The organism is Halorussus salinus (assembly GCF_004765815.2).
Taxonomy (GTDB): domain Archaea; phylum Halobacteriota; class Halobacteria; order Halobacteriales; family Haladaptataceae; genus Halorussus; species Halorussus salinus.
Window position 1 is genome coordinate 163,902 of sequence record NZ_SBIS02000007.1, and the last position, 110,031, is coordinate 273,932.

A 110,031-nucleotide genomic window follows, 5' to 3' on the forward strand; every position below is an offset into this window, starting at 1 on the left:
TCGGCCTCACTCGTTGGAATTCCGTGGTATCCTGCCTTGTGAGTCAATACCTCCCGAATAGGAAAGAACCGGTCCACGTTGAACTCCTGTGGCGCGAGGCCGATGGCGTCGCGGGCCTCCCGGTAGTCGCTCTCCACGTCGTGGCCGAACACCTCTGCGCGGCCGCCCGACCGCCGGACGAGTCCCACCAAGATGTTGATGAACGTGGTCTTGCCCGCGCCGTTCGGCCCGAGGAGACCGAAGAAACTCCCCTCGGGCACCGACAGCGAGACGCCGTCGAGCGCCTGCACCCCGTCGTACTGCTTGCGAAGCTCCTCGACTTCGATGGCGGCAGTCATCGACGAGTCGTAGGAAGGTCGGCGCGAAAAGGGCGTTGGTGCGATTCCGACGGAGCGCGGTCGTCGTCTCTACTTCAAAATCAGAATAATCTTAAACCTAGTGTGGGAAAATAGTCTCATGAACGAACGGAGTGTGGGTCGTCTCCTCGCCGTTACGTTCGTCGTCAGCGCAGTTCTCCGGCTCACCGGTTTTATCGGACTTTTTTGGGAAGCGGTTACGTCGATTCGGGAAACTATCGACGGTGTCGCAACGTTTTGGCGACCGTTGGTACTCACGTGGGTAATCCTGTCGTGCGTCGTGCTGGTCTCGACTTACGCTCGTCGACAGTGCCCCGACTCCGGAGATTCTAACCCTGAGACCAGCACGAAATCGGACGAAGAAGTCCGATTCGACCGGTTGGATATCGCCGAACATCCGAAGACGAAGGCCGAAGCTCTCGAACGGAGTTTAGACAGGGCGGAGTCAGTTCTAATGGAACAGTTGCGCATACTCGCGGATACTAACGACAAAGCCATCCGAACAGTACGCGTGGAAGTAATCTTGCTTGGGGCAGTAGCGTCCGCGACTCAGATCACGCAACAGACGCTTTCGGTCAATATCTGGATGAAGACGAGTGGTGTACTCATCGTCGGCTCTATCGTTGCCGGAATTTTCACGTACAGAACTGCTATATGATGGCTCACCGAACTGTACGGCAGAACACCGATGCCCGAAACTGAGCGCGTCCACAAAGGTCCGAAATGGCTCAGGCGCTACTTCACCCGACGAGGGCGAGAAGAGGCCCGTGAGTCCGACGAGGAGAACTAATCGGACGAAGAACTAACTTGGTCGGTCTATCCGTTCGTTCGAGTACTTTTTTCGAGGTCGGGTCGAGAATCCAGCACTCTACTCTCACGCGAACTGCCGCTCGAACTCCCGAATCGTCGCGTCGGTCCCGGCCACCACGAGGAGGTCGCCCGCTTCGATGGTCGTCTCCTCGTCGGTGACGAGCGCGCCGTCGCGCTCCACGCCGACGAAGACGCACTCCGCCCGCGTCTCGGCGCTGGCCTCCGCGAGCGTGCGCCCGACGAAGGCTCCGGCCTCGGTGCGGACGATACGCAACTGTTCGAGCGGAGTGAGAACGTCCTCGCCCCGGAGTTCCCGCGCGAGGAGGCGGGCGCTCACGCGCTGGGTCGAGAGGACGTAGTCCGCCCCGGCGTCGAACGCGGTCGGGGACTTCGCGGTGCCGTCCACCCGGACCAGAATCTCGATGTCGTCGGTGAGCGTGCGGGCGATGGCGACCGTGAGCATCGCCGTCGAGTCGTCTTCGACCGTCACGACGAGCGCGCTGGCCTCGTCGATGCCCGCGAGTTCCAGCGTCTCGGGATCGCGCACGTCGCCGACCACGTCCACGTGGCGGCCCTCCTGCTGGTCGATGGTCGTGGCGGTGACCTCCTCGGGGAGCGCGTCGTAGGCCGCCCGGCCGCCGACGCCCATCCCGGCGACGACGACGTTGGCGTGGCGGCGTGGCGGTCGGAGTCCGGCCGCGAACTCCTGCACGTCGTCGATGGCCGACTCGGTGCCCGCGACGATGAGGACCGAGTTGGGCGTGACGACCTCGCCGGGGTCTACCGGAAGTCGGAGGTCGCCGTCTATCCACGCGCCGACGAGCGAGAGTCCGGTCCGGCCCGCGAGCGCGGTGTCCTCGATGCGAACGCCGCACAGCGGACTGTTGCGCCGGACCAGTACCTCCCGGATGCGAACGTCGCCGACGGTGGCGTCGCCCATCGACTCGGGCGTGTCGGCCCACGCCGCGGTCTTCTGGCCGAGTCGCCGCCCGATGAGCGCGTCGGGCGACAGCACGGCGTCCGCGCCGACCTCCCGGAGCGCGGCGTCGTGGTCCGGCGTGTCGGTGAACGAAATCACGCGGAGGTCCGGGTTGTGTCGCAGGGCGGTCAGGACGACGCTCGCGTTGCGGTCGCCCGCGTCGGCGACGAGCGCGCTGGCGTCGCGTATCAGCGCGCGTTCGAGTTGCGCGCCGTCCTCGGGGTCACCGTGAATCGCCTGATACCCCTCGTCCGAGAGTCGCTTGGCTTCCTCCTCGTCGGATTCGAGCAGGACGTACTCGACGTTCAACCGCTCCAGTTCGTCCAGCAGGACGGCGGTGTCCCGGCGGTACTCGCAGACGACGACGTGGTCGTCCTTCGCGGTCAGGCGGTCGCTGAGGTCCAGCGGCGTGCGCTCGAACAGCGGGATGATGAGGACCCGGAGCGTGGCGAACCCGATGACGATGCCGGTCAACTGCATGAAGACGACGAAGAGGTTCATCAGCGGGGACGACCACGGAGCGTCCGCGCCGTACCCAGTCGTCGTCATCGTCTCGGTGACGGTCGTGAACGACCGGAACAGCGAGTGGTCCCGTCCCTCCAGTGTCCGCATCCCGTAGTTGTATAGAAGTGTGTACAGCAGGACGACCGCGACGACGACCGCGGCGTAGGCGACCACGAGGCGCTGGCGGCGGGTCAGCCACGGGAGCGGTGCATCCTTGTCCGCGAAGATATCTGTCCAGTCGCCGCTCATGGCCAATTCGCGGGGAGACGAGGAGACGAGTCGGTCGAGCGCGTGTCCATCACGTCACGATTCGCGTTCGAGCGCCAAGAGTGTACGCCCGTGAGACGAGGGTTCTCGGACCTCACCGTCGCTTGCGGTAGTCCGGCGTCCGGAGTTCGTCGCGGGCGTGCCACGTCCGCGGGCGGAGCGCGACTCCGACCGCGGCAGTGTACGCGACGAACACGACCGCGGTCACGACGAGTCCAGATAGCTGGCCGACGGCGGCGCTCGCGGGCCACGGTCGGGGGTCGAACGGGCCGACCCGGATGGTCCACGCCCCGAGGAGAACCGTGAACAGCGGCAGATACACGCGCCGGAGTCGGTGGGCCAGCGCCTCCTCGGTGGTAATCTTGACCGTCGGCGTCCGGTAGTCGTCGGCGAGGTGAGCGCGCCAGTTCTCGTCCGCGAGTCCCTTCGAGGAGTCCAGTCCGTACGCCCAGACGTTCTCCTGTAGGCACCGGACGCGCGAGCGCCACACGTCGTAGGCCCGGTAGCGCCGGGCTTCGACCACCAGAAAGAGGCCGGTCGCGGCCGCCCCGACCAGTAGGACGTAGTGGGGGTTGCCCGCGCTGGAGAACGCCCACGTCAGGACGCCAGCCATGACGAGGACGGCCCAGTTGGTGGTCTTGTCGAGGCGCTCGCGCCAGAGCTTCATCCGGTGTATCTCGCCGCGGTAGAGGTGGGCCATCGCGGAACTCGGCCCCATCTCGGCGTCCAGTAGCCCCCGACCCACGTCGGCCTCCTCGGGGGACGGGCGGTCGTCTCCGGACGCGGCGTCGTCACGCGGCGAATCCGCGCCGGAGTCGGGCCGGTCGGTGTCGGGGGAGTGGGCGTCGGGCCGGTCGGCGTCGGACGATTCGGTGCCGCCGTCCAGCGAGGAGTCGGGTGAGTCCTCGTTCATCGTCTCGGACCTCCTCGGAGCATTTGATATTGTACGATAATCGCTTTACTATACAAAACAGTTCCGACGGCTGGGCGGTCGGTGACGCCCTCGATTTTGTCCGTTCCAGTGGAGGGGAATTATAGGAAATCGTGAAAATACTACGACCAGTATGAGAGCGGAAACGCTCGGAGAGTGGGTAGACACCTCCCGTTCCGGACTGGAATCACTGCTACGGCACCGACTTCTCGAACCACCCTACGGCTACCTAATCGGTGTCGTTCTCTGGCCGAGTTATATATCGCTTCTCTCCGTGTGGGCCCTGTTGCTGTCTGGTCTCCCCTCGACCGTCGGCACTCTCGGTGGCCTCATCCTCGGTATCGGCGGCTTCGTGGTGGCGAGTCTGGGTTCAGCACTCGTGATGGGTATCACCGCTTGGAACACTCCGGACGAGCGTGTCCGGCGGCAGTTCGCGCTCCTCGTTCCGTGGCTTCTCATCACGGTACCGCTGTTTGGTCTGTATTTCCGTCGGCCGATGATTCCCTACGGCGACGAACTGGGGTTGAGCGTCTTCGTCGCACACGAACTATTGAAAATCGTCTTTCTGGGTCCGGCGATTGGATTCGCGTTCGTGGCCTCCCCGCTGGTGGTACTGGGGTACAGGTCTCGTCTCGAATGACCGTGTGACTTCCTCGTCTGTCAGTGCCGACTCACTGCTCTCGTCGGGCGCTCGATTCAGAAATCGGTCAGTTTCGCCTCGGTCGCGCCCCTCGCGTCGGTGTCGAACTCCGCGAGTTCCGCGAACTCCAGTCCCTCGTCGCGGAGCGCGCGCCGGACGCGCTCGGAGGCGTCGGGCGCGACCAGCATCCCCCGTACCTCCTCGTTCTCTCCGGCGGTTACGCCGCCTCCGTGAGGAGACGCCTCTCCCTCGTCGTAGAGCGAGACGTACCGCTGTAACTGGTCGAAGTGGTTCAGCGTGGCCTGAATCCGCTTGACCTCTACGACGACCGGGGTGCCCGACTCGTCGCGTGCGAAGAAGTCGATGAAGCCGTACTTGCTCTCGCGCTCGTGTTCCACGATGCGGAGGCCGTCCTCCAGCACTTCGGGATTCTGCTCGATGTACTCGTGCATCTCGGCCTCGGTGCCGGACTCCTCGTAGGTCGCGCCGTCGGTCGCGTCGAAGCGCGTCAGTCCGTGGGCGTCGAGAATCCGGACCTCGACGCGCTCGGTCGGGTTGGTCCGGCGCGCCAGCAGGACCGCCTCGCCGTCGCTCTCGCGCGCGGAGACGGTCCCTCCTCCGGGCATCCAGTTGACCGGTTTGTGGCCGGTCGGTTGGTGGACCAGAAAGGTTCCGTCGGGCTTGGCGACGAGGAGGCGGTCCCCCGGTCCCAAGTACCCCGCAGTCCGGCCGTCGTACTCGACTTCACAGCGGGCCTGCACGGACAGGACGGCACCGTCCCGAAACGCGGCCTTCGCCTCGCTGACGAGGGTTTCGGGGTCGGGCGCGTCGATTTGCTCGGCGACCATTCTCTTTTCCCGGTGGTCAGCGCCGGACGAAAAATGTGGGGGATTCGCGGTAGGTGATGTCGAGAGGGAACTCGCTACTTCTGTCCGCTCCCGGACTACGACCACGAACCGCACTATTGCCGACGCCAAGGAGTGACCGCACCGCCCCGCAACGGCAGGCCACACCCTCCCCAACCGACTGCGTTGCTCCCTGCGGTGCGCTACTCGTCCCTCGCGCGACGATGGCGCGAGATGGACTCGCGCCAGCACGCGCCGAGGAGTCGGTGGTAGATGGCGCGCGCTACTCGAAGGTCCGAGGTCACTGCTATCGAAGAATCGGCGATTCAGAACTGCTCGGCGACCTGTCGGCGCGTCTCGGCCGCGCTCTCGGAGTTGTCCACGGTCACGTGGTCGGTCGAGACGGCGTCGAACTGCTCGCGGTACATCGCGTGAATCTCGAAGTCGGCGTCGCTGGCGTCGTCCTCGCGGGCGGCGATGCGGTCGCGCACGACCGACTCGTCGCACTCGACTTTGACCAGTCGGAACGGCGCGTCTAGCGACTCGGCGAGTTCGACCGCGCGCTCGCGGTCGGCGGCGTCCTTGAACGTCCCGTCGAGGACGACGCTCCGACCGCCCTCGACGGTGGCGCTCGCGCGCTCGAACAGTTCCCGGTAGACCATCCGGGCCTCCTCGTCGGTGTACTCGGGGTCGTCGAGGATGTCCTTGCGAACCACGTCGGTCCGGAGGAGTCGCCCGTCGAGTCGGTCGGCGACCTCCTCGGCGACGGTGGTCTTGCCGACGCCCGGCAGGCCACAGACCACGACGAACTGAGGCGTCTCCTGTCTCGCGTCGAGCGATTCCGTCTCAGCCATCGTCGCCGCCCCCCGGTCGGTGCGTTTCCGCGCAGGTCGCGCTCATCTTCGGTATCGTATCAACGACACCAATCCCTTATCAAAATATGGAAACGCGCCAGCGACGAGCGAGTCGGACGGCCGCCACCGCGACTTTCCGACTCGTCGTCGTACCAGCGTGACCCACATGCCACACGATTCCGACGCGGACGGCCTCGTCTCGGTCGTCGTGCCGACACACTACCGCAACGACCGCCTGCGCGGCGCGCTCGAAAGCGTCGCCTCGCAGGCCTACGACCCGATAGAGACCGTCGTCGTGGACGGGAGCGACGACGAACACGCCCGGCCGGTCGCCGACGAGTTCGGCGCGACTTACCTCGCCCAAGAGCGCGACGAAGGGCCGCAGGCCGCCAGAAGCGAGGGCGCGGAGCGCGCGGACGGCGAGTACGTCCAGTTGCTGGACGACGACGACCGACTCCACCCCGCGAAGATTCGCGAGCAGGTGGACCTCCTCGACTCGAAGGCGGGGGTCGGCGTCGCGTACTGCGGGATGGACGACGAGGAGCGCGGCGAAATCCTGCCGAACCCGGTCGTCCGCGGCGACGTACTCGGCCGCGCGCTCGAAATGCGGACGTTCCCCTGCATCAACTCCACGATGCTGATCGACCGCGAGGTGTTGGAGCGAGTCCTGCCGCTTCGCCACCGCCACGGGGCCGACGACACGGGGCTGAAGATCGACCTCGCGCTCCAGACGCAGTTCGACTTCGTGGCCGACCCGCTCGTCGTCCGCGGGCGGACCGGCGACTCGCTGTCGGAATCGTGGCGCTACCTCGACGGCCGGATGGAAGTCATCGCGACCTACGACCGACTCTACCGGCGGTTCCCCGACCGCATCCGCCAGCGTGCGCTCCGGGAGACCTACTATCAGGTCGGTCGGAAGATACTGGCCGACGACGGCTGGTCGCCCCGCGCGACGGCGGCGTTCGCACGTGCGGCGTGGGAGACGCCCGGCGACTACGCCTACCACGCCGGGGCGACGCTCGGGTCGCTCGCCGGGCGACCGGGACTGGCGGCCGTGGACCGTCTGTTCGACCGCACCGGTCACTGACCGGTCGAGCGCGCGGGCTATTGACGAACCCTCCGCGACCCGAGAGATTAACGCGTTGGCGTCCGAAAGGCGTCACGACGATGTCCCCACACGACGAACTCGCCGACCTCGCGGCCGACCTCGTGGCGATTCCGACCGAGAACCCGCCGGGCGACGAGCGGCCCTGCGCCGAGTTCGTCGTGGACTGGTTCGAGGAGCGCGACATCGAGGCGCGACTCGTGGAGAAACCGAGCGCCGAGCGCGCCCAAGCGGTCGCGTGGGTCGGCGACGACCCGCGAGCGGAGTCGAGGAGCGAAGACTCGACCGAAACTGACGGCGCGCCCACGCTCGTCCTGAACGGCCACCTCGACGTGGTGCCCGCGGGCGACCCCGACGAGTGGACTCACGACCCCTTCGCCGGAGTCGTCGAGGAGGGCCGCCTCTACGGCCGGGGGAGCGCCGACACGAAGACCAACGTCGCGGCCGCGATGCTCGCGCTCCGGGACCTCCAACAGGAAATCGAGACCGGGAACCTCGACGGGACGCTCCTGTTCCACGGCGCGATGGGCGAGGAGACCGGCCACCCCGGCACCCGGACGCTCATCGAGGAGGGCTACGGCGGCGATTTGGCGGTCGCGCTGGAACCGACCGACTTCCGGGTCGGCACGAGCGCGAAGGGGGTCGCGACCTACCGCGTCGGGGTCTCGGGGTCGGCGTCCCACGCGAGTCGCCCCGACCAAGGCACCAACGCCGTGGACGCCGCGCGGCCCCTCCTCAACGCGATAGATGACTACGACCGTCGCGTGCGCGAGCGCACGGACCCACTGGTCGGCCGGGCGTACGCGACCGTCACCGAGTTCGTCGCGGGAACCGACTCGAACATGGCGGTCCTGCCCGGTCGCGCGGAGTTGCTGTTAGACCGGCGTATCCTGCCCGACGAGAGCTACGACGAGGTAGTGAGCGAAATCGAGGAGTTGCTCGCGGAGGTCGAACGCGAGGAGAACGTCGAGACCGACCTGTCGCTAGTCAAGCACTACGCGTCCGCGGGGATTCCGACCGACCACCTCCTCGCCGAGCGATTTCGCGACCGCTCGGCGGAACTGGCCGACGCGCCCCGAGAGCCGTGGGGACTGGAGGCCGCGACCGACGCCCGCGAGTTCGTGGCCGCCGGGATTCCGGCCATCATCTGGGGCGCGGGCGACCTCGGGCAGGCCCACACCGTGGACGAGTCGGTAGACCTCGCGGACGCCGCGACCGGACTGGAGATTCTGAAGGAAAGCGTGCGTCTGACCCTGCGCGATTCTTAGAGCGCCACGCCGTCGAGGCTCGCGTCGAGGTCTTCGACGTACTCGTTGAACGCTTCGACGAACGCGGGCACGTCCTCGGCGAGTCGGCGCACGTCGTGGGCCGAGGGCGGTTGGTACTGCGAGAGGAGATAGATGCCGCCCTCGCCGCCGACCCGGAGGTACGACGCGCCGCCTTCGTCCCACTTGAGTTCCCAGCGGTTGCCCGCGACGCGGGTCCCCCACGTGCCGTACTCGCCGCCCTCGTACCGGGCGAGTTGGTGGGCCATCCGGTCTGCGACCTCGCGGACGCGCCCGAGGACGCGCTCGCGCTCGGCGACGACCGACTCGGTGGAGGCCACCTCGGGGAACTCGGCGGGCACCTCGTCTAACACGCCGTCGAGCGACCGGACGTACTCGTTGAACGACGCCACGAAGTTCCCGTAGTCGGTCATCGCGTCGGCGAGGGCTTCGGGGTCGGGCGGTTGGTGGGTCGAGACGACGTAGGTCTCGGCTCTGCGGCCCTCGAACAGGAGGAACTGCAACTCGCCCGCCTCGTACTTCACGGTCCACTCGCCGCGGTCGGTCTCGAAGGTGCGCTTGCCGTAGTCGCCGCCCTGAAGCAGGGCGAGTTCGCGGGCGATGGTTCCGGCGTGGTCCCGGACCCGCGCGACCACCTCGTCGCGGCGCTCGGCGGCCTCGTCGGTCGATTCGGCGGGCACGTTGAACTCCTCTGTCATCGGTCGAACTCGGGGCGGCACGGATAAAAGGGTCGTGTCCGACGAGCGAAGCGGACGCGGGAGGTCGGATTTTCGGGTCCGAGACGTTCGTCTTTTCACCCCGGCGCGTGGGGGCGCGGCGCTCGTGGGCCGCGCCCATTCCGCGCGAGGGACGAGCAACGCAGGCCGCAGGCCGAGTAGCACAGGCGGTTGGGGAGGTGTGAGGCCCTCGCGATGCGGAGCGGTGCCGTGCGGTATGATAGGCTCAAGCCTGAAGCCAGCTCTGTCGAGTCGGTTCCACTTTCGTCTCCCTACTCCATCCACCGTCCGGAGTCACGGAAGAACCGACAAAACGCGCTACTCCCGAAACTCGCGGTGAAGCGCCATCCCCTCGTCGGCCAGCACGTCGCCGACGACCGGAATCTCCCGGCCGCGGCGCTCGAATATCTCCCCGCAGGGGACGCTCTCGGGACCGCCGAACTCCTCGGCCAGTCGCGCCGCCGAGACGCTGTAGACGACCCCGCCCAGTCCCGCGATGGCGATGCCGCCCGCGCACATTGGGCACGGTTCGGTGCTGGTGTACATCACCGTCTCGGCGCGCTCCTCGGAAGAGAACTCGCGGGCCGCGCGGCGCGCGAGCGTGAGTTCCGGGTGGAGCGCGATATCGTCGTCGGTGTTCTCGCGGTTGGTCTCGTCCATCACGACCTCGCCGTCGCGGACCAGCACCGAGCCGTACGGCCCGTCGCCGCGCTCGCCCGCCTCGCGGGCGAGGTCGATTGCGCGTCGGACGTGGGTCGGGTGGTCGAGCGCGTCGAGTTCGGCCATAGGTGTAAGCGTCTCGCGCCGCGGACAGAAGAGTTGCGGTCCGGGAACTGAGGTCCAGAGTAGGTCGCTCGGAACTCTCAGCGGCCGACCGAATTTGGGTGCGAGACGAGTGTCGCCGCTAACGAATAACAGGTTGCGGGAAAAGTGGGCCGGCGCGAATTCGAATCGCGGTTACGGCCACCCGAAGGCCGAAGGATACCAAGCTACCCCACCGGCCCGCAGATGGACAAAAGTGGGTCGGAAGTTTAATCCTTCCGGATTCCGCCGACCGCCCGAGGAGAATCGCATTCCCGGACGCCGAGAGTCGCCCGACGGGACCCCCTACGTCGCGCGGTAGAACTCGACGCGCTCGCCGTCGTCCATCGCGGTGCGCTTCTCCAGTTCGCCAGCGTGAACCAGATACTCGAACGCCCACCGGTACCGGTCTTCGGCCGACTGCTCGCCGAGGAGCGCCCCCACGTCCTCCCACGTCGAGTTCGAGTCCTGCTGAACGTTCGCCTCCGCCTGCCGGAATATCTCCTCGATGGAGTAGGCGGTCGGCTTCTCGGCGTCGAGGAAGCCGTAGACGAGTTCGACGACGCTCCGGTCCGGTTCGGCCTGCGCCCACTGCTCGTCGGAGAGTGGCATTGGCTCCCGTAGCGGACGCGCGGCCTTCAGCGTTGTTGCAGGTTCGGGCGGTCGCCCCGGTTGCCGTGACGGTCGCCGGAGTCGTCGGCCGTGCTGTCGGTGCTGTCGTCGTCGGAGTCGGACTCACCCCGCGGTCGGTCGAGACCGCGCAAAAATCCAGATGTTTATAAAAGCAATACGAAGATACGGATTCCGATTTTTTATACGTCCGTTTCCCCGCGCGATTCGACGGTCTCCTCGACGTACGTCACCGCCTCAGCGGCCGAGCCGACGGGTTCGACCCCCGGCGCGTCGTGGGTGCCGATGCCCGCTATCGGGCGGTCGAACACGCCAGCGTAGCCCACCTCCGAGAGCGTGCCGACGCCGCCGTCCACCGCGATAACGGCGTCGCCGTTCATCACGACCAGCGCGTTCCGGGCGTGGCCGAGTCCGGTAGCGATGGGCACGTCCACGTGGGGGTTCGCCGCGGCGCGCTCCTCGCCGGGCAAGATGCCGATGGTCCGCCCGTCGGTCTCGCTCGCGCCGCGACAGGCCGCCTCCATGACTCCGCCCAACCCGCCACAGACGACGGTGTGGCCCCGCTGGGCGAGGCGGCGGCCGACGCGTTCGGCGGACTTGGCTTGCGATTCGGTAACAGTGCTACCGCCGATGACGCTGACTCGCATAGGCGGAGATGGCGTGTGTGGAACCGTAGTGGTATCGCTCGACGGACGGGAAACGACCCGGCGCGCGCCGGGTGACCGGTATCGGTTCGCGCCCATCGCAGTCACCGCGCCGCGACGAAACGCTCGGAGTCGGCGTCAGTACTGCTCGAATCCCTCGGTGTCGAGGTAGTTGTGCGCGACCGTGATGGCGTGGTCGGCGTGGAGGAGTTCCGGTCCGAGGCGCACCCGGCGGTCGGCCGTGTCCCCGAGGAGTCCCGCTTCCTCCTCGCCGAAGTCGTGGTGGTCCGAGAGGACGAAGACCGGGTTCTCGGGGGGTTCCACGTACACGACAGGGTCGCCCTCCTCGTGGAGTTGGACGACGGTGCCCTTGCGGGCGGCCTCCTCCAGTACCGGTTCGAAACCGCGCGTCGAGACGTAGACGCCGGGCGAACTCTCCGCTTCCATGTGGCCGATGGCCTCGCTCTTTTCTTCGAGGGCACCGCGAATCAGGGCCGCCGTGCTTCGCTCGTCGGGGTTGAGCCGACGCAACTCCGACCCCTCGAACCGAACCGTCACCTCGTCCTGCAGGACGAGGAGGACCCGGACCTCCTCGCGAATCGCGTGCGAGAGGAAGAACGCGGAGTTGACGCACCGACACAGCACGTCGAGGCGGCCCGCGCCGCCCGCGAGGTCGTCTAACGAAAAGTCGGGGGTCGTCGGGGCGTCGTGACCGAGAACGATGAACTGGCGCATGGGAGTTGGTTTTCCGGCGGGCGTAATACGCGCGTCGGAAGCAAATTACTCGTCGTCGGCCGCGACGCGACCGTCGGCGGTCGTCGTTTCGGGTTCGAGTTGCACGCGGTCGATGGCAACACCGTCGAATGCCTTGTCGCTAGAGAGGATTTCTTCCCCCGCCAGCGCCGCGTGGAAGGCGTCGAAGACGTTCAGCCCCTCGTCGATGTACTCCGACGCTTGAAACACGGCCTCCTCGTCGATGTCGGCGTCGGTCATCTCTAAGATACTGATTGCGGCCCGTTCTCGGTCGAACGGGAACTGTTCCTCTATGAGAAACAGTTCCACGAAGGTCGTCATAGACACTTCGAGGTCGTCTCCGTACTCGTCGTACAGCTTTTCGGCTCTCTCGGTCAACCAGTCGTCGTCTTTCAGGAGTGCGACCCAGAAATCCGTGTCAGCGTACATGTTCCTCCGCCTCCTCGCGACCGCGTTCGAGACCCGCTTCGCGTAGTTCTTCGGTAGAAGCCGACTTGAACTCGTCACTGGCGGCCGAGCGAAGGGCTTCGAGTGGGTCTTCCGGAATCGGAATTAGTTTGATTCCACTTCGAAGTTCGACGAGTCGATACTCGTCACCGTATCTATCGCGCGTCTCTCGCGGAATCGTGATACGTCCGCGCTCGTCTGTCGATACCTTAGACATACTTACCGAATCTTCGTCGTGGGTTTACTTATTAGTATCCCCACGCTACAACTATGAAATGGGATTTTGGAATCCGTAGTCCCATTCTGGCACATCCACTCGATAGCCAGCGAAAGAAGAAACCCAGCAGTTCCGAGAATCGACCGTTCAGGCGGCGCTTACAACCCTCCCGAACGGGAAAATCGCCGGACTCCGCCGACCCCCGACCGACCCGACCAAACCTCGTAATCATCGGTTAGCAGAGCCACGCCCGGAGAATCCGCCACGGCGAACCCGACCGTCCGCCGACCGCGAACTTCGTGTGGCACCGCCTGAAACCTCGTATGTCGCTGTATAACTATGGGTAAGACGCCCGACCTGTCGAAGTACAGCCGATAAGCCCGCCGCGACTCGCGGTCAGTGGCGGAGTAACGGACGGCTATCGGCGTTAGGGACACCAAACTATGAAGCTCGCAATGATAGGCTTCGGGCAGGCCGGAGGGAAGATAGTGGACAAGTTCGTCGAGTACGACCGGGGGACGGGCGCTAACGTCGTCCGGTCGGCTATCGCGGTCAACACCGCGAAAGCGGACCTCGCGGGACTCGAACACGTCCCCGAGCGAAACCGCGTCCTCATCGGACAGGCCCGCGTGAAGGGCCACGGCGTCGGCGCGGACAACGAACTGGGCGCGGAGATAGCCGAGGAGGACATCGACGAGATTCAGGGCGCGCTGGACGACGTGGCGGTCCACGAGATAGACGCGTTCCTCGTGGTCGCTGGCATGGGCGGGGGCACCGGGTCGGGCGGCGCGCCCGTCCTCGCCAGTCACCTCAAGCGCATCTACACCGAACCCGTCTACGGACTGGGCGTCCTGCCCGCCGAGGACGAGGGCGGCATCTACACGCTGAACGCCGCGCGGTCGTTCAAGACCTTCGTGGACGAGGTGGACAACCTGTTGGTCTTCGACAACGACGCGTGGCGAGAGACCGGCGAGTCGGTTCGGGGCGGCTACGACCGCATCAACGACGAGATAGTCCGACGCTTCGGCATCCTCTTCTCGGCGGGCGAGGTCCGGGAAGGCGAGGCCGTCGGCGAGAGCGTCGTGGACTCCAGCGAGATAATCAACACCCTGTCGTGCGGCGGTATCTCGACGGTCGGCTACGCCACCGAGGAGGTCGAGACGGCGGGCGGCGGCGGACTCCTCGGCCGGTTCTCGGAGGACGACCTCGACGCGACGGAGACGACCAACCGCATCACGAGTCTCGTCCGGAAGGCCGCGCTCGGGCGGCTCACGCTCCCCTGCGAGGTCCGAAGCACCGACCGCTCGCTCGTGGTCGTCAGCGGTCCGCAGGACCACCTCAACCGGAAGGGCATCGAGCGCGGCCGCCAGTGGCTCGAAAACGAGACCGCCAGCATGGAGGTCCGTGGCGGCGACTACCCGCTGGACGACACCGACCACGTCGCGGCGGTGACGCTCCTCTCGGGCGTCACGGACGTGCCGCGCGTCGAGGAGCTACAGGATGTCGCCGTCGAGGCCCAAGACAACATCGCGGACATCGAGGACGAGAGCGACGAGAATCTGGAGAGCCTGATTCGAGACGACGGCGACGAACTGGAAGCGCTGTTCTGAGGCTTCGGCGACGACCGGAGTAGTCGATTGGTTTGGGTTGGAGTGCGATACCGTTCTCGCGGCCGTCTTTCGTCGGGACTCGTCCGAACAGTCCCGTGACCGGTCCGCTCGCGCGTGCAGTCACACGGCCGCGACCTGCTACTGTGGGACCGAAAACTCCCGTGGAAAACGAGCGGCGGTCGAGCGACTCGCGTTCGGAGAGTCGTCGTGGAGGGCGAAACTCGGCCTACCAGACGCGGGCTGCGGGCGTACCGCACTCCTCGCAGACGACCGCGGCGTCGCCCTTGAACTCCTCGCGGGCCAGCGCGCCCGTCGCACACCAACTACAGTCGTCGCCGACGAGCGCGGCGAGGACCGCGTCCGACGTGTCTTGCGAAGTTACCTGTTGCATCGTTCGGAACAGAACGGCACCGATATTTGAAACTACCGGAACTATCACGATGACTGACACGGTTCTAACGCGACCGAACCACAATTTTCAGCAATCCCAATGTAGTTCTCAGTCGCGCTCGCCGAGGAGTGCCGCCGCGGCGTCGCGGTCGGCGGGCGTGTTGACGTTCACGCGCTCGGCGTCCAGCGCCATTGCTTCGACGTGCGCCCCCGCTCGAAGCAGGACGCCGAGCGCGTCGGCGAGTTCGTACTCGCCGCGGTCGGACGGCCGGACGAGCGAGAGGGCGTCGAAAATCTCGGCGGGCAGGACGTACGCGCCGGTCGTCGCCAGCGTCGAGGACGGGTCGGCCGGTTTCTCCTCGATTTCGGTGACGCGGTGGCGCTCGCCGGGGTCGTCGGAACCCGAATCGACGCGGACCACGCCGGTCTCGCGCGCCGCGGCGAGGTCCACTTCTTCGACGGCGAGTACCGCATCTACGTCGTCGGCCCGCTGGCGGGCGATATGCGGGCGCAAGTCGCCCGCGACCACGTTGTCACCGTTCAGGACGACGACGGGACCATCGACGTACGACTCGGCCTGTAAGACGGCGTGGCCGAGACCCAACCGCTCGTCCTGTTCGACGTACGAGAGCGCGACTCCGGCGGCGCTGTCGCCGAAGCGGTCCCGAATCGCGTCGCCCTCGTAGCCCACTACGACGACGATTTCGTCCACGCCGCTGTCCGCCAGCGTCTCGAACACGTGCCCGAGGAGCGGCCGTCCGGCGACCTCGACCAGTCCCTTCGGCTTCTCGTCGGTCAGCGGCCGGAGGCGGGTCCCCTCACCCGCGGCCGGAACGACTCCGAGCATGCCTCCGGGTTGGACGCCGAGCGACCTGTACCTGCCGACCGTCCGGGACCGCCGACCCCAAACCGCTGACCCGAAACCGCCGACCGAGTATTCTTGACGGTGGCACGCCACGCTTCCGCATGGACCTCACGCTCGACCACGTTCCGTTCGCGTACCACGACTTGGACGAGATTACCGCGGAGTTCGACCGCCTCGGCCTGTCGCCCGACTACGGCGGCGTCCACGACAACGGCGTCACCCACATGGCCGTGCTGGGGTTCGACGACCGGTCGTACGTCGAACTCATCGCCGAGCGAGGAGACGGCGACCACGACTTCTGGCCCGAGTACATCCGCGCCGACGCCGGGCCCGCCGACTGGTGCGTCCGGGTCCCCGACATCGTCGCGGAGTGCAAACGCTATCTGGACGCGGGCTACGCCGTCCGGGGACCGCTGTACGGTTCCCGCGAGCGCGACGACGGGCGGCTCGTGGAGTGGGACCGCGCCGAGTTCGGGGGCGACGACGGCCTCCTCCCGTTCGCCATCGAGGACCGGACGCCGCTCTCGGCTCGCGTCGCGCCGAGCGAGAGCGTCGCGGGCGGACCGCTGACTGGGTTGGGGCAAGTGGTGCTGGGCGTCGCGGACCTCGACGCCGCCGTCCGGCGATTCCGCGAGCATCACCGGTTTCCCGAACCGGTCGAGGAGACCGTTCCCCGGTTCGGCACGGTGGCGTCGTTCCCCGGTCGGCCGGTGGCGCTCGCCGCGCCCGAGGGCGAGGGGTGGCTCGCCGACAGAATCGCCGCGTTCGGCGACGGTCCCTGCGCGTGCCTGCTGGCGACCGACGATTTGGACGCGGCGCGCGACGCCTACCCCCTGCGAGAACCCGAATCGTGGCCCGACGGAGAAGTAGCCACCTTCGACAGCGACCTGTTGGGTTCCCGACTCGGCGTGGTCGAGCGAGAGGAAACGTAGCTCGTCGGGAGCCGCGGCGGACTACGCTTCCAGAATCTCCACGAGGTTGCCCTCCGGGTCGCGGACGAACAGGATTTTCGTCCCGCTGGCGGTCGTCCGCGGTTCGCTCAGCGTCTCGACCTCGGGCGGGAGTTCTGCGTAGAAGCTATCGAGGTCCTCGACCGCGAGTCCGAGGTGCTTCGCTCCGGGCTGGTTGACTGTCTCTGCGTGGGACTCCTCGCCCTCGGGGTCGTAGGCCACGAGTTCGACGCGGGCCGACCCCGCGTCGAGGTGTGCGAACTCGCCGGTCGCACCCGGTACGCCGACGCCCTCGGCGAACTCCTCGCCCGACACGGAGAACCTGTCCAGCACGTCGAGACCCAGCACGTCGCGGTAGAACGCGACCGCGCGGTCGAGGTCCGTCACCGTCACGCCAGTGTGGTGTGCAGTTAGCTCTGTCGTCGTCACACCGAGGAGGTGGGCCAGACGGGCAAAGTCCTGTCCGTTCGGTTTGCCGAGCGAACCTGTTTCCTCGTCGGACCTTCGTAGCGTTTATACCCTACTCACGACATTCGCCCACCATGAGTACTGTACGCGAGGCGACCGACGCCCTCCTCGAGGAGAAACCCGGCCTCGAATCGGACCTCCGCGAGGTCCTCGCGGTGGACGAGCGCGCCGACGGCTGGACCTTCGACGACGTGCCCGTGGACTCGGGCACCTTCGGCGAACTCGTCTCCCGCGACATCGTCGCCGAGAACGGCGACGGGTACGAAGTCGCCGACCCCGACGCCGTCCGCGCGGGTCTCGATGGAGATTCGGAAACCGCGGACGACGCGGGCAAGAGCGGTGGCCCGTCGCTCTCGTCGCTCTCGCTCGGATCGCTCCCCTCGCTTTCGCGGCTCGAAGCGGGCGCGCTCACTGGCGCGCTGGCGTTCCTTGTCCTGATGAGAACCTACATCTTCCCGAGCGTCTTCCGGGGCGAGTACGTCGTCCTGCCCTCGAACGACCCCTACTACTACCGCTACTGGGTCGAACAGCTCTCCGCGGAGGCGACCGGCGTCTTCGACTTCAGCGTCCTCTCGGGACTCCCCGATGCCGTGGCGAAGGGCGAACCGCTGATGGTCGGGACGCTCTGGTGGTTCACGAACCTCCTCGGCGGAGCCGACGCCGCTGGGTGGGTACTGGCGTGGTACCCCGTGGTCTCTGCGCTCGTCGTCGGACTCCTCGTCTACGCGCTGGCGGTCCGGGTCACCGACGACCGCCGGGTCGCGCTCGCCTCCGTCGTATTCCTCGCGGTAATTCCCGCGTTCGCCTACCGGACCGGCCTCGGGTTCGCCGACCACCACGCCTTCGACTACCCGTGGCTCGCGCTGACCGCGCTCGCGCTGGTCTGGCTCTCGGGCGTCGAGCGCGAGGAGCTTTCGTCTCCGAAGCCGTGGCTCGCCGCCGCCGCCCTCGGCGTCGCAGTCGCCGGGCAGGTGATGGCGTGGGAGGCCGGATCGCTCCTCGTCGGCGCTATCGGCGTCTTCGCCGCGGTCCGAGCGGCCGCCGACGTTCGCGCCGACCGGTCGCCGCTCGTCGCGAGCGCGCCGCTCCTCGGCGGACTGGCGGTTGCCGCCTTGCTTTCGCATTTCGCACACACCGGGTTCGGGTGGCACACCGACGTAGTGGCCTACTCTCCGGCGCTGTTGCTCGTCGGCGTGCTGGGCGTCTCGCTTGCGGGCGAGGCAGTGCGTCGGGCCGGGATGCCCGCGTTCGTCCTCGGAGGTGCCGAAGTCGCAGGTGGGTTGAGTGCGCTGGCCCTCCTCCAGTTCGTCCTGCCGACGTACGCGAGCCGCCTGTACAGTCAACTTGACGTTCTCCTTTTCAACTCCGGTCCCGCCGAGACGCAATCTCTCTTCTCGGGCGGCCCCCAAGGGTTCCTCCTCGGTCCGATTCTGGAACTCGGCTTCGCGTGGCTGCTCGCCGTCCCGATGCTGGCGCTAGTCGGGTGGCGGGCCTACCGGCGCGAGAACGTCCTGTGGCTAGTCGTCTGCACTTACGCCGGGTACTTCCTCGTGCTAGCGACGTTTCAGCGCCGGTTCGTCGGCGAGTTCGCCCCCTTCGCGGCCGTACTGGCGGGCTACGGCTTCGTCGCGTTCGCGGCGAAACTTGACGTAATCTCGGCGCTCGATTTCGGCGACGACGACCCGCGAGGAGAGGAGGACTCCCAGCCCTCGCTCGCCCTGCCTGACAGGGGGACCGCCGCGACCCTCGCGGTACTCCTCGTGTTCGTCGTTAGCGCGGGCGGGGTCCAAACCGCGGTCCGCCACCAACAGGTGAAAATCGTAGACAATAAGTTTGAGGCGGCGACTTGGATGGACGGCTACGCGACGGAGCAGGACTGGGAGTACCCCGAGAACTATGTCCTGAGCAAGTGGGGCCGCAACCGGATGTACAACTACTTCGTGAACGGTCATTCCAGTGCGTACGGCTTCGCCAGAGACCACTACGAGGCTTTTCTCTCGTCGTCGGATCCCGAAGCACAATATCTACAATTACGTGAGAGAGTCGGCTTCGTCGTGACGAAGAACGTTGATTTGAACGGGCAAGTTGCACCGAGGACCAACTACGCACGACTCCACAAGCGGTTCGGGAGTGCCGGACCGAACGGTGCGAGCGGCGCGGGTCACTACCGGGCGCTCTACGCGAGCGACGACGGATCGGTGAAGGTGTTCTCGCTAGTTCCGGGTGCGAATCTTACGGGAACCGTCAAGAGCAACGAGACCGTGACCGTCTCGAAGCAAATCCAAGTCGAGGGCGCGTCGTTCACGTACCGGCGGAACGTTCGAGCCGGTCCCGATGGAAAGCTCGCTGTAACGGTTCCCTACGCGGGGTCATACTCAGTCGGGAACTCGACAGTCGAGGTGCCCGAGAGCGCCGTCGAGAACGGCGGTAACATCACGGTCGGCGCGTAAGAGTCAGCACGGACTGTCAACGCTGCCACAACGAGGACTCGGACGAGGCCGAACCCGAATCTGCCCCAGTGGCTTTTTCTTAATCGACGTTGCCATCCGTCGTAATGCGAATACTCGTTACCGGAGGAGCGGGCTTCATCGGCGGCCACCTCGCCGAGGAGTTCGCCCGCGACGGCCACGACGTGGTCGCGCTCGACAACTTCGAACCGTTCTACGACACGGGAATCAAGGAACACAACGTCGAGGCCGCGCGCGAGGCGGCCGCGGAGAGCGATGGCTCCTACGAACTGGTCGAGGGCGACGTGCGCGACGAGGAGGCCGTCTCCAAACAGGTCGCCGACGCGGACTACGTCTTCCATCAGGCCGCCCAAGCCGGAGTCCGAACGAGCGTCGAGGAGCCCCAGAAGGTCAACGACATCAACGTCTCGGGGACGCTCAACGTCCTCGAAGCGGCGCGGGACTCCGACACCGAGCGCGTCGTCGTCGCCTCCTCGTCGTCGGTGTACGGCAAGCCCGAGTACCTCCCCTACGACGAGGAGCATCCGAACACGCCCGTCAGCCCCTACGGTGCCTCCAAAGTCGCCCAAGAGCAGTACGCCAGAGTCTACAACGAAGTGTACGGCCTGCCGACGGTCTCCCTGCGGTACTTCACGGTGTACGGCCCGCGGATGCGGCCGAACATGGCCATCAGCAACTTCGTCTCGCGCTGTATGAACGGCGAGCCGCCAGTCATCTACGGCGACGGCACCCAGACGCGGGACTTCACCTTCGTCGGCGACGTGGTCGAGGCGAATCGCACCCTGCTGGAGACCGACGCCGCGGACGGCGAGGCGATGAACATCGGGAGTACCGACAACATCGAGATTCGGGTGTTGGCCGAGGAGATACGCGACCAACTCGCGCCCGACCTCGAACTGGAGTTCGGCGAGCGCAACGACGCCGACGCCGAACACACTCACGCCGACATCTCGAAGGCGAGCGACCTCCTCGGCTACGAGCCGACTACGACCATCCGGGAGGGCGTCGAGGAGTTCACCGAGTGGTACCGGGCGAATCGGGAGTGGTACGAACCGCTCGTTCGGAACTCCTGAAGTGTCAGCCCGTCACACAGATAGGGGACTCCATAGCTTTTAAGCTAACTGACTGTGCGAGATAGCGTGATGGTGTCGGGACATCAGTATCGAGTCGTGAGCGTCGTCGGGACCCTGCTGGGGACAGTGGCGGCCGTGGTCGTCACCAACCACCCCGCGGCGCAGTGGCTGACGACGGTCGTTCCGGTGTTCCGGCGACTCCCGGCGAACGTATTGACGGGCGACAAGTTGACGCTCGCGGCGGTGACGAGCGCGCTCATCGTCCTCGGGTGTCTCCTCCCGCTGTTCAAACCTCGTCCTCGGCGCATCCTCGACACGATTCTGCTGACCCAGAAGCGCGTGGTCGTCGCCGGGTTCGCCATGGCGACGGTCGGCTACTTCGACTGGAGCTATCCGCTTCCGCGCTCGACGCTCGCGCTGACGGTCGTCGTCATGCTGGTCGCGTTCCCGGTGTGGTTCGTCGCCATCGGTTACCGGCCCGGCCGCGAGGAGCGAGCGGTCGTCGTCGGCGACGACCCCGAGGAGATTCGGGACGTTCTCGACGCGACCGACGTACCGGTGGTCGGCTACGTCTCGCCGCCGAGCCCCTACTACGAAGGCGAGCGCGGCGTCGCCACCCCGGCCGTCGCCGACGGGAGCGGCGAGGGGGCACTCGACGACCTCGACTGTCTGGGCGGTCTCTCGCGGCTGGACGAGGTGCTGGTCGAGTACGACGTGGACACCGCAGTACTGGCGTTCGCCCATCCCGACCGCGCGGAGTTCTTCGGTGCGCTCGACGCCTGCTACGAACGCGGCGTGGACGCGAAGGTCCACCGCGACCATGCCGACGACGTGCTGACCGCCACGACGGCGACGGGCAACGAGACGATAGTGGACATCGAACTCGAACCGTGGGACTGGCAGGACTACGTGTTCAAGCGGGTCTTCGACGTGGCGTTCGCGGCGGTAGGCTTGCTGGCGTTCGCTCCTCTTATCGCGGTCATCGCTGTGGCTATCAAGCTCGACAGCCCCGGCCCGGTGTTCTACAGTCAAGAGCGCACCGCGGAACTAGGCGAGACCTTCGAGGTGTACAAGTTTCGGAGCATGGTGACCGACGCCGAGGCCGAGACCGGCGCGACCATCAGCGACGAGGACGCTGGCGGCGTGGACCCGCGAGTCACGCGCGTCGGGCGATTCCTCCGCCAGACGCATCTGGACGAAGTTCCGCAACTCTGGTCGATTCTGGTCGGCGACATGAGCGTCGTGGGACCGCGACCCGAACGCCCCGAGTTGGACGCCGACATCCGGTCGGGCGTCGTCGAGTGGCGCAAGCGATGGTTCATCAAGCCAGGGCTGACTGGGTTGGCGCAGATTAACGGCGCGACGGGCCACAAACCCGAGAAGAAGTTGCGCTACGACGTAGAGTACGTCCGCAAGCAGTCGTTCTGGTTCGACCTGAAGATTGTTATTCGGCAGGTGTGGGGCGTGCTGGAAGACGTGAAACGGTCACTGCGCAAGCGGGAATAGACTCCGGCACCTCTCCGAAACGGTTGGTCGTCGCTGAAGAACAGAAGTTAGCCAGTTGGAGGATAGAGATCACTTGGGGCGACAAAACCACGGATAACCGCGCTCAGTCACTTCGTAGTCGAGTTGCTCGAAGAACGAACGAAGTTTTCCGTCACGTGTCTCGCCGTCGGAGATTTCGTGACGTTCGAAGTAGATATTCGGTTCGTAGTTCTGAATGACCTGTTCGGCACCTCGTAGGACTTCGAGACCTAGACCTTCTACGTCGATTTTCAGATAGTCCGGTGGTTCGATTTCACCGTCGGCAACGAGACCGTCGAGCGTCTCGACCGAGACGGTAGTGGTCCCGATTATCTCCTCGTCGCCGTACTTGGCGTTATACCTATTGAACGAGCTTCGTCCCGACTGAGACGACATGTAGAAAGTCGACTCGTCGGAGGCGCTGGACAGGCCGAGATTCATCGGTTCGATTCGGTCTGGGCTTGCAGAGGCCGCGACGTTTTTCCGGAATTTCTCGAACGTCTGGGGATTCGGTTCGAACGCGTAAACGCGACACCCCTTTTCGGCTAGCGGTAGAGAGTAATCGCCTACGTTTGCACCGATGTCAAGGACTACGTCGCCCGCAGAAGCCTCCGCGAGTATCGTTTCGAGCATCGGTTCGGACCCCGGCGGTTCGAGATTGTAACTCTTGTATCGGACCCCGTCGATTTCCTTTCCGAGTGGCCAAATCTCATACTCGTAGTTTGCCTCTTCGATTTTCCTCCCTATCGTTATCAGACTGTCTGGGAGATTGGACAATAGCTGTCTACTGGTCATTCGGTGTGAACCTCGTAGCGTGTAGTATAAAAATAGGGGTTAAGTCGATTGCGGTATCCCTACCCGTGAAATCACACCGACGCGACGAGCAACGCCGATACACGAAACTGTCGTCGTTCCGTATCGCTACTTTGTCAGTAATTCCTTATAGAGGGCTTCCGTGTCGTCGAGAAACCGTTCCTCGCTGAACCGAGTTTCCGCCCGTAGTCGGGCGTTTCGGCCGTATTGACGTCGGCGATCTGTCTCCGAAAGGAGTTCGTTGATAGCGTTCGCTAGTGCGGTCGAGTCCCGAGGAGGGACCGTCAGTCCGGTCTCACCGTCCTGACTCACCCACGGTACGCCGGACGGCAGGTCGGTGTTGACCACCGGCGTGCCATGAGCCATCGCCTCCAACTGGACGATGCCGAACGCTTCGCTCGGGACCGACGACGGGAGGACGAACACGTCGGCCCTGTTGTACAGGCGGTGGAGCTGTTCGTCGGTTACGTAGCCAAGGAACCGAACTCGCTCCTCAATACCAAGCGATCCGACATGGGCTTCGAGGGCCTCCCGCCGATCACCGTCGCCCGCTATCAGAAGCGTAGCATCGACATCAACCATCGCCTCGACGAGATACTCTAATCCCTTGTAGTAGATGAGTCGCCCAGCGAACAGCAGGACCGGTTGCGAGTCATCCACCTCGGAGACAGCGGTCGAGTCGTCTTCGAAGCGATTTGCGTTGGAGCTGTCACTATCGAGGTCGGAAACGGGATACTCGTCGAGGTCCACGGCGAGGGGAATCACCTCGCACTTGTCCTCGTACTGTGGGAGAACCTGTGAGTGTTCAACCAGCGCGGGCGAGGTGGCGAGGATGCGGTCGGCGCGATCAAGGAAGCGTTCGAGAAACGGACGGTAAGCGCGGGCGATAGCCGCTTGTCGCACGATGTCGCTATGATAGGTCACGACGACAGTGACATCTGTCGGGGCAGTAGCGAGATGCGAAATCGCGGCGAGTGGGTGTGGAAGATGATAGTGAACCACATCGTGCGTACGAACGAGTCGTCGGATGTGGAGCGGGAGCGTCGGTGCGAGCGGTACCGAGAGAAGTTTACCGATACTGCCCACCCTATGAACCTGAACACTATTGACGCGGTCGCGTCTGCCGGTCCCCTGCGGGACGGCCGAGAGGACCGACACGTCGTGACCGCGATTAGCCAGTCCCTCCGAAAGCTGTTGGACCACCTGTTCTATTCCGCCGGTATGAGGAGGATAGAACTGACTCACTTGAAGTACGTCCATGTATTGGAGAACTGATAGCCACTGTTCGCCATTATATCTACCTTTTCCAATCTCAGAGCCGCTTCGGAGGCATCGTTTGTTGTGTTACCTTCTTGCGAGGTCATGAAGGTGGGCCTCCAAGTCATCGACGACCGAAGACCATGCGTACATCTCGACCATCTGAGCTCGGCCGCTGATAGCGAGTTCGCGCGAGTCCTCGGACCCAGAGAGCGCGTCAGTAACGTATTTAGCGAACATATCGGCGTCCTCTGCTACCCAGAGGTGCTTACCATGTTTGACGTTCACTCCTTCCGCACCGGTCGGCGTTGAGACGACGACCGACTCGCTAGCAAGTGCTTCGACGAGTTTGATCTTGACGCCGCCCCCTTCTCGAAGCGGCACCACTATAGTGTCGGCAGCATCGATGAACGGTTCGATCGCCGGGACGCGACCCGTCACGACGACGCCGGGTTGCTTGCCGAGACGACGGACAGTCTCGTTCGGTTCCTTGCCGACGATGAGGAAGCGCACGTCCGGAACTACCGACCGGACCTTTGGAAATACCTCCTTAACGAACCACTCGACTGCATCCACGTTCGGTTCGTAGCGCATCGTTCCTGTAAAGACGACAGTTGGCACGTCGCTAGCGTACTTTTCCGGGAGGGACTCGGTCAAGTCGAACCGGTCTGCGGTCACACCTATGGGAGATACTGACGTCCGGTCGGCAATCGTCGGGAATCGGTCGGCCATCTGGGCGCGTTCGTCGGTCGAAAGGAAAAGGTACGAGTCGAACAGACCGTCACCGAAAACAGTTCGTTCGTACTGTAACATTCGTGCCGACTCAACCGCGTAGGGGATGGCCCTCGGCGACGGGAACTTCGATCGTGCCATTCCGAGCAGGACCTTTGTCTCTATATTATGAACAGAAAAGCACGTGGGTACGTCCAATTCTGTTAGGTATTTCGTCATGTTGGTGTGTTCGGCAACGACCACGTCCGCAGTATCTGTGAGTTCGTCGAGTTTCTCCTGGAGTTTCGGTGCGTATCGACTCGCCACAGGATATGGAAGCCGCGGGTTCCGGGCGTATAGTTTCATACCCCGTGGACGTGTCGCATACGTGACCGACGAACAGAAATCTGTCATCTCGTCTGCTCGGTCGAGTTCCGACTCGTCGTCCACGACTGAGAGGACGTGAACGTCGTGTCCACGGTCAGCCAGTCGCTTAATGCGGTTGAACGTTACGACCCGTTCGCCCTGGTTTGGCGGGTACGGTGTACCCGGCGTAATCCACACTAGCTCCATGGTTTGGTGATTACCCAGTTCGGAAGGTACTGTTTCGGAATAGGAACCGATCGAACCGAGTTAGGTGCGGCTACCGAAACTGCTGAGAAGCCTATGCCAACGTAGAACCAAATGCGAAGGACGTAAAACTGGTCCACGAACATCGCGCTAATGGCGGCGAACACGACGATACTGAAGAACGTCTGTGTGATAGCGGCCATCGGCCCGTCACCGTTTTTGAGGAGGGTGTTGGCCGTATGGTTGAACTGTCGGAGGACGAATCCGAGCAACAGTACGAGGAGCAAAAGACCAACGAGACCTAGTTCTGCTAGCGTCCGAGAGTAATTGAACGTCCAACCATATGTGTGGCCTACGAAATCCACACCGCGCTCAGAATGGAACTGGTAGTTGTTCAATCCCACCCCTGTGAGGGGACGTTGAGACCAAACGTTGATTCCGGACAGGATGCGATCTGCCCGAACGTCGAGGCTAGAGTGTGTTACTGTCTCAACACCCTGTGACCCCGACGACCCCGACGACTCCGACGACCCCGACGATAGGGACGCGACGAAACCCATCAATGATGGAATCGTAATGTCCGGAAGTTCCGGGAGACTCACGGCAGGAAACGGTATCCATGCAAGGTACGGCCCAAACAGCTTCGAGCCGAGTCCGATGATGCGTTTCAGAATGACGACAGTAATACGGCCGCCCGTAATGGCGAAATCGAACGCGAAAAAGGCCGCACTCGGAACCGCGAGCGTCGAACCGAGTCGAGCGTAGATGTCCGACCAGTTTACTGCCACTACTATAGTCGCCGCGACGAACAGCGAGACGTAGGCACCTAGCGAGTAGGCAATCACGAACGCAACTGTGACGACCGACAGAATAGCCAGATTCGTCCGGCGAGAGTCAAACAGCACGTCCTCAGAGACGCCGTAGAGGAGTGGAACCGCGACTACGAAGAGTACGTCTGCAAGATACATCCCGAGCCACGATGGCTCCGGGAATAATGACGTGACGCGGTAGAACACGCCACCAGTATAGTACGTTCCGCCGACCTGCTGGTCAGTCAACAGCATGGGGTTCGTCAATTGGAGGAAGGCGAACGGCAGTTGATACTCGCGAGCAAAGAACTGATAAATTGCGAACAGGGAAACGAACACCGCAACGACTGCCGTCGCCCGGAAGAAGACTTTCAGTTCTGCCCGGCCGAGGTTGAGATTATAAATTCCGAGGACGACCCCGAAGAACGCTCCGAGTCGAAGGACGCCGAATACGAACTCTCGTATTCGAGCGGCGTCGCCGGAGAGGAGCGGCCAGACCCCCGTCGCTGTCGCCCAACCGAGCCAGAGCGCGAGCAGGAGGATACTCGAAGACCAACGGAGAGTTCCGCGTTGGACGACGCTAACGCCGCCAGCGACGACGATAGCGAGTCCGACTAACCAACTGAATTTGATTCCGATACTTCCGACTCTCAACGGAACGAACCCCACGAGTGGGAAGCTTGCAACCATAGCGACTGTGAGGAGGGCAGGAAGATTACGGACTCTCCGGAACCGCCCGAAGAAGTCGTTGTCGTTGTTGGACATCGAAGATAGTTATCGAGTTAGGTATTGGGACCTACTTAACATTTTTCGTACGACTGTATAACCATTTCAGCGGCTCTCTCGTACGTTTGTCGGTTCGCATACGCTCTCATCGACTCCACGTCTGCCTGCGTGTCACCGCGTGCCACCTCGGCGAGTGACTCGGCTAGTGCAGTCGGCGACCCGGCCTCGAAAATTGTTCCGAAGCCACGCTCCGTGACTCTTCGACCGAGCGTCCCGAAGTTCGGAGCGACCAAGGGACGGAGCGCACCGCAGGCCTTCTGGAAGACACCGCTCGTCCGCTGAGCACCGAACTGCCTGCGGTAAGGCACGACGACTGCGTCGGCCGCCAGAAAGTAGTACGGAACGTCTTCCTGCGGGACGAACTCGATATCCGTCCAGAGACTAACCTGTGGAGGCAGTTCGACCGCGGTCAAGTCGGATTTATCCATGTCGTCCGGAGGCCCGGCGATGACCATCTGGAAGGCCGGACCGTCGTATCGACGAAGTGCTTCGAGTAGCAATTCGATTCCCTTGTCGTCTCGAAGTTGACCGAAGTAGAGCGCAATCGGTTCGTCGTCCGGCAGGCCGAGCCGTGATCGGGCGTCCAGTCGAGACGAATCCCACTCGAACCACGGCTCGAGTGGGTCGGGTATCTCCGAGATCGGCACGTCGAACCCGAATGTCTCCACGAACCGCTTCGCCTCTGGGGAGTGAACGAGAACGCTGTCCAACCGACCAGTTCGCAGACAACCGTACAGTCCGACGGTCCGGGCCACCAGCGAGGGAACGCGCTCGATGGCCCACGACGGAAGGCGTCGGAAGGCTTCGGCGTGACAATCACCGAGAATCGGTACGCCAAGAAGCGACCGAAACGGGGCTGTGAGGTGAGCATTCCGGAAGAATGCGCCGTTAATCTCGCCAACGACGTCGATTCCCTCGTGTCGCTCGCTCCGATAGATGGCGTCTGTCACGTCGTCAATTTGGAGAAAATAAAGTACGTCAGCACCGCTTCGCGTGGCGAACTCGGCGGCCTCTTCGACTATCTCGACCGAGTCGGCGTGTTCGGTGACGGCGGTCTCCTCGGCGAGAAACGACGTCTCAACGTCCTCGAAGAACTCACGGTGACGTTCCGTCCGCTTGACACCGAGAAATGAGACCGAGATGCCGAGTTCGTTTAGTTCGGCCGCCATCCGACTCGCGTATTCGAGATGGTGGCCCGATGCATATTGGTCGAACAGGACAACTTCCATTGGTTGCTACCAGCCCCGCAGCCGATGTTGATTCTTTCGATAGTCGAACAGCAGCGGTAGGTCTCTACGACCGCGATACGAGCATCATCCGGTTTGTCGGGGGGACCGACCTGTAGTTACTAATGCGAAAACTCTAAACCCATGACTTCAAGTGAGTATCGTATGGATATCGCAATCATCGGTGGGGCGGGCCACGTCGGACTCCCCATGAGTCTCGTTCTGGGAGACGCTGGACACGACGTGACACTCGTGGACACCGACGAGGAGAAACTTGAAGCGATTTTAGACGCCGAGATGCCGTTCTCCGAACCCGGTGCGAAGGAACTCCTCGCCGAGCAATTGGCTACTGACGGGTTCGACGCGACCACCGATATCGACGGTCTGGATTGCGACGCCTACGTCGTCGTCGTCGGGACGCCCATCGATGAACACAATAATCCGCAAATGGACAATCTACTGGACATCATCCGGAAGCTACGATCTCAGATCGGAGACGGGGAACTCGTCGTCCTCCGCTCGACCGTCTACCCCGGAACGACCGACATCGTTCGGAGTGAACTGGAGAAGGCCGGACACGAAGTCGGTGAAGACGTGTACTTGTCGTTCGCCCCCGAGCGCATCGCCCAGCATAATGCGCTCGAAGAAATTATCGGACTTCCGCAACTCATCGGTGTCTTCGAAGACGAGAGTTACGTCCGGACGCGCGCACTATTCGAGAGTTTCCTCGAAGCAGAATGTCCACGACTCACGCCCACCGAGGCCGAGCTAGGAAAACTCTTTACGAATATGTGGCGGTACCTAACCTTCGCGGCCGCGAACGAGTTCTACCTCATCACCGAGTCGTTTGCGACGAACCACGACGTGAACGTCCATCGAATCCTTGACAAGACCGCTCGTAACTATCCCCGATTCGATGTGCCCTCGCCCGGTGCGAACGTCGGTGGCCCCTGCCTGACGAAAGACGGCTGGTTCCTCGTCGACAACATCCCGTACAACGAACTGGTGACTGCGGCGTTCCAGATCAACGAGGGCATGCCAGCGCAGATAGTGAACAGCATGCTGGAAAAGCACGCAGAACCCGACAAGGTGACGATTCTCGGGATGACATTCAAGCCGAACTCGGACGACACTCGGAACTCGGTCGCGTTCAAACTCGAAAAGCAGTTACAGTACAAGGGTATCAACGACATTGTGAGAATCGAACCGAACAAGGAAGGCTTCGACGACTGGGACGAGGTCAAAGGGAGCGATTGGGTCATCCTGATGACGCCTCACGACGAGTTCGCCGACCTTCAGGAGGTGCATCGACAGGTGGATAACGACGAGTGTACGTACTGCGATATCTGGGGATTCTGGGAGAAGATGCGATACGACTCCGAGAACGGCTTTATGAACGCATTAGAGTTCGATTTCGACGAAGCACAAACGAAGGTGCTATGATGAAAATCACAGTTACCGGAAGTGAAGGATCGCTGATGCAATGGACTATCAAGCATCTCATCGAGGACGGACACGAAGTCCTCGGCGTAGACAACTACAACCGATACGATGATTACGACCACACCCGCGTTGTCGACCAAGACGAATATGAGTTCCACAAAGCCGATCTGACCGACCCGGAGGCGGCACACGAAGTCGTCGAGGACGCCGACTACGTCATCAACGCCGCGGCACTCATCTACGGCGTAAAGGGGTTCCACGAGTACCCAGCCGACATCCTCTCGAATGACGTGACCATCCATCGGAACATTCTAGAAGCGGCCGTGGAGGCCGACGTCGAGCGCGTAGTGTACATCTCGTCCTCGATGGTCTACGAACAGGACGACCCACCCCACCACGAAGACGACGTATGGCAGAACAGAATCCCATCGACCGACTACGGTCTCTCGAAAGTCGTCGGGGAACGATACAGTCGTGCGTTCGAGAAGCAGTACGATTTGGACTACACCATCTGGCGGCCATTCAACATCATCACGCCGTACGAGCGTGCCGAGGACGAACCGGGCATGAGTCACGTGTTCGCCGACTTCATCCAGAAGATACTGATAGACGAGCAGAACCCGATGGAAATCTTCGGTGATGGCGAGCAGGTGCGGTGTTTCACGTGGATAGACGAAGTTGCCGAAGCCATCGCGACGCAATCGTTCGTAGACGTGACGCAAAACGAGGTGTACAACCTTGCCAACCCCGAACAGATTACGATGAAGGAACTCGCCCGCCTCATTTTCGAGAAGGGAAGAGAGCGAGGCATCGTGGATAATGGCCATCTTGAGTTCGACCACGTGCCGATCTACGACGACGACGTGAAGAAGCGAGTGCCGTCGGTCGAGAAGGCCGAGGATCACTTCGGCTGGGCACCCAAAACGAAAGTCGAGGACTCCCTCGAACGCTGTATCGACAACACCATCGGTGAGTAACGACAGCACAGAGGGTCGCCTCAAGGGAAAGGTCACCGCTGTCTAAACGAAGCGTGATTAGATACTCGTAGACAAACAGTTCTTCGTCGTATGGAGCGACTGAAGACTTATCACACTGAGAGCGGGTCACCATTTTGTACCCAAGGAGCGTAAAATTTTTGCCCTACTCCACAAGCGTTTCCCACAATGGCACGGACAGCATTCCACCACGCTTACTACGTCTACAAGCGGACGGGAATAAGAGAGTTATTTCGCCAAGCCCTGATCGAAGCAGAAAACTTCTTCGGGAGACACCTATCTCTGTCGCATCAGAAACTCTACCAGCGGTCAGTGAACGAACTACACCGCCGAATGGAGAGCGAAGACGACATCAAAGACGCAATCGAGACGGCGTTTAGCTACAGAGGATACGGAGTATTTCGCTCTATCGAACCGTTTCAACAGTCCGGTGAACTCCGGGAACTGCTTGATAGCTTACAGCGAGAGGACATCGACTCGGTCCTCGAAATCGGCACCGCCCGTGGTGGCTCGTTATATCTCTGGTGTCGGACCCTAGAACAGTCCAATACGTTCCTTAGTGTCGATTTGCCCGGTGGTGAGTTCGGCGGAGGATACTCGGAGCACCGTATCGACCTTTTTCGTGAATTTGTGGACGACGCGAACATGCAGTTCATCCGACGGAACTCTCACGACCCGGAAACAGTACGAATGGTCGAAGATGCGACCCCCGAAAACGGTATCGACCTCTTGTTTATCGACGGTGACCACACGTACGAAGGAGTGAAAAAAGACTTCTATAGCTATTCGGCGCTTCTTGACGACAATGGTATCGTCGTCTTACACGATATTTTGGGGAATCCACACGACCCGGACGTAGAGGTAGACCAGTTCTGGCAGGAATTAAGGCAAGAATACAAAACCGAAGAAATCGTCGAATCTCCCGAACAGGACTGGGGCGGACTTGGAGTGGTCTATGTTTGAAGATTCAGTCGATTCCAATAAGCGGCGAGTAATCGACACGGTATCGGGACTGATCCGTTCGATGCGTCCGCCCCAGTGGTACAAACAGGGAGTGATGTTGATTGGTATCGTCTTTGCAAAACAACTCTCGGACCCCGTTGCTTGGAGGGGCCTCGTCCTAGGCATCATCTCGATGACAATTTTGGCGAGTGCGACGTACATTTTCAACGATATCTTTGACCGAAAAGGAGACCGCGCTCATCCCCAGAAGTGCCATCGTCCGATAGCGAGCGGCCAAGTCAGTATCGCGCTTGCCGCCAGCTTCGCTCTCGTTTTAGTATCGATATCGCTACTAATCGCGTCGCTGTTAGATACAGTGTTTCTAGCAATAATAATTGTCTATCTCGTCCAAAATTGGCTCTACTCGTTTGCTCTGAAGGAGATAGCTTTCGTTGATGTTCTCGTAGTCGCCTTCGGGTTTGTGCTTCGCGCAGTTGCTGGTGTCGTCGTTATCGACCAAGTCGTAAGCCCGTGGTTGCTAGTCTGTACGTTCTTGCTCGCGCTGGTTCTCGCATTCGGAAAACGTCGTCATGAGATTCACGCGATGGATGAACCGAGTGAAACGCGGAAAGTACTCTCAGTGTATACGAAAGACGAGTTAGACCAACTTCTCGTAATGGTCACATCGTCGCTATTGCTATCCTACTCTGTCTACGTCGTGCTACATGCGGATCCAGTACTAATGCTATCGCTTCCAATGGCCTTCTTTGGGGGGTTCCGGTATCACCACCTCGTTCGAACGACGGCAATCGGTAGTCAACCAAAATATCTTGTTACAGACCGACAATCTGTGTTGAATCTCGTTCTCTGGACTTCTAGCGTCCTTCTAGCGCTGTACACCCCGATTGGCGAACACTACGTATTTATGTAGACTACTACAATGAATCTGCTGTCTGCATTCAGATGAAGCAATACGACCTCCATATACACACGAACGCGTCGCCCTGCTCGGGAGCGACGCCAGCGAGCATCGTCGAAGCCGCAGTTGAAAGAAACCTCGACGGAATCGCAATTACGGACCACGACACCCAAACTAACGTCGAAGCAGTGCAACGTATCGCACCGGACCACCTGATGGTCATCCCTGGTGTCGAAGTAACGACGACAGAGGGACACTTGCTTGCGCTATACGTGGACGAGGCGCCGCCCCAAGCCGAACCACAGACCGTCGTCGACTTCGTTCATGAACTCGGTGGTGTCGCAGTGCTGGCCCACCCCTTCGACGAGTTGCGACAAACGTACGACAGCGATTTGACGACGTTGGCCGCTGCCGTCGATGGTATCGAAGTTCGTAATTCGCGATGTCTCTTCGAGCGGTACAATCGGCGCGCAGAATCTTTCGCAACGACCCACGACTTGACAGCCATCGCGGGTAGCGATGCGCACTTTCCGTGGGAAATCGGACGTGCGACGACAGAGTGTAAGACATCACTCCGGGCCGCACTGAAAAATGATTCGTGCACCGTTCGAGGCCGTGGAAGGTATCTCACCGGTCACGTAGCCACGAAGGTGGAGCAATTTCGCTCGTATCGATTCAACCGTCTCTCCTAAAGAAGAATCAAATTAAGTAGGTCGCCGACAAATCTGATACGAAGACCGGACAAACAGAGAGTAGTCACCGAACTGGGTTAGTTTTGTGTAATTTCCAAGTTCCAGTACCTGTTGACCGGAGGGGAAATAGTACGATCTTGAGAGGACGACAACAATATCCGACCGAGACGCCACAACGTCGCCTTTCGAGCGGACCGTGAAAAGACGCTCTGCATCTTCCGTGTACGTATTCTGCAACTGATGTCTCATCCCGTATGGTCCCCCGACTGTTGCCGATTCGTTGCACGCTATCTCCGAACCGACGTAGTCTATCGCATCTCCTGTACCGCTGGTGCCGTAATAGTACCGCGTGCTGTACGAGGCAGTCGCCTGCATAGCGACGAGTCCGACGTTCGACCCGAGAACCGCTACGAGCAGAATCGACGTTACTATCGCTCGCTTCGTAGTCGAATCGTGCTGGTTTAGTAGTACCGTCGACGCACCCCAAACGATTGCGATAGGGACTAAGAGACCGCTGTAGATGAGCAATCGTCGTCCGGGAGCGGACCAAGCACCGGCAATAGGGTCAGCGAGAGCGAAAATTACACCGGCGACGACGAGGCTGCCACCAGCAACTTGAGCGCTCCATCGTTTCGTCGGTCGTATCTTTACTCGCCCCATTCCGACTCCGGCGGCGATCGTCAGTAGTGGCATTACGCGACCCATGTATTTGGTGAAGTCGTAAGTGGACCCTTTCAGAAGAACTCCATACTCGACAATAGTCAACAGCGAAAAGAGAACAAACGGAAGGAGAACAGCTTGCTCGGTCTGTAGTACTTGAGTGAAGTGAGTATTTCGTACTCCTCGTAGGTCTTCGAGTCGTGGGAAGATAACGACGAGACACAGCAAGAGGAGAAACGGAGAAATCCATAGTATCTCGTAGTAGATGATGTTTAGAATCTTCAACGGGAGTGCGTGAAGTTCTGGATACGTAACCCGAGAGACAAATTGCGCATCGGTGACGAAGGGTGTGAGAAAACGTGTTCCAGTGAATAGAGAGAGGCCGCCCCACGTGATGACGAACGCAACGAAGCCGCCTACCACCGAGAAAGCAAAGCGTGTCATCTCCGACCATCGACGCGTGATTCCAAAGTAACAACAGAACGTCAATAGGAGTGGCGGTAGCGGACCAAACTTATTCCAAGAAAGTACGTAGACGAACGACGCTGTAATTGCGTACTTGACGATCGGAGTCGTCTCGTCCAGTTCGTAAGCGTACAGGAACCAGAAAAAGAACGCCGAAAGGAGGAAAGTAAAGACGTTTTCCATGTCGATAAGGACGCCAGTCTGGACGGCGAGAGGCGAGAGAATATAGAGAAGAGAACTGAGAGCGGGAGCAACGGATTTTGGGAACGTCTCGGCTATCTCTACGAGATTTTCCCGGACAATTAATTTAGTAGAAAAATATACCGGAAATATTGTTCCGAGGGTAAACAGGAATGTACTCGCCCTCGTAATCACTGGCTCTGTCGACCCAATTGCAGCGCTCACGGCGTAAACAAAAAAAGTGTATAGTGGCGGATGTATTCCCCTCGGGTATCCATTCGTATCGAGGTATCGAACGTTGACGAAAAACCAACCCTCGTCTTCTATAAGCGGGTCCGAAAGTTCGGGGAAAGCTAAAACAGTTGAGAGGAAGACGAGTGGAATCAGAACGGCGATGTCAGCTTTCTCTAACAATCCATTGCGCACGGTAAGAGGTTCAGACGTAGTTTACATGAGCGCTTCGATTTTCCGTAATTCGGGTGAATCAGTCAACTACTGTCAGACTTAATTAAATAATTTTCGTTCTAGTTCACAGATACCTCCGAATCCGGAGTAGGCTCCACGGTCGTCGATTCGAATTTCGGGACGGTATCCGCAGCGACGTGTCTGGACCTCAGCGATAGCCCAAGTCCCTGAGTCGTTCTTCGACACCCTCCGTCACGTTGTCAGAATGAACTTTGGAAGTATACCGGTCGTCACTAACGAACTGTTGGTTGCCGTTGAGTTGTGAGAGAAGTTCCCGATTCATTTGTTCTGGAACGGGAGTTCCGGCGAGCGACAACACGACTGCCGCGATAGACGTACAATCTGCAGTGAATTGTGTCGTCTTGACAGCATCTCCGGCGATGACAGCAATACCTTCCGGAGTATGGTCTGCAAAGCGATCCCGTGGCGTATGGAACCACGACTCGTCGAAGTCACCGTAGCACATGTACTGCCAATCGGCGGGTTCGACGAGAAGATCAGGTGCCGCCTCGGCGTTGCTTCCCGAGTATATCTCTCGGCCCCGATGGACCGCTGTGACTATCTCCTCGCCGGTCTCGGGATGGCAGAGTTCCTCTAGTCGGTCGGCGATTTCGGTCAGCGTTGCGTCGCGCTCGTCGGGTGTCACCATGCCATCGGGGTAGCGGTCGGTCGAATTGAGGTATATCTTGCCCATCGAATCGTACGCGAACGCGGTCGTGTTCTGCCAATCGATGGTCTCTTTCAGTTTCTGTCTTCCTTCACCGGCGGCGTCACGCACATCGTCCAACAGCGAATCGGGGGCGAGACGTTTCACTCGCTCTTTCGCCGAGTGCGGGAGTGCCGCACCGGCTCGCCAACAGGCTTCGAGGACGATGTCTGCGACCGTCTCGAATGCGGTTTCGTTCACCTGCTTGCGTTCGAGGTATCCGAGGTTCTCAAGTAGTTCGTTCAAGTGGATTTCGCCGGTTATCTCTCCGGCACCGTGGTCCGAGAGCAGGACGACGTTCCGGTCGTTACCGACCGAGTCGAGGAGTTTCCCGAGCACACCGTCGAAGTGTTCGTAAGACTTCTTTACCGCGTTCTCGCCGTCTATTTCGGTGTTCCAGAGGTAGTGCTGAATCCAATCGATGCCCATGAAGACGGACCAGAGCAAATCCGGTTCGTAGCGTTCCAGAAAGTCTATTGTTGCCTGACACTGAGCGTCAGTTATCCGGCGGACTTCCTCGTAGTACTTCTTTCGGTCGTCCGCGGGTTTTCGGTCCGGTTTCACTTTGAAATCGCTGTCTCGCAGTCGCTCCTGTACGTCCGAGGGATAGGCACGGACACCGTCGTCGGTACCCGGAAAACCCGACACGAAGAAGCCGTCTACTTTCGGCGGGGGCGATACGATAGGATAGTTCATTATTCCGACAGAACCGTCGTGTGCGTCGATGACGTCCCAGACTGCCGGTCGAGAGACGGACCCGTATTCGACGGGTGAAACCTCGTACGTGTCCGGGTTCTGTTCACGGAACCCATAGATACCGTGTTCGCCAGGGGAGACGCCGGTCGCAATCGAGGTCCAAGCTAACGGTGTCATAGGCGGCATCGTCGAAATCAGCGTCCCTCGCGCACCCCGGTCGAGAAGTCGTTCGAAGTTCGGGAGACGCCCATCTTCGAGCAGAGGGTCGAGGATATCCCACGTCGCGGCGTCTAATCCGATTACGAGCGTCTTAGTCATAGGTAGTCGAAAGAAATGGCGTGAGTAAAGTGCTTCCATCTCCCAAGTCACGCGAAACTGGAATGCCTTCGCTACGGATAGTCGGTTACAGCTTCGAGAAACCGTCTACGCCGAACAGTATCGTTTCCACGACCGGATACCCCACCTTCGTATCGATTCGTCGGGCAATTCGAGCGTCTCGCTCGGTAAACGCACCGAGGATTCGAAGCGAAGCGACGTAAACCGCCACGACGACAATCGGTAGCGTAGTCGCTGCTATCGTAGTCTGCGTAATAGTTCGAGCGAACAGTTCCCCGAACGCCAGCACCGGTACTCCCGCACCGAGTACTCGCAGAAAGTCCCAACTGTATGGGTGGAGGCCGCGAAGATAGTTCAACTCTAAGACGCCCAATACACTCGTGACCGTTAGTGCGGTAGCCGTACCGATACCTGCTCCTAGAATCCCCAGTTCCGGAACCAACAGGACGTCGAGTACCGTGTTCAGGGTAATCAGGATTATCGTGTTCAGCAGAGTCAATCGGGTGTATCCCAGTCCTTCGAGCATCATTCCCTCGGGACCGAGCATCGAGTTGATGAAGTACCCCATCGAGAGGGCGACGACCACGAGACCTGCGGTGGCGTACTCTGGCGTGAAAAAGAGGGCCAGATACGTAGTCGGTGCGACGGTGAATGTAATCGCAACGGGAAGCGTGAGCATCGTAATCCACCGAGTCGCAACCGTATACTGTTTCGAGAGGACGGAGTCATTGTCTTTGTTCTCTGCGACTAGTGGTTTGAAGACCGGCGTAACGGCTTTGAGAACGATGAGAAGGTTTATTGAGAGGAAGAAAGCGACGCGATAGTAGCCGACGTCCGAAGAATCCAGCAGATAGCCGATGATGAAGTAATCGACTTGACCGACGATGGAGTATATGAGGCCCGCGAACATGAGCGGAAACGAGTACGAGAGAAGTTTCCAACGGGACGTCTCCCTCGTCTGTGCGGTCCAGATGTCGTTCACATAGCGTCGGAACAACAGCACGCCCGCACCGACGGCAAATAGCGTTCCGAGAAGGTAGCCAGTCACCAAGCCGACGATTCCGGTCCCGACCGAAAGCAGAACCCCGACGACGGAAACCCGGACAAGCGGGTCAGCGAAGTTCTTTACGAGGACCCTGAGTTCCATCCGCTTCACGCTATTGAACGTCGCGAGGAGGACGTTCTTCCCGGTCTGGATTGGAACTAGTAGGGCCAGTATCGGTAACGAGTGTTCCAACGACGGATCGTCGAAAATACGCCCGACGTCTCCGGAACTGACGAATAGCAGTACCGTGAAGACCAGGGAACTGCTCCCGGCGAAGCGGGTCACGTGGACGATGACAGCCTTCGCTTGACCGACCTCTCCATCGTCGAGGTGTTGGGGGACGAAGTAATCTATCGCACGATGGAGGTTTAACGAGGCGAGCCCCTGAACGAACATGACGATGGAGAGACTGAGAGTGAACGTCCCGTAGACCGACGGCGAGGCCAGTCGCGTGACCAGTACGACAAAGAGGAAGCCTAATCCGCGACCGACGACATCGCCGACGAGCGTTATACTCCCCTGCTTGGCGACGATAGAGAGACTGCTCTCGTCGTCCGTCATCGGTCTATGGAGCGTCGGTCCCGCTGAGATCAACTGTCACGCCGTCTCGTTCGAGGGGGAGACTGTCTGCGGCAGACCGTACGAACGTCGCTATCGTCGGCGGGGGAGAGAGATCGGAGACACGAGGCGAGTTCGGAGCAAGGATACGCATTAACGTCGTTTCCGAACTTACGATTATAACTATTCCGAAGTTCCGGAACGCGGGGGCTCGTGTCTCTCAAAGTCTAGCCTCGCCCAACTCGCGTCGGCGAGACTACCTCACTCCGACCGGGCCCTGGAACGACCCTACTCTACGGTCACGCTCTTCGCCAAATTCCGCGGCTTGTCAATCGAGCGCCCCAGCTTGTTCGCCGCGTAGTAGGCCACCAACTGCAACTGCACGTTAGCTAGCACCGGAGCAACCCGCGGATGCGTCTCCGGAATCTCCAAGACCGCATCAGCATACCGTTCGACTTCCGAGGAGCCATCCGTCACCGCGACCACGGGCGCGTCCCGCGCCTCTACTTCCTTCACGTTCCCGACAGTCTTGGTCGCTTTCGCGCCGTCACCAGTAACCACCGCGAACACGGGTGTCTCCTCGGTCACTAGTGCCAAGGGGCCGTGCTTCAACTCGCCCGCCGGGAACCCCTCGGCGTGCTTGTAACTGATCTCCTTCAACTTCAGCGCGCCCTCCAGCGCGACCGCGTGGTGATGACCGCGGCCGACGAAGAAGTAGCCCTCGCTGTCCACGAACCGGTCGGCGACCTGCGCGGCCCGCGAGGAGTCCAGTATCTCTTGGACCTGACCGGGCAGGTCCCGAAGCGCCTCCACGACTTCGCGAGTGTCGCCGCGGTCAGTCAGCGCGGCCGCCAGTAGGTTACACGCCACGACCTGCGAGGAGAACGTCTTCGTCGCCGCGACCCCGATTTCCGGCCCGGCACGAATCATCAGCGAGCGGTCGCACTCGCGGGCCGCGGTCGAACCGACGACGTTGGTCATCGCCAGCGTCTCGACTCCTCGGCGGTGGGCTTCCCGCAACGCCGACAGCGTATCCGCGGTCTCGCCGCTCTGGGTGATGCCGACGACGAGCGTGTCGTCGCCCACCGGCGCGGGCGACGTGGCGTACTCGCTGGCGAGGAAGGCCTGTGCGTGGACTCCGGCCTCGCGGAGCGCCTGCGCGCCGTAGAGCGCCGCGTGGTAGGAGGTGCCGCAGGCGACGAACTGGACGGATTCGGCGTCGAGTCCGCGCAGGGCCTCGACCTCGACCGACCCCGCGAGTTCGTCCACGCGCCCCCGGAGACACTTCCGGAGCGCGCGGGGTTGCTCGTGAATCTCCTTGAGCATGTAGTGGTCGTAGCCGCTCTTGGCGGTCTCCTCGGCGTCCCACTCGACGCGCGAGACCGATTTGTCGAGCAGGCGACCCTCGCCATCCGAGACGGTCCACGACCCGGATTCGAGACGGGCGAACTCGCCGTCCTCCAGATACACCACGCGGTCGGTGTAGTCGAGGAACGCGGGCACGTCGCTGGCGAGGTACGCCGCGTCGTCGCCGACGCCGAGGACCAGCGGCGAGTCCCGCCGCGTGGCGAGGAGGGCCTCCGAGTCGGCCGAGACGGCCGCCAGCGCGTAACTGCCCTCCAGTCGGGCGACCGCCGCGCGGAATGCCGCCTCGAAGCTCGCGCCGTCGGCGAGTTCCGCCTCGATGAGGTGGGGCACGACCTCACTGTCGGTGTCGCTGTCGAACTCGTGGCCCCGGTCCCGTAGTTCCGCCCGGAGGTCGGCGTAGTTCTCCACGATGCCGTTGTGGACGACCGCGACCTCGCCGGTGCAGTCGGTGTGCGGGTGGGCGTTCGCGTCGCTGGGCGGGCCGTGGGTACTCCAGCGCGTGTGCCCGATGCCGACTCGGCCGTCGAGGTCGGACGTGACCGCCTGCTGGAGGCGCTGAATCTCGCCCTCGCGCTTGCAGACCGAAAGGTCGCCGTTCGAGAGCGCGACGCCAGCCGAGTCGTAGCCCCGGTACTCCAGCCCTTCGAGACCCGACAGGAGTACGTCGAGCGTCTCGCTCCGGCCCGCACAGCCGATGATGCCGCACATCAGCGAGTCACCCCCGCCGTCCCCGTCGGAACCCCACTTTGGTCAGCAGTTGTCACAGTTACTCACCGGTACACGTCGGCGTGTTCGCTTATATTTTCGGATACCGTGACACCGGTCCGGAGGTGGGCGCTCGGACCGACCAAGGTTCCGGGCGCGAAACTCACGTCGCCTGCGGCGCGCACGCGGTCGGCAAGCACCGCGCCGAGTCGTTGGTCCTCGAAGACGGTGTCGCCGACGCGCACGTCGCCCGGCCCGCCCGAGACGGTGGCGTCCGCGCCGAGCGTGACGCCCTGCCCGGTCACGCAGTCCAGCAGGGTCGCGTTCGGGCCGACCCGCGCGTCGGTGTCCAGTACCGACCGGGCGACCACCGCGTTCGCGCCGACGGTCGCGTTCCGACCCAAGGCGGTGTAGGGGCCGACGACCGCGCCGGGCCGGACCTCGGTGTCGGGACCGACGACGACCGGGGCCTGCAACGTGGCGTCGTCGTGGACCGTCGCGCTGTCGGCGACCCACACCTTCTCGTCGCGCTCGGGTTCGGTGACGCGGCCGTGGAGCAGGAGGTCTTGGGACACGTCCAGCAGGTCCCACGGGTACGTCGCGTCCTCCCACAACTCCTCGGTGACGACGCCCCGAACCAGCGCGTCCTCGTCGATGAGGTCCACCAGCGTATCTGTCAGCGCGAGTTCCCCCTGCACGCGCGGCGTCTCCTCGATGGCGTCGAAGATGGCGGGCGAGAAGGCGTACACCCCGGCGTTGAGCAGGCGGTAGTCGTCGGTGTCGGGCTTCTCGACCAACTCGACCACGCGGTCGCCGTCCATCACGACCGCGCCGTAGTGGGACACGTCGGCCTGCTCGGTGACCGCGAGCGTGGCGTTGCCGTCGTCCTCCTCGAAGGCGTCCAGCACGTCCGCGACCATCTGGCGCTCGATGACTTGGTCGCCGTTGACCACGAGGAAGCCCTCCTCGCCGGAGACGGCCTCGCGGGCCTGAAGCAGGGCGTGGCCGCTCCCCAACTGCTTGTCTTGGGCGACGTAGTTGACCGGGACGTTCCGGTAGGTCGGTCCGAAGTGGTCCTGCACGCGGTCGCGCTTGTATCCGACGACGACGTGCAGGCGCTCGATTCCGGCCCCGATGAGCGCGTCGAAGACGTGTTCGAGAATCGGCCGGTCGGCGGCCGGGAGCATCGGTTTCGGGCGATTGCGGGTCAGCGGTCGCAGGCGCGTCCCCTCCCCCGCGGCCAGCACGACGGCGGCGCGAACTGTCATGGATAACGCATCGGTCAGCGGCCGTATCAATTTTCGGCTTTTCGAGGTCCGGTAGGTCGCCGAATTCACCGACCAAAACGGTCAGTCTCGCGAGTGCAACGATTCGACGCGCTCGCGGATCCAGTCGAGGACGGTGAAGAGTACGTCGAGGTGATGCGTCCCGAGCGGCGACTCCATCGCAGTCCCGGCGTCCGGCGGCGGGTGGAAGTGCGCCCGCGGCGCGTCCGTCTTCGGGTGGCGGTCCCAACGGCACTGATATCGGTCGTCGCCGCGCGTCTCGACGTAGTGAAAGTAGTAGTCGTCGGTCGTGAACCAGTGTACGTCGAGTCGAACGTCGTCCACGGCCCGCGGATACCCGCTCGCGTCGAATCGTAACTCCAGTTCGCGCGGCGAGGAGCTAGTCGGGCGAAGCTCCCACGACGCGACGAGCGGATGGCTGGCGGCGCGTCGGCCGAGGGTCCGGAGCGTGGGCACGTCGAGTTCTCCCGTCGAAGCCGAATCGTCGCTTCCGAGGCTCGAACCGTCGTCTCGGGAAGGTCCAGTCATCGCGTTCCGACACCTCCGCGAGGTTACGCCGACACCGCGTCGTCGGCGTCGCCGCCGCGTCGCTCCGCGCGGTGGGCGGCGCGCTGGAACAGTTCCAAGTCCCGCCGGACGGTCCGCCACCGCGCGAGCGCGTCCCAGCGGTCGTGAATCTCGTCGTGGTCGCTCGTCTCGAACGTCGCGGGCGAGACGGCGTCGGGACCGGGCGCGTCGAATCGCTCGCGGAGACGCTCGTCCTCGGCGGCGAGTTCGTCTATCTTCGCCCGGAGGTCGGCGACCGAGTTGCTCGTGGCGAGGTCCTCGACGCGCTTCCAGCGAAAGTACGAGTCGTTGCGCCGGTAGGTCGCCGGACGACCGTCTCGGCGCTCGGCGATTCCCATCTCGACCAGTTGAGCCAGTGCGTCGCGCGCGCCGTCGTCGGAACAGTCGGCCTCCTCGGCGACTTCGCTGGCGGTCGCGTAGTCGGTCGTCCCCGTGACAACATCGTAGACGCGCTGGAACGTCGTTCGCTCCTCGCGCCACCGTCGCTCGCTCTCTCCGGCGTGCGAGTCCGAGGGCGTCGGTCCGCTCGGTCCGTCGGTCATACTCTCGCTTCGCGCTCAAAGAGGATATATCTTTTCCAGAGTCGATATATCTCGTCTCTAATTCCGAATCAAATCGCCAGCGCCCCGCCGCCGAGCATTGCCAGCGCGCCCAACCCGACGCAGACCCCCCAGAAGGGCACGCGCTCGACCACGCGCATCAGCGCGTCGATGGTCAGGTAGCCGACGACCGCGGCCGTGCCGAGCGCCAGAAGCGCCTCGGTCGGCGTGACCGACGGGACTCCAGTATCGAGAAGAACCAGAACGCCAGCGCCGAGCGCGGCCGGAATCGACAGCAGGAAGGAGAGTCGGAACGACGACGAGCCGTCGTGGCCCCGGAAGAGGAGCGCCGAGGCGGTGGTCCCCGACCGCGAGACGCCGGGCAGGATGGCGAGTCCCTGCAACGCGCCGACCAGCACGGCGTCCACGAGGTCCGGGGAGTGGCGGCCGCCGAACTCGAAGCCGTCGGCGACGCGCTGGAGGACGCCGGTCAGCACGAGGAGGACGCCGACTAGCGCGACGAACGCGCCGCCGGTCAGCGCCGAGACGACCGTCTCCAGCGTGAGGTAGGCGGCGATGCCGACGACGCCCGAGGCGAGGGTGGCGACGCCGAGAAAGGAGAGGGTCGCGGTCTCGCCGTTGGCGTCTCCGCGGTCGGCGTCCGGGAACGCGCTTCCGGGTCGCCAGTCGGGGAGCGCGCCCAGCACGTCGGCCAACTCGTCGCGGTAGTAGACCGTCGCCGAGAGCGCGGTCCCGACGTGGAGGAACAGCGAGAACTGGACCGCGGCCTCGGGCGACGACCCGAGCGCGGTCAGGAAGACGGTGATGTTCCCTTCGCTGGAGATGGGCAACCACTCGAAGACGCCCTGCAACGCTCCGGCGACGACGGCGACTAGCGCGGACCGGTCCATACTCGGTGGGCGAACGTCGGGGGTAAAAACTGCTCGGAAACTCCTCGGCGGGGCGTCGAATCGAGGCCCGCCGACCGCCTTCGATACGGTCCCGAGCGCGCCCGGCCTCCTCGGGTGCGCTCGGCCGACCGGACTACCGGGCGATGGATTTCGAAAAGTTGTCGCTCCGTTCGCGTGCGGTTCCGGATTCGCCGGTGATGCTCTACGCGGGTTGTGTCCGGAAGCGTCGAACGTCTACGTCGGTCACGTCGTCGTAGTCGTCGTCGGCACCGACCAGTAGCGTGCCATCGACGTGTGCGGCAGTGGCGAGCGCGAACGCGTCGCCGAGGGCGGGCGCGTGACGGAACTTGAGGTCGGCCGCGGTAGGCCACGTCGTCTCGGTATCAACTCGTCGGATGCCGCTCTCGCTCAACACGTCTACCACGGCGTCGGCACGCTCCTCGCCGTCGATTGCACGCACGACGTAGTGGACTTCGGCGAGGGTCACAGCGGAGATGTAGCCGTCCGCCGCACCTTCGACCGCCTCGACGTATCGCTCGACGGTGTCGCTTCCGGATTCGTCGCAGAAGTAAGCGACGAGCGGTTCGGCGTCGAAGACGACAGTTTCGGGGAGGTCGCTCCCGGTCATTCGTCGGTCGTCTCGTCGTCCGTGCCCGTACTCCCGTCTCCGGCTTCATCGCCAGCGTACCGTCGTCGCAACTCCGCTTCGCTGGCCTCGTCCCGGTCGCGCTCCTCGCGTAGTCGCTCGACCGCCGACCGGTCGTCGTCGTCGGTCTTCCCCGAGAGGACTCCGCGTAGGTCCGTGACCGACCGAATCGGGCGGACGACGACCTCGCCCTCGTCGGTGCGGACGAACTTCACGCGCCCCGGCGTCTCGATCCCGAGTTCGTCTCGAAACTCTTTCGGAATCGTCGCCTGTCCTCGTGACGACACGGAAACCACTTTTTCAGATTCCGTTCGACTCATACTTCTCGTAGTTACTATCTCGGCTTGCTCGTACATAGTTATTCTGTGAGCCGACACGTCTTTGAGACGAGTCATTTTGAAACACTATTTAGTCTTTATACGTAAATATGACTACTCGGTCCGTCGAACACGCCGGACGAGTATCACGTGACCGAACCGTGAGAAAACGAAATCGGACCGCTCGATGTTTAGGCGTCTTCCAGACTGCCCGCGTCGAACTCGCCGTCGAGGTACTCCTCGCCGAGGTTCGTGATGGTGTAGGTGCCGCCGCCGACGTTCTCCAGCAGGCCGTGGTCGTCGAGCGCGCGACAGCGCATCCCGAGGTGGTTGGTCGAGTAGTCCAAGTCGTCGCCGATTTCGGCCAGTCGGTCGCGGATGGCCGACGGCGGGTAGTTGCCGTTCTCCCGGAGGAATTCGAGGATTCGCTCGTCGGCTTGCGTGAGCCAGTCAGCGTGCTTGCGCATGGTCGCCCGTATTTTCGGTGCCGATGCATATATAGCTACTCGTTTGAGCAAGGTCTGAGTTGCTTTCGAGCAACGGAAGACTGGTTTACTGAACGTCGAGGTTGTCGAGCGGGTCTCCTCGGACCGAGGAGGCTACGGTGGGGAACCCGCGGCCGAGGAGCCAACCGAAAACCCGCGGCCGACTCGCCTCACTCGACGGGTTCGCGCCAGTGGACCGTGACGTTGTTGACCGCGAAGGCGTCGTCGTGGCTCTCGTCGCGCACGACTCGGAGGGTGTTCGCGCCCTCGACCAGTTCGGTCTCGGTGATGGCGTCCTCCCAGTACTGCCACCCGTTCGCTGGCGGCACGTCGAACCCGCCCAGCGACTCGCCGTTGATCTGGAGTTCGTGGCCGTACTCGTCCACGCGGAACGCCTGCAAGCCGACGTAGGGGTCGGTGGCGCGGTCGGTCGGCACCGTGAACTCGAACTCCGAGGTCGCGTCGCCGACGAACTCCGCCCACGGCACGTCTAACTCGTCTGCGTCCGGCCCCAGATGGGCGCTGACGTTCACCAGCGCGTAGTTGGCGCGGTAGGCCATGCGTTCGGTCACGACGGCCGTCGTCAAAGTCGTAGGGGGTGGCGGGGTGAGTTTGTCTCGTGGGAGGGGTTCGTCTCGTGGAGAGTTGACGGGAAGACAGGAGAGGAGCTAGCTTCAGGCTTGAGCCTATCATACTGCGACGGCTCCGCCACCGCACGACTGCGAGCCTCACACCTCCCCAACCTCCTCGCTCACTCCCTCACTACGTTCGGTCGTTCACTCGTCCCTCGCACGCTGATGGCGCGGCCTCGCATCGTGAGGCCGCGCCAGCACGCGCCGAAGTCGAGGAGTGGAGGATAGCGTCAGCACCGTGAAAATGGCTTCAGAGCCGGATGTAGGCGTAGCCAGCGTCCTGCAACCGCGTCAGTTCGCCGACGCCCGAGGAGACCACTTCGACGCCCTCTAACAAGTCACCCTCGGAGACCTCAGGGTGCCGTGCGGCGTTGCGACACGCCTTCAGTGCGACGTTCCGGTCCAGCAGGTCCCGGAGGCCGTCCGCGAGGTCCGAGTCGGCGTGGAGGCGCGCGATGGCCTCGCCGCGGTCGAGGACGACCGCGACCGACTCTATCTCGACGCTTTCGTCGGCCAACAGGTTGCGGACCTTGGCGACGACGACCGGTACCTCCTCGGGGGTCGAAACGTGGAAAACGGTTCTCATACTCGGGGTGTCTCGTGGCGCGACGAAATGGGTTGCGGTGGCCGCAACCGCCCGTACGAATGAGAAACCGGTAAACCGCCGCGTCGCCACGCATCTACCATGACCATCCTCGAAGACGCCCGCCGCGTCGCCGCGAACGGCCCAGTCTGCGACTCGTGTCTGGGCCGGTGTTTCGCCGACCGGAGTTTCGGGCTGACCAACGCCGAACGAGGCCGCTCGCTCCGGGTCGCGGCCGCGATAGAGGACGACGAACCGTTCGAACCCGCCGACGCCGACGAGTGCTGGGTCTGCGAGGGCGAGAGCCAGCGTTTCGACGAGTACGCCGAGCAGGTCGCCGACTCGCTCGCGGACTGGCACTTCGAGACGTATCAGGTCGGGACGCGAACGCCGCCCTTGCTGGAGGAGAACGAGAAGTTGCTCCGGGAGTCGGCCGAGTTACCCGAGGAGGCGGGCGAGTCGTTCAAGTCGGAGTTCAACCGCGAGGTCGGCAAGCGCGTCGGGCAACTGACTGGCGCGGAGGTCGATTTCGAGCGCCCCGACGTGTTGGCCCTGCTCAACGTGGACCCCGAGCGCGACGAACTGACCGACCACACCGTCGAGGTCCAGATAAACTCGGCGTTCGTCTACGGCCGCTACCGGAAACTCGAACGCGATATCCCCCAGACCGAGTGGCCCTGCCGGGAGTGTGGCGGCACGGGCAAGCAACTCGCGGAGGGCGGCGGCGAAGAATCGTGCGACCACTGCGGCGGGTCGGGCTACCTCTACGACGAGAGCGTCGAGCAGTTGACCGCGCCGCCGGTCCTCGGCGCGATGGACGGCGACGAGGCGCTGTTCCACGGCGCGGGCCGCGAGGACGTGGACGCCCTGATGCTCGACACCGGCCGTCCGTTCGTCATCGAGGTCAAGCGCCCCCGCGAGCGCGACGTGGACACCGACGCGCTCGAAGCCGAGATAAACGAGTTCGCCGACGGGAAAGCCGAAGTCACCGACCTCGCGCTGGCGACTCACGAGATGGTCGAGCGCGTCAAGGAACTCGACGCGAGCAAGACCTACCGGATGGACGTGGAGTTCGACGCCGACGTGACGAGCGAGGACCTCGACGCCGCAATCGAGGAGTTGCGGGGCACCACCGTCGAGCAGGACACGCCCCAGCGCGTGGACCACCGGCGCGCGGACCTGACCCGGACCCGGACCGTCTACGATATAGAGGGCCACCTCGAAGACGAGCGCCACGCCGAACTCGAAGTCCACGGCGAGGGCGGCCTCTACGTCAAGGAACTCGTCTCGGGCGACGAGGGCCGGACCACGCCGAGTCTCGCGGGCCTGCTCGGCGTCGGCGCGGTCGTCACGGCGCTCGACGTGGTGGCCGTCGAGGGCGAGGAGGAAGCGTTCGACGACCCCGAGTACCTGAAGGAAGCGATTTGAGCGCCCGGAGACCGCGCTCACGGCGCGCCGTCGGACGACGCCACAAGCGGTAGGTTCGCGAGCGGCGTACCGCCGACATGGCCGACTCGAACGACCGGCGGGACCGCGACTCGGACGACCGGCAAGACGGGGTCTCGGAGGGTCAGCGGGACGCCGACGAGAACCGGGCCGACCGCGAGGAGTTGCCCGACGACGACCCCGGCGAGCGGTTCGGTCCGGACGTGGGCGAAGTGCTGGCCAGCGACCCCTCGTCGATGACCGGGATGGTCGGACACTTCTACCGCGGGCAACTCCACCGAGCGACGACGTGGCGCGGCCGCCTCGACCAGACCTCCTACTGGGCGGTCACGGTTATCGCCGCCCTGCTGACGTGGGTGTTCTCCAGTCCCGGCAACCCCCACTACCTCCTGCTCGTCGGGATGGGCGCGATGGTGGTCTTCCTGCTCATTGAGACCCGCCGCTACCGGGTCTACGACGTGTGGCGCGAGCGCGTCCGCCTCCTCGAACAGGACCTGTTCGCGGGGATGTTCGACCCCGAGAGCGAACCGACCCACCCCGACTGGCGGCGGCGCATCGCGGCCGACCTCCGGGACCCGGCGGTCAAGACGCCGATGGTCGTCGCCCTCGCCCGGCGACTCCGGCGCATCTACTACCCCCTCTTGCTGGTCGTGCTGGCGTCGTGGCTCGTCAGAATCACGGTGTTCCAACCCGACCAGACGTGGCGCGAGACCGCCCGCATCTTCGGGGTTCCGGGCGTCGCCGTCGTGACTGGCGTCGGCCTGTTCTATCTGGGCGTGACCCTCCTCGTGGTGTACGGCGTGCTGAAGCGCGGTCAGCGCGAGTTCCACGAGCGCGAGAGTACGGACCCGTGGCGCGACTGACCGACCGGGACCGGGTTCCGTCGGCCGAACGCTCCGACGACGAGTTCACTCCGCGGCCGAGGGCAGGACGGCCACCTCGCCGTCGGCCCGAACCCGAACCGCGTACTCCTCGACGGTGAACGTGAACTCCCACTCGTCGTCGGCCCCCGCTCGGTAGAGGTCGTCTATCGCGTCCACGTCCACGCAATCGTAGAGTTGCACGTCGAGGTCGGTCGGCGCGACGCCTTCGACCGCCGCGAGCGCGGTGTAGACCGACCGGCTTATCGGCTCGGAACTGTCGGGGTCGTGTCTGGTTCGGTAGAGCGTCGTCGCGTCGAGTTCGGCGGTGGGGGTCGCGATTGCCATACATCCTGTAGGCTCTTCTACCGTATCAATCACCGGCAGACGACCGTCAGACGCACGAAACACGCCGTCAGTGGTTGCTCCCGGCGGTCGCGGGGCACCGCGGGACGGTGGGCGGCGAGGTCGCTCAGTCGTCGGCCGACGCGCCCGGCCGGAACTCCCGACTGATGGCTTTCCACTTGCCGGTCGAGAACCGGTGGTAGTTGATGACCGCCGGAACCGTCGTCTCCGCGACGAGCGAGAGGTAGAGTCCCATCAAGCCCAGCGAGGAGGTCGCGCCGAGGTACGCGATGGGAATCGACGCGCCGAACATGCCGACGACTTGACTGTAGAACGTCCAACGGGTGTCGCCGCTGGCGTCGAGCGGTCCGGCGCTGGCGGACTTGACGCCCTGCCCGACCGCGGCGACGCAGGCCGCGTAGACCAGCGCGACCGCGACCGGAATCGTCGCCTCGCCGCTCTCGCCGACGAAGAGACCGACGATAGGCTCGGCGAACAGGCCGACGGGAATCGCCGCGACGACGTAGGTTCCCACCGAGAAGGCCACGATGTCCCGAGCGTAGGCCTCGGCTTCCCCTTCGTCGCCCTCGCCGAGTTCTTGGCCGACGAGACTGCTGGCGGCGAGTCCGAAGCCCCAACCGGGCGTGTTCATCAGCCCCCAGATGCGACGCGCGATGACGTAGGCCGCGACGACGCTCGGACCGAACAGGCCGACGATGGCCAGCATCGGGAACTTGGCGGCGTTCCAGACGCTGTTGCGGCCCACGACCGGGAGTCCGATGCGGACCAGATCGACCACCGTCTCGCGGTCGAGGTAGGTGCCCGCCGGGTTCACCGTCACCGGGAGGTCGCCGAGACCGGGGAGCCGTCCGGCGACGAGACCGGCGGCGAAGGTGCCCGTGACCAGCACGTTCGACAACACGGTGCCGACCGCGGCCCCGGCGACCCCCATGCCGAGCCCGAAGATGAGGAGACCACTCAGGAGGATGTTGGCTATCGCGCCGCCTCCTCGGACGACCATCGGGGTCCACGAGTCGTCCGCGCCGATGTAGATTCGGCTTCCGACGAGGTTGAGCGCCGCGAAGGGGACCCCGAGCGCGAGGAGTCGGAGGTAGACCGCGCCGAGTTCGATGGCCCCCGCGTCGTCGGTCATGAGCGAGATGAGTCGAGTGGGCGCGAGCCAGAAGGCGGCCGCGACGGGGAGTGAGACCGCGAGGACGACGAGCGCGCTCGCCCGGACCGCGACGCCGAGTTCGTCGTAGGCCTCCGCGCCGAACCGCTGGGAGACCAGCGCGATGGTCCCGCCCGCCAACCCGCCCCCGAGCGAGAACGCGACGCCCCAGTAGGGACTGGCGAAGCCGATTCCCGCGATGGCGACGGGGCCGACCGCGAGGCCGACCATCGCCACGTCCACGGCGTTCTTCGACATGCGCGCGAGTCCGGTGACGATGCGGGGCCACGCGAGGTCGGTCGTCCGACGAACGCGCTCGGGCGAGACGAGTCCGGCGCGGGCGAGCGCCCGACCGACCGCGAGGACGACCAGTCGCACGGGGTTCGGGAGCGAAGGCACGTTGGTTGGGCTATTTCGAATCGAAAGTAAAATGCTTTCTATACGTTTCGGGGAATCGAGGAGCGATGGCCCGCGCGGTGACGGTGCCATGCGGTCACGCCTCGGAGTCGGCGATAGCTCCCGGTGCTGTCGCGGTACCGTGTGAGGCGGTCGCAGTGCTGTAGCCACCGCAAAAGTCAATTACTCCGGCGCAGATTTCGAGAGCGTGTTCGGAGTAGACGAGGCCGGGAAGGGGCCGGTGTTGGGGTCGATGTTCGCCGCGGCGGTCCGGGTCCCGGACCCCGACCTCCTCCCGGCGGGCATCGACGACTCGAAGAACGTCGTGCCCGAGCGCCGCGAGGAGATAGCGGCCGAACTCCACTCGGCCGACCGAATCGCGGTCGGCGTCGCCGAGATTCCGGTCGCGCGCATCGACGGCGACGAGGACATGAACACGCTGACCGTGGCGGCCCACGCCGAGGCGATTTCGCAGGTCCTCGGAAGCGAGGAGAGCGCGCCGAAAGGCGTCGCCGACGAGCGAGCGGGCGAACCGGCGGGCATCGCGGACGCTGGCGACACCAGCGAACAGCGGTTCGCGCGCCGGGTCGCCGACCGCGTGCCAGCGGAGATAGCCCTGACCGCGGAACACGGTGCCGACGAGGAGCATCCGGTCGTCGGCGCGGCGAGCATCGCGGCGAAGGTCGAACGCGACGCTCACGTCGCGGCCCTCGCAGAGACCTACGCCGAGAGCTACGACCCGGAACTGGGCGAGTTGGGGTCGGGCTACCCGAGCGACCCGACGACCCGCGAGTTTCTGGAGACCTTCGTCGCCGAGGAGGGCGAGCTACCCGACTGCGCGCGCCGGAGTTGGGCCACCTGCGAGGACGTGTTGGCCGCGGCCGAGCAGTCGGGACTCGGCGATTTTTAGGCGGCGTCGAGGTCGTCGGGCCACCACTTCAGCAGGAGCGTCCGGATTCCCTGTCCCACCAGCGCGATGCCGAGGACGACGAAAGCGACGGTGACGACGTTCCACCCCGCGGCGTTGAATCCCATCAGGACGAGACCGAATCCGGCGTAGATGCCGACGAGCGCGACGACCGTCCAGAAGAGCCGTCCGACGAGCCTGTCGATTTCGGCGCGAACTGCACGGCGGACCGCGCGTTGTAGCTCCTCGTCGGAGATATCGGAGGACATAGTGCAGAGTTGTCTGCCGCCGCACAAGAATCTTCGCGTCTGGCGAGCGGCGCTCCGACGCCGCGCGAGCGCCGGGCCGAGCATCTGGGTTTTTGACATCTCGGCTCGAAGTCGGGGTATGGTCCCCTCCACTCCGCTCGCGGTGACGGTGCCGAGTTTCTCCGAAGTCGGAATCTTCCTCGTCGTCGCACTCCTGTTACTGCTCAAACTGCGGCTCCTGACCCGGTTCCTCGTCGGAGATTTCTCGCCGTGGCACTTGCTGGGCGAGTACCGGGCAGGAAAGCAGTCCGTCGAAGAACGCGAGGAGTGAGCGGTGAAAGCGGCGGCGCTCGCGTCTACTTGTCCGTCAGCAGACTCCGCAGGATGTCACCGTAGGCCGGGCGCGTCACCAGCACGCCGATGAGGACGCCGAGGATGGTGACGATGGCGAACCCTTGCAGGTCGCCCAGCGAGAGGACCGCCAGCGGACTCATCGCGATGATGGTCGTCGCGGCGGCCGCGCCGATGACCCAGAACGCCTTCCGGAAGCGACTCTGGAAGACCCGCGAGGAGTTAACCTCACCTTCAGACATCACCTCGTCGGCGATGATGATGAGGTCGTCCACCCCGGTCCCGATGACTGCGATGAACCCGGCGATGTGGCTGAGGTCGAGCGGAAGCTGAATCGCCGCCGCGAAGCCGAGCAGGATGACGACCTCCGAGAGCGCCGTCACCAGCATCGGGGCCGCGACCTTCGGGTCGCCGTACCGGAGGAAGACGACCGCGCTGACCGCGCCAACCGCGACGAGACCGGTGATGAGCGAGTAGAGCTTGAACTGCTCGGCCAGACTCGGCGCGAGGAAGTAGGAGGTGCCCTCCTCCATGTTCAGCGAGGCCGGGAGCGAACCGGCGTTCAGGTGAATCTGGAGCTGACGGGCCTCGGACATGTTGGCCGTCTGCATGACGAAGCTCGGGTTCTGCGTGAACTTCTCTTGGCGGAACGTCTGGGCGAGGTCCGGGCTCATGCCCGCCGCGTAGACGATTTCACCGTCGACGACGGTGTACAGGCAGTATCCGGGGTTCTCGGGGTCTGCCTCGTAGCGACAATTACTGATGCCCTCGTTGGCGAAGCCGAACTGCCGCATCGCGTTCGAGAAGTTCTGTGCCGTCTGGTCGTTCAGTGTGACCGGAACGTGCGTGCCCAGACTGGGAGCCTCTTGAGCAGTCCCGATACTCCTGAAGTCGCCCTGCGAGAGGAGCGGCGTCGTGCGCGTTTCGGTCCCGTTGTTCGTTTCGACCGGGTAGGCGGCGACGACCTGCACCTGCCCGCGCTGGGTCACGAGTTCTTCGAGTTCGGTCCGGTTGGTGTTGGGCATCTCGATGACCACGAAGTGTTCGTTGCTCGCGGTCGTCACCTGCTGGACCTGCCCGCCAGAGAGGCCCGCCTCCGAGACCTTGTCCCGGAGGATGCGAACGATGTCGTTACGAGTCGTTTCGGTGACGCCCGGCCGGACGGACTCGTAGTCGTAGCCCGCCTGCCCGAGCGCGCTCTCGAACGCCGACTGACTGACGTTGCCCGCGAAGACTTCGACGGTCGTGGTCTCGTTGGCCGCCTGCGCGAACCGGACGGTCACGTCGGCCGCGCTCACGCCCGAGATGTTGCCAGCGACCCGACTCTCGACCGTGGTGGCGTCGGTGCCGCGGGGCACGTCTACGCCCTCCGCGGTCAGGCCGTCCACGGGGGCACGGATGCGGGTACCGCCCGAGAGTTCGAGGCCGAACTTCAGGTTGGTCGGCGTGTCGGCCGCCGTCTCGTTGACGAACTCGCTACTTCCGCCGCCGTCGCCGCCGCCGACGCCGGGCGCGAAGATGGCGAACGTGCTGACGACGAGGAATATCGCGAGGAGGACGACCCGCCAGTTGTCACGGATATCCATCATCGGGTCACCCCCTCGTACTTGTACCAGCGAAGCAGGCTGAGGTTGAGCATGTAGGTGTTCATCAGGTCGGTCGCCAGTCCGAGGACGAGGACGATGCCGATGTCACGCAGGAGGTCGATGCCGAAGAACCACGCGACGACCGCCATGACCGCCATCGCCGACAGCGAGGTGACGGTCATCGTCACGCCGGTCCGCATCGCGCGGTGAGTCGATTCGTAGAAGCCGCCCGACCGGCGCAGGATGTGGTTGTTCAGCAGGATGTCGGAGTCCACCGAGTACCCGATGAGCATCAACAGCGCCGCGACGGTGCCCAGCGACAGCGGGATGCCCAGCAGGTTCATCAGCGCGACGGGAATCATGATGTCGCTGAACGCGGAGATGACCACCGCGATGGAGGGGACGAACGACCGGAACATCAGGAACACGAGGATGCTCATCCCGACGAACGCGAGGCCGATGCCGAGCAGTGCGGTCTCTTGGGCGGAGTTCCCGAAGCTGGCGGAAGTCCCTTGGACGGACTTCACCATGTCCGCCGTCGATTGGCCTTGGACCGGTTGTAAGTTGTTTCGCGCCTGTTGGCCGATGTTCTCGGCCTCGGGCGGGAACGTCACGATGTAGGTGTCCTGTGCGGTTTGGACGGGAGTGACGGTCGCTTGGGTACCGAACGCCGCGGGGATGTCGGCGGGCGGGGTCGAGGTCTGGACGCGTAGCTCCGTACCACCAGTAAACTCCATGCCGAGCCGTACCGGTGCGCCGGTGAAGACGTACCACCCGACGATGACCAGCAGTGCGACGGCGAGAATAGCGAGCGGTATCGCCGCCAACTGCCGGTTGGTGTACTGGGTGTAGTCCACCTCCGGCACTTCGAACGCTACCATATGGATGGAGAATGTGAGACGGCCGTGAATAAGTGTTCTTATCCATGTTGCACTTCCCGCGGCCGTTTCCGTGGGAAGAAGGCTCAAACGACTCGGGCGCGTACCCCGAGACATGGGGACCAACACCGACGACAGTGATACCGACGACACGCCGACCGAAGCCGAGCGACGTTCGGTCGCCGACGAAGACCTGAGCGACCGCCACGAAGACCTCGCGCCCGCCGACCGGGTAGTGGTCTCGTACCCCGAAGACCTGAGCGACTGGGGCCGGTTTCAGGTCGAGAAGCCCGCGTTCGTGGCGTACCTCCGGAAGACCAAGACCGACCGTGTCCGGCAGGGCGACGCGTGGGAGGAGTTCGTCGGCGTCGGCTGCTGTGGCAGTACGTTGGACGTACCGCTCCGGGTCGAGGAGATAGACGGCGGCGAGACGTTCGGTCCCGACACGGAAGTCGAGTGGACCGTCCGGGAGGCATGCGGGATTCAAGGCGGCTGGCAGGTACAGAGTCGGGGCGGGCCGAACGAAGTGTAGCGCGGCGCAGTCGAAACCGAACTCAGGGCATGTAGCGAACGCTGACGACGCCGTCGTCGGCCCGAACCTCGACGCGCGAGACGCCGAGTCGGGCCGCCCGCGAGAGCGTGCCCTCGTCGTCCAGCACGTCGGTCACGGCCTCGTCGGTGTCCTCGGGCGGCACCGTGAGGACGTGAATCTCGCCGTCGCCAGCCCGCTCGGTCCGGGCGATTTCGCCCTCGTCCTGTTCGGCTGCGAGGTCCTGTTCTTGGGTCGTCGGCGGCTCGTCGCTCCGCTCGGTCGAGAGGCTCCGGCGCTCCTCGACCTCCACCACCGACCACGTGAGGTTCATCGGCGGGTCGGGCGCGACGGTGGCTTCGACGGCGTCGGTCTCCTCGACGCCGGGGTTCGAGGAGAGCGTGTGAACCTGCCCGTCGTGTACGTCCTTCAGCACGGCCGAGTCGCCCTCGGCGTGCGTGACGAGGAAGGTACTCGTCTTCTCGTCGGGGTCGCTCATGGCTCGAACTACGTAGTCGCGGCTTTTCCCGGTTGCGTTTGACGACAGCGGCGACCGAGCGTCGAGACCGATGGAAATCGGAGGGTCACCGCGCGAACCGATGCACGACGAGGATGAGCGCCGCGGCGACGAGGGGCGGTGCGACGGCGTAGACGGCGGGCAGCGAGTAGAGGAACTCCACCGCGGGCGCGAGGAGCGCGGGCGGCGTCTCGCGCTGGTCGGTCGGTGCGGAGACGAGCAGCGAAGCGTACAGCGACAGGACGAACAGGTAGCCAGCGAGCGCGAGCGACACGTCGGCGCGGGCGCTCGCGGTGCCGCGGGAGTGTCGCCGCCCGGACGAAACCACGGGCGCGACCAGCGCGACCAACAGGAGGACGCCGCCGACGATGAGGAACGCCCGCGAGAACGTTGCGAGTTCCGACCCGCCAGCGGTCTGGAGGACCCAGACCGGGAGCGCGAGGACGAGCAGGACCGCGAGCAACCCGCCCAGTAGCGCACTGACGAGGACGTAGGACTTGAGGAGTCGCGACTCGGTGTGGGCGAACGCGCTCCGAAACGCGCCGACGACGACGCTCCGGGACCCGTCGGCAGTCGAATCCGACATCGTTCGCCCCTTAGCAACGACCGCCAATAAGCCGTGCGATGCCGACAGCGGGGCGTTCGGGGGTCGGTGACCGCGAGCAGTCGGCGACCGACGACCGCAGGAGAGAACGATTAGGACGCCTTTCGGGAAGACAGGGGATTGCTTAAACGATTCAGCGATTTCCGAAACGGTCGTTACCGCGTCGCCCGCGACGCGTCGGGCGTCGAATCGCCGCATCACTCGTTGCGACTACGCCGCTCGCCCGCCCGCGCTACCCATCGCAAGTCCCGGTCCGGATTTCGACGGGTTCGTCAAGTTCGAGCGAGATGCGCTCGGCGGCGCTCGCGGACCCCGAGAGGAACTCCCAGTCGGTGATGGTCCCCTCGTAGTGGTCGCCGTAGAGCGCGGCGGCCTCGTTGAACGCCGGTTGGACGATCACGTCGAACTCGTCGCCGAGGCCGCGGAACGCGCCGCCGTCGGTGCCGGAGGTGCCCCACGTCCAGTCGACGCGGTGGTCGTCGCCGTCGGTGGCCCACTCGTCGTAGTTCGTCCCGGCGCGGTCGCCGGTCTCGGGGTCCGGGTAGTGGTCGTCCTTGACGACCCACTCGCCGTCGGTGGGGAGATTGTACAACTGAAACGTCACCGCACCGGCGTCGTCGTTGCCGACGCTCCCGTGGACGACGACGAGACTCGTCCCCTTCGGCCCCCGATAGAGGAGCAGAATGCTGGTCCGGTCGCGCTGGAGGTCTCGGGTCCCCGCGGAGGCGTAGGTGACGCTCCCGTCGCCGACCCCGCCGTTCTCGTCGGTCACGCGCTCGTCGGGCAAGTGGTACTCGTAGAACGTCTTGACCGGCAACCGACCCCGGAGCGGCCGAATCGGGACGCACTCCTCGGCCTGCTCGAGGAGATACCCCGACTCGTCCCGTCTCGCGCTCGCGCCCCGCGACGCGAGCGACCCGAAACCGAATCCGGCACCGACGGCGGTCAACAGCGACCGCCGAGTCGTCGTCACGCTGGAGTTCCCGTCCATGCTCTCGTTCGGCCACGAGAGCGGTGAATTTTGTTATCCGGTCGTTACGTCCGTTCCGGTCGGGCGGGAAAGTAATCCGTCCTGATAGGTCGGCACGAGCGGAGCGACTCGTCCCCCGAACGCGGGACCGGCCCACTTTTGGTCCGCGCCGTCGCCGTCTACGGTATGCGCGTAGACCTCGGCAACGCACTGTCGGAAGTCGCCGACCCCGGACTCTCCCGCACCGAACTCGACGAGTTGGACGAGCGAGTCGCCGACGCTCACGAGCGCATCGAACGCGGCATGGCGGACGCCGACCACGGCTACGCCGCCCTGAACCTCCCCGAGACCGCGGACCCCGACGCGATTCGGGCCGCGGTCGAACCCTTCGCCGACGCCGAGGCGGTCCTGACCGTCGGCATCGGCGGGTCGGCGCTCGGCGCGGCCACGCTGGCTCGCGGCCTCCCCTCCGACACCGACGCCTACTTCCTCGACAACGTGGACCCCGAACACGTCTCCCGACTCCTCGACTCGCTCCCCCTCGACTCCACCGCGGTCAACGTCGTCTCGCGCTCGGGCACCACCGCCGAGACGCTGGCGAACTTCCTCGTCGTCCGCGACGAGATGGCCGACGCCGGTGTCGATTGGACCGAGCGGACCTTCGTCACGACCGGCGACGAGGGCAACCTCCGCCGCCTCGCCGAGAAGGAAGGCTTGCCCGCCCTCGACGTGCCCGACGGGGTACCCGGCCGGTTCTCGGTCCTCTCGACGGTCGGACTGGCCTGCGCCGCCATTCAGGGACACGACCTCGACGCGATTCTGGCGGGAGCCAGCGACGAGGCCGACCGCCTCGCCGGGTCGCTGTACGACTCGCCAGCCTACGCCTACGGCGCAGTCTCCTACGCCCTCGAAGAGCGCGGCGCGGCGGTCAACGCGATGATGCCCTACGCCGAATCGCTGGAGACGTTCGCCGAGTGGTTCGCCCAGTTGTGGGCCGAGAGCCTCGGGAAGGACGGCCGCGGCCAGACCCCCGCTCGCGCGCTCGGCGCGACCGACCAGCACTCCCAACTCCAACTCTACCGTGCCGGTCCCCACGACAAGATGGTGACGCTCGTGCGCCCGGAGAACTACGAGGACCGCGCGATTCCGACGACGGACCTCGACGGCCTCTCGTATCTCGGTGGCTCCACCCTCGGCGACCTGCTGGACGCGGAGTTCGAGGCGACCGAAGCCAGCCTCGCGGCCGCGGGTCAGCCGAACGTCCGGGTCGAAATCGACCGCGTGGACGAACGCAGTCTCGGCGAACTCCTCTACGGCATGGAAGCCGCCTGCGTCCTCTACGGCGAACTCGCCGACGTTTCGACGTTCACCCAACCCGCGGTCGAGTGGGGCAAAAGGGCCGCCCGCGGACTGCTGGGCGGCGGCGACTTCGAGGAGGCCGACGCCGTGGCCGAGAAGACGACGCTGACCGTCGAGTAGGTGGCTTCTGTCGAAGGTGTCGGTCGGGAAAAGAACAGAACGTTTTTGACAACAGTCTAACTACACTCGGGGGAACGTATCATGTCCGACACGACCCTCCACCGGCAGGTACTCGTCGCCGCGCTGGTTCTCCTCGCGGGCGTCGCAGGCGTGGCCACGGGCACACCCGTGACGGTAGACGACACATCGCCGCCAGTACAGAAGATCGACACAGCAGTCGCACAGACCGACACGACGAACGAGAGCCAGAATCTCACGGCGACCGTCGTCCACGACGAGAATCATCTTGAACTCAGTCCGACTCGCGGACAGAACGTCAGCATCCGAACGAACGCGGCCGCCGGAACGAAGCTCACGGTCGAGTTGCGCGAAAACGGCATGTTCACTGACCAGTACGACGCGATGGTCTCGGAAAACGGGACGGCGACGCTGAGTCTCGACCTCCGCTCGCTCGAACCGGGCACCAACGTATCGCTCGTCGTTCGCCACGGACAACAGACTCTCACGAAAGCGAGCGGTATCGTCACCGAACTGTCGGTGACGTTCGTCCACGAGGGCGACCGACTCGTCGTTCAGCAGGCGACTGACCGGACGATTCGCGTCGAAACGAACGCCGGTGTAGGGACGAACCTGACCATCGAAGCGAAATCCGGCGGAGAGTTCCTCAAAGCCAGCGGCGTGACCGTCGCCGAAGACGGCATGGCGACCGGGACGTTCGACTTCGACGACGTAACGTCTGGCACCGAATTCACCGTCAGCGTTCGAGACGGCAGTCGAACACTCGCCGAGACCGACGGCGTGATTCTGAACGAGTCGGCGATGGTGACCGAGACGACGGATGCCCCGACCGAGACGACCACTGACGATACGGAGACGACCGCCGACGAAACCGGAACGACGACCGGTGGCGACAGCGAGTCCGGCGTCCCCGGATTCGGCGTCCCGGTCGCGCTCCTCGCGCTGGTCGCTGGCGTCGCGCTCGCGCGACGCGGCTGACCGGCGACTCGCCGCCGTTTCTCGCCGCTAAACACAGGGACTTTAGCACGGCAACCCTTTCTTTCGAGGCATGGAAGACCGTTCTACCGCGAGTTTGGGTGACGGCCGAGGAGACCCCTTCTCGCTCCGACAGGCCGCCAAAGCGGTCAGTTGGAGTCTCGCAGTCGGCTACGCCGGACTGTTCGCCATCGCGATTTGGGGGAGTCTCCTCGCGAGCATCGCCGGGGGACTGGTCCCCGGCGGAATCGGTAGCACGATGGAACTCGCGCTCGGTGCGGTCGCGCTCGGGTTCGGAACTGGGACGGTCGCGCTGCTGTACTTCCAGTGGACCGACAAGCCCCTCTCGTATCTCGACTTCCGGATGCCCACCCTGCGCGACGCGGGCTACGTGGTCGGCGGCGTCGTCGCGCTGTTCGCGCTCCAGATGCTCGTGAGCGTCGTCTTCACCGCCATCGGCGTCGATGTCGCGAGCCACAACATCGAGCAGACCGCGAGGAGCGGCGACCCCACCGTCCTCCTATTGATGATTCCGGCGTCGTGGCTCCTCATCGGTCCCGGCGAGGAGTTGCTCTACCGCAACATCATCCAGAAGGACCTCTACGAGACGTTCGGCGGTCGGGGCGCGGTGCTGGTCGGGAGCGTGGCGTTCTCGCTGGCGCACATCCCGGCGTATGCGGCCGGAGCGACGAGCATCGCGGCGCTCGCCAGCACGCTCGCGGTCATCCTCGGCCTCTCGCTGATACTCGGCGCGACGTATCTCGCCACCGGGAACGTGACCGTCCCGACGCTGATTCACGGGACGTTCGACGCCGTCGTCTTCGGCGCGATGTACCTCCAACTGACCGGCGGCGCGTGACCGAGCGCACAGGGCGTTGGACTCCCGAAACCCGGCAGGTCTGTCGGGCGTCCGCCTCGCGTCCGCCCTCCGTCTGACGTAGCTTTAACAACTCCAAACACTTTTGAAAAGTTCATGGAGCGTCGGTATTCGGTGAACTTCGAACGGGAACGGGCCAAGCGCATCGAGACGCTGGCCCGCGAGTACGACCTGACGACCCAAGAAGTCCTCCAGCAACTCGTCGAGGTCGGTCTCGAAGAGATAGAGACCGAGGAGTGACTACCACGGTAGCGCGTCGCCTCGACCGGCGAGGAGCGCGCGAGAAGACGGTCGGCCGCTCCGGGGAACGCGGTCAGGCGTTCGAGGGGTTCTTGCGCGTAAGTTCGCTCCCGCAGATGGGACATCGGTCCTTGTTCTCGTCGAACTCACGGCCGCACCCTTGACACTGGAACTTCCAGTCGCGCTGTTCGGCGATGCCGTCTTGAGCGATGACCTCGACGCTCACGTCCATGTGTTCGGCGACGTTCTGCATCGCGTAGTCGTCGGTGACGAGTCTGGCGTCGAGTTCGAAGGCGGCCGCGACGAGCCGAACGTCGGTGTTCGATAGCTCGTCCAAGTCGCCCGTCTCTCCGGCGGCCCGACGGACCCGCTCTACCGCGCCGTCCTGCGGGATGTGGATGTGCATCCCCGACCCCTCCATGGCGTCGAAGCGATAGGCGCTCTCGTCTTCGAGCTCCTCGCGGACCATCGGGATGGTCGCGATGTCTTCTGTCGTGTGATACTCGTTGATGAAGGCTGAGGCGTCTAGAACGTACATTTACCGCTGAACGACGATGTAATCTTTTACCGCCTGCACTCGTTGCACGGGGACTTGGAATCGACCCGCTTCGTCGGAGTCGAACGCCACCGCGGTGTTGTCCAACTGTTCGTCCGGTTCGACGAGGAGGTCGGCGAGCTCGCCCGTCTTGAGGTCCATGGTGATGTTGTACAGCATACCGAGTTCTGTCCCGTCTGACCCCATGACGGCTTTCCCCGAGAGGTTTTCGGCGAGGATTTCCGACATACGGGGGGTTACTGAACGCTCCTACATAAAGGGTAGGGGGAGGATCGACTCGGGGGTGACACCGGAGCGATACCGGCGGTGGACTCGCCGACGGCGAGGAGTCGCGCTCGCAAAAGTTAAATGCCGTGCGAAGTACTTCACGAGTAAGAAACCTTCTTTCCCCGGTGGTAGCTTATGCCTGACACTGATACACGCGACGGCGGACACGGTTTGCGCACCCCAATCGTAGCAGTACTGGGACACGTAGACCACGGCAAGACCAGTCTACTGGACAAGATTCGCGGCTCGACCGTCATCGAAGGCGAGGCGGGCGCGATCACCCAGCACATCGGGGCGACCGCGATTCCGCTCGATGTCGTGTCGAAGGTCGCCGGGAGCCTCATCGACCCGAGCGACTTCGACCTGCCGGGCTTGCTGTTTATCGACACGCCGGGCCACCACTCGTTTACAACCCTGCGGTCGCGCGGCGGCGCGCTGGCCGACATCGCTATCCTCGTCGTGGACGTGAACGACGGCTTCCAGCCCCAGACCCTCGAAGCTATCAACATCCTCAAGCAGTCCCAGACGCCGTTCGTCGTCGCCGCGAACAAGATAGACACGGTTCCGGGGTGGAAACCGAACGAGGACGCCCCCATCCAGCAGACCAAAGAGGCCCAGAGCGACCGGGCGAGTTCGATGCTGGACGAGAAACTCTACGAGATTATCGGGGAGTTGAGCGACGAGGGCTTCTCGGCGGACATGTACTGGCGCGTGCAGGACTTCCGGGGGAACATCGGCGTCGTGCCGGTCAGCGCGGAGACCGGCGAGGGGGTTCCCGACCTGCTGACCGTCCTGATGGGACTGGCCCAGCGGTACATGAAAGAGGACATGGCCATCGACGTGACCGGGCCGGGCGCTGGCACCGTCCTCGAAGTCAAAGAGGAGAAAGGCTTCGGGACGACCCTCGACGTGGTGCTGTACGACGGCACCATCCGGGAGGACGAGACCATCGTCGTCGGCGGGATGGACGAACCCATCGTGACCGACGTGCGCGCCATCCTGAAACCGCGACCGCTCGCCGAGATTCGGACCGAGGACCGTTTCGAGAAAGTAGACGAGATAGCGGCCGCGTCCGGGGTCAAAATCGCCGCGCCGGAACTCGACAGAGCGATGGCGGGCGCGCCGGTCCGGGTCGTTCGGGACCGCGACATCGACGAGGTAATCGCGGAGGTCCGGGCCGAACTCTCCGAAATCGAGGTCGAGACCCAAGAGCAGGGCCTCGTCGTGAAGGCCGACACCCTCGGGAGTCTGGAGGCCATCGCCAACGCGATGGACGAGGCCGAGATTCCCATCATGCGCGCCGAAGTCGGCGACGTGGCTCCGCGCGACATCAGCGTCGCCTCGACCGCCGACGAGGACAAGCACAAGACGATTCTCGCGTTCAACGTGGACGTGCTGGCCGACGCCGAGCGCAAGGCCGAGGAGAGCGACGTGAAACTCTTCGAGAGTGGCGTCATCTATCGACTCATCGAGGAGTACGAGGAGTACGTCGAGGAGTTGGAGCGCGCCCAGCAGGAGACCGTCCTCGACAACATCACCCGGCCCTCGCGGTTCCAGATTCTACAGGACCACACCTTCCGGCAGAACGACCCCGCCGTGGTCGGCGTCGAGATTATGGCGGGCACCGTCAAGAAGAACAGCAACGTCGTGAAGTTCGACGGCAACGACCCGACGCGGGTCGGCCAACTGAAGGGGATTCAAGAGCAGGGCGAGGACGTGGACGAGGCCCGGAGCGGCAACCGCGTCAGCGTCGCCATCGACGGGCCGACGGTCGGCCGCCAGATAGAAGAGGGCGACGAACTCTGGATAGAGGTCCCCGAGAAGCACGCCAAGATTCTCGAACAGGAGTTGGCCGACGACATCCCGGTGGACGAACTCGAAGCCCTCCAGATGTACCTCGACAAACAGCGCAAGCGCGACCCCTTCTGGGGGAAGTAGCGACTCCCACGACGAACAGCCGATACCGTTCCGGGGTCGTCGTTCACGGTTCGCCGACCGCGAGCGACCGCCGCTACGGTCGCCGAGTTCGAATTTTCCCGCACGACACCTTGTTCTTCTAAGATTTATAGTGGGTTGTTCTTAATGGCACGCTCGAATCACCATTGTTTATTCATCGATCTCCTTCGTTTACTACGGTCGTTAAAATAATCTCCAACACATCGTATTTTCTCCAGTAGAAGGCTTCTCCCGCGGTTTTAAACGGTCTGAATCCCGAAAACGGGGGCGGCCATTGAAGTGGCATCCGTCGATGAGCGCCGGGTGGAGCAATGACCGAACGCGATACGACGCGACGACGGTTCCTGAAGGCATCGGCCGCGACGGTCGCAACCGCCGCTCTCCCCGCGACGGCGACTGCCGCCGAATCGGGGTGGACGGTCGCGGAGACACCCACCGGAAACACCCTCTACGACGCGGAGTACGCTGCCGACGGGGCCTACGCAGTCGGCGCTGGCGGCGTCGGCCTCGAACGTACCAGCGAGGGCTGGAAGAAAATCTTCGACGGCGGCGTCACGGGGAACGGCAACTCGCTGTACGGCGCGGACGTGACCGACGACGGAGAACGCGTCTGGTTCGTCGGGTCGTCGGGCGCGGTCGGCGAGTACGACGTGACGACGGGCACGCTCTACAACCACTCCAAGCCCGTCGGCAGCACGAACAACTTCAACGACGTGTCCGTGACGGGGCAGGCTGGCGAGGCCAACGTCTACGTCGCGGGCGACTCGGGCAAAATCTTCTACAGCTTCGAGAACGGCGCGTCCCAGACGTGGGACTACGTGACGCCCGGTAGCGGGGCCGGTCTCTCGGCCATCGACTTCCACGACGCGAGGTCGGGTCACGTCGTGGACACCAACCAGAAGGTGTTCCAGACCACCGACGGCGTCTCCTACACCAACATCGGCATCGCCAACGCCAACGTCAACTTCTACGGCGTGGACAGCGACGCCACCGACGACGTGTGGGTCTCGGGCGGCGGCGGCATGGTCTTCCACTGGGACGGCGCGAACTGGACGCCGACCGACCTCGGCGACGCTGGCCTGCGCGACATCGAAGTCACCGACGACGACGCCGAAGCCCTCACCGTCGGCGGCGGCGGCAAGGTCTTCGACCTATCGGCGGGCAAGTGGACCCAAGACGCCACGCCGACCGGCCAGAACCTGAAGGCGGTCGTCCGCGGCGACGTGAACGTCGCGGTCGGCGCGGGCGGGACCATCGTCGAGAACTGACTTCGGCACCGTTTGCTCTCCGGGGACTCGACGCGTCTTCTACCACCGACCAATAATTTTTATTTTTATCCGGGCGTAGTGGCCTACTGGAAGGTGATTCCATGCTCGGGCGAAACCTACTACGCAGTGGTAACGCCGGAGTACCGAACCTCTCTTACTACGACCTCGCGCTTGCGCTCCTCCCGCTCCCGTTGCTCGTCGGTCTGTTGGCGGGCGAAGTGTCGGCGGTTCCGGCCCGGACCGGCGTGTCGGCGGGCGCGCTGGTGTCGGGGATGGTACTCGCCCATCTGCTGTTCGGAGACCCGCCAACCCGGCGCGGACCGCGCGGACACGGACGTATCGGAGACCAGAACGTCGGCGGAAACGAGGACGCCGGTTGAAGCGAGCGCGTCAGCAGAAGTGGGCGCGTCGGCAGAAGTGGGGCGCGTCGGCGGAAACGTCGGCGAGTCGTCGCCCTGAAACGCGTTGGTCGGGACTGAACGACGGAGAAAGCGGTGAACCGCGGTCGGCGAACCCTGCTTATCGCGCGGTCGGCGTGATGTTGTCGCCCATCATCTGCTTGACCTGCATGGCCGCGCTGGCCGCGAGTCCGCGAGCGACCTCGGCCTCCTCGTGGGTCACGAGGTCGTCGCCGTCGAAGTCCTCGAGGTCGGGTTGGAAGCCCGCGCTCACCGGGTGACCGACCGGCGGTTGGACCGAGACTTGGGCCTGCGGTCCGCTCCCGTCGTCGGCGACCTTCGACCCGACGACGTACTCGTCGGGGAGGAACTCGCGGGTCTGGCTGGCGATAGCGGTGATACTGTCGCGGAGCGACTCCTTCTGCTCCGGGGAGAGGTCGGGCACGTCGGTCTCCGCGCGGTGGCCTGCCTGCGTCTTTCCGGGGACGCCCGCGTAGGGGGTGTTTCCGTTCATCGGTCTGACGAAGGTACGTTAGGACCCAATCCTTTAAAAGCTCTCGGCTTCGGCAGGCTGTGACACGGTCGCGGCGAGGGCGGTCAACAAATCGGCTCGCTCTCGCCGTAGGCCGCGACGACGACCGCGGTGGCGAAGGTGCCGGGGTCGGCGCGAACGTCGGCGGTCCGAATCCGCTCGTCGGTGAACTCCCAGTCGCGCAACTCGCGGCCCGCCGCGAGGCCGGTCCGGACGCGCTCGGCGACCTCCTCGGGGTCGGTCTCGTCGGCGGCCTCGTAGAACAGGCCGGGGCCGGATTCGTCGCTGGCTCCCTCGTCGCTCGCTTCGCCGTGGCTCGTGGTCCACCCGAGTCCGGCCGAGACGCGGCCGGGACCGACGCAGGTCGCGCGGGCCTGCACGACCGTCAGGCGCTCGCCCGCGGGACCGAGGTCGGGAGCCGTATCGACCTCCTCGACGGCGGTATCGGCGGGAATCACCGAGGAGACCGCCACGAGATTGTAGTTGTGGAGGTTGGCGTCGGCGAGGGCGGCGTCGTAGGAAGACATCTCGGTCGGCCCGGTCCCGGTCCCCCACGCGACCCGAATCGTACTCATAGTCGATGGCAGATGCCGGGGAGGGTAAGGGGTTGCGATTTCTGAACTGTTACCGACCTGAGTGACGCAAGCTGGCACGCTTCACGGTCTGCACACGAGATTCTTCGATTCCCGACCGCGTTCTACCACACAGTCCCGAGCGAACGCTCCGCGATACCACCGACAGGATGCGCCGGAAGATAAACCACGTCTTCCGAGCCTCGTCTCACTTCGCTCGACGGGACGCCGCGCGCTCGGCCGCGTCACGGGTCTGCGCGGCCGAGCATACAGGCGAGGAGGTCCGGGGCGCGGTGACGTGCTGTGCGGTTGCGGGGCGGCGACTCCTTTTTATCGGCGACAGTGCGGTTCGTGGTCGCAGTACCGTCGGCCGTCGTAGTGGTAGTGCTGTCGGCCATCGCGGTAACAGTGCCGTCGCTGTCGCGGTGCTGTGCAGTACGACGGACGCAAGCCCGAGATGCGAACCAACACCCATAACCTCGCCGCCGACCGACCGAGAACCAACTGGAGCGCACTACTCACATGACCATCAGATTCGTGACGAGCAACGCGGGCAAGGTCCGGGAAGCCCGCGAGTACCTCACCGACGACGTAGAGCAAATAAACTACGACTACACGGAAATTCAGAGCGACGACCTCGGCGACATCGCCGTCGCGGGAGCGAGAGAGGCCTTCGAGGAGACCGGCGGCGACGACCCGGTTCTCGTGGACGACGCGGGTCTGTTCGTGGACGCGCTCGGCGGCTTCCCCGGCCCCTACTCGTCGTACGTCGAGGACACCGTGGGCGTCGAGCGCGTCTGGAACCTCGCGGAGCGAGAGGAGAACCGCCGGGCGAAGTTCCGCTGTGTCGTCGCCTACTACGACGGCGAGGAGGCCCGGACCTTCGAGGGGGCCGTGCCGGGACGCATCGTCGCGCCGCGGGGCGACGGCGGGTTCGGCTACGACCCCATCTTCGAACACGAGGGCGCGACGATGGCCGAGATGAGTACCGAGCGCAAGAACGCCATCTCCCACCGCGGCCGGGCGCTGGCGAAGTTCGCTGACTGGCTGGCCGAGGATTGAGCGAAAGACGACTGAAATAACCGAAAACAGGGCAAAGAGGTGTTAGAAAGCCCCCGTCCGGTCGCGGTCGCTGGCGGCCGAATAGGGTGATATATCCCGCATCTTACTGATTCTATACGGCGGGAATGTTTCTCTGCGCTCGCTCAGTCTGAAATCGCTTTCGTCCCGTCGGCCGACGCGCCGCAGGACCGCTCCATCTCCAAGACGTTCAGTTCGCCGTCGAGAGTCACCGACAGCATCTCGTCGTCGAGCGGAATCTCAACCAGAATCTGCCACGGCTCCGCCGAGAGGATGGTCGTCTGTTCGTCGCTGACACACCACGCGAGGTCCCAGTAGGGCGTCGTACAGAGGTCCACGCCGTGTTCGCGATGGAACGTCACCACGTCCGACTGGTCGAGGAGCGAGAGACCCACCGCCGAGTAGAGTTGGTGGCGACACTGCTCGCACTCGTGGTCCACGCGAACCTCCAGTCCGAGGTAGTCCTCGGTGTCGCGCGTGACGGTGGTGGTCATCCGGCCGTTGCACTCCGGACAGACCCCGTCGGCGGCCAGACAGTGGAGGTGGCGCACGCGCTGGTTGAACGCGTCCATTATCTCCTCGCGCGTCCGGTCGTTCAGACCGCCCGGCGGGAAGGGGTACTGGCCGTGGTTCTTCCCGCAGGCGGTACACTCGATGGCCAGCATCTCGTCGTGGTAGTACGCCTGCAAGCCACCGCCACACTCCGCGCAGGTGCTGTCGATGTCGAACGGCCCCAGCTCGGGATGCTCGTTGAACGACCCCGCCAGAATCGCGCGGACGACCTTCTTTCCGGCCTGCCGGAAGTCGTAGCCGTCGTCGGTCTGGACGACGAAGTGGTCGGTGAGTTGCTTGAGGTGATAGTTGAACTGCGCGCTGTCGGCCATTCCCACGTCCCGTCGGAGTTGCGAGAACGTCACCGGCCGGTCGGGTGCCTGCCAGAGCGCCTCCAGAATCGACAGTCGCGTCTCGTTGGCGATGACCGAGAATGCCTCGGCCGGGGCCACGCACTCCTCGCAGTCCTGAATGGTGGCCTCCTCGGCGTCGAGGTCCGCGTTCGGCCCAGTCGTTCCGCTCATGACGAGGAGTTGCGTCGGCGAACTGCTAAAGTGTTGCCGTTACTGTATTTTTGTAGCATCGTCTACCAATCGGTCGCGGCCGAAATTCGTATGCTGGCGCGCGTGGTCTCTGGGCAGACAGCATGGCCCTCGAAGATCGAACGCGCCGCCGAACAGCGACTGCCGTCCCGGAGCAGACCGGCCTGTTCGGCGACCGGGAGGACACCCTCGTCGTCGTCGCGGGGGTTCTCATCACGGCGGGTGTCCTCTACGACGTGTACCGACGACAGAGCCGTGACCGACCGCGATGAACCGTGCAGTTCCGACGCGGAGCGGGGCGAAAAATCGACAGCGCGAACGCGTGCGAACGGACGCCACGGGTCTCAGCGTCGCGCTCGGGACGGAGCGAGAACAGTAGGTTTATCACTCGCTCGGGGCGAATCTTCCAGTAGAATTACTTCAGGAGGTCAACTTTGACAGGAAATTACGCCCAACCGGAGGTGAACATCGGACTGGTCGGTCACGTAGACCACGGAAAGACGACGCTCGTGCAGGCGCTTTCCGGCGAATGGACCGACCAACACTCCGAGGAGATGAAGCGTGGCATCTCCATCCGGCTCGGGTACGCAGACGCCACGTTCCGGCAGTGTCCGGACCTCGACGAGCCAGAGCGATACACGGTAGACGAGACGTGCCCCGACGGGAGCGAGAGCGAGCCGCTTCGGACCGTCTCGTTCGTGGACGCACCGGGCCACGAGACGCTGATGGCGACGATGCTCTCGGGCGCGGCCATCATGGACGGCGCGGTGTTGGTCGTCTCGGCGACCGACCCCGTCCCGCAGGCCCAGACCGAGGAGCATCTAATGGCGCTGGACATCATCGGCATCGACAACATCGTCGTCGCCCAGAACAAAATCGACCTCGTAGACCGCGAGCAGGCCGAGCGCAACTACGAGCAGATTCAGGAGTTCGTGGAGGGCACCGTCGCCGAAGACGCGCCGGTCGTCCCCATCTCGGCTCAGCAGGAGGTCAACATCGACCTCCTGATTCAGGCGGTCGAAGAGGAGATTCCGACGCCCGAGCGCGACCCGGACGCCGACCCGCGGATGCACGTCGCCCGGAGTTTCGACATCAACCGTCCCGGCACCGAGTGGGATGGTCTCGTCGGCGGCGTGCTGGGCGGCAGTCTGGTCGAAGGCAAGCTGACCAACGGCGACGAAATCGAGCTTCGCCCCGGCCGCGAGGTCGAGGAGGGCGGCCAGACCCGCTGGGAGTCCATCGAGACCGACGTGCGCTCGCTTCAGGCGGGCGGCGAGACGGTCGAGGAAGTGACGCCCGGCGGACTCCTCGGCGTCGGCACGGGACTGGACCCGAGCCTGACGAAGGGCGACGCGCTGGCGGGGCAGGTCGCCGGGACGCCCGGTACGCTCCCGCCGACGTGGGAGCAGTTCACGATGGAAGTGGACCTGCTCGAACGCCTCGTCGGCGTCGACGACCAAGACATCGACGACATCTCGACGGGCGAGCCGCTGATGCTCACCATCGGGACCGCGACGACGGTCGGCTCCGTGACCAGCGCCCGCGAGGGCGAGTGTGAGGTCACGCTGAAGCGACCCGTCTGCGCGCCCGAAGGTGCCCAGATAGCCATCAACCGCCGCATCGGCGCTCGCTGGCGGCTCATCGGGGTCGGCACCCTCACCGGATAGATGGTCGCCACGGTCGCCATGGACACCAGCGCGCTAATGATGCCGGTCGAACGCGACGTGCGGGTCTTCGAGGAGCTAGAGCGTCTCCTCGGTGAGTTCGAGTGTGCTGTTCCGCGCGCGGTCTGCGACGAACTTTCCAAGCTCTCGGACGGCGCGAGCGAGGAGGCCGTCGCGGCCAGCGTGGGCGCGGACTTGGCGACCGAGCGGTGTCGAGTCGTCGAACACGAAGCATCGTACGCAGACGACGTACTGGTCGAACTCGCCCCCGAGTTCGACTACGTCGTCACGAACGACGGCCCCCTCAAGGAGCGTCTGCTCGACGCGGGCGCACCGGTAATTCATATAAGGGGCCGGAACAAACTCGCAATCAGCAAACCTTAGCATGTACAAACGGGTCAGACTCAAGGATACGGTCGAGGTCCCCCCAGAACACCTCGCGGACGTGACGCCGAATCTAGTGAAGAAACTCCTGCAGGACAAGTTGGAGGGTCGGATGGACGAAGAGGTCGGGAGCGTCGTCAGCGTCGTGAACGTTCACGACATCGGCGACGGCGCGGTGCTTCCGAACCGACCGGGCGTCTACTACGAAGCGGAGTTCGACGCGGTTACCTTCGACCCACAGATGCAGGAAGTGGTGGACGGAGAGATAGTGGAAGTGGTCAACTTCGGTGCCTTCGTCGGCATCGGGCCGGTAGACGGCCTGCTCCACGTCTCACAGATCTCCGACGAGTACCTCGCCTACGACGAGGAGGGCCAGATGCTCGCCTCCCGCGAGTCGAACCGCACGATCGGCGTCGGCGACTCGGTGCGGACGCGCATCGTCACCAAGAGCATCGACGAGCGCAATCCGCGCGAGAGCAAGATCGGGCTGACGGCGAAGCAGGTCGGCCTCGGCAAGCACGGCTGGCTGAAAGAAGAGCGCGAGAAACGGCAAGCGACCACCGAGAGTGAGTAACGATGGCAAGTGACCGCCTCGCCTGTCGCGAATGCCACGCCGTGGTCGAACCCGACGAGGACACCTGTCCCATCTGTGGCTCGACCAGTCTCACCGAGGACTGGGCTGGCTACGTCATCATCGCGCATCCCGACGAGAGCCAGATCGCCGAGGAGATGGAAGTGACCAAGCCGGGCAAGTACGCCTTGAAGGTCCGATAGGACGCCAGCGACCGTGAGCCACGTTCTCGTCACGTTGCCCGCCGAGATGCGCGGGGAACTCAAGGAGCCGATGGGACCGATTTTCACCGACGCCGAGCGCCTGCTGGCGGACGCTGGCGACCCGCTCGTCGCCGTCGGCGACGTGGTGACCTACCACCTCGAACGCGCCGGGACCGTCCCGGACGTGGCCGTGGTAGACGGCCTGACCAAGCGCGAGGAGGTCGCCGACGACGTGGCGGCGGGCGTCGCCAGACTCGACGGCCAGACCCGCGTGGTCCGCGTCGAGAACCCCGCCGGTGCCATCTCCCGCGAGCTGGTCGAAACCCTCCGCGACGCTATCGCGGACCCCGAGCCGACGCTCCTCGTGGTCGAGGGCGAGGAGGACCTCGTGACTCTCCCCGCAATCGTTGCCGCGCCGCTGGGCGCGAGCGTCGTCTACGGGCAACCCGACGAGGGGATGGTGCTGGCCGACGTGACCGACGAGACGAAGGCCGAGATGCGCGACCTCCTGAACCGGATGGATGGCGACACCGAGTCGCTGTTCAAGATTCTGGACGCGGCGTAGCGGGTAACTTTCGGGTCCCGCAATTCTACCGCGAGCGAACGAACGTGAGCGAGCGGACCAAGGAACCCTCGAAGGAACATCCGAGCGAAGTGAGGACGTGACTGAGGGGGTGACGCTGTGTTTTGGTCGAGCTTTTGCAAGGGACGAAATTCGCCGGAGGCGAATTTCGACCGCTGGAAAAGGTCGTAGCGTCGTTCGTAATCCTTTTACAGGCTACGTGGCCAAGTAGTGAGTAACTGAGCGATACACATGGAAGTCGAAATCCTCTCCGAGGAGCAGAATCCGATGCTCCACCGGTCCGAAGTGCGGTTCCAGATCGTCCACGACGAAGCGACCCCCTCGCGCCTGTCGGTCCGCGACAGCCTCGCGGCGAAACTCGACAAGGATTCGAGCGAGGTCGTCGTCCACGAGATGAACACCAAGTTCGGGATGCGCAAGACCGTCGGCTACGCGAAGGTCTACGACAGCCCCGAACACGCCCGCGACGTTGAGCAGGACTACATGCTCGAACGCAACAAGATCGCCGCGGACTCCGACGCGGAGGCCGAGGCCGAGGAGGCCGAATAATGGCACGAAACGAGTACTACAACGACGACGGCACGACCGACAAGCAGCAGTGTACCCGGTGTGGCGACGCGTTCCTCGCCGACCACGACGACCGCCTCCACTGCGGTCGCTGTGGCTACACCGAGTGGAAGTAAGCCAGATGCGCGTCCTCGGAATCGAGGGCACAGCGTGGGCCGCGAGCGCCGCGGTCTACGACGAAGACGCCGATACGGATTCCATTTTTATCGAGACCGACGCCTACCAACCGGACAGCGGCGGCATCCACCCGCGCGAGGCCGCCGAACACATGAGCGACGCGATTCCGGCGGTCGTCGAGACGGCGCTGGACGCGGCCGACGGACCCATCGACGCGGTGGCGTTCTCCCGCGGCCCCGGTCTCGGTCCCTGTCTGCGGACGGTCGGCACCGCGGCGCGCGCGCTGGCCCAGACGCTCGACGTGCCGTTGGTCGGCGTCAATCACATGGTCGCACATCTGGAGGTCGGCCGCCAGCAGTCGGGGTTCGACTCGCCGGTCTGCTTGAACGCCTCGGGCGCGAACGCCCACGTGCTGGGCTACCGGAACGGTCGGTACCGCGTCCTCGGCGAGACGATGGACACCGGCGTCGGCAACGCCATCGACAAGTTCACGCGCCACCTCGGGTGGTCCCACCCCGGCGGGCCGAAGGTCGAGGAGGCCGCCGAAGACGGCGAGTACATCGAGTTACCCTACGTCGTCAAGGGGATGGACTTCTCGTTTTCGGGCATCATGAGCGCCGCGAAGGACGCCACCGACGACGGCGCGGCGGTCGAAGACGTGTGCTACGCCTTGCAGGAGAACGTCTTCGCCATGCTCACGGAAGTCGCCGAGCGCGCGCTCTCACTGACGGGAAGCGACGAGCTGGTCCTCGGGGGCGGCGTCGGGCAGAACGCCCGCCTCCGGGAGATGTTGCGGGAGATGTGCGACCAGCGCGGCGCGGAGTTCTACGCGCCCGACCCGCGATTCCTCCGTGACAACGCCGGGATGATTGCGGTCCTCGGCGCGGAGATGGCCCGCGCGGGCGACACGCTCGAAATCGAGGAGTCCGCGGTGGACTCGAACTTCCGGCCCGACCAAGTGCCGGTCAGTTGGCGCGCGGACGACGAGTCGGTCGCGGTCTGGCGCGAGGAGACCGAAGTGCAGGGTGCGGAAGCGACCGTCGAAATCGGCGACGAGCGCGTCACGAAGCGCCGCCTGCCCAAGAGCTACCGCCACCCCGACCTCGACGCGCGACTCCGGCGCGACCGGACGGTCCTCGAAGCGCGACTGACCAGCGAGGCGCGCAGGGCCGGGGTCCCGACCCCCGTGGTCTACGACGTGGACCCCGAGGAGGGCCTCCTCGTCTTCGAGCGCGTGGGCGAGACCGACCTGCGCGAGGACCTCACCGCCGAGAAGGTGCGCGACGTGGCCCGCCACCTCGCGGCGATTCACGGCGCGGGGGTCGTCCACGGCGACCCCACGACGCGCAACGTCAGAGTCGGGCCGAACCGGACCTACCTCATCGACTTCGGACTGGGGTACAACACCGACGACGCCGAGGACTACGCGATGGACTGCCACGTCTTCGCCCAGAGCCTCGCCGGGACCGCCGACGACGCCGACGCGCTCCGGGAGACCTTCGAGGAGACCTACGCCGAGGTCGGCGACGGGGCGGTTCTCGACCGCCTGCGCGAAATCGAAGGTCGCGGTCGGTACCAGTAGCCCGCCGTCGATTCGCCGAGCGCGGACCGAATCAGAGTATCATCCCGGCCTGCAGTAACGCGATGAGTCCCGTCAGCGTCACCACGCTGGCGAGGGTACTCACGAAGATGGCGGTACTCACGTACTCCGGGCCGGTCAGCCCCTCGCCGCCCGAGTCGTACTCGATGGTCAGGATGAGTGGCGTGACCGCGGCGGGCATCGCACACTCCAAGACGAAGACCCGCGCGACTTGCGGGTTCGTCCCGAGACCGAGGAGCAACGCGACCCCGACCCCGACGACGGGCGCGACCACGAGTTTGAGCGCGTTCGAGACGCCGACCCGCGAGATGGCCGCGCCGTGCTTGGTGTTGGCGAGTTGGATGCCGAGCATCAGCAGCATCACCGGAATCGAGGCGTCGCCGACCAGTTTCAGCGTCTCCATCGCCGCGGTGTCCCCGGCCGGAATCACCCCGAGCCAGCGCGCCAGCCACGCCGCGGCGACGGCGTAGACCAGCGGCAGGCGAAAGACCTCGCTGGCGGCCCCGCGGAGGTCGGTCCCCTCACCGCGCGAGGCCAGATAGACGCCGACGGTGTACATCAGCACCGACTGGCCCGCGATGAACAGGACCGCCGTCGAGCGCCCGACCGCGCCGAACGCGAACGCCGAGAGCGGAATCCCGTAGTTGCCCGCGTTCGGGAACGACGACGAGAGGACCAGCGCGCCCAGCGCGGGTTCGGACTCGCCCAGCGAGCGACCGACGACCTCCGCCAGCAGGACCATCGCTACCGTGAAGACCGCGACGGCGAGAATCAGCCTCGCGGCCAGCGCACCCGAAATGTCGGAGGTGGCGAGGCTGTGGAAGATGAGCGCGGGCGTCAGGACGTAGATGGTGATGGTCCCGAGCGCGTCCACGTCAACGTCGCGCAACTTCCCGAGGAGGAAGCCGACCGCCGCGACCGACAGCACCGGCAGGATGGCGGTTCCGAGCGCAGAGACGAGTGACACGTCCGGACGGTGGCGACTCGGGGTGACAAAACTGTCGAAGGCGGCGAGACGGAACGGTCACGCGGGCCGGGTCTGCTCGCGCTCGACGGCGACGCCGGAGACGACGAGGCGGACGCCCTCCCGGTACTCGGCGTCGATTTCGACCGCCCAGCCGTGGACGCGCGCGAGCGTCCTGACGTTCGGGAGCGCCATGCCAGCTTGCGGGTCGGGTGCCGAGACGCCGTACTCGAAGAACGCCTCGGTGTCGTCGGTCGGCGGCGGGTCGCCGTCGTCGCTGACGACGAAGCCCTCCTCGCGGAGGCGAACGGTCACCTCGGACGCGCCGTTGTGGGCCGCGAAGGCAAAGGCGCTCTCGAAGAGGTCTTCGAGTCGGGATTCTTCGGCCCGGAGCGCGCCGCGGCCCTCGACGGAGAGCGCGAGGTCGTCGGTGGCGGCCGCCCTCCACCCGGCGTTCACGACCGCCGGGAAGTCGAGGAGATTCGTCTCTTCGAGGGTTTGGCCGTGTCGCGCGAGGTCCGAGAGGTCGCCGACGATGGTCGTCATGCGGTCGGCCGCGCGCGAGGCGGTCCGCAACGACTCCCGCGCGTCCCGTAGGTCGCCGTCTTCGAGTTGCCGACCGGCCAGTCCGACCCGCCCGCCGACGATTTGGAGCGTGTTGAGCAGTTCGTGTCTGATGGCCGCGGCGAAGCCTTCGAGCTGTTCGTTCTGGCGCTCCAACTCCCGACGGCGGCGCTCGGTCTCGGTCACGTCGCTGACCACGACCATCCGCCCGATGTCGGCCTGCCCGAGCGTGAACGCGGTGTCGCTGACGAGATAGTATCGGGTCTCGCCGTCTCGTCGGCGCTCCAACACGGGGTCGGTATCGGCGTCGGCGTCAATGTCGGCGTTGGTGTCAGTGTCGGCGTCGGAAGTTCCGACCCGCGCGGCGAGGTCCGGGAGGACGGCGGCCAGCGGCTCGCCGGTCGCGCCGTCGAGGGCCGGGAACAGGCTCCGAGCGCCCCCGTTGTAGTTTCGGATGCGCTCCTCGTCGTCGAGATACACGACGGGGGAATCCACGCCGTCGGTGAGTTGGACCGCGAGGAATCGGTCCTCGAAGACGTACAACACGCCGATGGCGAAGACGGCGACCCCCAGCGGCTCGTAGTTGATGTCCACGAGAGCCGGACTCGCGAACCCCACGATGTCGAGCGCGACGGGGAGGCCGGTCGTCCCGACGACGACGCCGAGCGGCCGCGTGTCGTAGTCGGCTTCGAGGAACAGCTCGTAGAGCATGAAGAACCCGACCGCGACGAGGGCGTAGGACAGCCCCGAGACGACCCAGTGAAACGTCTGGTGGTGAATCGACAGGTGCGGGAACGGCGTCGTCACGACCGCAGTGGTGAAGTAGAGTCCGTGGAGCGGGTTCGTGACCTTCACGGCGACGATAAATAAGTAGACTCCCGCGGCCGCCCGACGGTAGCCGACGCTCCTGTGGAACGACCGTCCGGTGTACGCCGAGCAGAAGTACAGCCACGCCCCGACGGTGGTCAGCCCGACGACGAGGCTGAGGAGGTACGCGACGTACTGCGCCGGGCGGCTCGGAGCCAGCAGGAAGGCGAGTTCCAGTCCGGCCCAGCCGCCGCTGCTGACGAGGAGCGCCACCAGTCCGCGTCGCGTGTCGGCGTCCGCGACGTGCCGGGCGCGCAGGAGGGCGACCCCGCAGCCGAGCGTGGCGAACCCGTACGCGAGTACGTATCCGAGGTACTGCCACTCGACGCCGAATAGCGCCATTCGTTACCACCTAACTACCATTTCATATTAAACATGCGGTTGCGTTTCGGGGACGCAGAGCCGAAATCTACGTCCGCGGAGAACCCTGCGTTCGGGCGAGGAGGCTACGTCTCGCCGGGCGGATGCAGGTCGCGCTGGAACTCGTCGAAAATCTCCACGTCGTCCGGAATCTCGTCCTCGATGTGACGGGCCTCTTTCTCGGACGCTATCTCCGCGTCCACCGGTTCGGCCACGTCCTCCCATCCGGGCTTGATTTTGACGCTCTTCGCGGGTTGGCCGACCACGACGTGGTGGGCGGGCACGTCGCGCTGGACGATGGACTTCGCGCCGACGATGGAGTTCTCGCCGACCCGGACGCCCGCCCGAATCATCGAGTCGTAGGTCACGCGGGCGTCGTCTTCGATGACGGTGTGGTAGTTCTCGACTTGCGTCTGGTCTACCACGTCGTGGTCGTGGGTGTAGACGTGCGCCGAGTCCGAGATGGAGACGCGGTCGCCGACGGTCAACTCGCCGCGGTCGTCCAGATGCACGTCGTCGTGGACCACCACGTTGTCGCCCATCGTGATGTTGTGGCCGTAGGTGAACGAGATACCCTTGAAGAACCGACAGCCCTCGCCGCAGTCCGCGAAGAGGTGGTCGGCGAGCATCGCGCGGAACCGGAGCGCGAACTCCACGTTGTCGGCCATCGGCGTGGCGTCGAACTGCCGCCAGAGCCACTGGAGGTGCTTGGACTGGCGGAACTTCTGTTCGTCCTTCTCGGCGTAGTACTCGCTTTCGAGCGTCGCGTTACACGGGTCGTAGCTCTGGAGGCGGACTCTCTCGGCGGGCGAGACCTCCTCGCCGTCCTGCCACCGGTCGTAGGCGTCCCGGTCGCCGTGGAGGTCCACCAGCACCTCCTCGACTATCTCGCAGGTCCGTTCCGGTTCGTCGGGTCCAGCGTTCGAGAGCCGTCGGTCTACGTCCGCGAGAAAGTCTTCGAGGGAGTCCTCCATCTCGTCCGGGAGGGTCACGTGTCGTTTGGTCATATAGGGTCCTCCGTCGTCACTTACCGCCACTTGTCTTCGTAACGTGATGGGGGTTTTGGTTGCGGCGGGGAGTGCAGAAATCGACTCCTATCGACCGTTCGCGGACCGACGGGCCGAAATAGCGGCTTTCTGACCGAGCAAAATCATCGTTCGGACCGAGAAATCAAGCAGTTCGAGAGAGAAATTAATCCGGGCGGAAGAACCGGACTCGGGGAGCGAGGCGTCGGGGAAGCGCGGAGTCGGGACCGCGAGGAGGGACGAACGAGAGACGAACCCGCGGTCAGGCCAAGAAGACGTGTCGCGGCCGGTCGGCCAGCACGTCCCGGCCCCAATCGACGGTGTTCGAGAAGGCGTCGCTCCGGAAGAACGACATGGCGTCCTCTTTGGACTCCCATTGGCTGGCGATGAACATGTCGTTCTCGTCCTCGCGGTTGGCCAGCAGGTCGGTTTCGAGGTGGCCGTCCATGTCCGCCAGCAGGCCGCCCACGGTGTCGAACTTCTCCACGAAGTCCTCGCGGTGTTCGGGCTTGACGGTGTAGAACATCCCCATCGTGCCGAAGCCGCTCTCCTCTCCGGCGCGCGCGACGATTCCCGGCAGGTCCGCGAGGAACCCGCCCGCGGTGTCGGCCGCGCTCTGGGTCTCCCAGATGCTCACGACCGCCGAGCGGTCGCGGTCGCTCGCTTCGTTGGCCTGATACACCGCGGTCTTGACGTGGGTGTCGTAGTGGTCGAAGTTGCCCCGCAGACCGTCTACCTCCTCGAAGAGTTCGTCGGGGTCGGCCTCCGAGTAGAGGACCATCGCGTACACGTCCTCGCCGTGGGGCTGGCCCGCGTAGATGTCGAGGTCTTCGAGTTCGCCGCGGATGTCGCCGTCGTCCGCGCCGCCCGCGTCGTCGCCGTGGTGTCCTCCGGAGTCGCCGCCGTGATGGCCGCCACCCTCGCCGTGGTGACCGCCCGACTCGTCGCCGTGGTGGTGGCCCTCACCGTCACCGTGGCCGTGCCCCTCGCCGTGCGGGTGGCCCGACTCGTCGCCGCTCTCGTCGGCCGGGACCTCCTCGCCAGCCATGAACGCGGGCAGGTCCTCGGGCGGGAACTGGCGGCCGAAGTAGAAGGGACCGAACTCGGCGTACTTCGAACTGCTCTCGTCGAACCGGAGTTCGTAGAGCAGGTCTTTGATGTGGTTCGGGTCGTTGCTGAACAGGTCCACGCCCCACTCGTAGTCGTCGAAGCCGATGGAGCCGGTGATTATCTGTTTGACCTGTCCGGCGTAGGTCTTCCCGATTTCGCCGTGGGTGTCCATCATCTCGGCGCGCTCGTCGAACGGCAGGTCGTACCAGTTCTCGCCGGGCGCGCGACGCTTGTCCATCGGGTAGAAACAGATAAACTCGCTGTCGGGAATGTCGGGGTAGAGTTTGCTCTCGGCGTAACGAGCCAGCCCGGTGTCCTCGATTTCCGACGGCTCCTTGGTCATCTCCTCGGAGGTGTAGCCGCCGACCTCCGTCACCGAGACGTAGGAGGTCGTCTGGTCGGTGTACCCGGCGAAGGCGGTCTCCTCGAAGGCGCGCTCGGCCGTGTCGAGGTCGGCCATCGTCGGCCGGAAGTGGACGACCAGCAGGTCGGCCTTGTGCCCGAGCATCGAGAACACCGCCGAGGAGCCCTCCTCTGCATCGGTTACGTCCACGCGGTCGCGGAGGAACGAGACGCCCGAGTCGAGCGCGGCCTCCCGCTCGCGCTGCGGGGCGTCGCGCCACGCGTCCCAGTCTACGGTTCGGAAGTCGTGAAGCGCGTACCACCCTTCGTTGGTCGCCGGAGGTTCTCTGGTCATGTCTCCACCTCGGTACCCGGAGGGTAATAGGTTTTTGAGTCGCGGTCGGGCGCTTCCTTCGACAGTCGATTTCCCCGACCGAAAGCCTTTCAAAAATACGGTCTGAACTACGGGCAATGCGGAAGAGCGGCCCGCCGAAAGGCCTCATCGCGTATCTCGTGCTCGAACTGCTGGACGAGAAGCCTCGCTACGGCTACGAGATTCTCAAGGAGATTCGGTCCATCAGCGGCGGCCACTGGGAACCGTCCTACGGGTCGGTCTACCCCATCCTCTACAAGTTCGAGGAGAAAGGGTGGGCCGAGCGCATCGAGCGCGAGGACGAACCCGACCGCAAGTACTTCGAGTTGACCGACGCGGGCCGCGACGAACTGACCGAGAAACGCGACGAGACCGGCGGGAAGGCCCGCGAGTTCGCGGACGTAATCTTGGGCTTCTACCACGTCTTCGCGGCGTTCGCCACCGACGAGCGGTTTCAGGTCGAGGACCGGGCCGACGAGTGGCGCTTCGACGAGGACTTCAACGCGTGGATAGTCGAACAGCTCATCCGCCACTACGAGCGGGACTTCGGCGACTTCGAGCGCATCCCGGACACGCCCGAGGAGTTCGCCGAGCGGATGGGACTGGACGACGAGTGACGACCGCCACACGGATGACGGAAACCGACGCGTCGCGTACTCCCGCGACTCCAGTTTTCGAGAAACACGACTGATTTTCTCGGTCACCGAGAACGAACGAGAGAGGCGGACTCCTCACACGAGGAGCCGCGGCCCGAATATCGAGATGAGCAGCGCCGAGGCCATCGTCAGCCCGACGGTGACGGTCACGACTTTCGTGAGCCGATAGCTCCCCTCGACGGGGAGTCGGGAGACGACCGCCTCCGCGCTCGTCCGGAGGATGTGGCCGCCGTCGAGCGGGAACGCCGGGATGCAGTTGAAGAAGCCGAGGTTGATGTTTATCCAGCCGATCCAGAACAGGACGTTCGCCAGCATGAAGACGCCCCCGCCGAACGCCCCCAGCGGCCCGTCCACGACGTAGAAGTTGGTGTTCGTGCCGACGAACCCGGCGAAGTTGTAGGCCGCGTTCAGCGACTGGGTGGCCAGCGGCAACACGAGCGCCCCGCCGATGCTCGTGAAGAACGAGACGATGGGACCCGAGCCGGTGTTGCCCAGCAACTGCACGCCGCCCGAGAGGACGTTGTGGAACCCTTCGGCGGGGTACGACTGAACGCCGAAATCGACCGTGGTGAGACCGGAGACGCCCGGTGCCGCGACGAATCCGGCGTCAACGTTCTCGTCGTCACCCGCGAGGGTCAGCTCGAAGGTGCGACGCTCGTACTCCTCGCCCTGCTTCGAGAAGGCGCTCACGGTGACGGTCCGTCCGGGTTCGAAGTTCGAGAGAACCGTCGAGAACTGGCTCCCGTTCGCGACGCGCTGGCCGTCGATAGCGGTGACGACGAGCGAGTCACGCGTCGAGAGGTTCGAGACGTTCGGGGCTGGCCCGTCCGGTTGAACGGTGACAAGCGCGCCGACCGGGGCGGTGAACGTCTTCTCGTTGGTGCCGTTCTCGGCGCTGAAGGTGGCTATCGGTCGGTCGGCGAGTTCGCTCGCCAGCGACGCGTCGGTCGCAACGTCCGTACCGTTGACCGCCGTCACCGTCCACCCGGTGTCTATCTCGTCGTTGAAGGGCGAGGTCTTGGCTATCTGGGTGACGAGGAGCCTTCGCTCTACTGTCATCGTCGTCCGTGAATCGTCTCGGACGACCGTGACGGACACGTCAGCAGTGGTGACGTTACCGAGTACAGCGCCCAAGGCGGCGTTGTCCTCGACTTCGGTCCCGTTGACCGCGACGATGCGGTCGCCGCCTTCGATACCGGCGTCGGCCGCCGCCGAGTTCGGGAACGCGTCGCCGACCGGCGCGCCGGGTGCGACCGCGATAGAACCCATCACCGGCCCGAACAGCAGGGCGAACGCGACGAGCGTGATGGCGAAGTTGTTCGTCACGCCCGCGGCGAACATCCGACTCTGGCTCCCGCGGTCGGCCTCGCGGCGGTTCTCCTCGTCGGGTTCGACGAACGCGCCCATCGGAATCACCGCCAGCATCGCGATGCCCATCGACTCGATGTCGATGTCCTCGACGCGACACATCAGGCCGTGGCCGCCCTCGTGGACGACCAGACCGACGAGGAGACCGAAGAGTATCTCGGGAGCGACCGACAGCGGCAGGAAGTCGTTGACGCCGGGGATGACCAGAACGTTCTGCGGTTGGGAGACCGCGGTCGGTTCCGGCGGGTTCTGGACGACCAGCACCGCTTGGAGCGCGAACAGCAGAAACGACCCGAGCATCACGACCAAGGTGATGCCGAGTCCGAAGTTCCCCCACGCTCGCCAGAGCCGTTTGGGCTTGGCGAGGCGGTTCAGAAACCGGCGGCCTCGCTTGGTGTGGATGGTCAGAATCGGCCCTTGGAGACCGATATACGACGGCAACCACCCCTGCGAGTCGAGATACAGCATCCCGAACCAGTAGACCGCGAGACCGACGGCGATCCACAAGAGCGTGTCGTTCATCACGCGAAAGAAAGGACGCGGCGGTCAAAGGCGTTTGGGAACGCGCCGACTCGGCCGGGACAGCGGGTCCCGACTGCCGGATACGGGCCAGTCGCCGAACGTCGGGGCCGCGGCGACTACTCGGCGGTCTGCCAGTCCTCTTCGAGGTCCTGCTGTTCGCCGCCAGACTTCCGACGCTGGCGGAACTTGCGTGCCGTCAGGATACCCGCCGTGATGCCGCCGAGGACGACGAGTCGGCGGACGTACCGACCGATGCGACTCCCGCCCTCGTCGTCGGTCTCGGCTTCGACTTCGACCTCGGCGTCGGTCTCGGTGTCCACGAGGTCGGCGGCCTCGTCGGTATCGACCTCGGCCGTAATTTCTCTGTCTTCGACCTGTTCGTCTTCGACGGATTCGACGCGCTTCAGTGCGGGTTTCTCGAGGTTGAGTTCGATTATCGCCATAGTAATCTCCTTGGGTCGGTGCGGACTTAACCGTGCCGCCCGACGCTCTGCCCGAGGAAAGGAGTGCTGACCACTTTGTTATGGTGGCCCTGAACGACGACTAGGGGGTTGCTACGCCTCTCTGCGGAGTCGGCCGACCACGAACTCCTCGTCCAGTTTCGCGAGGAACGGGCCGAGTTTCGGTCCCTCCTCGTCGTCGAAGAAGAGGCGGTAGCCCACCGAGAAAAACTCGCCAATGTCGATATCGTGGCGCTTGGCGGTCTCGTAGATTTCGCCCTGAATCTCGTCGGGGTCGTCGTGGTCCGCGACGAAGGCGGCGAGTTCGTCCAACGCGGCCGCCGTCTCGTCGTCCAGTTCGACGGCGGGCATCTCGGCGCGCTTGAGTTCGTAGTCGAACTCGTTGCCGGTCCGGCGCGCCCACTCACGGGCGCGGGCGACCCGCGAGAGCGCGAACTCCGTGACCCACTCGGGCGCGTCGTCGGGGACGTGGCCCTCGCGCCGGGCGATCTCCTCGCGGAGGTCGGGGTCGTCGGTCATCCCCAGCACTGCGGCGAAGGTGTAGGGCAGACGGACGCGCTCGCCGAACCGCTCGTCGGTCAGCGCGTCGAGTTGGGCGCGGCGGTCGTCGGTGACGGGGACGCTCTTCTCGTCGGGAGTCGAAATCGGGTCGCCCGCCGCATCGAAGCGAGCCGCCAGCGTCGGCCGAATCGTCGGCGGGTATGCGGCCGCCGCGATTTCGGCGGCTTTCTCGTCGGCGTCGCTCCCGTCGGTGTCACTTCCGTCGGCCCCGTGCGCGTCTCCGTCGCGGTCCTCGGCGTAGTAGGTGCGCTCGAAGGCGTCGAAATCGTCCACGAGGAGGTCGAAGTGTTCGACGCTGAAGTCCCGCGCCTTGCTCGGGTCCTTGGTGAAGAAGTACCGCAGGACCTCGGGTTCGATCATCTCCAGCACGTCTTGGACCATGACGACGTGGCCCGACGACGACGAGAACGCCTCGCCGTCGAGGGTGAACCACTCGTAGGCCATCGGGACCGGCGGTTCGATGTCCAGCACGTTCCGGGCTACGTCGCTTCCGCTCGGCCACGAGCCTTCGGCGTGGTCCTTGCCGAACGGTTCGTGGTCCACGCCCAGCACCTGCCACTGGCCGGGCCACTCGAAGCGCCACGGAAGTTTGCCCTCGCGGAACGTCGCGGTCCCCTCGTGGCCACACCCCTCGATGGTCTGGTCGCCAGCCTCCATGTCGGTGCAGACGTACTCGACGGTGCCCTCGTCGGGGTGGACCGCGGTGACGGTCTCGGTTATCTTGCCGCACTCCTCGCAGATGGGGTTGAACGGGACGTACTCGTCGTCCACCTTGTCCTGATAGTGCGAGAGGACTTCCCGAGCAGTCTCTCGGTTTTCGAGCAGGTAGCGGGTCAGGTCCTCGAACTCGCCCTCCTCGTACAGTTCGGTGTTCGAGACCATCTCGACGGGGATGCCCAGCAGTTCGGCGCTCCGCTCGATGAGGTTCGAGAAGTGTTCGCCGTAGGAGTCACAGCACCCGAAGGGGTCCGGAATCGCGGTGTAGGGCTTGCCGAGGTTGCGTCCCAACGCTCCGGCGTTCACGTCGCCTAGCTCCACGATGTTGCCGTCCAAGTCGGCCAGCTTCCGGGGGAGCTTGCGGAGCGGGTCGCGGTCGTCGGCGGTGAACACCTGCCGGACCTCGTGGCCCCGGTCGCGGAGGGCTTCGGCGACGAAGTAGCCCCGGACGATTTCGTTCATGTTCCCGAGGTGGGGCACACCGGAGGGAGAGATACCGCCCTTGATCACTATCGGCTCGTCGGGGTCGCGGTCCAGAATCTTCTCGGCGACCGACTCGGCCCAGAAGGCGTGGGGCTGGGGCCCTTGGAGGACGTAGGGGTCGTCGTCGGGATGCATCTCCCGCGGGCGGTCGGCCGCCGGTTCGGTCTCCTCGTCGCTCATGACTCGTCTTGGACCCAGTAGGTCATCTGGTCGTCGGCACCCTCGGGCAGTACGTCGGTGCCCTCGTGTTCGCCGTAGCGCACCGCGTCGGCGATGCGCTCGGGGTCCGTGCCGTCGAGGACGATGGTGCGCACGCCCGACCGCTCGATGAGTTTCGCCGCCAGAATGTCCACGGGCGCGGAACTCCCGGCGTTCATCTCCAATCCGGCGATAACGTCCACGAGTTCCCCGCCGGTGAGTTCGTCGTACTTCTGGGCGTCGTCGGTCTCGTTGGGGTCGTCGCTGAAGACGCCGGGGACGCTGGTCGCGTAGACCAGCAGGTCGGCGTTGGTGTACTCGGCCAAGGCCGCGCTCACGGCGTCGGTGGTCTGGCCCGGCGTGACCCCGCCCATGACCGCGATGTCTCCTCGGTGCATCGCCGCACCGGCGGTCTCGTAGTCCTCGGGCGGACTCGGCACGGCCTCCTCGGACAGCGCCGCGATGAGGAGTCGCGCGTTCAGTCGCGTCACGTCGATGCCGATGTCGTCGAGTTCGATCTCGTTGGCTCCCAAGTCCCGCGCCGCGCCGATGTACTCGCGGGCGACGCCGCCGCCGCCGACGACGGTCCCGATGGTACAGCCTTCGGCGGCGAGGTCCTCGATTACGTCGGCGTGGGCGCGCACTCGCTCGGACCCGAGGTCCGGCGCGAGGACGCTCCCGCCGATGGAGACGACTACTTTCATTCTGTGGCCGAGTAGCCGGGACGCGGCCTTAAGGATTGCCAACTGTCGGGAGTGACGCCCGGATTTTCGTCAGCGACCGAAGCCGAGGAGTGCCGCTCGTTCACGTCGCACACGATAAAAATCGTAGTTCGGCCCCCGCAATCGACTTTCCTCGAAAGAAACCCAAATGTCTCTAAAAACACACAATCCAATTTTCTTAGCAATATTTGGATTGTCGAACGACGCTCCGTGCGACCGCGTTTCGCTCCGCAGGACTACGTTTTCTGCTCGGCGCGTGCGGGCGCGGTCGTCGTGAGAGGACACGAACGACTGCTCGTCGGACGCCGTTTGTCCGACGGTGCCTCGTGCCGTGCCCAATCGCGCGAGGGCTGAGGACCGCACGGAGGAACGACCGAAGGGAGTGACGACCGAGGACCGCAGGCGGTTGGGGAGGACGAGGAGCGGTGCAGTGCGGTGCGGAGCGGTGCGGGGCAGTGCGGTTGCGGGAGACTCCTTCGAATCGGCGATAGTCCGCTGTGTGGTCGCGGTCTGCTGTCCGGTCGCAGTTACGGTCGCGGTCCGCTGTCCAGTCGGAGTTACGGTCGCGGTTCGCTGTCCAGCCACGGTTACAGTCACGGACCCAGCAACGAGTACCACCATCCGTCGAGACCACCGAAGGCTACAAGCGCGCCCCGGTCCAAAATCGCGGTATGCACGTACTGAGCGTCGTCGGCCCCGAGTCGGCGGCCCGAGGAGTCGCCGACCGACTGGCGGCCCGCCTCGGCGAGGCGGCCCGCGTCGCCGAGGTCCACCGGACCGAGACCAGCGTCGAACCCGACGAATCTGCGGACGCGAGGTACGAACTCGACAACGAGGGGTGGACCGCGACCGGGCGCGACCGGTCACTGGACGACCTGCTCGCGGACCTCGCGCCCGACTACGACTACGCGCTCCTCGTCGGCTTTTCGGAGGCCGACGCGCCGCGGGTCGTCGTCGGCGAGGGCGACGATTCGGGAATCGAGTCCGACGCGCCCGGCGAGACCATCGTCCGCGCCGACGACCCCAACGAGGTGGACCCCGCCGAGGTGCGGGCGCGACTGGACGACACCGACCCCTACGAGACGCTCGAATCGCTGGTCGCGCGGGTCAAACGCTCCGACGACGCGCCCTACTCGGGAGCCATCGCCACCTTCACCGGGCGGGTCCGGGCGAAGGAAGACGAAGACGACGACCCGACCGAACTCCTCGAATTCGAGAAGTACGAGGGGGTCGCCGAGGAGCGAATGGCCGACATCAGCGCGGAACTGGAGGAGCGCGAGGGCGTCTTCGACGTGGTGATGCACCACCGCACGGGCGTCATCGAGTACGGCGAGGACATCGTGTTCGTCGTCGTGCTGGCGGGCCACCGCGAGGAGGCCTTTCGGACGGTCGAGGACGGCATCGACCGCCTCAAAGACGAGGTGCCGATATTCAAGAAGGAGGTCACGACCGACGAGCAGTTCTGGGTCCACGAGCAGTCCTGAGTCCGCGAGCGGTCCCGAGTCGCCACTCCACCGGTTTCGCGGTCGCTTCTCGTCTCCGGTCGGTTCGACGGCGAACTCCCCGACGACTCCTTCGGGACGACCCCCGAGTGACGCTTCGCGACGTTTTTCTCGCGACGACCGGTCGTGCAGTCCCGACGCACCCTACGCTCGCGGGGCTGTCCGGAGCGGAATCTCTCCTCGCTGGGCGGCCGATGTCAGTCTCTCGCATGACGTTCTCGACCGGACAGTAAATACCCGAAACAAAGACTTAAATCGGTTTTTGAACGATGAAAGAGCCTCAGAAAACGTCCTAAAAAGTCAGTTTTACCCCATTTTCCGGGCTCGTGTAGATTTTATGACCGAAATCGTCGGAAAACGACACTAACCGTCTCCCCTTTATATCATCCCTCCCTGTGTACGTGGAATTGACGATGAGCGCAACTACCCAGCCCTCCGACGCCCCCGAACCGCAGTCCAAGGAACAGCGCCTCAAGCAGTTCCTCCGGTCCAAAGCAGACGACGGGGAGATGTACTTCAAGAGCAAGTTCATCGCGGACGAAGTCGGTCTCTCCGCGAAGGAGATCGGCGCGCTGATGGTCAAGCTCAAGGACTCGGCGACCGACCTCGAAATCGAGAAGTGGTCGTACACGAGCGCGACCACGTGGCGCGTCTGCTCGGCGTAGACGGTCCCCGAGTCGAATCGTTGCGTGCGCCGTCCGACTGGTCCCTACTCGGACGCGACCTCCCTTCTCCCGTGCGGGTTCGCCCGCACGAGTTCCTGCTTCCAATTCCTCGGTAGCGTCTCGTCCGTCCTCTTCGCGCCGACTCCGTTCATCTCGGCACGCCGACCCACCCCGCCACGCCGACCCGCCCCGCCACGCCGACCGCCCCGTCACGCCGACCCACGAACCACGCCGTTTTTCTCGCGGGGGACCGTTGGCCCGCCCATGAAGCGGCGTTCGTACCTGCGGTCGCTGGCCGCGGCGGCGGGCACGGTCGGAATCGGCGGCTGTCTGCGGACCGCCGGGAGCGAACAGCCGACCACCACCGACGAGCCGCGGTTCCGCATCGAGACGGTCACGATGGAGTTGGAAGTTCCGTGGGGACTGGACGCCGCGCCCGACGGCGACCTCCTCGTCACCGAGCGTCCCGGCCGCGTCCAGCGCGTCGCCCGCGAGAACAACCGCAAAGAGCAGGTCGCGGACCTCACCGACGAGGTGGCGGCCCGCGGCGAGGGCGGCCTGCTCGGATTGGCGCTCCACCCCGACGACCCGGACCTCGCGTACACCTACCAGACCTACGAGGCCGAGGAGGGCCTGACCAACCGCGTGGTCCGCTACCGCGTCTCCGAGGAGTTCGTCCGCGAGTCGGTCGTCCTCGACGGGATTCCGGCCGCCTCGATTCACGACGGCGGCCGCATCGCGTTCAGTCCTGACGGGAACCTCTTCGTGACGACCGGCGACGCCAGCGACGGCAGTCTCGCGCAGGACCGCGACTCGCTGGCCGGGAAGGTCCTCCGGGTGACTCCCGACGGGGAACCTCACCCCGACAACCCCTTCGACAACGCCGTCTACACCTACGGCCACCGCAATCCGCAGGGGCTGGCGTGGCGCGACGGGACGCTGTTCGCCACCGAACACGGCCCCTCGACCGACGACGAGATAAACGTCCTCGAAGCGGGGAACAACTACGGCTGGCCCGACGTGATGGGACCGAGCGACGGCGACCGGTTCACCGACCCCATCGCATCCTACACGCCGACCATCGCGCCCGGTAGCGCGACCTTCTACGACGGGCCGGTCGAGGACTGGCAGGGGGATTTCTTCTTCGGGACGCTGGCCGGGACCCACCTCCACCGCGTCCGGATAAACGACCGAAACGAGGTCGTCGAGCAAGAGCGCGTGCTTGACGGGAAGTACGGTCGCCTCCGGACGGCGTTCACCGGGCCGGACGACCACCTCTACGTGACGACCAGCAACCGGGACGGCCGGGGAACCCCCGCGCCCCAAGACGACCGCGTGCTTCGGATTCAGCCGGTTTGACGGGGAGAGAAAAGAACTATCGCCCGCGGACGGCGGCGACGCTCAACTCCAGCAGGAAGACGAGTCCGCAGAGCGCCATCCCCGCGAGCGTCAGCAGTTCGGGCAGTTTCATCCACGCGGGGAGGACGAACGCGGCGTAGGCTTCGGCCTGCTTGAGCGTCCCTTCCAGCGAGTTGACGCCGCTGTAGCGGCTCCGGAGTTCCGTTCCGGGGACCGTCTCGTGGTCCTCCTCGGGGACCGAGAGCCGGTCGGCGGTGTATGGCATCATGACGCCCTCGTAGCGCCAGACGACCTCGCCGCGCCGGTTTATCTCCACGACGCGGTTGTTGAAAGTGTCCACGATTAGCGTGTTGCCGTTCGGCAGACGGTCGGCGTCGCGCGGCCAGTGGAGCAGGCCCCGGCCGCCGTACTGCCAGACGATTTCGTCGGTCGTCGCGTTCAACTCGACCACGCGGTCGTTCTCGCTGTCGGCGACCAGCACGTTCCCACCCCGGAGCTTGTGGGGATTGTGCTGGTGGTCGAGGATTTCGGTCTGGTCGGGTTCGCCGACGACGTTCGTGATGTTCTTCGTCTCGGGGTCCACCTCGATTACCACGTCGAAGTTCCGGACCGAGAGCTGGAAGTTCCCGTTGTCCAACTTGTCGATGTCGTTCATGTGGGTCCAGTCGCGCTCGCCGCCGGGGTCGTCGGGACCGCCGTACTCGTCGTGGAACTCGGTGCCTTCCGCGAGGTAGTTCTCGGCTTGCCACTCCCAGACGATACCGCCCGACTGGTTCACGACGAGCGCCCGGTCGTTGCCCATGTCCACGATGGCGGTGTTGCCGTTTTCGAGGCGGTCCACGTCGTGGACCTCGTGGTGGGTGATGTACTCGTCGTGCCACGAGTAGTTCCAGACGACGTTCTTCGTCTCGTAGTCGAGTTCGAGGACCTTCGCCTCGATACACTGGTCGGAGTTGACGATGAGTTGGTTCGACGGACACTCACCGGGCGGGAGTTTGGTCGTCACCGCCACGAGGAAGTTGCCGTTCTCCAACTGCTCGGCGTCGAACACCCGCGAGTTCGGCGGGTCGTACTTCCAGACCACCTCGTTCTCCTCGTTCAGTTCCAGTAGCTTCCCGTCAAGGCCGTAGCTCTGGACGCTGACGAGGGTGTGGCCCTCGTAGGGACCCTCGGCGGCCGAACTCGCCGAGACGCCGTGGTTGGCCGCCAACCCCTGCGCGCCGAGCGCCAGCCCCAGTAGAAGTACCGCCCACGCGAGATACCGCATCCGCCGTCGTCGCTCCATGCGTTTCCCTCTCGACTCGTCCGATTAAGGGTTGCCGGTCTGTCGTCGCTCGCCGACCGACCGCCGGACCCGACAGAAGAGCAAAGTACCATGATACCGTATGACATGATATGGGCGTTTGGGGCTGGATCGTCCTCTACGTACTCCTCTTCGCGCTCCTCCAGTTGCTCATCTATCGCTACCTGAGGAGCGACGAGGACGCGCCGCTGTTCCGCTCGACGCCGCCGAACCGGGAGACGACTCCCATCGAGGAGACCCCCATCGAGGAGGTCCGGGAGTTCGAGGAGCGCCACCAGAGCGAGGACTCCTCGGTGGTGGTCTGTCCGCGGTGCGGCGCGGAGAACGACACCGGGTACACGTACTGTCGGAACTGTGTGAGTCCGATGTCGGCGCGGTGAGCGCGGACTCCGGCATCGAAGTCCGGAGAGCGACAGTCACTTGCCGATAGCACCCGTCGGAACGCTCGAATGCCCCGCGCAGTCGCCATCAACGTCGGAGCCAACACGAACGCGCCGGGCGTCCGTGGTCCTATCTACCCCGACGGGCGCTTCGAATACGTCCCCATCCCCGAGGAGGAACCGACCAGCGAACCCGTCCCGACCTACGCGGACCTCGACCTCGACACCGAGTTGCCCGAGGGGTCCGCCGACGCGCCGGTCCACTTGGACCCCGAGTTCGCCGAGTACCCCGAGTGCGAAGCCTACACCTACGGCGACCCGTTCGGCGTGAAAGCCCGGCCCCTCCTCGATTTGCGGGAGGGCGACTACGCGCTGTTCTACGCGACGCTGACGGCCCGCGGGACGCCCGAGCGCGACTGGATAGCGTCCGACTGGGGCGCGTACCTCGTCGGCCAGTTCCGGCTGGCGCGCGACCCCGTGGCGGGCGAGGAGTACCCCGACCTGCCCGAGAGCGAACGCGAGACCTTCCGGAGCAACGCCCACTGCAAGCGCGAGGAGTTCGACGCCGCGGTCCTGCTGGCGGGCGACGACGCCGAGTCGGGCCTCTACGAGACGGCGGTCCCACTGAGTTCGCCCGAGCAGGGTGCGACCGCCAACCGCCTCGTGACCGACCTCTCCAGCGACTCCGGGAAGGGACCGTGGTGGCGACGACCCATGAAGTTCGGCGAGCGCGAGACCGCCGAACTGCTGGAGTTAGTCGAAGATGGGTACGAGTAGGCGGACCTCGTGTCACCGACGAGCGACGAGCGAAATTCGACCTCCGTAGACCGACCGCCGCGGTCCCACAAGGCATTTGCTCGCCGACGCGAAGGTACTGTTCCATGTCGAGGCGCTGGATTGCGGCAGTCGTCGTCTGCGTACTTCTGGCCGGGTGTGGCGGGCCGTCTACCGGGGGGAACGCCGACGGAGCGACCGCGACCTCCTCGTCCACGCCGGGCGAGCGCGTCCTCGCGCCGCCGCCCGACGAGACGAACGGGACGACGGCGACGAGCGCGACGGACGGGGGTTCGACTGACGCCGGAGGAACGACCGGAAGCGAGACGAACGCGAGTGTGACCGACGCGACGAACGTGAGCATGACCGACGCGACGAGCGGGTCCGCGACGAACGAGGCCACGGCGAACGAGACCGCGGCAAACGACTCCACGTCGAACGCGACGACGGCCGAGACCGCGGCGACGTACGACCGGAATCTCGGCTACGAACTCCGAGTCTCGAACGCGGGACCGACCGCGCGAACCGTCGCGGTCCGGGTCGCGTCGGCGAACGACTCGACCGTGGCGTTCGAGGCGTCGCTGGACCTCGGAGCCAACGAGTCGGCGAAACGCGACTTCGAGTTCCCGGCCGCGGGCATCTACGCGGTGACGGTCACGGTCGGCGACGCGCGGGCGACCGACGAGTGGTCGGTCTCGTCGCGGGACCCCGACGACGCCCTCTCGGTCCACGTCTCGGCGGAGGGCGAGGCGTACCTCGGCTTCGTGGCCATCTGACGCGCGAGCGGAAACTTCATGCCGACTCCTCCGAACCCTGACGTATGGCAACCGCGGCCCGCGACCTCACGGAACCGCACGTGCTGGCGCACACGAAGCGCCGCCTCTTCCCCGACGACGAGGCCGAGAACACCTACGCGGTCGTTGACACGCAGTTCGCCACCGACCGGTGGCTCGCTGGCGAGCGACTCGACGCGTCGGTCAGGGACGTTCTCTCGCCGTTCAACCACGTCGAGGTCGGCGGCGGCTATCCGGACCTCGTCGGCGTCCGCGCGCTGGACGACGACCTGCTGGCGGTTGAGCGGTTCGGCGACGACCCGCCGCTGGTCGCAGTCGAGGCGAAAGGCTACACCGAGCGCGGGCGCGTGGACGTTGAACGCGGCGTCGTCCAAGCCTACGACCGCCTCCACGAGGCGAACGTGGCCTACGCCGCGGCCCCGACGAGCGCGGTCTCCCAGTCGGCACGGACGCTCGCTCGGGAGCTGAACGTCGGCCTCCTCGGGGTCACTCCGGACGGCGCGGTCGAACCGCTAGAGACGCCCCGCCTCGTCGGCAGTCGGACGACGACCGAGACCTCGGCCATCCGGTTTCAGGCGAGCGCACAGGGCGTGGCGGACGAGTCGTTCGGTCTCAACCACCCGAAGAACTACCTCGGCTACCCGCTCGCGCTCTACGCCGACGGGCCGACTGCGGAGCTGATGACCGAGAACGACGTGGTCCGGGACATCGACAGCGCCCGGCGAGGAGCCGCGTTCTTGGACCTCGTGGACGACCGCCCCGACGGGGTTCGACTGACGCCGCTCGGCCGCGAAGTCGTCCGCTTCGCCCGCAGTCGCTACGGGTCGGTGGAAGACGCCCTCGACGTATTCTCCGACTGGCACGGCAAGCCGACTCGCTTCGCCGACCTCGCGCCAGCGTGGGGGCAACTCGCCCGCCGAGTCGTGTTCGCCTACCCGGCGACCACGCTCCTCGTAGAGGAGCTTCAGCATCTCCACGACGACGGGACGCCGGAGCCGACGCTCGTGGACCTCGTGAGGTATCTCTACGCCCGGCACTCCTCGTTCGCCGTCGAGCTGTTCGTTCGCGGCACGGACGACGCTCGGGAGCGAGTACTGAGCCGTGACGGCAATCTCCGGACCGCGGCGCTAGAAGACGGGAACGTCTACCACTCGCCGACCGTGTTCCAACTCAAGGCGATGCTGTTCCACGCCGGAATTCTGACCGAGCGCGGGGCGGAACCGTCGAACCTCGACCCGACGGAAGACGTGTGGGCGCTTCGGGAACGATTGTGACTGGTCGAAAGCTCGGCTTCAGGAGACGGTGAAGTAGTGCGCCGGGCGGGAATTGAATCCGCGCTATGAGCTTGGGAAGTTCATGTTCTACCACCAATCGGCCTGCGCCGTGGCTATGTAATCACCTCACGGAAAGCAGGACAGCCGAAGTTGGGTAATTATCCCAATCCTTTTAGGCTCATCAATCCCCTATGAGGTAGATTAATAGGTGTTAAGGTCGGTGTATGTGATAAGTGTGTTCCGAGAGTTTCTTAGCCCCATCAAACGGAACCAACTTCTGCTCATTGTAGTTGGCTTTATAGGGGCAGTCTTTTCTGGGTATCTATTTGTGAGCGCGTTATTTGCGCCAGATAGCGGGATATCAGGTGAATTAATATTCGCAATAATATTTTATATGCTCCTTTTAGGTTTGCTCGTCAGATGCCGGACTTGGAGGCGGAATCAAAATAGCGAATAACCATGGATGCCGAAAACATCGAATTTAGCGTCTTGGACCTTCTAAGTGTTGTATTTGGAGGTATCGGTGCTGGCATGGGTGCCGCCTTAAATTTTATATCCGCACCCCTTCCTGGGTTTTTCTCGGTTTCACTAATCGGAGCCATTGCTGTGCTACTGACTGTTTTATCACTGCTACTACAAGCTGTCTCAATTGGGGAACCAGAAGAAGAGGGAGAAACCATAGAAGTTCCAGTATCTGTCTATAACAGTCACTTGACTAGTACTCAGAAAGCAGGATATTATGAGGGACGATATGAGGGCTCCCGAGAGCAAGAAAAAACGATTGGTCGAAAAGTTCTCTCCCGAGAAAACCACCGTATTGACAAATACGGGAACACTATTGAAAACAGAACACTGGACGAATTTCTTGATGAGGGTGGCAACAAAGAAAAGACAGAAGAGGAGAACGATGAGCAGAGTGAGGAGAGTACGGAATATCCTCCGCAAGTCAAAGAAAAGGTAAGAAAAATTGAAGAAGAAGTACTGGAATACGAGTAACAGAAAGCCACTAACGTAAGACAAATCATCGATTTCAGTGTGATAAAAGAAAGATGTACACATCAAATAGCAAGTAAAGGAAATCAACAGTTGTGGTTCATTGACGACCGTTATGCCCTCTACCTTCGAGGCTTCCCCACTCATGACTACGCCCTTCGTCGATTCTCCCAGCCACTATTTGTGATGACCGGGACTACTTCCGAAATCGCTGTGCTATGTAGGGGTGCGAAATTGAATCCACTTCATTAGCACTGGTTCCCATGTTTCGTTCAGTTCCTGCGGAACCGGAAAACTGCAAGAAGTAACGCCGAACGTGTATGCGCCGACCGGGAATTGAACCCGGGCTATGAGCTTGGGAAGCTCATGTCCTACCACTAGACCACCGGCGCATTGCGCTCACTTCGCTCGCTTATGCGCCGAGGCTCGAAAACGCGTCGCGTTTTCTCACCACCGGCGCTTCGCAACTCCGTTCGTGTGTTCTTCCGGACGATACTTCAACGTAGCGCTTCAGTCCAATCCTGTCCTCCGCGCAGGCGTGCCCATCCGTCCAGAAATTGCGCCTTGACGCACGTCTTTTAATCGTCGCCTCCCTACGCTCTTGCATGATAGACCTGCGACTGTCGGAGTCGGAACTCGAAGTGCGCCGGGACCACCTCGTCCAGTTTATCCGCGAGACGGCCTCGTCGGCCGGGACCGACCGGGCGGTCCTCGGTCTCTCGGGGGGCATCGACAGCACGCTCACGGCCTACCTCGCCGTCGAGGCGCTGGGCGAGGAGAACCTCCACGGACTGGTGATGCCGGGCGAGGTCAGCCGCGAGGACAACATGAGCGACGCCGAGTGGGTCGCACAGGAGTTGGAGATTCCCTACGACGTGTTCGAGATAAACCCCATCGTGAACGAGTTTCTGAATACGTACTCCGAAGCGGAAGACGACCGCGTGGCGGTCGGCAACGCCCGCGCTCGGACGCGTGCCGTCCTGAACTACCTCGTCGCCAACCACGAGGACGCGCTGGTGTTGGGCACCGGCAACCGGAGCGAGGCGCTGGTCGGCTACTTCACGAAGTACGGCGACGGCGCGGTGGACTGTCACCCACTCGGGAACCTCTACAAGCAACAGGTCCGCCAGTTGGCGTCTCACGTCGGCGTCCCCGACGAGTTCGTCGAGAAGCCCGCGACCGCCGGACTCTGGGCGGGCCAGACCGACGAGGAGGAGATGGGCATCGGCTACGACACGCTCGACGCCATCCTCGCGCTCCACGTCGACGGTCCCCTCTCGGTCGCCGCGACCGCCCGCGAACTCGACGACGTGACCGACGAGCAGGTCCGGACGGTCAGAGAGATGTACGAGCGCAGCGCGCACAAGCGCGACGTGCCGCCCGCGCCCGAACCGCTCGACTGAGCGGACTCAGTTCCCGGACGCGTTCGCGACGATGCGAATCTCGTCGCCCCTCCGGAGGACGTACTCGGTCGGAGCCACCGACTCGCCGTTCACCGTCACGGTCGCGGTCTCGCCCGCGTCGTCGCCGTAGGTCGTCCCCCGATAGGCGACGGTGCCGTTGGTCACGTCGATGCCGAGCGTCTGCATCGCCCACGCGAGCGTCACCTCCTCGGCGTGGACGTGCCAGCGCTGGCCCTCGCCGTTCTCGAAGTGGAAGGCGTCGGCCTGTAGCTGGAACCGCTGACGACCGAAGTCGAGTTGCTGGCCGCCGATGGTGGCCTCGATGGTCCCGTGGTAGTGGACCGACCCCACCGCCTGCGGTCGGGTGAGACCGCTCGCGTCGGCCGCGCCGCTCGCGTCGTCTGACGCGCCAGCGCCGCCCGCGCCGCCCCCGGAGAAGAACAGCAAGTACGCCAGCAGGACGCCGATAGCCAACGCGCCGACCGCGCCGCCGTACATCGCCATCGTCGGCCCCTCGTCGTCGAATCGCAGACTCTCGACGCGGCGCTGTTCTATCGGTCCGAGGTCGTCGCCGTGTTCGTCTCCGAGGTGGTGCAGATACGCCTCCTCGTCCTCGAAAGTCGCGCCACAGTGGTCGCACTGCTCGCGTTCTCTCGGCCGGTCTCCGGCGTCTGACTCCTCGCCCATGGGACCCGAGTACGCGCCGGAAGCATTCAACCTTTGCGCCGGGCGGAACCGCGTCGCCAGCGCGTCGCGCTCTCGTCGCGACCGGGCGGTCGAGTCGCGTCCGGGTGGTCGAGTCGCGTCCGGAGCAACTTGTGGCCGGGCGGTCGATTTCGCTTCGAGGAGGGATAGATGCCCGCGTTCCGTCACGGGGTTTATCACCGTCCGAACCGTAGCGGAAGCTGAATGGGTTCGACCGACCCGCCCGCCGACGGTCCATCGCTGGAGCGACTCAGTGCCGTATTTCGCGTCTACGAAGCCCGCCGCGACGGCGACCGGCTGGTGTACTACGGCGAACCGCTGGTCTCTCGCGAGCGACTGCTCGAAGCCGCGTGGCCGCTCTTTCGCGAACACGGCTACGAAGTCCAACTGACCACCGAGACCGGCGAGTACGTCCTCGTCGCCGAACCGACCGACAACAGCATCGACGGAATTCCGTGGACGAACGTCGTCCTCTTCGTGCTGACGGTCCTCTCGACGCTGTACGCCGGTCGGGCGTGGTACCACATCGACCCGGCGACGCTCGGCCAGAATCCGCTGGCGATTCTCCGGGCGTGGCCGTTCACCGCCGCGGTCGTCGGCGTCCTGCTGACTCACGAACTCGGCCACTACGTCATGACGCGGTATCACGGCGTGGACGCCACCTTACCGTACTTCATCCCGATGCCCTCGCTCATCGGGACGATGGGCGCGGTCATCCGGATGAAAGGCCAGATGCCCGACCGCGAGGCGCTGTTCGACATCGGCGTCGCCGGACCGCTCGCGGGGCTGGCAGCGACTATCGTCGTGACCGCAATCGGTCTCTCGCTCCCGCCCGAGACGGTCCCGCCGGAGATGATGACCGGACCGAACGTCATCCAGATAGAGTTCGGCTACCCGCCGCTGTTGCAGTTCATCGCGGCGCTCCTCGGCGAACCGACGACCTACCCCGCGGGCCAGTCGGTCAACCCGGTCGTCATCGGCGGCTGGGTCGGGATGTTCATCACCTTCCTCAACCTCATCCCGGCGGGGCAACTCGACGGCGGCCACATCGTCCGGGCCATCGTCGGCGAGCAACAGGAGCGCATCGCCGCGCTGGTCCCGGTCGCGCTCTTCGGTCTCGCGGCCTACGTCTTCTACGTCGAGGAGGTCAGCAACGCCTCGGTCCTGTGGGTCGTCTGGGGCCTGCTGGCGACCTACGTCGCGTACGTCGGCCCGGCCAACCCCATCGACGACGAGGGGTTGGACAGCAAGCGCAAGGCGGTCGGCATCCTGACGTTCGTACTGGGGATTCTGTGCTTCACGCCGGTTCCAATCGAGATAATTACGTGAGGTACTGATTTCGGGTTTTCATTGGTTTTCGCCTTCCGAAGATATATCTCTTCCAAAGGTTTATGTTGTAAGCGTTGTAAGGATGGCACGTACTTACAGCGTTTGGAATTGCTAAGATGTTATTTGGCATGAAACCGCTGTAAGGCGGGCCGAAAGGCCAAACTTCGACCCATGAACATAGCAATCCCGATGGCACACAACGGCTTCGACGTTCCGCAGAACAAGGGTGATGCAGATGTCTGCTGACAAACGCATCCCCACCACTGAAGAAACATGGAAAGAGTTGCACGAATTGAAGGAGCCCGGACAGACCTTCGACGAACTCCTGACGGACCTCATTCAGGAGCATCGAGAGCGTCAACTTGCAGAGCGAGCGCGCGAGGTCCGCGAAGCGGACCGGGAGGAGTTGACGAGCCTCGATGAGCTACGAAGTGCTACTGAGTGAAGAAGCGAGAGACTTCTTCACAGCTCTTGACGAGAAAAGCCAGCGAATCTGTACCGAGACGCTCGGCTACCTCGAAGAGAATCCGTATCCGGGACGCGGGCAGGGCGACAAAAAGAAACTGAAGGCTCAAGACGAAGAAATCTACCGGATACACGTCGGCCGGTCGTACACAGCGTTCTACGTCGTATTAGAGGAACAGAAAGAAGTGCGCGTCACCGATTTGCTGGACATCGGTGACGCTCACAAAGAGTATCGCCGGTAAGCAACCATTTTCGGGGTTTTACAATGTTATACCCCGGCAGATAATTCCGACTACCTTTTGCCGTGCGTGTACCCGCGGTCCGGTAACTCCTCGGCGTCCATCCGGACGCCCGACTGCGACTCGGTAACCTCGCCAATCACCGAAATTGGCGTCGGCGATTCGGTCCGAATCGCCGACAGGTCCTCCTCGGGCGCGGTGAACACCAACTCGAAGTCCTCACCGAAGAAGACCGCCAACTCCCGAATCTCGGCTTCTCCGTCGGCCACCTCGCGGACCGCCGAATCGACCGGGAGCGCGTCGCTCGATACCGAGAATCCGCAGTCGCTCGCCTCCGCGAGTTGGTGGAGGGACCGCGCGAGGCCGTCGCTCGAATCCATCATCGCGGTGGCGTGCGGGGCGAGTTTGCGGCCCGCCGCGACCCGCGGCTGGAAGCGGAACAGGTCGTTGGCGCGCTCGGTGGCGTCGGTCTCGGTCGCACCGCGCTCGAACAGTCGGAGCGCCGCGCCGGTGCGCCCGAGCGTGCCCGTCACGCAGACGACCTCGCCCGGACTCGCGCCCGAGCGAGCAATCGGGTCTTCGGTCCGGCCGAGCGCGGTGGTCGCGGCGGTGAACTCCCGGCTCTCGTCCAAGTCGCCGCCGACGTACTCCGCGCCGACCGCCTCGCACACGTCGCTCGCGCCCGCGACGAACGATTCGAGGGCGGTCTCCTCGAACTCGGGCGCGGCGTAGACCGCGACCGCGGCGGTGGCCTCCGCACCCATCGCGGCCACGTCCGACAGCGACGCGCCGACCGACCGCCAGCCAGCGGTGTACCGAGTGGTCCCGGTCGGGAAGTCGGTCGTCTCGTGGAGCATGTCGGTGGTCAGGACCTGTCCGTCCACGACCGCCGCGTCGTCGCCCGCGTGAGGGAGTCTGTCGCCCAGAAGCGACAGTGCGGCCCGCTCGTCCATGCAGTCGAGTTGTCGGTCGGGGGTGAAAGGGCTGTGGTCTCGGCGTCGGGGACCGGTCCAGCGCCACCCCGCGTGAACGTCTCACGCACTCTCGGGGCCGTCTCCGGTGGCTTCAAGCCGCGGCCGGTCGTCGGATAGGTCGATGGACGTAGATTTCGGGGACGCGCGCTCGATACTCGTCGGATTCGGCGCGGGAGTCGTCGTCCTGCTGGCGCTGTACGCGGTCGTCGGACTGGAGGAGGTCCTGTCGGCGCTCTCGCGGGCCGACCCCGCCATCTTCGCGGCGGTCTGTGTCGTGTCGGTCGGTTGGCTGTTCGCGTGGGGGCTGGCGCTCCGGACCGTCCTCGCGGTCGTCGCGGTGAAGGTGTCGGTCTGGCGGGCGTTCCTCCTGCTCTCTGGCGCGACGTTCGCCAACAACGTCACGCCGTTCGGACAGGCCGGGGGCGAGCCGTTCAGCGCCCTCCTCGTCTCGCGCTCGACCGGAACCGAGTACGAGAACGGTCTCGCGGTCGTCGCCAGCGTGGACACGCTCAACTTCGTGCCCTCCATCTCGTTCGCGCTGTTGGGCGTCGGCTACTACGCCACGCGGTTCACCGTCGGCGACAGGATGGAACTGGCGGCCGCGGCGCTCCTCGGACTTGCGCTGGCGGTCCCGACGGTCGCCTACCTCGGGTGGCGCAATCGCCACCGCGTCTCGGACCTCGTGGTTCGGGTCGCGGTCCCCGCGGGCCGACTCGTCGGCCGGGTCGTCCCCGCGCTCGACCCGCCGGGGGAGTCGCAGGTCCGCGAACGCATCGGGGGCTTTTTCGCCGCGCTGGAGCGCGTCGCGGGCGACCACCACCAACTCGCGCTCGCGATGTCGTTCTCGGCGCTCGGGTGGCTCCTGCTGTCGGTGTCGCTGTGGCTCTCGCTGGGCGCGCTCGGTTACTGGGTCCCGTTCGCGGCCGCGCTGTTCATCGTCCCGCTCGGGAGCGTCGCCAGCGTGACGCCGCTTCCGGGCGGTCTCGGCGGCGTCGAGGCCGCGCTCGTCTTACTCATCGTGCCGATTACGGGCGTGGACGCCGGGACCGCGGCGGCCGCGGCGGTCCTCCATCGCGGGGCGACCTACGTGTTGCCGATTCTCCTCGGGGGAAGCGCGACTGCGATGTTAGAAGCCGACAACGTCCACAAATCGGCCAGCGACTGAGGCGAGTTCCGACTCGCCGGTACACCGGGGTCGCCGACGGCACGGAACGATGCTTTTAAACGCCGCGGACGGGAATTCGTGGGTATGACGACGCTCTACGACGTTCCCGCGGACGACCTCATCGACGCGGTCGCCGCGAAACTGGAGGACCGAATCGACGAACCCGACTGGGCCCAGTACGCCACGACTGGCGAGAGCAAGGAACTACCCCCCGAACAGGACGACTTCTGGTACCGGCGAGCCGCCAGCGTACTCCGGAAGGTCGCCACCGACGGCCCCATCGGCGTCGAACGCCTCTCGACGCAGTACGGCGACAAGAAGGGCGGGTCGAACCGCTATCAGGTCGCACCCGAACACCGCTCGGACGGGAGTCGGAACATCATCCGGACCATCCTCCAGCAACTCGAAGACGAGGACCTCGTGGACACCGAAGGCAGTGCTGGCCGCATCGTGACCGGCGACGGTCGGAGTCTGCTGGACGATACGGCGGGCGAGGTCATGCAGGACCTCGACCGGCCGGAACTCGAACGCTACGCGTAATCGACCACGAACACTTTTCGAGCGCGGACCGACGACGACCAGCGGCTGGCGTCGTCGCTCCGTAATCATTTTTGGCCGCGGGCGTTTACTACGAGACAACACATGAGCGACCAGCCCGACGACGAGCGACTCGAAGAACTGCGCAAACAGAAGATGCAGGAGATGCAGGAGCAGGGCGACCAGAACGAGGCCCAAGAGCAGGCCCAACAGCAGGCCGACGCCCAGAAGCAGGCGATGCTCCGCAAGCACCTCACCGACGGCGCGCGCAAGCGACTCAACTCCGTCCGGATGAGCAAACCCGACTTCGCCGACCAAGTGGAGCGACAGGTCCTCGCGCTCGCCCAGAGCGGCCGCGTCAGCGGCAAGATAGACGAGGACAAGATGAAGGAACTCCTCCGGGAACTCAAGCCCGACTCCAAGAGCTTCAACATCCGGCGGCGCTGAGATGGACCTCGGGCTACTCTACAGCGGCGGGAAAGACTCGACGCTCGCCGCGCTCCTGCTCGAAGACTTCTACGACGTGACGCTGGTCACGGCCACGTTCGGCGTCGCCGACGCGTGGGACCACGCGCGCCGGACCGCCGAGGAGTTAGGCTTCGAGTTCGAGACCGTCGAGTTGGACGACGAGGTGGCCGCCGAAGCGGTCGAGCAGATGGTCGCGGACGGCTACCCCCGCAACGGCATCCAGCAGGTCCACCTCCACGCGCTGGAACGAGTCGCCGAGTTGGACTTCGACGCAGTGGCCGACGGCACCCGGCGCGACGACCGGGTCCCCTCCGTCTCGCGGGCGCAGGCCCAGAGCCTCGAAGACCGCCACGGCATCGACTACATCGTCCCGCTGGCGGGGTTCGGTCGCGGGGCCGTCGATTCGCTCGTCGAGGAGACCCTCGACGTGACGACCGGTCCGAGCGAGGAGATTCCGAAGGCCGACTACGAGGCGGAACTCCGCGACCTGCTGGCTACTGAACACGGCGACGAGGCCGTCGCCGAGGTGTTCCCCGACCACACCCAGACGTACGTGACCAGTCTGAGCTGAGATATCGGCACGTCTCGACTCGCTCGTTTCGCGTCTCGATTCGGCTCGTTTCGCGTCGCAGTCGCTCGTCCGGCAAGCGCGGCGCGAAGTAAAAGCTTCAAGCGCGCGGTCGCCCAACGCTTTCCCATGTACGACCGCATCAAGGGCTTTCGGGACTTCTACCCCGGCGAGATGGGCGCGCGCCGCGAGACGTTCGACACCGTCGAGGAGACCGCGCGCCGGTACGGCTTCCGGGAGATCGGGACGCCCGCGCTGGAGCGCACGCAGATGTACGTGGACAAGAGCGGCGAAGAGATAGTCGAGGAACTCTACAGCTTCGAGGACCAAGGCGGCCGGGACGTGGCGCTGACGCCGGAACTCACGCCGACGGTCGCCCGGATGGTCGTGGCGAAACAGCAGGAGCTATCCAAGCCCATCAAGTGGTTCTCGACCCGCCCGTTCTGGCGCTACGAGGAGCCCCAGAGCGGCCGCAAGCGCGAGTTCTACCAGACTAACGTGGACATCTTCGGCTCGTCGGAACCGGAGTCGGACGCCGAACTGCTGGCGTGCGCGGCCGACGCGCTCACGGGGCTGGGTCTCACAAGCGAGGACTTCGAGTTCCGGGTCAGCCACCGCGACATTTTGGGCGGTCTGCTGGAGGCGTTCGACGCCGACGTGGACACCGAAGCCGCGATTCGCGCGGTGGACAAAAACGAGAAGGTCGGCGAGGACGAGTTCTACGGACTGCTTTCGGACGCCGGACTCTCCTACGAGCAGGCCCGCGAGTTCGACGACCTGCTGGACACGCCCGAAGACGAGTTGGACGACCTCGTGGCGTTCGCCGAAACCGAGCGCGTCGAGGAGGCCGTCGCCAACCTGACCGAAGTGCTGGACGCGGCCGCCGACTTCGGCGCGCGCGAGTACTGCACGCTCTCGCTGGACACCGCGCGCGGCCTCGACTACTACACCGGCGTCGTCTTCGAATGCTTCGACTCGACGGGCGACGTGAACCGCTCTATCTTCGGCGGCGGGCGCTACGACGACCTCATCGAGGGCTTCGGCGGCCAGCCCACGCCCGCGGTCGGGTTCGCGGTCGGCGACGCGACGCTCTCGCTTCTCCTCCAGCGTGCTGGCGTCTGGCCCGACGAGGAGCTTTCGACGGACTACTACGTCCTGCAAGTCGGTGACACCCGCGACGTGGCGGCCGAGGTCACGCGCGACCTCCGGGGCGAGGGCCACGTGGTCGAGACCGACGTGTCGGGCCGGAGCTTCGGCGCGCAGTTGGACTACGCCGACTCCATCGGGGCGGAGACGGTCGTCATCGTCGGCGAGCAGGACCTCGCCGACGGGAACGTGACGGTCAAGGACATGACCTCGGGCGACCAGACGCAGGTACCCGTCGAGGAGTTCCCGCCCGAAGACGTGTCGCGGCCGACCTACGACGACTTCGAGTAGCCCCTCGGTCCAATCTTTTTGGTACCGTCCCACATACCATCAAACATGCAACGGCGTTCGATGCGCTTCGAGAAGACGACGCTCCTCGCGGCGCTCTCGGTACTCACGTTCGGCCTCACGGCCTTCTTCGCGGTGGTGGGACTGGAACTCCTCGTACCGACGACGTTCGTCCTCGGGTTCTTCGTCGTGGTCCCGCTGGTCGCGTTGCTCGGCGACGCGCTCCCGATGGTTGAGAGCGAGACCGACCGCGTAGTCGCCGAACAGGAACCGACCGGCGACGGACCGATAGACGAACTCCGCGAGCGGTACGCGCGGGGCGAGTTCACCGACGAGGAGTTCGAGCGACGGCTCGAACGACTGTTGGAGACCGAAGACACGGAGGCGAGCCGGAGCCGCGAGCGGGTCTTCGACCGGGAGTAGAAACGGATAGCTGAACAACTAAATACGGAAGATTCGAAGAACGCCGTATGGTTCAAGTCGGCCTCGGAACACTTTTCGGGATCGGAATAACCGTTTTAGTAGCGGCACTGGGAGTTCTCTATAAGCTGTCGGTAAACCTTCTCTCGGTATCGAAGAACATTTCGAACTTGAATAATAGCCTAGGGATTAAGCTAGACGAACTCAATGAGAGTGTGAATGGCATGAGCACCGAACTCCGCCGTATCTCCGAGACGACGGCCCAAATTGAGACGAGATTGGACTCCAGAAGTGCATCGAACTACGAACCTAGCCGCTCCGGAACTGGAGAAGCCAGAAGAGAGTCCGACTTTTCCCGAGATGAAAACAGGAATCACTCGAATTCAGATGGGAACCGTACCAATATCGAGGGAGAATACACATTATCCGAAACAGGTGTCACAATCGACCTTGAACGTCGTTTTCTGCCTACAACTACCGGCAGTGGACGATACACCATTGATATCGAATTCCAATCAGATATTCTGGTCAATACTGAGCGACTCGTTGATGATATTGCCGTCCTAATCCGTGGGTTCGGATACTCGCCCGAAATCAGGGAAGATACCTCGAACGGGAATACCGTTGTGAGCGTTGCTTTATACACGTTCGATGGGGAAGCCGTCGATGAATGGATGAAGGCGACTCTCCGCCTACTCGACAATGAAATGTACTACAAATCTATTGACATAGAAAGTGGAAACAATGATGAATACGTAGATGCTGACTTCGAGAACGTAGAAGAAGCTGATATCGACATTGAAGAGAATCAAAAAGATGAAAACGACAGCTAATCGCTGTAGGGCGACACGAAATCATATCAGGAGTGGTAAACCCGATACACCGTGGAACAACGCATGATTGCATTCCGAATCGCCTACGACGGCCGCCCGTTCCACGGCTTCCAGCGCCAGCCGGACGTGCCAACCGTCGAGGAGGCCGTCTTCGACGCGGCGAACGCGCTGGGCGTCGCCGACGGGAAGCCCGAGGGCTACGCCGCGGCGGGGCGGACCGACGCTGGCGTCTCGGCGGTGGCCCAGACCGTCGCGTTCGAGTGTCCCGACTGGCTGACGCCCGCCGCGCTGAACAGCGAACTCCCCGCGAGCGTCCGGGCGTGGGCGAGCGCCGACGCGCCCGACGACTTCCACGCGACCCACGACGCCGCCTCGCGGGCGTACCGCTATCACTGTTACGCGCCCGACGCCGACCTCGCGCGGGCCGAGGAGGCCCTCGCGCGACTCGCCGGGCGGAACGACTTCCACAACCTGACCCCCGACGACGAGAACACGGTCCGGGAGTTGCGGGCCGAGGTCCACCGCGACGGCGACTACCTCGTCTTCGACCTGCGCGCTAGCGGGTTCGTCCGCGAGATGGTCCGCCGAGTGGTCTCGCTGGTCCGGGGGGTGGCGACCGGCGACGCGAAGTTGGCGAAGGTGGGGCGCGTGTTGGGACCGGAGCAAATCGACGGGCCGCAGGGCGTCGCGCCCGCTCCGGCCTATCCGTTGGTGATGGTGGACGCCGAGTATCCGATGCTGACGTTCTCGGTGGACGACGAGGCCGCCGCGAGCGCCCGCGAGATTTTCGAGGGACTGCGCGAGGAGCGCGCCACGCGAACCCGCGTGGCCAGCGAAGTCGTGGAGCGGACGCGACTTTCGGAGCCGTAGCATAAGTCGGGTTTCGTACTCCGGGTTCGACCACCGTCGAGTAACGACGGATTTCGGCGAGAGTATCGAAGCGCCGTCGGCGAAGTATCGAACGTTCGCTCCGGCGTAACTCTCGCCCGGAAAAGTAAGCTCGGTTTAAGAATCCCGGTGGCAATTAGCGTTATTAGCGCCGCCGCCGAAACGTCGAACGGCGATAGGGAGTGCTATCCCATGGCACCACCATTTCGGATACTGCACTCCTATCGTCGTTCTTGACGAACGGTCGGTGCGACCGTCAGTCCCAACTTTCGGGCCAGATACCCGCCGCCTTCATGCCCTCCTCGTAGTCGCCCGAGCGCAGGTTCCCGGCGACCGATTCGGCGCTCGGTCGCGGAATCCCGTCGCGGGCCGCGATTTCTCGCACCAACAGCGCGACCAGCATCGCGTGTTCGCGCAGGTTCCGGTCGTCCACCTTGTCGCGCGTGTCGGCGTGGGTGTGGCCCCACCCGCGGCCGCGCTCGCCGCTCTCGCTGTGGAGTTGGAGCGCGGGCACGCCGCGCTTGAGGAGCGGCCAGTGGTCGCTGAACGGGTGGACCTGCTCGGTAATCGAGATGGGCTGGTTCGCCTCGTCTTCGACCGCGTTCGCTATCTCTGCCATCGTCTCCGAGCCGTGGGTGAGTGCGCGCAAGTCGCGGAACCGGCCCGCACCGTCCACGTTCACCACCGCGCGGACCGAATCGAGGTCCAGTCGCTCGGCGAGCGCGTCCGCCCCGAGGAGACCGGTCTCCTCGCACCCCACACCAGCGACTCGGACGCGCGTATCGAGGTCCAGTTTCGACAGCAGGTGGGCCGCCGCGACGACGACGGTGATGCCACAGCCGTTATCGAGCGCGCCCTCCGCGATGTCGTGGGCGTCGTGGTGGCCGACGACCAGAATCTCGTCGTCCGTATCCGGGCCGAGTTGTCCGTGCGTGTTGTGACTCGTGCCGGGCGTCGTCTCGGCGTCCACGCGGAGGTGTGCCCGCCCGCCCCGGTCGGCGTAGTCGGTCAGCCAGTCGCCGGTTTCGAGACTGACGCCGACGCCGGGAATCGCGGCCTCGCGGTCGAACCGGAGCGACCCCGTGGGCGGCAGTTGCCCGGCCTTGTGGTTCCGGAAGACGAACGCCTCGGCCCCGGCCGCGGCGGCGTGGCCGAACTTCTCCATCCGGTGGACGAATCTGGACCCCTCGGGCGTCGTCGTGGACGCGACCACGATGTTGCCCGCCACGTCCACGGCGTCCAGTTCGTCGGGCGTGCCGTGGCCCGCGTCCACGAGTTCGCCGCTGACCTCGCCCGCCGGAGAGTAAGGGAGCGCGATGGTCTCGAACGACCGCTCCACGGGGTCGGTGACCGCGAGTTCGGCGTCGCCGCGCGACCAGCGGGTCATCTCGAACGACTCGACTTCGACCTCGCGTGCGCCCGCGCGCTCGAACCCCTCGGCCACGAGGTCCGCGGCGCGGCGCTCGCCGGGCGACCCGCCCATCCGGTCGCCGATTTCGGTCAGTCGCGTGATGAACTCCCACGGGTAGTCGTCGCGCCACAGCTCGCCCAACGCGGCGGCGGTTTCCGGGTTCATGGACGCAGACTGCGGTCCGAACCGTGAAAAGTCTCGGGCTACGCGCGCACAGCACCGCCCCGTACGGCCGGACGCCCGCACGAACAATCGGAACACGCATTCGGAATGACAAAGCCTTACAACCGCGGTTTCCTAATCACGGGGTATGAGTTCGGTTCCCGAGCGGTCGGAGATAGAGTCGAAGTACAAGTGGGATTTGGAGAGCATCTACGCGAGCGACGACGAGTGGGAGGCGGCCTACGAGGAGGTCGAGGACCGTATCGACGACCTGTCGGCCTACGAGGGCCGGGCCACCGAGGACGGCGAGACCCTGCTCGCGGTCCTCGAACTCCGCGAGGAGGTGTACCGGACCCTCGAACAGGTCGTCAACTACGCCCGGATGCGGAAGGACGAGAACACCGCCGACCAGCACTATCAGGCGCTCACCTCGCGCGGGATGTCGCTGGCCTCGCGGGTAGACAGCGCGAGTAGCTTCCTCGAACCCGAGATTCAGGACGTGGACCGCGACGAACTCGACCGGATGATCGAGGAGACCGACGGACTGGAGCTGTACGACCACTACCTCTACGACGTGCTTCGGACCGCCGAACACACCCGGTCGGCGGAAGTCGAGAACGTGCTGGCGGAACTGGGCGAGGTCACGGGTGCCTCCGGCGAGATATACAACATGCTGATGGACTCGGACATGGAGTTCCCGACCGTCGAGAACCCCGACGGCGACTCCGTGGAGATAACCCAGAGCAACCTCACGAAGCTCCTGAAGAACCCCGACCGCGAGTTCCGCCAGACGGTCTACGAGAGCTTCTACGACGAGATCGGCGAGTACCACAACACCATCGGCACCACGCTCAAGAACAGCGTGAAGTCCGACGTGCAACTCGCGCGAATCCGCGACTACGAGACCGCCCGCGAGGCCGCGATGGACGGCCCCAACGTCCCCGTCGAGGTGTACGACAACCTCGTGGACACGGTGCGGGACAACCTCGACAAGCTCCACCGCCACGCCGAACTCAAGCGCGAGAGCCTCGGCGTGGACGAACTTCGGATGTGGGACCTCTACATGCCCATGACCGAGACCGAGACCCCCGACGTGGAGTACGAGCAGGCCCGCGAGTACGTCGTGGAGGCGCTGGGCGCGCTCGGCGACGATTACCAGAACCGAGTGAAGGAGGGCTTCGAGTCCCGCTGGGTGGACGTGTACGAGACCGAGAACAAGCGTTCGGGCGCGTACAGCGGCGGCACCTACGACACCCAGCCGTTCATCCTGATGAACTATCAGGACGACATCTCGTCGATGTTCACGCTGGCCCACGAACTCGGTCACTCGCTCCACAGCCAACTCACCAGCGAGAACCAGCCCTACGTCTACGGCGACTACGAAATCTTCGTGGCGGAAGTCGCCAGCACGGTCAACGAGGCGCTGTTGACCAACCACCTGCTCGACACCGTGGAGGACCCGACCTTCCGACGACACGTCCTCAACGAGTATCTGGAGCGGTTCCGCTCGACGCTCTACCGTCAGACGATGTTCGCGGCCTTCGAACACGAGGCCCACCAGTTGGTCGAAGACGACGAGGCGCTGACGCCGGGCAAGGCCGACGAAATCTACGGCGACCTGAAAGAGGAGTTCTACGAACCGGCGGTCGTGGACGACCGCATCGCCCGTGAGTGGGCGCGGATTCCCCACTTCTACCGGGCGTACTACGTCTACCAGTACAGCACCGGCATCAGCGCCGCGGTCGCGCTCGCCGACGGAATTCTGAACGACGGCGACGAGGCCGCCGACCGCTACCTCGACTTCCTCAAGGGCGGGTCGCGGGAGTACCCGCTCGAACTGCTCGAAACCGCGGGCGTTGACATGTCCTCGCCCGAACCCATCCAGCGCGCCCTCGACGTGTACGACGACCACTTAGACGAGATGGAATCGCTCATCTGAGGCGACCCGAGCGTCGGACCGTCCTGCATCGAATCTTTCCGGACAGTACTCCTCTCGCATCGAACCCTTCTGCGCCGAACCCCCTCGCGCCGAACCGGGACGGTCCGGCGCGTCCGCGGACTCGTTTTCACTCGCTGGGAATCCGACGCGCGATTTATTTAATAGGGCTGGTACGTACCGAACATGAACGGGTCGCTCCTCGCTCGCTACGAGTCGGCGCTGTGGTGGTCGATGGACCGCCTCGGCGTCACCGAATCGGTCGAACGCAAAGTGTTAGCCGCAGTCGGCATCCAATTCGGCATCTCGCTCGCACAGGCCGTCCTGCCGTTTCTGGTCTCGGGCGTCGCCAGAATCGGTCTCACCGCCGCGCTCTTGGTCGCGTCGGTCGTCGCGTTCGCCAACACCGTCCTCATCGCGCGCCGGGACATCACGAAACCCATCGAGGCGCTGGACCGGGCGGCCGACGCCATCGCCGACGGCGACCTCGACGCGCCGATTC

Annotated in this window: 116 protein-coding genes, 2 tRNA genes and 1 pseudogene (2 of these 119 running past the window's edge); 59 read left to right on the forward strand and 60 right to left on the reverse strand. The window is 64.4% G+C overall.

Going from position 1 to position 110,031, the window contains the following annotated elements; genetic code table 11:
* Positions 1 to 338: the beginning of an ABC transporter ATP-binding protein gene (locus EPL00_RS14355; RefSeq protein ID WP_135853727.1), read on the reverse strand. The gene continues 766 nt to the left of window position 1, outside the view; only the first 338 of its 1,104 coding nucleotides appear in the window; it begins with the start codon at positions 336 to 338; its stop codon lies off the left edge, out of view.
* A gap of 118 nt (positions 339 to 456) precedes the next feature.
* Here EPL00_RS14355 and EPL00_RS14360 point away from each other — a divergent pair, with 118 nt between their 5' ends.
* Entirely contained in the window at positions 457 to 1,014 is a 558-nt protein-coding gene (locus tag EPL00_RS14360) for a hypothetical protein (protein ID WP_135853726.1), read from the forward strand.
* A 216-nt stretch (positions 1,015 to 1,230) separates the two neighbouring features.
* Here the strand turns inward: EPL00_RS14360 and EPL00_RS14365 are convergent, their stop codons facing one another.
* Both EPL00_RS14365 and EPL00_RS14370 read right to left on the reverse strand, forming a co-directional pair.
* Positions 1,231 to 2,898, reverse strand: coding sequence for a potassium channel family protein (locus EPL00_RS14365; RefSeq protein ID WP_135853725.1), 1,668 nt, complete (start codon positions 2,896 to 2,898; stop codon positions 1,231 to 1,233).
* A 112-nt stretch (positions 2,899 to 3,010) separates the two neighbouring features.
* Positions 3,011 to 3,634 carry a DUF2270 domain-containing protein gene (locus tag EPL00_RS14370; RefSeq protein WP_394352080.1) on the reverse strand — a complete coding sequence of 208 codons (624 nt, stop codon included), beginning with the start codon at positions 3,632 to 3,634 and terminating at the stop codon, positions 3,011 to 3,013.
* Between the two features lie 346 nt (positions 3,635 to 3,980).
* On the opposite strand from EPL00_RS14370, the gene EPL00_RS14375 reads away from it, so the two are divergent.
* On the forward strand, positions 3,981 to 4,487 hold the full coding sequence (locus tag EPL00_RS14375; protein ID WP_135853723.1) for a hypothetical protein: 507 nt from the start codon (positions 3,981 to 3,983) through the stop codon (positions 4,485 to 4,487).
* A 56-nt stretch (positions 4,488 to 4,543) separates the two neighbouring features.
* On the opposite strand, the gene nucS is transcribed toward EPL00_RS14375, so the two are convergent.
* Positions 4,544 to 5,335 carry an endonuclease NucS gene (nucS, locus tag EPL00_RS14380; RefSeq protein WP_135853722.1) on the reverse strand — a complete coding sequence of 264 codons (792 nt, stop codon included), beginning with the start codon at positions 5,333 to 5,335 and terminating at the stop codon, positions 4,544 to 4,546.
* A 323-nt stretch (positions 5,336 to 5,658) separates the two neighbouring features.
* Positions 5,659 to 6,186 carry a P-loop nucleotide/nucleoside kinase family protein gene (locus tag EPL00_RS14385; protein ID WP_135853721.1) on the reverse strand — a complete coding sequence of 176 codons (528 nt, stop codon included), beginning with the start codon at positions 6,184 to 6,186 and terminating at the stop codon, positions 5,659 to 5,661.
* Between the two features lie 166 nt (positions 6,187 to 6,352).
* Here EPL00_RS14385 and EPL00_RS14390 point away from each other — a divergent pair, with 166 nt between their 5' ends.
* Positions 6,353 to 7,273: a glycosyltransferase family 2 protein gene (locus EPL00_RS14390; RefSeq protein WP_135853720.1), complete on the forward strand. Its 921-nt coding sequence runs from the start codon at positions 6,353 to 6,355 to the stop codon at positions 7,271 to 7,273.
* 80 nt (positions 7,274 to 7,353) lie between these two features.
* Positions 7,354 to 8,559 carry a M20 family metallopeptidase gene (locus EPL00_RS14395; RefSeq protein WP_135853719.1) on the forward strand — a complete coding sequence of 402 codons (1,206 nt, stop codon included), beginning with the start codon at positions 7,354 to 7,356 and terminating at the stop codon, positions 8,557 to 8,559.
* Here the strand turns inward: EPL00_RS14395 and EPL00_RS14400 are convergent.
* The 7 genes from EPL00_RS14400 to EPL00_RS14430 form a co-directional block, all read right to left on the reverse strand.
* On the reverse strand, positions 8,556 to 9,275 hold the full coding sequence (locus EPL00_RS14400; RefSeq protein ID WP_135853718.1) for a hypothetical protein: 720 nt from the start codon (positions 9,273 to 9,275) through the stop codon (positions 8,556 to 8,558). The genes EPL00_RS14395 and EPL00_RS14400 overlap by 4 nt on opposite strands.
* A 336-nt stretch (positions 9,276 to 9,611) precedes the next feature.
* Positions 9,612 to 10,079: a nucleoside deaminase gene (locus EPL00_RS14405; protein WP_135853717.1), complete on the reverse strand. Its 468-nt coding sequence runs from the start codon at positions 10,077 to 10,079 to the stop codon at positions 9,612 to 9,614.
* A 145-nt stretch (positions 10,080 to 10,224) separates the two neighbouring features.
* Positions 10,225 to 10,297, reverse strand: a tRNA-Pro gene (locus tag EPL00_RS14410).
* Positions 10,298 to 10,400: 103 nt separating this feature from the next.
* Positions 10,401 to 10,706, reverse strand: coding sequence for a hypothetical protein (locus EPL00_RS14415; RefSeq protein WP_135853716.1), 306 nt, complete (start codon positions 10,704 to 10,706; stop codon positions 10,401 to 10,403).
* A gap of 200 nt (positions 10,707 to 10,906) precedes the next feature.
* The gene (locus EPL00_RS14420; RefSeq protein WP_135853715.1) at positions 10,907 to 11,371 is read right to left on the reverse strand and encodes a TIGR00725 family protein; all 465 of its coding nucleotides are present in this window, start codon (positions 11,369 to 11,371) and stop codon (positions 10,907 to 10,909) included.
* A gap of 135 nt (positions 11,372 to 11,506) precedes the next feature.
* Entirely contained in the window at positions 11,507 to 12,103 is a 597-nt protein-coding gene (gene trmY, locus EPL00_RS14425; RefSeq protein WP_135853714.1) for a tRNA (pseudouridine(54)-N(1))-methyltransferase TrmY, read from the reverse strand.
* 45 nt (positions 12,104 to 12,148) lie between these two features.
* Positions 12,149 to 12,550, reverse strand: a complete 402-nt coding sequence (locus EPL00_RS14430; RefSeq protein WP_135853713.1) for a PIN domain-containing protein — start codon at positions 12,548 to 12,550, stop codon at positions 12,149 to 12,151.
* 678 nt (positions 12,551 to 13,228) lie between these two features.
* Between EPL00_RS14430 and EPL00_RS14435 the strand changes: the two genes are divergently transcribed.
* The gene (locus EPL00_RS14435; RefSeq protein WP_135853711.1) at positions 13,229 to 14,395 is read left to right on the forward strand and encodes a tubulin/FtsZ family protein; all 1,167 of its coding nucleotides are present in this window, start codon (positions 13,229 to 13,231) and stop codon (positions 14,393 to 14,395) included.
* A 226-nt stretch (positions 14,396 to 14,621) separates the two neighbouring features.
* On the opposite strand, the gene EPL00_RS23595 is transcribed toward EPL00_RS14435, so the two are convergent.
* A complete protein-coding gene (locus EPL00_RS23595) occupies positions 14,622 to 14,786 on the reverse strand; it encodes an HVO_A0556 family zinc finger protein (RefSeq protein ID WP_202932651.1) in 165 nt (54 codons plus the stop codon).
* A gap of 108 nt (positions 14,787 to 14,894) precedes the next feature.
* Positions 14,895 to 15,632, reverse strand: coding sequence for a nucleotidyltransferase family protein (locus EPL00_RS14440; RefSeq protein ID WP_135853710.1), 738 nt, complete (start codon positions 15,630 to 15,632; stop codon positions 14,895 to 14,897).
* A gap of 119 nt (positions 15,633 to 15,751) precedes the next feature.
* On the opposite strand from EPL00_RS14440, the gene EPL00_RS14445 reads away from it, so the two are divergent.
* Complete coding sequence (locus EPL00_RS14445) at positions 15,752 to 16,582, forward strand: VOC family protein (protein WP_135853709.1); 831 nt, start codon at positions 15,752 to 15,754, stop codon at positions 16,580 to 16,582.
* A 21-nt stretch (positions 16,583 to 16,603) separates the two neighbouring features.
* On the opposite strand, the gene EPL00_RS14450 is transcribed toward EPL00_RS14445, so the two are convergent.
* Entirely contained in the window at positions 16,604 to 17,029 is a 426-nt protein-coding gene (locus tag EPL00_RS14450; protein WP_135853708.1) for a VOC family protein, read from the reverse strand.
* A 113-nt stretch (positions 17,030 to 17,142) separates the two neighbouring features.
* On the opposite strand from EPL00_RS14450, the gene EPL00_RS14455 reads away from it, so the two are divergent.
* The 3 genes from EPL00_RS14455 (at position 17,143) to EPL00_RS14465 (ending at position 22,115) form a co-directional block, all read left to right on the forward strand.
* The gene (locus tag EPL00_RS14455; protein WP_135853707.1) at positions 17,143 to 19,518 is read left to right on the forward strand and encodes an STT3 domain-containing protein; all 2,376 of its coding nucleotides are present in this window, start codon (positions 17,143 to 17,145) and stop codon (positions 19,516 to 19,518) included.
* Between the two features lie 104 nt (positions 19,519 to 19,622).
* Positions 19,623 to 20,609 carry an SDR family NAD(P)-dependent oxidoreductase gene (locus EPL00_RS14460; RefSeq protein ID WP_135853706.1) on the forward strand — a complete coding sequence of 329 codons (987 nt, stop codon included), beginning with the start codon at positions 19,623 to 19,625 and terminating at the stop codon, positions 20,607 to 20,609.
* A 69-nt stretch (positions 20,610 to 20,678) separates the two neighbouring features.
* On the forward strand, positions 20,679 to 22,115 hold the full coding sequence (locus EPL00_RS14465) for a sugar transferase (protein WP_135853705.1): 1,437 nt from the start codon (positions 20,679 to 20,681) through the stop codon (positions 22,113 to 22,115).
* 69 nt (positions 22,116 to 22,184) lie between these two features.
* On the opposite strand, the gene EPL00_RS14470 is transcribed toward EPL00_RS14465, so the two are convergent.
* From EPL00_RS14470 to EPL00_RS14490, 6 genes and pseudogenes are all read right to left on the reverse strand, one after another.
* A complete protein-coding gene (locus tag EPL00_RS14470; protein ID WP_135853704.1) occupies positions 22,185 to 22,928 on the reverse strand; it encodes an FkbM family methyltransferase in 744 nt (247 codons plus the stop codon).
* Positions 22,929 to 23,054: 126 nt separating this feature from the next.
* The gene (locus EPL00_RS23830) at positions 23,055 to 23,696 is read right to left on the reverse strand and encodes a glycosyltransferase (protein WP_238398228.1); all 642 of its coding nucleotides are present in this window, start codon (positions 23,694 to 23,696) and stop codon (positions 23,055 to 23,057) included.
* A gap of 48 nt (positions 23,697 to 23,744) precedes the next feature.
* Positions 23,745 to 24,206 (reverse strand): annotated as a pseudogene (locus EPL00_RS23835) (glycosyltransferase); the annotation flags it as partial.
* A gap of 84 nt (positions 24,207 to 24,290) precedes the next feature.
* Positions 24,291 to 25,487, reverse strand: coding sequence for a glycosyltransferase (locus EPL00_RS14480; protein WP_135853702.1), 1,197 nt, complete (start codon positions 25,485 to 25,487; stop codon positions 24,291 to 24,293).
* Positions 25,478 to 27,058, reverse strand: coding sequence for a hypothetical protein (locus EPL00_RS14485; protein WP_135853701.1), 1,581 nt, complete (start codon positions 27,056 to 27,058; stop codon positions 25,478 to 25,480). The genes EPL00_RS14480 and EPL00_RS14485 overlap by 10 nt, the downstream gene beginning before the upstream one ends.
* Before the next feature lie 35 nt (positions 27,059 to 27,093).
* Positions 27,094 to 28,308 carry a glycosyltransferase gene (locus tag EPL00_RS14490; protein WP_135853700.1) on the reverse strand — a complete coding sequence of 405 codons (1,215 nt, stop codon included), beginning with the start codon at positions 28,306 to 28,308 and terminating at the stop codon, positions 27,094 to 27,096.
* Positions 28,309 to 28,470: 162 nt separating this feature from the next.
* Between EPL00_RS14490 and EPL00_RS14495 the strand changes: the two genes are divergently transcribed.
* From EPL00_RS14495 to EPL00_RS14515, 5 genes are all read left to right on the forward strand, one after another.
* Complete coding sequence (locus EPL00_RS14495; RefSeq protein ID WP_162224229.1) at positions 28,471 to 29,748, forward strand: nucleotide sugar dehydrogenase; 1,278 nt, start codon at positions 28,471 to 28,473, stop codon at positions 29,746 to 29,748.
* Entirely contained in the window at positions 29,748 to 30,725 is a 978-nt protein-coding gene (locus tag EPL00_RS14500) for an NAD-dependent epimerase/dehydratase family protein (RefSeq protein ID WP_274381000.1), read from the forward strand. Before EPL00_RS14495 ends, EPL00_RS14500 begins: the two co-directional genes overlap by 1 nt.
* Positions 30,726 to 30,911: 186 nt before the next feature.
* On the forward strand, positions 30,912 to 31,706 hold the full coding sequence (locus tag EPL00_RS14505; RefSeq protein ID WP_135853697.1) for a class I SAM-dependent methyltransferase: 795 nt from the start codon (positions 30,912 to 30,914) through the stop codon (positions 31,704 to 31,706).
* Positions 31,699 to 32,616 (forward strand): UbiA prenyltransferase family protein, encoded by a 918-nt coding sequence (locus EPL00_RS14510; RefSeq protein WP_135853696.1) that lies wholly within the window; start codon positions 31,699 to 31,701, stop codon positions 32,614 to 32,616. Before EPL00_RS14505 ends, EPL00_RS14510 begins: the two co-directional genes overlap by 8 nt.
* Positions 32,617 to 32,648: 32 nt before the next feature.
* Positions 32,649 to 33,296 (forward strand): PHP domain-containing protein, encoded by a 648-nt coding sequence (locus tag EPL00_RS14515; RefSeq protein WP_135853695.1) that lies wholly within the window; start codon positions 32,649 to 32,651, stop codon positions 33,294 to 33,296.
* A gap of 12 nt (positions 33,297 to 33,308) precedes the next feature.
* Here EPL00_RS14515 and EPL00_RS14520 read toward each other — a convergent pair whose 3' ends face one another.
* The 13 genes from EPL00_RS14520 to EPL00_RS14580 form a co-directional block, all read right to left on the reverse strand.
* A complete protein-coding gene (locus tag EPL00_RS14520) occupies positions 33,309 to 35,027 on the reverse strand; it encodes a hypothetical protein (protein WP_135853694.1) in 1,719 nt (572 codons plus the stop codon).
* 187 nt (positions 35,028 to 35,214) lie between these two features.
* Positions 35,215 to 36,786 carry an alkaline phosphatase family protein gene (locus EPL00_RS14525; RefSeq protein ID WP_162224231.1) on the reverse strand — a complete coding sequence of 524 codons (1,572 nt, stop codon included), beginning with the start codon at positions 36,784 to 36,786 and terminating at the stop codon, positions 35,215 to 35,217.
* 85 nt (positions 36,787 to 36,871) lie between these two features.
* Positions 36,872 to 38,410 carry a flippase gene (locus EPL00_RS14530; RefSeq protein WP_135853692.1) on the reverse strand — a complete coding sequence of 513 codons (1,539 nt, stop codon included), beginning with the start codon at positions 38,408 to 38,410 and terminating at the stop codon, positions 36,872 to 36,874.
* Between the two features lie 285 nt (positions 38,411 to 38,695).
* Positions 38,696 to 40,483 (reverse strand): glutamine--fructose-6-phosphate transaminase (isomerizing), encoded by a 1,788-nt coding sequence (gene glmS / locus EPL00_RS14535; protein WP_135853691.1) that lies wholly within the window; start codon positions 40,481 to 40,483, stop codon positions 38,696 to 38,698.
* Positions 40,484 to 40,545: 62 nt separating this feature from the next.
* Entirely contained in the window at positions 40,546 to 41,748 is a 1,203-nt protein-coding gene (locus EPL00_RS14540; protein WP_135853690.1) for a sugar phosphate nucleotidyltransferase, read from the reverse strand.
* 81 nt (positions 41,749 to 41,829) lie between these two features.
* Positions 41,830 to 42,294, reverse strand: coding sequence for a hypothetical protein (locus EPL00_RS14545; RefSeq protein ID WP_135853689.1), 465 nt, complete (start codon positions 42,292 to 42,294; stop codon positions 41,830 to 41,832).
* 23 nt (positions 42,295 to 42,317) lie between these two features.
* Positions 42,318 to 42,875 carry a DUF7342 family protein gene (locus tag EPL00_RS14550; protein ID WP_135853688.1) on the reverse strand — a complete coding sequence of 186 codons (558 nt, stop codon included), beginning with the start codon at positions 42,873 to 42,875 and terminating at the stop codon, positions 42,318 to 42,320.
* Positions 42,876 to 42,943: 68 nt separating this feature from the next.
* Entirely contained in the window at positions 42,944 to 43,783 is an 840-nt protein-coding gene (locus tag EPL00_RS14555) for an undecaprenyl-diphosphate phosphatase (RefSeq protein ID WP_135853687.1), read from the reverse strand.
* Positions 43,784 to 43,985: 202 nt separating this feature from the next.
* Positions 43,986 to 44,411 (reverse strand): PIN domain-containing protein, encoded by a 426-nt coding sequence (locus tag EPL00_RS14560; protein ID WP_135853686.1) that lies wholly within the window; start codon positions 44,409 to 44,411, stop codon positions 43,986 to 43,988.
* Positions 44,408 to 44,749 (reverse strand): AbrB/MazE/SpoVT family DNA-binding domain-containing protein, encoded by a 342-nt coding sequence (locus EPL00_RS14565; protein WP_135853685.1) that lies wholly within the window; start codon positions 44,747 to 44,749, stop codon positions 44,408 to 44,410. Before EPL00_RS14565 ends, EPL00_RS14560 begins: the two co-directional genes overlap by 4 nt.
* 188 nt (positions 44,750 to 44,937) lie before the next feature.
* Entirely contained in the window at positions 44,938 to 45,213 is a 276-nt protein-coding gene (locus EPL00_RS14570; RefSeq protein WP_135853684.1) for a phage repressor protein, read from the reverse strand.
* Between the two features lie 188 nt (positions 45,214 to 45,401).
* Positions 45,402 to 45,791, reverse strand: coding sequence for a DUF7383 domain-containing protein (locus tag EPL00_RS14575; protein WP_135853683.1), 390 nt, complete (start codon positions 45,789 to 45,791; stop codon positions 45,402 to 45,404).
* Between the two features lie 322 nt (positions 45,792 to 46,113).
* Positions 46,114 to 46,449 carry a DsrE family protein gene (locus EPL00_RS14580; RefSeq protein ID WP_135853682.1) on the reverse strand — a complete coding sequence of 112 codons (336 nt, stop codon included), beginning with the start codon at positions 46,447 to 46,449 and terminating at the stop codon, positions 46,114 to 46,116.
* 99 nt (positions 46,450 to 46,548) lie between these two features.
* Between EPL00_RS14580 and EPL00_RS14585 the strand changes: the two genes are divergently transcribed.
* Both EPL00_RS14585 and EPL00_RS14590 read left to right on the forward strand, forming a co-directional pair.
* Positions 46,549 to 47,874, forward strand: coding sequence for a tRNA pseudouridine(54/55) synthase Pus10 (locus EPL00_RS14585; protein WP_135853681.1), 1,326 nt, complete (start codon positions 46,549 to 46,551; stop codon positions 47,872 to 47,874).
* Positions 47,875 to 47,951: 77 nt separating this feature from the next.
* Positions 47,952 to 48,755, forward strand: a complete 804-nt coding sequence (locus tag EPL00_RS14590) for a DUF2270 domain-containing protein (RefSeq protein WP_238398211.1) — start codon at positions 47,952 to 47,954, stop codon at positions 48,753 to 48,755.
* A gap of 45 nt (positions 48,756 to 48,800) precedes the next feature.
* On the opposite strand, the gene EPL00_RS14595 is transcribed toward EPL00_RS14590, so the two are convergent.
* Positions 48,801 to 49,100 carry a HalOD1 output domain-containing protein gene (locus EPL00_RS14595; RefSeq protein WP_135853680.1) on the reverse strand — a complete coding sequence of 100 codons (300 nt, stop codon included), beginning with the start codon at positions 49,098 to 49,100 and terminating at the stop codon, positions 48,801 to 48,803.
* 124 nt (positions 49,101 to 49,224) lie between these two features.
* Positions 49,225 to 50,667, reverse strand: a complete 1,443-nt coding sequence (locus EPL00_RS14600; RefSeq protein WP_135853679.1) for an MATE family efflux transporter — start codon at positions 50,665 to 50,667, stop codon at positions 49,225 to 49,227.
* Between the two features lie 250 nt (positions 50,668 to 50,917).
* On the opposite strand from EPL00_RS14600, the gene EPL00_RS14605 reads away from it, so the two are divergent.
* Positions 50,918 to 51,574 carry a ribonuclease HII gene (locus EPL00_RS14605; RefSeq protein WP_238398229.1) on the forward strand — a complete coding sequence of 219 codons (657 nt, stop codon included), beginning with the start codon at positions 50,918 to 50,920 and terminating at the stop codon, positions 51,572 to 51,574.
* Here EPL00_RS14605 and EPL00_RS14610 read toward each other — a convergent pair.
* Positions 51,571 to 51,840 (reverse strand): hypothetical protein, encoded by a 270-nt coding sequence (locus EPL00_RS14610; protein WP_135853677.1) that lies wholly within the window; start codon positions 51,838 to 51,840, stop codon positions 51,571 to 51,573. The two genes, EPL00_RS14605 and EPL00_RS14610, sit on opposite strands and share 4 nt — an antisense overlap.
* 118 nt (positions 51,841 to 51,958) lie before the next feature.
* On the opposite strand from EPL00_RS14610, the gene EPL00_RS14615 reads away from it, so the two are divergent.
* Positions 51,959 to 52,150, forward strand: coding sequence for a hypothetical protein (locus EPL00_RS14615; RefSeq protein ID WP_135853676.1), 192 nt, complete (start codon positions 51,959 to 51,961; stop codon positions 52,148 to 52,150).
* Positions 52,151 to 52,175: 25 nt separating this feature from the next.
* Here EPL00_RS14615 and EPL00_RS14620 read toward each other — a convergent pair whose 3' ends face one another.
* Positions 52,176 to 53,759 (reverse strand): preprotein translocase subunit SecD, encoded by a 1,584-nt coding sequence (locus EPL00_RS14620; RefSeq protein WP_135853675.1) that lies wholly within the window; start codon positions 53,757 to 53,759, stop codon positions 52,176 to 52,178.
* Positions 53,756 to 54,637, reverse strand: a complete 882-nt coding sequence (secF, locus tag EPL00_RS14625) for a protein translocase subunit SecF (RefSeq protein ID WP_135853674.1) — start codon at positions 54,635 to 54,637, stop codon at positions 53,756 to 53,758. The genes EPL00_RS14620 and secF overlap by 4 nt, the downstream gene beginning before the upstream one ends.
* 112 nt (positions 54,638 to 54,749) lie before the next feature.
* On the opposite strand from secF, the gene EPL00_RS14630 reads away from it, so the two are divergent.
* Positions 54,750 to 55,166 (forward strand): hypothetical protein, encoded by a 417-nt coding sequence (locus EPL00_RS14630; RefSeq protein WP_238398212.1) that lies wholly within the window; start codon positions 54,750 to 54,752, stop codon positions 55,164 to 55,166.
* A gap of 22 nt (positions 55,167 to 55,188) precedes the next feature.
* On the opposite strand, the gene EPL00_RS14635 is transcribed toward EPL00_RS14630, so the two are convergent.
* From EPL00_RS14635 to EPL00_RS14645, 3 genes are all read right to left on the reverse strand, one after another.
* On the reverse strand, positions 55,189 to 55,662 hold the full coding sequence (locus EPL00_RS14635; RefSeq protein WP_135853673.1) for a DUF5812 family protein: 474 nt from the start codon (positions 55,660 to 55,662) through the stop codon (positions 55,189 to 55,191).
* Between the two features lie 85 nt (positions 55,663 to 55,747).
* Complete coding sequence (locus EPL00_RS14640; protein ID WP_135853672.1) at positions 55,748 to 56,266, reverse strand: hypothetical protein; 519 nt, start codon at positions 56,264 to 56,266, stop codon at positions 55,748 to 55,750.
* Between the two features lie 250 nt (positions 56,267 to 56,516).
* A complete protein-coding gene (locus EPL00_RS14645) occupies positions 56,517 to 57,275 on the reverse strand; it encodes a hypothetical protein (RefSeq protein ID WP_135853671.1) in 759 nt (252 codons plus the stop codon).
* 165 nt (positions 57,276 to 57,440) lie between these two features.
* Between EPL00_RS14645 and EPL00_RS14650 the strand changes: the two genes are divergently transcribed.
* From EPL00_RS14650 to EPL00_RS24080, 4 genes are all read left to right on the forward strand, one after another.
* Positions 57,441 to 58,733 (forward strand): glucose-6-phosphate isomerase, encoded by a 1,293-nt coding sequence (locus EPL00_RS14650; RefSeq protein ID WP_135853670.1) that lies wholly within the window; start codon positions 57,441 to 57,443, stop codon positions 58,731 to 58,733.
* An 81-nt stretch (positions 58,734 to 58,814) separates the two neighbouring features.
* A complete protein-coding gene (locus EPL00_RS24075; RefSeq protein WP_135853669.1) occupies positions 58,815 to 59,729 on the forward strand; it encodes a BGTF surface domain-containing protein in 915 nt (304 codons plus the stop codon).
* Between the two features lie 70 nt (positions 59,730 to 59,799).
* Complete coding sequence (locus EPL00_RS14660; protein WP_135853668.1) at positions 59,800 to 60,585, forward strand: CPBP family intramembrane glutamic endopeptidase; 786 nt, start codon at positions 59,800 to 59,802, stop codon at positions 60,583 to 60,585.
* Positions 60,586 to 60,717: 132 nt separating this feature from the next.
* The gene (locus tag EPL00_RS24080) at positions 60,718 to 60,843 is read left to right on the forward strand and encodes a hypothetical protein (protein WP_274381001.1); all 126 of its coding nucleotides are present in this window, start codon (positions 60,718 to 60,720) and stop codon (positions 60,841 to 60,843) included.
* A gap of 73 nt (positions 60,844 to 60,916) precedes the next feature.
* On the opposite strand, the gene EPL00_RS14670 is transcribed toward EPL00_RS24080, so the two are convergent.
* Positions 60,917 to 61,381, reverse strand: coding sequence for an NOB1 family endonuclease (locus tag EPL00_RS14670; RefSeq protein WP_135853666.1), 465 nt, complete (start codon positions 61,379 to 61,381; stop codon positions 60,917 to 60,919).
* Complete coding sequence (locus EPL00_RS14675; RefSeq protein WP_135853665.1) at positions 61,382 to 61,627, reverse strand: PRC-barrel domain-containing protein; 246 nt, start codon at positions 61,625 to 61,627, stop codon at positions 61,382 to 61,384.
* Between the two features lie 174 nt (positions 61,628 to 61,801).
* Between EPL00_RS14675 and infB the strand changes: the two genes are divergently transcribed.
* From infB to EPL00_RS14690, 3 genes are all read left to right on the forward strand, one after another.
* Positions 61,802 to 63,604: a translation initiation factor IF-2 gene (gene infB, locus EPL00_RS14680; RefSeq protein ID WP_135853664.1), complete on the forward strand. Its 1,803-nt coding sequence runs from the start codon at positions 61,802 to 61,804 to the stop codon at positions 63,602 to 63,604.
* Positions 63,605 to 63,933: 329 nt separating this feature from the next.
* Entirely contained in the window at positions 63,934 to 64,890 is a 957-nt protein-coding gene (locus EPL00_RS14685) for a WD40/YVTN/BNR-like repeat-containing protein (protein ID WP_135853663.1), read from the forward strand.
* 101 nt (positions 64,891 to 64,991) lie between these two features.
* Positions 64,992 to 65,270 (forward strand): hypothetical protein, encoded by a 279-nt coding sequence (locus EPL00_RS14690; protein ID WP_135853662.1) that lies wholly within the window; start codon positions 64,992 to 64,994, stop codon positions 65,268 to 65,270.
* A gap of 139 nt (positions 65,271 to 65,409) precedes the next feature.
* Here the strand turns inward: EPL00_RS14690 and EPL00_RS14695 are convergent, their stop codons facing one another.
* Positions 65,410 to 65,802, reverse strand: a complete 393-nt coding sequence (locus EPL00_RS14695) for a DUF5811 family protein (RefSeq protein ID WP_135853661.1) — start codon at positions 65,800 to 65,802, stop codon at positions 65,410 to 65,412.
* 83 nt (positions 65,803 to 65,885) lie between these two features.
* Positions 65,886 to 66,395 (reverse strand): pyruvoyl-dependent arginine decarboxylase, encoded by a 510-nt coding sequence (locus tag EPL00_RS14700; protein ID WP_135853660.1) that lies wholly within the window; start codon positions 66,393 to 66,395, stop codon positions 65,886 to 65,888.
* 519 nt (positions 66,396 to 66,914) lie between these two features.
* Between EPL00_RS14700 and EPL00_RS14705 the strand changes: the two genes are divergently transcribed.
* The gene (locus EPL00_RS14705) at positions 66,915 to 67,454 is read left to right on the forward strand and encodes an XTP/dITP diphosphatase (protein WP_135853659.1); all 540 of its coding nucleotides are present in this window, start codon (positions 66,915 to 66,917) and stop codon (positions 67,452 to 67,454) included.
* A 143-nt stretch (positions 67,455 to 67,597) separates the two neighbouring features.
* Here the strand turns inward: EPL00_RS14705 and EPL00_RS14710 are convergent, their stop codons facing one another.
* Positions 67,598 to 68,548 carry a winged helix-turn-helix domain-containing protein gene (locus EPL00_RS14710; protein WP_135853658.1) on the reverse strand — a complete coding sequence of 317 codons (951 nt, stop codon included), beginning with the start codon at positions 68,546 to 68,548 and terminating at the stop codon, positions 67,598 to 67,600.
* 122 nt (positions 68,549 to 68,670) lie between these two features.
* On the opposite strand from EPL00_RS14710, the gene EPL00_RS14715 reads away from it, so the two are divergent.
* From EPL00_RS14715 to EPL00_RS14755, 9 genes are all read left to right on the forward strand, one after another.
* Positions 68,671 to 68,838 (forward strand): hypothetical protein, encoded by a 168-nt coding sequence (locus EPL00_RS14715; RefSeq protein ID WP_162224232.1) that lies wholly within the window; start codon positions 68,671 to 68,673, stop codon positions 68,836 to 68,838.
* Between the two features lie 162 nt (positions 68,839 to 69,000).
* Positions 69,001 to 70,233 (forward strand): translation initiation factor IF-2 subunit gamma, encoded by a 1,233-nt coding sequence (locus EPL00_RS14720; protein WP_135853657.1) that lies wholly within the window; start codon positions 69,001 to 69,003, stop codon positions 70,231 to 70,233.
* Positions 70,234 to 70,614: a PIN domain-containing protein gene (locus EPL00_RS14725; RefSeq protein ID WP_135853656.1), complete on the forward strand. Its 381-nt coding sequence runs from the start codon at positions 70,234 to 70,236 to the stop codon at positions 70,612 to 70,614.
* A gap of 1 nt (position 70,615) precedes the next feature.
* A complete protein-coding gene (locus tag EPL00_RS14730; protein ID WP_135853655.1) occupies positions 70,616 to 71,188 on the forward strand; it encodes a DNA-directed RNA polymerase in 573 nt (190 codons plus the stop codon).
* Positions 71,189 to 71,190: 2 nt separating this feature from the next.
* Positions 71,191 to 71,388, forward strand: a complete 198-nt coding sequence (spt4, locus tag EPL00_RS14735; protein WP_135853654.1) for a transcription elongation factor subunit Spt4 — start codon at positions 71,191 to 71,193, stop codon at positions 71,386 to 71,388.
* A 13-nt stretch (positions 71,389 to 71,401) separates the two neighbouring features.
* Entirely contained in the window at positions 71,402 to 71,953 is a 552-nt protein-coding gene (locus EPL00_RS14740; RefSeq protein ID WP_202932653.1) for a GTP-dependent dephospho-CoA kinase family protein, read from the forward strand.
* Between the two features lie 249 nt (positions 71,954 to 72,202).
* Complete coding sequence (locus tag EPL00_RS14745) at positions 72,203 to 72,520, forward strand: 30S ribosomal protein S24e (protein ID WP_135853653.1); 318 nt, start codon at positions 72,203 to 72,205, stop codon at positions 72,518 to 72,520.
* Positions 72,520 to 72,654 (forward strand): 30S ribosomal protein S27ae, encoded by a 135-nt coding sequence (locus tag EPL00_RS14750; RefSeq protein WP_135853652.1) that lies wholly within the window; start codon positions 72,520 to 72,522, stop codon positions 72,652 to 72,654. The genes EPL00_RS14745 and EPL00_RS14750 overlap by 1 nt, the downstream gene beginning before the upstream one ends.
* A 5-nt stretch (positions 72,655 to 72,659) precedes the next feature.
* On the forward strand, positions 72,660 to 74,237 hold the full coding sequence (locus tag EPL00_RS14755; RefSeq protein WP_135853651.1) for a bifunctional N(6)-L-threonylcarbamoyladenine synthase/serine/threonine protein kinase: 1,578 nt from the start codon (positions 72,660 to 72,662) through the stop codon (positions 74,235 to 74,237).
* Between the two features lie 31 nt (positions 74,238 to 74,268).
* Here the strand turns inward: EPL00_RS14755 and EPL00_RS14760 are convergent, their stop codons facing one another.
* The 4 genes from EPL00_RS14760 to EPL00_RS14775 all read right to left on the reverse strand — a co-directional run bounded on the left by EPL00_RS14760 (position 74,269) and on the right by EPL00_RS14775 (position 79,842).
* Positions 74,269 to 75,222 carry an AEC family transporter gene (locus tag EPL00_RS14760; protein ID WP_135853650.1) on the reverse strand — a complete coding sequence of 318 codons (954 nt, stop codon included), beginning with the start codon at positions 75,220 to 75,222 and terminating at the stop codon, positions 74,269 to 74,271.
* 57 nt (positions 75,223 to 75,279) lie between these two features.
* A complete protein-coding gene (locus tag EPL00_RS14765; protein WP_135853649.1) occupies positions 75,280 to 76,992 on the reverse strand; it encodes a histidine kinase N-terminal 7TM domain-containing protein in 1,713 nt (570 codons plus the stop codon).
* 104 nt (positions 76,993 to 77,096) lie between these two features.
* Positions 77,097 to 78,017: an acyltransferase gene (locus EPL00_RS14770; protein ID WP_135853648.1), complete on the reverse strand. Its 921-nt coding sequence runs from the start codon at positions 78,015 to 78,017 to the stop codon at positions 77,097 to 77,099.
* 280 nt (positions 78,018 to 78,297) lie between these two features.
* Positions 78,298 to 79,842 (reverse strand): heme-binding protein, encoded by a 1,545-nt coding sequence (locus tag EPL00_RS14775; RefSeq protein ID WP_135853647.1) that lies wholly within the window; start codon positions 79,840 to 79,842, stop codon positions 78,298 to 78,300.
* 116 nt (positions 79,843 to 79,958) lie between these two features.
* Here EPL00_RS14775 and EPL00_RS14780 point away from each other — a divergent pair, with 116 nt between their 5' ends.
* Positions 79,959 to 80,477, forward strand: coding sequence for a PadR family transcriptional regulator (locus EPL00_RS14780; protein WP_135853646.1), 519 nt, complete (start codon positions 79,959 to 79,961; stop codon positions 80,475 to 80,477).
* A 114-nt stretch (positions 80,478 to 80,591) separates the two neighbouring features.
* On the opposite strand, the gene EPL00_RS14785 is transcribed toward EPL00_RS14780, so the two are convergent.
* The 4 genes from EPL00_RS14785 to pyrH all read right to left on the reverse strand — a co-directional run bounded on the left by EPL00_RS14785 (position 80,592) and on the right by pyrH (position 85,530).
* The gene (locus tag EPL00_RS14785) at positions 80,592 to 82,406 is read right to left on the reverse strand and encodes a site-2 protease family protein (protein ID WP_135853645.1); all 1,815 of its coding nucleotides are present in this window, start codon (positions 82,404 to 82,406) and stop codon (positions 80,592 to 80,594) included.
* 116 nt (positions 82,407 to 82,522) lie between these two features.
* Positions 82,523 to 82,849, reverse strand: coding sequence for a hypothetical protein (locus EPL00_RS14790; protein ID WP_135853644.1), 327 nt, complete (start codon positions 82,847 to 82,849; stop codon positions 82,523 to 82,525).
* 111 nt (positions 82,850 to 82,960) lie between these two features.
* Positions 82,961 to 84,808 (reverse strand): lysine--tRNA ligase, encoded by a 1,848-nt coding sequence (gene lysS, locus EPL00_RS14795; RefSeq protein ID WP_135853643.1) that lies wholly within the window; start codon positions 84,806 to 84,808, stop codon positions 82,961 to 82,963.
* Positions 84,805 to 85,530: a UMP kinase gene (gene pyrH / locus EPL00_RS14800; protein WP_135853642.1), complete on the reverse strand. Its 726-nt coding sequence runs from the start codon at positions 85,528 to 85,530 to the stop codon at positions 84,805 to 84,807. Before pyrH ends, lysS begins: the two co-directional genes overlap by 4 nt.
* A 689-nt stretch (positions 85,531 to 86,219) precedes the next feature.
* Here pyrH and EPL00_RS14805 point away from each other — a divergent pair.
* The 3 genes from EPL00_RS14805 (at position 86,220) to EPL00_RS14815 (ending at position 89,074) form a co-directional block, all read left to right on the forward strand.
* Complete coding sequence (locus EPL00_RS14805; RefSeq protein ID WP_135853641.1) at positions 86,220 to 87,032, forward strand: molybdopterin synthase; 813 nt, start codon at positions 86,220 to 86,222, stop codon at positions 87,030 to 87,032.
* A 431-nt stretch (positions 87,033 to 87,463) separates the two neighbouring features.
* A complete protein-coding gene (locus tag EPL00_RS14810; protein WP_135853640.1) occupies positions 87,464 to 87,715 on the forward strand; it encodes a DUF7123 family protein in 252 nt (83 codons plus the stop codon).
* Positions 87,716 to 87,979: 264 nt separating this feature from the next.
* A complete protein-coding gene (locus tag EPL00_RS14815; protein WP_135853639.1) occupies positions 87,980 to 89,074 on the forward strand; it encodes a PQQ-dependent sugar dehydrogenase in 1,095 nt (364 codons plus the stop codon).
* 16 nt (positions 89,075 to 89,090) lie between these two features.
* On the opposite strand, the gene EPL00_RS14820 is transcribed toward EPL00_RS14815, so the two are convergent.
* Complete coding sequence (locus EPL00_RS14820; RefSeq protein ID WP_135853638.1) at positions 89,091 to 90,359, reverse strand: aryl-sulfate sulfotransferase; 1,269 nt, start codon at positions 90,357 to 90,359, stop codon at positions 89,091 to 89,093.
* A gap of 110 nt (positions 90,360 to 90,469) precedes the next feature.
* Between EPL00_RS14820 and EPL00_RS14825 the strand changes: the two genes are divergently transcribed.
* The 5 genes from EPL00_RS14825 (at position 90,470) to EPL00_RS14845 (ending at position 94,595) form a co-directional block, all read left to right on the forward strand.
* Positions 90,470 to 90,757 carry a DUF7577 domain-containing protein gene (locus EPL00_RS14825; protein ID WP_135853637.1) on the forward strand — a complete coding sequence of 96 codons (288 nt, stop codon included), beginning with the start codon at positions 90,470 to 90,472 and terminating at the stop codon, positions 90,755 to 90,757.
* Positions 90,758 to 90,826: 69 nt separating this feature from the next.
* Positions 90,827 to 91,534 carry an Nmad3 family putative nucleotide modification protein gene (locus tag EPL00_RS14830; protein ID WP_135853636.1) on the forward strand — a complete coding sequence of 236 codons (708 nt, stop codon included), beginning with the start codon at positions 90,827 to 90,829 and terminating at the stop codon, positions 91,532 to 91,534.
* Between the two features lie 104 nt (positions 91,535 to 91,638).
* A complete protein-coding gene (locus EPL00_RS14835) occupies positions 91,639 to 92,307 on the forward strand; it encodes a hypothetical protein (RefSeq protein WP_135853635.1) in 669 nt (222 codons plus the stop codon).
* 44 nt (positions 92,308 to 92,351) lie between these two features.
* Positions 92,352 to 93,599 (forward strand): hypothetical protein, encoded by a 1,248-nt coding sequence (locus EPL00_RS14840; protein WP_135853634.1) that lies wholly within the window; start codon positions 92,352 to 92,354, stop codon positions 93,597 to 93,599.
* A gap of 459 nt (positions 93,600 to 94,058) precedes the next feature.
* Positions 94,059 to 94,595 (forward strand): hypothetical protein, encoded by a 537-nt coding sequence (locus EPL00_RS14845; RefSeq protein WP_135853633.1) that lies wholly within the window; start codon positions 94,059 to 94,061, stop codon positions 94,593 to 94,595.
* Positions 94,596 to 94,913: 318 nt separating this feature from the next.
* Here the strand turns inward: EPL00_RS14845 and EPL00_RS14850 are convergent.
* Positions 94,914 to 94,984 (reverse strand) — tRNA-Gly (locus tag EPL00_RS14850).
* A 213-nt stretch (positions 94,985 to 95,197) separates the two neighbouring features.
* On the opposite strand from EPL00_RS14850, the gene EPL00_RS14855 reads away from it, so the two are divergent.
* Positions 95,198 to 95,995 (forward strand): NAD+ synthase, encoded by a 798-nt coding sequence (locus tag EPL00_RS14855; RefSeq protein ID WP_135853632.1) that lies wholly within the window; start codon positions 95,198 to 95,200, stop codon positions 95,993 to 95,995.
* Between the two features lie 6 nt (positions 95,996 to 96,001).
* Here EPL00_RS14855 and EPL00_RS14860 read toward each other — a convergent pair whose 3' ends face one another.
* Positions 96,002 to 96,682 carry a hypothetical protein gene (locus tag EPL00_RS14860; protein ID WP_135853631.1) on the reverse strand — a complete coding sequence of 227 codons (681 nt, stop codon included), beginning with the start codon at positions 96,680 to 96,682 and terminating at the stop codon, positions 96,002 to 96,004.
* 222 nt (positions 96,683 to 96,904) lie between these two features.
* Here EPL00_RS14860 and EPL00_RS14865 point away from each other — a divergent pair, with 222 nt between their 5' ends.
* The 3 genes from EPL00_RS14865 (at position 96,905) to EPL00_RS14875 (ending at position 98,736) form a co-directional block, all read left to right on the forward strand.
* Positions 96,905 to 98,029 (forward strand): site-2 protease family protein, encoded by a 1,125-nt coding sequence (locus tag EPL00_RS14865; RefSeq protein WP_135853630.1) that lies wholly within the window; start codon positions 96,905 to 96,907, stop codon positions 98,027 to 98,029.
* A gap of 235 nt (positions 98,030 to 98,264) precedes the next feature.
* Positions 98,265 to 98,474, forward strand: coding sequence for a hypothetical protein (locus EPL00_RS14870; RefSeq protein WP_135853629.1), 210 nt, complete (start codon positions 98,265 to 98,267; stop codon positions 98,472 to 98,474).
* Positions 98,449 to 98,736 carry a type II toxin-antitoxin system RelE family toxin gene (locus EPL00_RS14875; protein ID WP_135853628.1) on the forward strand — a complete coding sequence of 96 codons (288 nt, stop codon included), beginning with the start codon at positions 98,449 to 98,451 and terminating at the stop codon, positions 98,734 to 98,736. The genes EPL00_RS14870 and EPL00_RS14875 overlap by 26 nt, the downstream gene beginning before the upstream one ends.
* A 50-nt stretch (positions 98,737 to 98,786) precedes the next feature.
* On the opposite strand, the gene thiL is transcribed toward EPL00_RS14875, so the two are convergent.
* Positions 98,787 to 99,686, reverse strand: coding sequence for a thiamine-phosphate kinase (gene thiL / locus EPL00_RS14880; RefSeq protein ID WP_135853627.1), 900 nt, complete (start codon positions 99,684 to 99,686; stop codon positions 98,787 to 98,789).
* A gap of 142 nt (positions 99,687 to 99,828) precedes the next feature.
* Between thiL and EPL00_RS14885 the strand changes: the two genes are divergently transcribed.
* The 8 genes from EPL00_RS14885 to truA all read left to right on the forward strand — a co-directional run bounded on the left by EPL00_RS14885 (position 99,829) and on the right by truA (position 106,002).
* Entirely contained in the window at positions 99,829 to 100,872 is a 1,044-nt protein-coding gene (locus tag EPL00_RS14885) for a lysylphosphatidylglycerol synthase transmembrane domain-containing protein (RefSeq protein ID WP_135853626.1), read from the forward strand.
* An 84-nt stretch (positions 100,873 to 100,956) separates the two neighbouring features.
* Positions 100,957 to 101,412 carry a 30S ribosomal protein S19e gene (locus EPL00_RS14890; RefSeq protein WP_135853625.1) on the forward strand — a complete coding sequence of 152 codons (456 nt, stop codon included), beginning with the start codon at positions 100,957 to 100,959 and terminating at the stop codon, positions 101,410 to 101,412.
* 102 nt (positions 101,413 to 101,514) lie between these two features.
* Complete coding sequence (locus tag EPL00_RS14895) at positions 101,515 to 101,856, forward strand: DNA-binding protein (protein WP_135853624.1); 342 nt, start codon at positions 101,515 to 101,517, stop codon at positions 101,854 to 101,856.
* Between the two features lies 1 nt (position 101,857).
* A complete protein-coding gene (locus EPL00_RS14900; RefSeq protein ID WP_135853623.1) occupies positions 101,858 to 102,448 on the forward strand; it encodes a DUF7411 family protein in 591 nt (196 codons plus the stop codon).
* 126 nt (positions 102,449 to 102,574) lie between these two features.
* Positions 102,575 to 103,882 carry a histidine--tRNA ligase gene (gene hisS / locus EPL00_RS14905; protein ID WP_135853622.1) on the forward strand — a complete coding sequence of 436 codons (1,308 nt, stop codon included), beginning with the start codon at positions 102,575 to 102,577 and terminating at the stop codon, positions 103,880 to 103,882.
* Positions 103,883 to 103,927: 45 nt separating this feature from the next.
* On the forward strand, positions 103,928 to 104,302 hold the full coding sequence (locus EPL00_RS14910; protein ID WP_238398213.1) for an SHOCT domain-containing protein: 375 nt from the start codon (positions 103,928 to 103,930) through the stop codon (positions 104,300 to 104,302).
* Positions 104,303 to 104,349: 47 nt separating this feature from the next.
* Positions 104,350 to 105,132: a hypothetical protein gene (locus tag EPL00_RS14915; RefSeq protein ID WP_135853621.1), complete on the forward strand. Its 783-nt coding sequence runs from the start codon at positions 104,350 to 104,352 to the stop codon at positions 105,130 to 105,132.
* Between the two features lie 63 nt (positions 105,133 to 105,195).
* The gene (truA, locus tag EPL00_RS14920; RefSeq protein ID WP_135853620.1) at positions 105,196 to 106,002 is read left to right on the forward strand and encodes a tRNA pseudouridine(38-40) synthase TruA; all 807 of its coding nucleotides are present in this window, start codon (positions 105,196 to 105,198) and stop codon (positions 106,000 to 106,002) included.
* A 274-nt stretch (positions 106,003 to 106,276) separates the two neighbouring features.
* Here truA and EPL00_RS14925 read toward each other — a convergent pair whose 3' ends face one another.
* Positions 106,277 to 107,596, reverse strand: coding sequence for a M28 family metallopeptidase (locus tag EPL00_RS14925; protein WP_135853619.1), 1,320 nt, complete (start codon positions 107,594 to 107,596; stop codon positions 106,277 to 106,279).
* 145 nt (positions 107,597 to 107,741) lie between these two features.
* Between EPL00_RS14925 and pepF the strand changes: the two genes are divergently transcribed.
* Positions 107,742 to 109,532 (forward strand): oligoendopeptidase F, encoded by a 1,791-nt coding sequence (pepF, locus tag EPL00_RS14930; protein WP_135853618.1) that lies wholly within the window; start codon positions 107,742 to 107,744, stop codon positions 109,530 to 109,532.
* 183 nt (positions 109,533 to 109,715) lie between these two features.
* A protein-coding gene (locus tag EPL00_RS14935; RefSeq protein ID WP_135853617.1) for a methyl-accepting chemotaxis protein crosses the window boundary here: on the forward strand, positions 109,716 to 110,031 show its beginning. 1,433 nt of this gene lie beyond the right edge of the window; the window shows 316 of its 1,749 coding nt (coding positions 1-316); its start codon is at positions 109,716 to 109,718; its stop codon lies beyond the right edge, outside the window.

Excerpts from the sequence above, each read along its gene's own strand:
- EPL00_RS14360 (WP_135853726.1), top strand. The coding sequence starts at position 457 with ATGAACGAACGGAGTGTGGGTCGTCTCCTCGCCGTTACGTTCGTCGTC.
- EPL00_RS14365 (WP_135853725.1), bottom strand. The coding sequence starts at position 2,898 with ATGAGCGGCGACTGGACAGATATCTTCGCGGACAAGGATGCACCGCTC.
- EPL00_RS14370 (WP_394352080.1), bottom strand. The coding sequence starts at position 3,634 with ATGGGGCCGAGTTCCGCGATGGCCCACCTCTACCGCGGCGAGATACAC.
- EPL00_RS14375 (WP_135853723.1), top strand. The coding sequence starts at position 3,981 with ATGAGAGCGGAAACGCTCGGAGAGTGGGTAGACACCTCCCGTTCCGGA.
- nucS (WP_135853722.1), bottom strand. The coding sequence starts at position 5,335 with ATGGTCGCCGAGCAAATCGACGCGCCCGACCCCGAAACCCTCGTCAGC.
- EPL00_RS14385 (WP_135853721.1), bottom strand. The coding sequence starts at position 6,186 with ATGGCTGAGACGGAATCGCTCGACGCGAGACAGGAGACGCCTCAGTTC.
- EPL00_RS14390 (WP_135853720.1), top strand. The coding sequence starts at position 6,353 with ATGCCACACGATTCCGACGCGGACGGCCTCGTCTCGGTCGTCGTGCCG.
- EPL00_RS14395 (WP_135853719.1), top strand. The coding sequence starts at position 7,354 with ATGTCCCCACACGACGAACTCGCCGACCTCGCGGCCGACCTCGTGGCG.
- EPL00_RS14400 (WP_135853718.1), bottom strand. The coding sequence starts at position 9,275 with ATGACAGAGGAGTTCAACGTGCCCGCCGAATCGACCGACGAGGCCGCC.
- EPL00_RS14405 (WP_135853717.1), bottom strand. The coding sequence starts at position 10,079 with ATGGCCGAACTCGACGCGCTCGACCACCCGACCCACGTCCGACGCGCA.
- EPL00_RS14415 (WP_135853716.1), bottom strand. The coding sequence starts at position 10,706 with ATGCCACTCTCCGACGAGCAGTGGGCGCAGGCCGAACCGGACCGGAGC.
- EPL00_RS14420 (WP_135853715.1), bottom strand. The coding sequence starts at position 11,371 with ATGCGAGTCAGCGTCATCGGCGGTAGCACTGTTACCGAATCGCAAGCC.
- trmY (WP_135853714.1), bottom strand. The coding sequence starts at position 12,103 with ATGCGCCAGTTCATCGTTCTCGGTCACGACGCCCCGACGACCCCCGAC.
- EPL00_RS14430 (WP_135853713.1), bottom strand. The coding sequence starts at position 12,550 with ATGTACGCTGACACGGATTTCTGGGTCGCACTCCTGAAAGACGACGAC.
- EPL00_RS14435 (WP_135853711.1), top strand. The coding sequence starts at position 13,229 with ATGAAGCTCGCAATGATAGGCTTCGGGCAGGCCGGAGGGAAGATAGTG.
- EPL00_RS23595 (WP_202932651.1), bottom strand. The coding sequence starts at position 14,786 with ATGCAACAGGTAACTTCGCAAGACACGTCGGACGCGGTCCTCGCCGCG.
- EPL00_RS14440 (WP_135853710.1), bottom strand. The coding sequence starts at position 15,632 with ATGCTCGGAGTCGTTCCGGCCGCGGGTGAGGGGACCCGCCTCCGGCCG.
- EPL00_RS14445 (WP_135853709.1), top strand. The coding sequence starts at position 15,752 with ATGGACCTCACGCTCGACCACGTTCCGTTCGCGTACCACGACTTGGAC.
- EPL00_RS14455 (WP_135853707.1), top strand. The coding sequence starts at position 17,143 with ATGAGTACTGTACGCGAGGCGACCGACGCCCTCCTCGAGGAGAAACCC.
- EPL00_RS14460 (WP_135853706.1), top strand. The coding sequence starts at position 19,623 with ATGCGAATACTCGTTACCGGAGGAGCGGGCTTCATCGGCGGCCACCTC.
- EPL00_RS14465 (WP_135853705.1), top strand. The coding sequence starts at position 20,679 with ATGGTGTCGGGACATCAGTATCGAGTCGTGAGCGTCGTCGGGACCCTG.
- EPL00_RS14470 (WP_135853704.1), bottom strand. The coding sequence starts at position 22,928 with ATGACCAGTAGACAGCTATTGTCCAATCTCCCAGACAGTCTGATAACG.
- EPL00_RS14480 (WP_135853702.1), bottom strand. The coding sequence starts at position 25,487 with ATGGAGCTAGTGTGGATTACGCCGGGTACACCGTACCCGCCAAACCAG.
- EPL00_RS14485 (WP_135853701.1), bottom strand. The coding sequence starts at position 27,058 with ATGTCCAACAACGACAACGACTTCTTCGGGCGGTTCCGGAGAGTCCGT.
- EPL00_RS14490 (WP_135853700.1), bottom strand. The coding sequence starts at position 28,308 with ATGGAAGTTGTCCTGTTCGACCAATATGCATCGGGCCACCATCTCGAA.
- EPL00_RS14495 (WP_162224229.1), top strand. The coding sequence starts at position 28,471 with ATGGATATCGCAATCATCGGTGGGGCGGGCCACGTCGGACTCCCCATG.
- EPL00_RS14500 (WP_274381000.1), top strand. The coding sequence starts at position 29,748 with ATGAAAATCACAGTTACCGGAAGTGAAGGATCGCTGATGCAATGGACT.
- EPL00_RS14505 (WP_135853697.1), top strand. The coding sequence starts at position 30,912 with ATGGCACGGACAGCATTCCACCACGCTTACTACGTCTACAAGCGGACG.
- EPL00_RS14510 (WP_135853696.1), top strand. The coding sequence starts at position 31,699 with ATGTTTGAAGATTCAGTCGATTCCAATAAGCGGCGAGTAATCGACACG.
- EPL00_RS14515 (WP_135853695.1), top strand. The coding sequence starts at position 32,649 with ATGAAGCAATACGACCTCCATATACACACGAACGCGTCGCCCTGCTCG.
- EPL00_RS14525 (WP_162224231.1), bottom strand. The coding sequence starts at position 36,786 with ATGACTAAGACGCTCGTAATCGGATTAGACGCCGCGACGTGGGATATC.
- EPL00_RS14530 (WP_135853692.1), bottom strand. The coding sequence starts at position 38,410 with ATGACGGACGACGAGAGCAGTCTCTCTATCGTCGCCAAGCAGGGGAGT.
- glmS (WP_135853691.1), bottom strand. The coding sequence starts at position 40,483 with ATGTGCGGCATCATCGGCTGTGCGGGCCGGAGCGAGACGCTCGACGTA.
- EPL00_RS14540 (WP_135853690.1), bottom strand. The coding sequence starts at position 41,748 with ATGACAGTTCGCGCCGCCGTCGTGCTGGCCGCGGGGGAGGGGACGCGC.
- EPL00_RS14545 (WP_135853689.1), bottom strand. The coding sequence starts at position 42,294 with ATGACTGGACCTTCCCGAGACGACGGTTCGAGCCTCGGAAGCGACGAT.
- EPL00_RS14550 (WP_135853688.1), bottom strand. The coding sequence starts at position 42,875 with ATGACCGACGGACCGAGCGGACCGACGCCCTCGGACTCGCACGCCGGA.
- EPL00_RS14555 (WP_135853687.1), bottom strand. The coding sequence starts at position 43,783 with ATGGACCGGTCCGCGCTAGTCGCCGTCGTCGCCGGAGCGTTGCAGGGC.
- EPL00_RS14560 (WP_135853686.1), bottom strand. The coding sequence starts at position 44,411 with ATGACCGGGAGCGACCTCCCCGAAACTGTCGTCTTCGACGCCGAACCG.
- EPL00_RS14565 (WP_135853685.1), bottom strand. The coding sequence starts at position 44,749 with ATGAGTCGAACGGAATCTGAAAAAGTGGTTTCCGTGTCGTCACGAGGA.
- EPL00_RS14570 (WP_135853684.1), bottom strand. The coding sequence starts at position 45,213 with ATGCGCAAGCACGCTGACTGGCTCACGCAAGCCGACGAGCGAATCCTC.
- EPL00_RS14575 (WP_135853683.1), bottom strand. The coding sequence starts at position 45,791 with ATGGCCTACCGCGCCAACTACGCGCTGGTGAACGTCAGCGCCCATCTG.
- EPL00_RS14580 (WP_135853682.1), bottom strand. The coding sequence starts at position 46,449 with ATGAGAACCGTTTTCCACGTTTCGACCCCCGAGGAGGTACCGGTCGTC.
- EPL00_RS14585 (WP_135853681.1), top strand. The coding sequence starts at position 46,549 with ATGACCATCCTCGAAGACGCCCGCCGCGTCGCCGCGAACGGCCCAGTC.
- EPL00_RS14590 (WP_238398211.1), top strand. The coding sequence starts at position 47,952 with ATGGCCGACTCGAACGACCGGCGGGACCGCGACTCGGACGACCGGCAA.
- EPL00_RS14595 (WP_135853680.1), bottom strand. The coding sequence starts at position 49,100 with ATGGCAATCGCGACCCCCACCGCCGAACTCGACGCGACGACGCTCTAC.
- EPL00_RS14605 (WP_238398229.1), top strand. The coding sequence starts at position 50,918 with ATGTTCGCCGCGGCGGTCCGGGTCCCGGACCCCGACCTCCTCCCGGCG.
- EPL00_RS14610 (WP_135853677.1), bottom strand. The coding sequence starts at position 51,840 with ATGTCCTCCGATATCTCCGACGAGGAGCTACAACGCGCGGTCCGCCGT.
- EPL00_RS14615 (WP_135853676.1), top strand. The coding sequence starts at position 51,959 with ATGGTCCCCTCCACTCCGCTCGCGGTGACGGTGCCGAGTTTCTCCGAA.
- EPL00_RS14620 (WP_135853675.1), bottom strand. The coding sequence starts at position 53,759 with ATGATGGATATCCGTGACAACTGGCGGGTCGTCCTCCTCGCGATATTC.
- secF (WP_135853674.1), bottom strand. The coding sequence starts at position 54,637 with ATGGTAGCGTTCGAAGTGCCGGAGGTGGACTACACCCAGTACACCAAC.
- EPL00_RS14630 (WP_238398212.1), top strand. The coding sequence starts at position 54,750 with ATGGGGACCAACACCGACGACAGTGATACCGACGACACGCCGACCGAA.
- EPL00_RS14635 (WP_135853673.1), bottom strand. The coding sequence starts at position 55,662 with ATGAGCGACCCCGACGAGAAGACGAGTACCTTCCTCGTCACGCACGCC.
- EPL00_RS14640 (WP_135853672.1), bottom strand. The coding sequence starts at position 56,266 with ATGTCGGATTCGACTGCCGACGGGTCCCGGAGCGTCGTCGTCGGCGCG.
- EPL00_RS14645 (WP_135853671.1), bottom strand. The coding sequence starts at position 57,275 with ATGGACGGGAACTCCAGCGTGACGACGACTCGGCGGTCGCTGTTGACC.
- EPL00_RS14650 (WP_135853670.1), top strand. The coding sequence starts at position 57,441 with ATGCGCGTAGACCTCGGCAACGCACTGTCGGAAGTCGCCGACCCCGGA.
- EPL00_RS24075 (WP_135853669.1), top strand. The coding sequence starts at position 58,815 with ATGTCCGACACGACCCTCCACCGGCAGGTACTCGTCGCCGCGCTGGTT.
- EPL00_RS14660 (WP_135853668.1), top strand. The coding sequence starts at position 59,800 with ATGGAAGACCGTTCTACCGCGAGTTTGGGTGACGGCCGAGGAGACCCC.
- EPL00_RS14670 (WP_135853666.1), bottom strand. The coding sequence starts at position 61,381 with ATGTACGTTCTAGACGCCTCAGCCTTCATCAACGAGTATCACACGACA.
- EPL00_RS14675 (WP_135853665.1), bottom strand. The coding sequence starts at position 61,627 with ATGTCGGAAATCCTCGCCGAAAACCTCTCGGGGAAAGCCGTCATGGGG.
- infB (WP_135853664.1), top strand. The coding sequence starts at position 61,802 with ATGCCTGACACTGATACACGCGACGGCGGACACGGTTTGCGCACCCCA.
- EPL00_RS14685 (WP_135853663.1), top strand. The coding sequence starts at position 63,934 with ATGACCGAACGCGATACGACGCGACGACGGTTCCTGAAGGCATCGGCC.
- EPL00_RS14690 (WP_135853662.1), top strand. The coding sequence starts at position 64,992 with ATGCTCGGGCGAAACCTACTACGCAGTGGTAACGCCGGAGTACCGAAC.
- EPL00_RS14695 (WP_135853661.1), bottom strand. The coding sequence starts at position 65,802 with ATGAACGGAAACACCCCCTACGCGGGCGTCCCCGGAAAGACGCAGGCA.
- EPL00_RS14700 (WP_135853660.1), bottom strand. The coding sequence starts at position 66,395 with ATGAGTACGATTCGGGTCGCGTGGGGGACCGGGACCGGGCCGACCGAG.
- EPL00_RS14705 (WP_135853659.1), top strand. The coding sequence starts at position 66,915 with ATGACCATCAGATTCGTGACGAGCAACGCGGGCAAGGTCCGGGAAGCC.
- EPL00_RS14710 (WP_135853658.1), bottom strand. The coding sequence starts at position 68,548 with ATGAGCGGAACGACTGGGCCGAACGCGGACCTCGACGCCGAGGAGGCC.
- EPL00_RS14715 (WP_162224232.1), top strand. The coding sequence starts at position 68,671 with ATGGCCCTCGAAGATCGAACGCGCCGCCGAACAGCGACTGCCGTCCCG.
- EPL00_RS14725 (WP_135853656.1), top strand. The coding sequence starts at position 70,234 with ATGGTCGCCACGGTCGCCATGGACACCAGCGCGCTAATGATGCCGGTC.
- EPL00_RS14730 (WP_135853655.1), top strand. The coding sequence starts at position 70,616 with ATGTACAAACGGGTCAGACTCAAGGATACGGTCGAGGTCCCCCCAGAA.
- spt4 (WP_135853654.1), top strand. The coding sequence starts at position 71,191 with ATGGCAAGTGACCGCCTCGCCTGTCGCGAATGCCACGCCGTGGTCGAA.
- EPL00_RS14745 (WP_135853653.1), top strand. The coding sequence starts at position 72,203 with ATGGAAGTCGAAATCCTCTCCGAGGAGCAGAATCCGATGCTCCACCGG.
- EPL00_RS14750 (WP_135853652.1), top strand. The coding sequence starts at position 72,520 with ATGGCACGAAACGAGTACTACAACGACGACGGCACGACCGACAAGCAG.
- EPL00_RS14755 (WP_135853651.1), top strand. The coding sequence starts at position 72,660 with ATGCGCGTCCTCGGAATCGAGGGCACAGCGTGGGCCGCGAGCGCCGCG.
- EPL00_RS14765 (WP_135853649.1), bottom strand. The coding sequence starts at position 76,992 with ATGGCGCTATTCGGCGTCGAGTGGCAGTACCTCGGATACGTACTCGCG.
- EPL00_RS14770 (WP_135853648.1), bottom strand. The coding sequence starts at position 78,017 with ATGACCAAACGACACGTGACCCTCCCGGACGAGATGGAGGACTCCCTC.
- EPL00_RS14775 (WP_135853647.1), bottom strand. The coding sequence starts at position 79,842 with ATGACCAGAGAACCTCCGGCGACCAACGAAGGGTGGTACGCGCTTCAC.
- EPL00_RS14780 (WP_135853646.1), top strand. The coding sequence starts at position 79,959 with ATGCGGAAGAGCGGCCCGCCGAAAGGCCTCATCGCGTATCTCGTGCTC.
- EPL00_RS14785 (WP_135853645.1), bottom strand. The coding sequence starts at position 82,406 with ATGAACGACACGCTCTTGTGGATCGCCGTCGGTCTCGCGGTCTACTGG.
- EPL00_RS14790 (WP_135853644.1), bottom strand. The coding sequence starts at position 82,849 with ATGGCGATAATCGAACTCAACCTCGAGAAACCCGCACTGAAGCGCGTC.
- lysS (WP_135853643.1), bottom strand. The coding sequence starts at position 84,808 with ATGAGCGACGAGGAGACCGAACCGGCGGCCGACCGCCCGCGGGAGATG.
- pyrH (WP_135853642.1), bottom strand. The coding sequence starts at position 85,530 with ATGAAAGTAGTCGTCTCCATCGGCGGGAGCGTCCTCGCGCCGGACCTC.
- EPL00_RS14805 (WP_135853641.1), top strand. The coding sequence starts at position 86,220 with ATGCACGTACTGAGCGTCGTCGGCCCCGAGTCGGCGGCCCGAGGAGTC.
- EPL00_RS14810 (WP_135853640.1), top strand. The coding sequence starts at position 87,464 with ATGAGCGCAACTACCCAGCCCTCCGACGCCCCCGAACCGCAGTCCAAG.
- EPL00_RS14815 (WP_135853639.1), top strand. The coding sequence starts at position 87,980 with ATGAAGCGGCGTTCGTACCTGCGGTCGCTGGCCGCGGCGGCGGGCACG.
- EPL00_RS14820 (WP_135853638.1), bottom strand. The coding sequence starts at position 90,359 with ATGGAGCGACGACGGCGGATGCGGTATCTCGCGTGGGCGGTACTTCTA.
- EPL00_RS14825 (WP_135853637.1), top strand. The coding sequence starts at position 90,470 with ATGGGCGTTTGGGGCTGGATCGTCCTCTACGTACTCCTCTTCGCGCTC.
- EPL00_RS14830 (WP_135853636.1), top strand. The coding sequence starts at position 90,827 with ATGCCCCGCGCAGTCGCCATCAACGTCGGAGCCAACACGAACGCGCCG.
- EPL00_RS14835 (WP_135853635.1), top strand. The coding sequence starts at position 91,639 with ATGTCGAGGCGCTGGATTGCGGCAGTCGTCGTCTGCGTACTTCTGGCC.
- EPL00_RS14840 (WP_135853634.1), top strand. The coding sequence starts at position 92,352 with ATGGCAACCGCGGCCCGCGACCTCACGGAACCGCACGTGCTGGCGCAC.
- EPL00_RS14845 (WP_135853633.1), top strand. The coding sequence starts at position 94,059 with ATGGATGCCGAAAACATCGAATTTAGCGTCTTGGACCTTCTAAGTGTT.
- EPL00_RS14855 (WP_135853632.1), top strand. The coding sequence starts at position 95,198 with ATGATAGACCTGCGACTGTCGGAGTCGGAACTCGAAGTGCGCCGGGAC.
- EPL00_RS14860 (WP_135853631.1), bottom strand. The coding sequence starts at position 96,682 with ATGGGCGAGGAGTCAGACGCCGGAGACCGGCCGAGAGAACGCGAGCAG.
- EPL00_RS14865 (WP_135853630.1), top strand. The coding sequence starts at position 96,905 with ATGGGTTCGACCGACCCGCCCGCCGACGGTCCATCGCTGGAGCGACTC.
- EPL00_RS14870 (WP_135853629.1), top strand. The coding sequence starts at position 98,265 with ATGTCTGCTGACAAACGCATCCCCACCACTGAAGAAACATGGAAAGAG.
- EPL00_RS14875 (WP_135853628.1), top strand. The coding sequence starts at position 98,449 with ATGAGCTACGAAGTGCTACTGAGTGAAGAAGCGAGAGACTTCTTCACA.
- thiL (WP_135853627.1), bottom strand. The coding sequence starts at position 99,686 with ATGGACGAGCGGGCCGCACTGTCGCTTCTGGGCGACAGACTCCCTCAC.
- EPL00_RS14885 (WP_135853626.1), top strand. The coding sequence starts at position 99,829 with ATGGACGTAGATTTCGGGGACGCGCGCTCGATACTCGTCGGATTCGGC.
- EPL00_RS14890 (WP_135853625.1), top strand. The coding sequence starts at position 100,957 with ATGACGACGCTCTACGACGTTCCCGCGGACGACCTCATCGACGCGGTC.
- EPL00_RS14895 (WP_135853624.1), top strand. The coding sequence starts at position 101,515 with ATGAGCGACCAGCCCGACGACGAGCGACTCGAAGAACTGCGCAAACAG.
- EPL00_RS14900 (WP_135853623.1), top strand. The coding sequence starts at position 101,858 with ATGGACCTCGGGCTACTCTACAGCGGCGGGAAAGACTCGACGCTCGCC.
- hisS (WP_135853622.1), top strand. The coding sequence starts at position 102,575 with ATGTACGACCGCATCAAGGGCTTTCGGGACTTCTACCCCGGCGAGATG.
- EPL00_RS14910 (WP_238398213.1), top strand. The coding sequence starts at position 103,928 with ATGCAACGGCGTTCGATGCGCTTCGAGAAGACGACGCTCCTCGCGGCG.
- EPL00_RS14915 (WP_135853621.1), top strand. The coding sequence starts at position 104,350 with ATGGTTCAAGTCGGCCTCGGAACACTTTTCGGGATCGGAATAACCGTT.
- truA (WP_135853620.1), top strand. The coding sequence starts at position 105,196 with ATGATTGCATTCCGAATCGCCTACGACGGCCGCCCGTTCCACGGCTTC.
- EPL00_RS14925 (WP_135853619.1), bottom strand. The coding sequence starts at position 107,596 with ATGAACCCGGAAACCGCCGCCGCGTTGGGCGAGCTGTGGCGCGACGAC.
- pepF (WP_135853618.1), top strand. The coding sequence starts at position 107,742 with ATGAGTTCGGTTCCCGAGCGGTCGGAGATAGAGTCGAAGTACAAGTGG.